This is a genomic window from Qipengyuania vesicularis, from assembly GCF_019711415.1.
Lineage (GTDB): Bacteria > Pseudomonadota > Alphaproteobacteria > Sphingomonadales > Sphingomonadaceae > Qipengyuania > Qipengyuania vesicularis.
Genome location: NZ_JAIGNJ010000002.1, coordinates 567,590 through 682,932, shown reverse-complemented (window position 1 = coordinate 682,932; position 115,343 = coordinate 567,590). Strand labels below are relative to the sequence as shown.

The 115,343-nt window shown below is 61.4% G+C and carries 92 protein-coding genes, 1 tRNA gene, 1 pseudogene and 2 riboswitches (2 of these 96 running past the window's edge); of the genes and pseudogenes, 46 read left to right on the top strand and 48 right to left on the bottom strand.

The window, feature by feature from the left end; translation table 11 throughout:
- On the bottom strand, positions 1 to 988 hold the 5' portion of the coding sequence (locus K3146_RS08755; protein ID WP_221545876.1) for a LytR/AlgR family response regulator transcription factor. 476 nt of this gene lie to the left of the window's left edge; only the first 988 of its 1,464 coding nucleotides appear in the window; the start codon lies at positions 986 to 988; the stop codon falls past the left edge of the window.
- A 217-nt stretch (positions 989 to 1,205) separates the two neighbouring features.
- On the opposite strand from K3146_RS08755, the gene K3146_RS08750 reads away from it, so the two are divergent.
- Positions 1,206 to 2,609 carry an alpha/beta hydrolase gene (locus K3146_RS08750; RefSeq protein ID WP_221545875.1) on the top strand — a complete coding sequence of 468 codons (1,404 nt, stop codon included), beginning with the start codon at positions 1,206 to 1,208 and terminating at the stop codon, positions 2,607 to 2,609.
- 1,396 nt (positions 2,610 to 4,005) lie between these two features.
- Here K3146_RS08750 and K3146_RS08745 read toward each other — a convergent pair.
- The 9 genes from K3146_RS08745 to K3146_RS08705 all read right to left on the bottom strand — a co-directional run bounded on the left by K3146_RS08745 (position 4,006) and on the right by K3146_RS08705 (position 13,924).
- Positions 4,006 to 4,890: a sugar kinase gene (locus K3146_RS08745; protein ID WP_345724070.1), complete on the bottom strand. Its 885-nt coding sequence runs from the start codon at positions 4,888 to 4,890 to the stop codon at positions 4,006 to 4,008.
- An 18-nt stretch (positions 4,891 to 4,908) separates the two neighbouring features.
- Entirely contained in the window at positions 4,909 to 5,682 is a 774-nt protein-coding gene (gene kduD / locus K3146_RS08740; RefSeq protein WP_221545874.1) for a 2-dehydro-3-deoxy-D-gluconate 5-dehydrogenase KduD, read from the bottom strand.
- 24 nt (positions 5,683 to 5,706) lie between these two features.
- On the bottom strand, positions 5,707 to 6,339 hold the full coding sequence (locus K3146_RS08735; RefSeq protein WP_221545873.1) for an RpiB/LacA/LacB family sugar-phosphate isomerase: 633 nt from the start codon (positions 6,337 to 6,339) through the stop codon (positions 5,707 to 5,709).
- Positions 6,340 to 6,450: 111 nt separating this feature from the next.
- Positions 6,451 to 7,470: a LacI family DNA-binding transcriptional regulator gene (locus K3146_RS08730; RefSeq protein WP_221545872.1), complete on the bottom strand. Its 1,020-nt coding sequence runs from the start codon at positions 7,468 to 7,470 to the stop codon at positions 6,451 to 6,453.
- Between the two features lie 45 nt (positions 7,471 to 7,515).
- Positions 7,516 to 8,793: a TRAP transporter large permease gene (locus K3146_RS08725; protein WP_221545871.1), complete on the bottom strand. Its 1,278-nt coding sequence runs from the start codon at positions 8,791 to 8,793 to the stop codon at positions 7,516 to 7,518.
- Positions 8,793 to 9,248 (bottom strand): TRAP transporter small permease, encoded by a 456-nt coding sequence (locus tag K3146_RS08720; protein ID WP_221545870.1) that lies wholly within the window; start codon positions 9,246 to 9,248, stop codon positions 8,793 to 8,795. The genes K3146_RS08725 and K3146_RS08720 overlap by 1 nt, the downstream gene beginning before the upstream one ends.
- The gene (locus tag K3146_RS08715) at positions 9,248 to 10,258 is read right to left on the bottom strand and encodes a TRAP transporter substrate-binding protein (RefSeq protein WP_247711133.1); all 1,011 of its coding nucleotides are present in this window, start codon (positions 10,256 to 10,258) and stop codon (positions 9,248 to 9,250) included. Before K3146_RS08715 ends, K3146_RS08720 begins: the two co-directional genes overlap by 1 nt.
- Positions 10,255 to 11,034, bottom strand: coding sequence for a 2-keto-4-pentenoate hydratase (locus K3146_RS08710; protein ID WP_221545869.1), 780 nt, complete (start codon positions 11,032 to 11,034; stop codon positions 10,255 to 10,257). Before K3146_RS08710 ends, K3146_RS08715 begins: the two co-directional genes overlap by 4 nt.
- Before the next feature lie 22 nt (positions 11,035 to 11,056).
- Positions 11,057 to 13,924, bottom strand: a complete 2,868-nt coding sequence (locus K3146_RS08705) for a TonB-dependent receptor (protein WP_221545868.1) — start codon at positions 13,922 to 13,924, stop codon at positions 11,057 to 11,059.
- Between the two features lie 139 nt (positions 13,925 to 14,063).
- On the opposite strand from K3146_RS08705, the gene K3146_RS08700 reads away from it, so the two are divergent.
- The 11 genes from K3146_RS08700 (at position 14,064) to K3146_RS08650 (ending at position 33,079) form a co-directional block, all read left to right on the top strand.
- Positions 14,064 to 15,758: a glycoside hydrolase family 55 protein gene (locus tag K3146_RS08700; RefSeq protein ID WP_221545867.1), complete on the top strand. Its 1,695-nt coding sequence runs from the start codon at positions 14,064 to 14,066 to the stop codon at positions 15,756 to 15,758.
- Between the two features lie 307 nt (positions 15,759 to 16,065).
- Positions 16,066 to 19,140, top strand: a complete 3,075-nt coding sequence (locus tag K3146_RS08695) for a TonB-dependent receptor (protein ID WP_221545866.1) — start codon at positions 16,066 to 16,068, stop codon at positions 19,138 to 19,140.
- Between the two features lie 188 nt (positions 19,141 to 19,328).
- Positions 19,329 to 22,418, top strand: a complete 3,090-nt coding sequence (locus tag K3146_RS08690; RefSeq protein WP_221545865.1) for a TonB-dependent receptor — start codon at positions 19,329 to 19,331, stop codon at positions 22,416 to 22,418.
- Between the two features lie 12 nt (positions 22,419 to 22,430).
- On the top strand, positions 22,431 to 23,294 hold the full coding sequence (locus K3146_RS08685) for a FadR/GntR family transcriptional regulator (protein WP_247711132.1): 864 nt from the start codon (positions 22,431 to 22,433) through the stop codon (positions 23,292 to 23,294).
- A 135-nt stretch (positions 23,295 to 23,429) separates the two neighbouring features.
- Positions 23,430 to 25,667, top strand: a complete 2,238-nt coding sequence (locus K3146_RS08680; protein ID WP_221545864.1) for a polysaccharide lyase 6 family protein — start codon at positions 23,430 to 23,432, stop codon at positions 25,665 to 25,667.
- A complete protein-coding gene (locus tag K3146_RS08675; protein WP_221545863.1) occupies positions 25,664 to 27,829 on the top strand; it encodes an alginate lyase family protein in 2,166 nt (721 codons plus the stop codon). Before K3146_RS08680 ends, K3146_RS08675 begins: the two co-directional genes overlap by 4 nt.
- Positions 27,830 to 27,840: 11 nt before the next feature.
- Positions 27,841 to 28,209, top strand: coding sequence for a cupin domain-containing protein (locus K3146_RS08670; protein WP_221545862.1), 369 nt, complete (start codon positions 27,841 to 27,843; stop codon positions 28,207 to 28,209).
- Complete coding sequence (locus K3146_RS08665; protein ID WP_221545861.1) at positions 28,206 to 29,507, top strand: MFS transporter; 1,302 nt, start codon at positions 28,206 to 28,208, stop codon at positions 29,505 to 29,507. Before K3146_RS08670 ends, K3146_RS08665 begins: the two co-directional genes overlap by 4 nt.
- Positions 29,508 to 29,542: 35 nt before the next feature.
- On the top strand, positions 29,543 to 30,298 hold the full coding sequence (locus tag K3146_RS08660) for an SDR family NAD(P)-dependent oxidoreductase (protein ID WP_221545860.1): 756 nt from the start codon (positions 29,543 to 29,545) through the stop codon (positions 30,296 to 30,298).
- The gene (locus K3146_RS08655) at positions 30,285 to 31,214 is read left to right on the top strand and encodes a sugar kinase (RefSeq protein WP_221545859.1); all 930 of its coding nucleotides are present in this window, start codon (positions 30,285 to 30,287) and stop codon (positions 31,212 to 31,214) included. Before K3146_RS08660 ends, K3146_RS08655 begins: the two co-directional genes overlap by 14 nt.
- 161 nt (positions 31,215 to 31,375) lie before the next feature.
- Complete coding sequence (locus K3146_RS08650) at positions 31,376 to 33,079, top strand: solute:sodium symporter family transporter (protein WP_221545858.1); 1,704 nt, start codon at positions 31,376 to 31,378, stop codon at positions 33,077 to 33,079.
- Here the strand turns inward: K3146_RS08650 and K3146_RS08645 are convergent.
- Genes K3146_RS08645 through K3146_RS08635 form a run of 3 tightly spaced genes read right to left on the bottom strand, consistent with a single transcriptional unit; the run spans position 33,072 to position 36,025 of the window.
- Complete coding sequence (locus tag K3146_RS08645) at positions 33,072 to 33,980, bottom strand: TauD/TfdA family dioxygenase (protein ID WP_221545857.1); 909 nt, start codon at positions 33,978 to 33,980, stop codon at positions 33,072 to 33,074. The genes K3146_RS08650 and K3146_RS08645 overlap by 8 nt on opposite strands.
- A 10-nt stretch (positions 33,981 to 33,990) precedes the next feature.
- Positions 33,991 to 34,947 carry an aldo/keto reductase gene (locus K3146_RS08640; RefSeq protein ID WP_221545856.1) on the bottom strand — a complete coding sequence of 319 codons (957 nt, stop codon included), beginning with the start codon at positions 34,945 to 34,947 and terminating at the stop codon, positions 33,991 to 33,993.
- Positions 34,940 to 36,025, bottom strand: a complete 1,086-nt coding sequence (locus tag K3146_RS08635; protein WP_221545855.1) for a Gfo/Idh/MocA family protein — start codon at positions 36,023 to 36,025, stop codon at positions 34,940 to 34,942. Before K3146_RS08635 ends, K3146_RS08640 begins: the two co-directional genes overlap by 8 nt.
- Positions 36,026 to 36,144: 119 nt before the next feature.
- On the opposite strand from K3146_RS08635, the gene K3146_RS08630 reads away from it, so the two are divergent.
- Positions 36,145 to 37,005, top strand: coding sequence for an aldose 1-epimerase (locus tag K3146_RS08630; RefSeq protein ID WP_221545854.1), 861 nt, complete (start codon positions 36,145 to 36,147; stop codon positions 37,003 to 37,005).
- Here the strand turns inward: K3146_RS08630 and galK are convergent.
- Genes galK through K3146_RS08610 form a run of 4 tightly spaced genes read right to left on the bottom strand, consistent with a single transcriptional unit; the run spans position 37,002 to position 42,677 of the window.
- Complete coding sequence (galK, locus tag K3146_RS08625; RefSeq protein WP_221545853.1) at positions 37,002 to 38,081, bottom strand: galactokinase; 1,080 nt, start codon at positions 38,079 to 38,081, stop codon at positions 37,002 to 37,004. The genes K3146_RS08630 and galK overlap by 4 nt on opposite strands.
- On the bottom strand, positions 38,078 to 39,085 hold the full coding sequence (locus K3146_RS08620) for a UDP-glucose--hexose-1-phosphate uridylyltransferase (protein WP_221545852.1): 1,008 nt from the start codon (positions 39,083 to 39,085) through the stop codon (positions 38,078 to 38,080). The genes galK and K3146_RS08620 overlap by 4 nt, the downstream gene beginning before the upstream one ends.
- Positions 39,082 to 41,190 (bottom strand): alpha-galactosidase, encoded by a 2,109-nt coding sequence (locus tag K3146_RS08615; protein WP_345724061.1) that lies wholly within the window; start codon positions 41,188 to 41,190, stop codon positions 39,082 to 39,084. The genes K3146_RS08620 and K3146_RS08615 overlap by 4 nt, the downstream gene beginning before the upstream one ends.
- Positions 41,187 to 42,677: a sodium:solute symporter family transporter gene (locus K3146_RS08610; RefSeq protein WP_247711131.1), complete on the bottom strand. Its 1,491-nt coding sequence runs from the start codon at positions 42,675 to 42,677 to the stop codon at positions 41,187 to 41,189. The genes K3146_RS08615 and K3146_RS08610 overlap by 4 nt, the downstream gene beginning before the upstream one ends.
- A gap of 59 nt (positions 42,678 to 42,736) precedes the next feature.
- Between K3146_RS08610 and K3146_RS08605 the strand changes: the two genes are divergently transcribed.
- The 6 genes from K3146_RS08605 to K3146_RS08580 all read left to right on the top strand — a co-directional run bounded on the left by K3146_RS08605 (position 42,737) and on the right by K3146_RS08580 (position 51,194).
- Positions 42,737 to 44,605: a beta-galactosidase gene (locus K3146_RS08605; protein ID WP_221545850.1), complete on the top strand. Its 1,869-nt coding sequence runs from the start codon at positions 42,737 to 42,739 to the stop codon at positions 44,603 to 44,605.
- A 159-nt stretch (positions 44,606 to 44,764) separates the two neighbouring features.
- Positions 44,765 to 45,769: a glycosyltransferase family 2 protein gene (locus tag K3146_RS08600; protein ID WP_221545849.1), complete on the top strand. Its 1,005-nt coding sequence runs from the start codon at positions 44,765 to 44,767 to the stop codon at positions 45,767 to 45,769.
- Entirely contained in the window at positions 45,766 to 46,785 is a 1,020-nt protein-coding gene (locus K3146_RS08595; RefSeq protein ID WP_221545848.1) for a lysylphosphatidylglycerol synthase transmembrane domain-containing protein, read from the top strand. Before K3146_RS08600 ends, K3146_RS08595 begins: the two co-directional genes overlap by 4 nt.
- Positions 46,782 to 48,101 carry an NAD(P)/FAD-dependent oxidoreductase gene (locus K3146_RS08590; protein WP_221545847.1) on the top strand — a complete coding sequence of 440 codons (1,320 nt, stop codon included), beginning with the start codon at positions 46,782 to 46,784 and terminating at the stop codon, positions 48,099 to 48,101. The genes K3146_RS08595 and K3146_RS08590 overlap by 4 nt, the downstream gene beginning before the upstream one ends.
- A gap of 23 nt (positions 48,102 to 48,124) precedes the next feature.
- The gene (locus K3146_RS08585) at positions 48,125 to 49,675 is read left to right on the top strand and encodes a hypothetical protein (protein ID WP_221545846.1); all 1,551 of its coding nucleotides are present in this window, start codon (positions 48,125 to 48,127) and stop codon (positions 49,673 to 49,675) included.
- 94 nt (positions 49,676 to 49,769) lie between these two features.
- Entirely contained in the window at positions 49,770 to 51,194 is a 1,425-nt protein-coding gene (locus K3146_RS08580; RefSeq protein WP_221545845.1) for an aldehyde dehydrogenase family protein, read from the top strand.
- A 19-nt stretch (positions 51,195 to 51,213) separates the two neighbouring features.
- On the opposite strand, the gene K3146_RS08575 is transcribed toward K3146_RS08580, so the two are convergent.
- Positions 51,214 to 53,217, bottom strand: a complete 2,004-nt coding sequence (locus K3146_RS08575; RefSeq protein ID WP_221545844.1) for a glycoside hydrolase family 3 C-terminal domain-containing protein — start codon at positions 53,215 to 53,217, stop codon at positions 51,214 to 51,216.
- Between the two features lie 274 nt (positions 53,218 to 53,491).
- On the opposite strand from K3146_RS08575, the gene K3146_RS08570 reads away from it, so the two are divergent.
- From K3146_RS08570 to K3146_RS08525, 10 genes are all read left to right on the top strand, one after another.
- Positions 53,492 to 54,463, top strand: a complete 972-nt coding sequence (locus K3146_RS08570; protein WP_221545843.1) for an ArsR/SmtB family transcription factor — start codon at positions 53,492 to 53,494, stop codon at positions 54,461 to 54,463.
- Positions 54,460 to 55,380 carry a methylenetetrahydrofolate reductase gene (gene metF / locus K3146_RS08565; protein ID WP_221545842.1) on the top strand — a complete coding sequence of 307 codons (921 nt, stop codon included), beginning with the start codon at positions 54,460 to 54,462 and terminating at the stop codon, positions 55,378 to 55,380. Before K3146_RS08570 ends, metF begins: the two co-directional genes overlap by 4 nt.
- A gap of 3 nt (positions 55,381 to 55,383) precedes the next feature.
- A complete protein-coding gene (locus tag K3146_RS08560; protein WP_221545841.1) occupies positions 55,384 to 56,430 on the top strand; it encodes a homocysteine S-methyltransferase family protein in 1,047 nt (348 codons plus the stop codon).
- 3 nt (positions 56,431 to 56,433) lie between these two features.
- Entirely contained in the window at positions 56,434 to 59,049 is a 2,616-nt protein-coding gene (metH, locus tag K3146_RS08555; RefSeq protein ID WP_221545840.1) for a methionine synthase, read from the top strand.
- The gene (locus tag K3146_RS08550) at positions 59,025 to 59,981 is read left to right on the top strand and encodes a sulfite exporter TauE/SafE family protein (RefSeq protein ID WP_221545839.1); all 957 of its coding nucleotides are present in this window, start codon (positions 59,025 to 59,027) and stop codon (positions 59,979 to 59,981) included. The genes metH and K3146_RS08550 overlap by 25 nt, the downstream gene beginning before the upstream one ends.
- 73 nt (positions 59,982 to 60,054) lie before the next feature.
- Positions 60,055 to 60,150, top strand: a riboswitch (glycine riboswitch).
- A riboswitch (glycine riboswitch) is annotated at positions 60,151 to 60,250 on the top strand.
- 49 nt (positions 60,251 to 60,299) lie between these two features.
- Positions 60,300 to 61,472, top strand: coding sequence for a glycine cleavage system aminomethyltransferase GcvT (gcvT, locus tag K3146_RS08545; protein WP_221545838.1), 1,173 nt, complete (start codon positions 60,300 to 60,302; stop codon positions 61,470 to 61,472).
- Between the two features lie 4 nt (positions 61,473 to 61,476).
- Entirely contained in the window at positions 61,477 to 61,848 is a 372-nt protein-coding gene (gcvH, locus tag K3146_RS08540; protein WP_221545837.1) for a glycine cleavage system protein GcvH, read from the top strand.
- 397 nt (positions 61,849 to 62,245) lie between these two features.
- Positions 62,246 to 63,613, top strand: a complete 1,368-nt coding sequence (gcvPA, locus tag K3146_RS08535) for an aminomethyl-transferring glycine dehydrogenase subunit GcvPA (protein WP_221545836.1) — start codon at positions 62,246 to 62,248, stop codon at positions 63,611 to 63,613.
- Positions 63,610 to 65,217, top strand: coding sequence for an aminomethyl-transferring glycine dehydrogenase subunit GcvPB (gcvPB, locus tag K3146_RS08530; protein WP_221545835.1), 1,608 nt, complete (start codon positions 63,610 to 63,612; stop codon positions 65,215 to 65,217). Before gcvPA ends, gcvPB begins: the two co-directional genes overlap by 4 nt.
- Positions 65,218 to 65,234: 17 nt before the next feature.
- Positions 65,235 to 65,966 (top strand): Nmad3 family putative nucleotide modification protein, encoded by a 732-nt coding sequence (locus K3146_RS08525; protein ID WP_221545834.1) that lies wholly within the window; start codon positions 65,235 to 65,237, stop codon positions 65,964 to 65,966.
- 136 nt (positions 65,967 to 66,102) lie between these two features.
- On the opposite strand, the pseudogene mmsB reads toward K3146_RS08525, so the two are convergent.
- The 9 genes and pseudogenes from mmsB to K3146_RS08480 all read right to left on the bottom strand — a co-directional run.
- A pseudogene (gene mmsB / locus K3146_RS08520) lies at positions 66,103 to 66,972 on the bottom strand (3-hydroxyisobutyrate dehydrogenase); the annotation flags it as partial.
- A 237-nt stretch (positions 66,973 to 67,209) separates the two neighbouring features.
- Positions 67,210 to 67,992 (bottom strand): enoyl-CoA hydratase-related protein, encoded by a 783-nt coding sequence (locus K3146_RS08515; RefSeq protein WP_221545832.1) that lies wholly within the window; start codon positions 67,990 to 67,992, stop codon positions 67,210 to 67,212.
- Positions 67,989 to 69,044, bottom strand: a complete 1,056-nt coding sequence (locus K3146_RS08510) for an enoyl-CoA hydratase/isomerase family protein (protein WP_221545831.1) — start codon at positions 69,042 to 69,044, stop codon at positions 67,989 to 67,991. Before K3146_RS08510 ends, K3146_RS08515 begins: the two co-directional genes overlap by 4 nt.
- A gap of 8 nt (positions 69,045 to 69,052) precedes the next feature.
- A complete protein-coding gene (locus K3146_RS08505; RefSeq protein ID WP_221545830.1) occupies positions 69,053 to 70,198 on the bottom strand; it encodes an acyl-CoA dehydrogenase family protein in 1,146 nt (381 codons plus the stop codon).
- A gap of 49 nt (positions 70,199 to 70,247) precedes the next feature.
- Entirely contained in the window at positions 70,248 to 70,637 is a 390-nt protein-coding gene (locus K3146_RS08500) for a RidA family protein (protein ID WP_221545829.1), read from the bottom strand.
- A complete protein-coding gene (locus K3146_RS08495) occupies positions 70,634 to 70,933 on the bottom strand; it encodes an I78 family peptidase inhibitor (protein WP_247711130.1) in 300 nt (99 codons plus the stop codon). Before K3146_RS08495 ends, K3146_RS08500 begins: the two co-directional genes overlap by 4 nt.
- Before the next feature lie 5 nt (positions 70,934 to 70,938).
- The gene (locus K3146_RS08490; RefSeq protein ID WP_221545828.1) at positions 70,939 to 72,432 is read right to left on the bottom strand and encodes a CoA-acylating methylmalonate-semialdehyde dehydrogenase; all 1,494 of its coding nucleotides are present in this window, start codon (positions 72,430 to 72,432) and stop codon (positions 70,939 to 70,941) included.
- A gap of 88 nt (positions 72,433 to 72,520) precedes the next feature.
- On the bottom strand, positions 72,521 to 73,735 hold the full coding sequence (locus tag K3146_RS08485; protein WP_221545827.1) for a DUF819 family protein: 1,215 nt from the start codon (positions 73,733 to 73,735) through the stop codon (positions 72,521 to 72,523).
- Positions 73,736 to 73,761: 26 nt separating this feature from the next.
- The gene (locus tag K3146_RS08480) at positions 73,762 to 74,835 is read right to left on the bottom strand and encodes a PLP-dependent cysteine synthase family protein (RefSeq protein WP_221545826.1); all 1,074 of its coding nucleotides are present in this window, start codon (positions 74,833 to 74,835) and stop codon (positions 73,762 to 73,764) included.
- 118 nt (positions 74,836 to 74,953) lie between these two features.
- Here K3146_RS08480 and K3146_RS08475 point away from each other — a divergent pair.
- Positions 74,954 to 75,027, top strand: a tRNA-Gly gene (locus tag K3146_RS08475).
- A gap of 152 nt (positions 75,028 to 75,179) precedes the next feature.
- A complete protein-coding gene (locus K3146_RS08470; RefSeq protein ID WP_221545825.1) occupies positions 75,180 to 75,581 on the top strand; it encodes a GtrA family protein in 402 nt (133 codons plus the stop codon).
- Here K3146_RS08470 and K3146_RS08465 read toward each other — a convergent pair.
- Together K3146_RS08465 and K3146_RS08460 are read right to left on the bottom strand one after the other, a co-directional pair.
- Entirely contained in the window at positions 75,556 to 76,812 is a 1,257-nt protein-coding gene (locus K3146_RS08465; RefSeq protein ID WP_221545824.1) for a glycosyltransferase family 87 protein, read from the bottom strand. The genes K3146_RS08470 and K3146_RS08465 overlap by 26 nt on opposite strands.
- 73 nt (positions 76,813 to 76,885) lie before the next feature.
- Positions 76,886 to 77,680 carry an SDR family oxidoreductase gene (locus K3146_RS08460; protein ID WP_221545823.1) on the bottom strand — a complete coding sequence of 265 codons (795 nt, stop codon included), beginning with the start codon at positions 77,678 to 77,680 and terminating at the stop codon, positions 76,886 to 76,888.
- A gap of 75 nt (positions 77,681 to 77,755) precedes the next feature.
- Between K3146_RS08460 and K3146_RS08455 the strand changes: the two genes are divergently transcribed.
- The 4 genes from K3146_RS08455 to K3146_RS08440 all read left to right on the top strand — a co-directional run bounded on the left by K3146_RS08455 (position 77,756) and on the right by K3146_RS08440 (position 80,833).
- Positions 77,756 to 79,078, top strand: a complete 1,323-nt coding sequence (locus K3146_RS08455; RefSeq protein WP_345724047.1) for an alkaline phosphatase PhoX — start codon at positions 77,756 to 77,758, stop codon at positions 79,076 to 79,078.
- A gap of 143 nt (positions 79,079 to 79,221) precedes the next feature.
- Positions 79,222 to 79,683: a Dps family protein gene (locus K3146_RS08450; RefSeq protein WP_221545822.1), complete on the top strand. Its 462-nt coding sequence runs from the start codon at positions 79,222 to 79,224 to the stop codon at positions 79,681 to 79,683.
- A gap of 71 nt (positions 79,684 to 79,754) precedes the next feature.
- Entirely contained in the window at positions 79,755 to 80,375 is a 621-nt protein-coding gene (locus K3146_RS08445; RefSeq protein ID WP_221545821.1) for a 6-phosphogluconolactonase, read from the top strand.
- Complete coding sequence (locus tag K3146_RS08440; RefSeq protein ID WP_221545820.1) at positions 80,363 to 80,833, top strand: NUDIX domain-containing protein; 471 nt, start codon at positions 80,363 to 80,365, stop codon at positions 80,831 to 80,833. Before K3146_RS08445 ends, K3146_RS08440 begins: the two co-directional genes overlap by 13 nt.
- On the opposite strand, the gene dinB is transcribed toward K3146_RS08440, so the two are convergent.
- A complete protein-coding gene (gene dinB / locus K3146_RS08435; protein WP_221545819.1) occupies positions 80,830 to 81,945 on the bottom strand; it encodes a DNA polymerase IV in 1,116 nt (371 codons plus the stop codon). The genes K3146_RS08440 and dinB overlap by 4 nt on opposite strands.
- A 114-nt stretch (positions 81,946 to 82,059) precedes the next feature.
- On the opposite strand from dinB, the gene K3146_RS08430 reads away from it, so the two are divergent.
- Positions 82,060 to 83,328, top strand: coding sequence for a multidrug effflux MFS transporter (locus K3146_RS08430; RefSeq protein WP_221545818.1), 1,269 nt, complete (start codon positions 82,060 to 82,062; stop codon positions 83,326 to 83,328).
- On the opposite strand, the gene K3146_RS08425 is transcribed toward K3146_RS08430, so the two are convergent.
- The 7 genes from K3146_RS08425 to K3146_RS08395 all read right to left on the bottom strand — a co-directional run bounded on the left by K3146_RS08425 (position 83,325) and on the right by K3146_RS08395 (position 92,031).
- A complete protein-coding gene (locus tag K3146_RS08425) occupies positions 83,325 to 84,875 on the bottom strand; it encodes an acyl-CoA carboxylase subunit beta (protein WP_221545817.1) in 1,551 nt (516 codons plus the stop codon). The two genes, K3146_RS08430 and K3146_RS08425, sit on opposite strands and share 4 nt — an antisense overlap.
- A 127-nt stretch (positions 84,876 to 85,002) precedes the next feature.
- Complete coding sequence (locus K3146_RS08420; RefSeq protein WP_221545816.1) at positions 85,003 to 86,904, bottom strand: acetyl/propionyl/methylcrotonyl-CoA carboxylase subunit alpha; 1,902 nt, start codon at positions 86,902 to 86,904, stop codon at positions 85,003 to 85,005.
- A gap of 38 nt (positions 86,905 to 86,942) precedes the next feature.
- Positions 86,943 to 87,878 carry a phytoene/squalene synthase family protein gene (locus K3146_RS08415; protein WP_345724042.1) on the bottom strand — a complete coding sequence of 312 codons (936 nt, stop codon included), beginning with the start codon at positions 87,876 to 87,878 and terminating at the stop codon, positions 86,943 to 86,945.
- Positions 87,879 to 87,958: 80 nt separating this feature from the next.
- Positions 87,959 to 88,540, bottom strand: a complete 582-nt coding sequence (locus K3146_RS08410; protein ID WP_221545922.1) for an LOG family protein — start codon at positions 88,538 to 88,540, stop codon at positions 87,959 to 87,961.
- Positions 88,540 to 90,090, bottom strand: a complete 1,551-nt coding sequence (locus K3146_RS08405) for a phytoene desaturase (protein ID WP_247711129.1) — start codon at positions 90,088 to 90,090, stop codon at positions 88,540 to 88,542. Before K3146_RS08405 ends, K3146_RS08410 begins: the two co-directional genes overlap by 1 nt.
- A complete protein-coding gene (gene crtY / locus K3146_RS08400) occupies positions 90,087 to 91,274 on the bottom strand; it encodes a lycopene beta-cyclase CrtY (RefSeq protein WP_221545815.1) in 1,188 nt (395 codons plus the stop codon). Before crtY ends, K3146_RS08405 begins: the two co-directional genes overlap by 4 nt.
- A 16-nt stretch (positions 91,275 to 91,290) precedes the next feature.
- Positions 91,291 to 92,031, bottom strand: coding sequence for a DUF2059 domain-containing protein (locus K3146_RS08395; RefSeq protein ID WP_221545814.1), 741 nt, complete (start codon positions 92,029 to 92,031; stop codon positions 91,291 to 91,293).
- Between the two features lie 106 nt (positions 92,032 to 92,137).
- Between K3146_RS08395 and K3146_RS08390 the strand changes: the two genes are divergently transcribed.
- Positions 92,138 to 93,019, top strand: coding sequence for a MipA/OmpV family protein (locus tag K3146_RS08390; RefSeq protein WP_221545813.1), 882 nt, complete (start codon positions 92,138 to 92,140; stop codon positions 93,017 to 93,019).
- Positions 93,020 to 93,029: 10 nt separating this feature from the next.
- On the opposite strand, the gene K3146_RS08385 is transcribed toward K3146_RS08390, so the two are convergent.
- A complete protein-coding gene (locus K3146_RS08385; RefSeq protein ID WP_221545812.1) occupies positions 93,030 to 93,542 on the bottom strand; it encodes a hypothetical protein in 513 nt (170 codons plus the stop codon).
- Between the two features lie 137 nt (positions 93,543 to 93,679).
- Between K3146_RS08385 and K3146_RS08380 the strand changes: the two genes are divergently transcribed.
- From K3146_RS08380 to K3146_RS08370, 4 genes are all read left to right on the top strand, one after another.
- Positions 93,680 to 94,954, top strand: coding sequence for a metal-dependent hydrolase family protein (locus K3146_RS08380; RefSeq protein ID WP_221545811.1), 1,275 nt, complete (start codon positions 93,680 to 93,682; stop codon positions 94,952 to 94,954).
- A 69-nt stretch (positions 94,955 to 95,023) separates the two neighbouring features.
- Positions 95,024 to 95,152 (top strand): hypothetical protein, encoded by a 129-nt coding sequence (locus tag K3146_RS13560; RefSeq protein WP_282098476.1) that lies wholly within the window; start codon positions 95,024 to 95,026, stop codon positions 95,150 to 95,152.
- 7 nt (positions 95,153 to 95,159) lie between these two features.
- A complete protein-coding gene (locus K3146_RS08375) occupies positions 95,160 to 96,089 on the top strand; it encodes an MBL fold metallo-hydrolase (protein ID WP_221545810.1) in 930 nt (309 codons plus the stop codon).
- A gap of 99 nt (positions 96,090 to 96,188) precedes the next feature.
- Positions 96,189 to 98,024: a DUF885 domain-containing protein gene (locus K3146_RS08370; RefSeq protein ID WP_221545809.1), complete on the top strand. Its 1,836-nt coding sequence runs from the start codon at positions 96,189 to 96,191 to the stop codon at positions 98,022 to 98,024.
- Positions 98,025 to 98,386: 362 nt separating this feature from the next.
- Here K3146_RS08370 and K3146_RS08365 read toward each other — a convergent pair whose 3' ends face one another.
- A complete protein-coding gene (locus K3146_RS08365; protein ID WP_221545808.1) occupies positions 98,387 to 99,910 on the bottom strand; it encodes an alanine/glycine:cation symporter family protein in 1,524 nt (507 codons plus the stop codon).
- 247 nt (positions 99,911 to 100,157) lie between these two features.
- Here K3146_RS08365 and secE point away from each other — a divergent pair, with 247 nt between their 5' ends.
- A complete protein-coding gene (gene secE, locus K3146_RS08360) occupies positions 100,158 to 100,391 on the top strand; it encodes a preprotein translocase subunit SecE (protein ID WP_221545920.1) in 234 nt (77 codons plus the stop codon).
- 26 nt (positions 100,392 to 100,417) lie between these two features.
- Positions 100,418 to 100,954 (top strand): transcription termination/antitermination protein NusG, encoded by a 537-nt coding sequence (gene nusG, locus K3146_RS08355; protein WP_040965140.1) that lies wholly within the window; start codon positions 100,418 to 100,420, stop codon positions 100,952 to 100,954.
- A 60-nt stretch (positions 100,955 to 101,014) separates the two neighbouring features.
- Here nusG and K3146_RS08350 read toward each other — a convergent pair whose 3' ends face one another.
- The 3 genes from K3146_RS08350 to K3146_RS08340 form a co-directional block, all read right to left on the bottom strand.
- Entirely contained in the window at positions 101,015 to 101,773 is a 759-nt protein-coding gene (locus K3146_RS08350; RefSeq protein WP_221545807.1) for a CPBP family intramembrane glutamic endopeptidase, read from the bottom strand.
- Positions 101,774 to 101,854: 81 nt separating this feature from the next.
- On the bottom strand, positions 101,855 to 102,556 hold the full coding sequence (locus K3146_RS08345; RefSeq protein ID WP_221545806.1) for a PspA/IM30 family protein: 702 nt from the start codon (positions 102,554 to 102,556) through the stop codon (positions 101,855 to 101,857).
- A gap of 82 nt (positions 102,557 to 102,638) precedes the next feature.
- A complete protein-coding gene (locus tag K3146_RS08340) occupies positions 102,639 to 104,138 on the bottom strand; it encodes a hypothetical protein (RefSeq protein ID WP_221545805.1) in 1,500 nt (499 codons plus the stop codon).
- 429 nt (positions 104,139 to 104,567) lie between these two features.
- On the opposite strand from K3146_RS08340, the gene rplK reads away from it, so the two are divergent.
- Positions 104,568 to 104,999, top strand: coding sequence for a 50S ribosomal protein L11 (gene rplK / locus K3146_RS08335; protein ID WP_221545804.1), 432 nt, complete (start codon positions 104,568 to 104,570; stop codon positions 104,997 to 104,999).
- Positions 105,000 to 105,003: 4 nt separating this feature from the next.
- The gene (gene rplA, locus K3146_RS08330; protein WP_221545803.1) at positions 105,004 to 105,696 is read left to right on the top strand and encodes a 50S ribosomal protein L1; all 693 of its coding nucleotides are present in this window, start codon (positions 105,004 to 105,006) and stop codon (positions 105,694 to 105,696) included.
- A 66-nt stretch (positions 105,697 to 105,762) separates the two neighbouring features.
- Here the strand turns inward: rplA and K3146_RS08325 are convergent, their stop codons facing one another.
- The 6 genes from K3146_RS08325 to K3146_RS08300 are packed head-to-tail and all read right to left on the bottom strand — an operon-like array spanning position 105,763 to position 114,959.
- Positions 105,763 to 108,690, bottom strand: coding sequence for a DUF2339 domain-containing protein (locus tag K3146_RS08325; RefSeq protein ID WP_221545802.1), 2,928 nt, complete (start codon positions 108,688 to 108,690; stop codon positions 105,763 to 105,765).
- A 44-nt stretch (positions 108,691 to 108,734) separates the two neighbouring features.
- A complete protein-coding gene (locus K3146_RS08320) occupies positions 108,735 to 109,490 on the bottom strand; it encodes a competence/damage-inducible protein A (protein WP_221545801.1) in 756 nt (251 codons plus the stop codon).
- 33 nt (positions 109,491 to 109,523) lie between these two features.
- A complete protein-coding gene (locus tag K3146_RS08315; RefSeq protein WP_221545800.1) occupies positions 109,524 to 111,041 on the bottom strand; it encodes a flavin-containing monooxygenase in 1,518 nt (505 codons plus the stop codon).
- A 57-nt stretch (positions 111,042 to 111,098) separates the two neighbouring features.
- Complete coding sequence (locus K3146_RS08310) at positions 111,099 to 112,496, bottom strand: O-antigen polymerase (protein ID WP_221545799.1); 1,398 nt, start codon at positions 112,494 to 112,496, stop codon at positions 111,099 to 111,101.
- A gap of 43 nt (positions 112,497 to 112,539) precedes the next feature.
- A complete protein-coding gene (locus K3146_RS08305; RefSeq protein WP_221545798.1) occupies positions 112,540 to 113,913 on the bottom strand; it encodes a hypothetical protein in 1,374 nt (457 codons plus the stop codon).
- A complete protein-coding gene (locus K3146_RS08300; RefSeq protein ID WP_221545797.1) occupies positions 113,910 to 114,959 on the bottom strand; it encodes a glycosyltransferase in 1,050 nt (349 codons plus the stop codon). Before K3146_RS08300 ends, K3146_RS08305 begins: the two co-directional genes overlap by 4 nt.
- Before the next feature lie 162 nt (positions 114,960 to 115,121).
- On the opposite strand from K3146_RS08300, the gene K3146_RS08295 reads away from it, so the two are divergent.
- Positions 115,122 to 115,343, top strand: partial view of a LacI family DNA-binding transcriptional regulator gene (locus K3146_RS08295; RefSeq protein ID WP_221545796.1) — the 5' portion only. The gene runs 807 nt beyond the window's last position; the window shows 222 of its 1,029 coding nt (coding positions 1-222); its start codon is at positions 115,122 to 115,124; its stop codon lies off the right edge, out of view.

The following is a 115,343-nucleotide window of genomic DNA, read 5'->3' as shown; positions in this document are numbered from 1 at the left end:
CCGCGCTGGCCACCGCGAGCCACAAGGCACCGCGATTGCTTTGTCTAAAATACGCGAGTGCCCCGGCAATTCCTGTCCCAAGTAAAGCGGCGATAAGGACAAAGATGGTCTTAAGGTCAAAACCGGGTTGAAACACGCCGATCGTCAGCATGACAGCGAACAGAGCCGCCAAGGCCAGCAGGCGTCGCCGCGGATATGCTCTAAACAGCCTCAGCAGCACATAAGCGGCAAAGCTAAGCCCCAGGCCAATCGCAAAGGTCAGGATCAGCGACAGACGCAAATCATGCAAAGGATAAGGATAAGGCATGACATCGCGCGCCACCTCAGCCGCGAGCTGCAAAGCAGCGGCGAGCGAGAACGCGGCGATCAGCGCGGAGTCCTCTCGATCATATCCGCGCAGCGACCGCACGCCAAAAAACACAAAGCCCGCAACAAACAGACCCAAAGTGATTAGCGCAAACCATGTCGCAGGCCCCGGTTGGCGCGGATCGCGATAGGGCGCGAGGGCGATATTGTGGATCGGCGAATTGAGCGTGATGCCGCCATTCATCGAGGACAGCCGCAAGACCAGCCGATTCTCACCCGGTCTCAGCGTGCCTTCTGGCACAAAGAACACCGCGTCCATATCACCGGGTTCTTCGCTGCTGTGATTGGGGCCGGGTCTGCCATTTGTTCCAATCGGCACCCCGTTGAGGAACGCCTCGCTAGAGCCCTTTGCGCTCACAAACAGGCCGAGCGGGCGGCCGTCTTCAAGCAAGGTAGGCTCTGCCTGAAACCTGATCTCCGCCCACAGCATCCGGTCCTGTGGGTCAACCTGATAAAACAAAAGAGACCGGCAATTCGTGCCCGCGAAATCCGGAGCCGTATCAGAGGCCGTATCGGCATCACAAACCCGCGCGGGGGAATCGAAAAAGCTCTGATAATCCCGCGCAAGAGCGGCAGCCGAAAAGGTCAGAAATGACAGGAAGAAGATCGCAAAACGCAGCACTGCAATTTCTATAGCTTCCGAAAAGCGGGAAGTCCCCCCGCTCACCGATTAGAAACCCCCGTTAACAGATCAGTCCCTGTTCAAAGCCCCGGTTTCCGCCAGTCTCAGGCTCAATCCATGATCAACCAATCGGAAGAAACTCGTCATGAAAAAGCCACATCTGATCAGCGCGCTTGCCCTAGTCTTGGCTGCCCCTGCCCTCACTTTCGCGTCCAGCATGGTGCATGCTACGCCCAATGAAGAAGCCATCACCTTTGAGGCGCGCAGCGGCGAGAGTGTGGAGGCTTTTCAAGGCACGTTGACCGTGCCGATGAACCGCAACGATCCGGCCAGCGGGACGACAGAGCTCGCCTATGTCCGCTTCCCGGCCACGACAGACACGCCCGGTAATCCGATCGTCTATCTGTCAGGCGGCCCCGGCGGTTCTGGAATTGGCACTGCGAAAGGGCCGCGCTTCCCGCTGTTCATGGCGATGCGCCAGCACGGCGATGTGATCGCATTTGACCAGCGCGGCACCGGCCAATCTCAGCAGCCAGAGCGCTGCACGTCCAGCGTCACGATCGGCAAAATGGAGCGGATCAGCGATGCCGAGCATGCGATGCGTTACCGGCTGGCGGTGCGCGAATGCGCGGCTAAGTGGCAGGCGGACGGAGTGGACCTGCGCGGTTTCACAACCGCCGAAAGCGCGCAGGACCTCTCCGACCTTCGCCAGCATCTTGGGGCGGATCAAATTTCACTGTGGTCGATTTCCTATGGCAGCCACTTGGCGCTGGCCGCACTCGCCGCAATTCCGGACGAGCTCGACCGCGTGATCATGGCGGCGACCGAGGGCCTTGATCAGACGGTGAAACTGCCATCTCGCACGCTCAGCTATTTTGAACGCTTGCAGGCCGCCGTCGATCAGCAGCCTGAAGCAGCGCAGCTCTATCCCGACATATTGGGCGTGATCAGCCGAGTTCACGCGAAACTCGATGCCGAACCGATGACGGTCACCGTGCCGATGCGTGATGGCACGACCCATAACCTGCTGCTGCAGAAGCGGCATTTGCAGCAATTCATGGGCGGACTGATTTCCGATCCGCAGTACGCGGCTGTGATGCTGATGATGTACAGGCAAATCGACATGGGCGACCCGACATTGATCACCTTTATCCTGCAGCGGTTCTGGACCCCGGATGAGCCGATTACTCTGTCGGCCATGTCAATGGCGATGGACCGCGCATCGGGCATCACGCCCGCCCGGCTCAAGGCATTTGAACAGCAGGCCGCGGCCTCTCCCGTCGGTGCCTTTCTGAACTTTCCCATGCCGCAGATCCTCGCCGAACTGCCAGAAATCGACGCGGGTCCCGATTTTCGCGATGGCCCATTTGGCGACACGCCGGTGCTGATGCTGACCGGAACTTTGGACGGCAGAACCTATCCCGAGGGGCATGCCGAAGCGACCGCAGGCTTGAGTAATGTCGAGCAGATCATAGTCGAGAATGCGGGCCACAATCTGTTCATGACCTCCCCGGAAGTTGGCGAGGCAATGCACAATTTCATGCGCGGCGAACCGGCCAAGTCGAACCGGATTGTCGTCGAAGCCCCGGACTTTGCAAAACTGCCAGACCTGGGGGGCTGAGCGTCCTTTGGTGGGCAGCAGTTCGATGAGAAAAGTGAAAAACGTCCGCAATTGGGTGGGAAACCAGACGGTCGGTTTTCGGCCCAATTTGCGTCACGCCATTGCCAATCTATACACTTCTGGCGAGCATCTCGAACTGACAACCCAAGCAATTGAACGGGACCGATTCAGCGCTAGCGCGGTATCGGCTAGACAGATCGTCCTTGGCTACTCCCTGCCACAGGGCAACGAATGATCGGGGAGATGGCTTTATGTCTTCTGGCCGCCAAGCAGTAACCCCCGACCAGTTTCGACTGGCGGGGGTTTTCCTTAGATTGTTTTTGGCCTTCGCGCTTTTGAGGTGCCTTGAGCGTCAGTCTCGCGACTTGCCCCTCCACCTTGCGCGCATTTCATCTCTACGTCGCCGCCACCTTCGATAGTCCCGAAATGCAATAACAGCGATGGCGACAAGGACCAAGAGCAGCATTGCTCCAAATAGGATGGTGCCTAAATCCACTACGACCCCTTCAGAGGCTCGTAGTGCACTCAGGGCCCGGCAGTGGCGGGTGCCACTGAAACCGACCTTGGCACGGCTGGCCTCCGTGTATCGGCGATGGAATGCAGATAGGCTGAGTAGAACGGGTCGGTTTCCCGATCGGCGCGATCCCTCAGCCTCTTTTCTGAGAACTTTGTGCTAATCATTTTGCGAACCCTTCAGCGGACCAATTGTAGTCGCTCGATATGGTTCCGCATCACGTGCATCGCAAAGCGCTGAGGCGAACCTCAAAGTCCATCATATGATAATTGACTCCGGACACTCCCCGCTTAGCCTTCTGGGTGAGGGGACGTGCCATGGGTCAAAACGAGATGCTTTGGGAGCTACGCAACTCGCATCGAAAGCTGGAGGAAGCTCGCCAGAGCAATGACGCTACTAAAATCGGCCACGCGCTGGGCAATTTCCTAGCCTGTGCCGAGGTCGTAGCACGAAGGGCGCTAGTTCAAGAAGAATAAGGGCGGAGGCTCTCAGCGGCGAGGACGCAAGCCCAAGAGCTTCGCCACCTTCTGCGCTATGCGTTGGGAGGGCGGGGTGATATTGAAGGCTTCCGATCTTGCGAGTTCTCTGGCCTTGCGATCATGCTTGACCGCCATCTCGCGAAGGTGCCGCCGCACCGCAGGATCGGAGTGACCTGCGGCAAGCTGGCGTGCCTTGCAAGCGATTTGGGCATGATGGATTGAGTCGCGTTCCTCGTGCATCTTGGGAAGACGCGCTAAGGCTTCGTTGGTTCGCGGTAAATAGCGGTAAGGAGACTGTCCGGTTCCGTTGGTCAAACGCCGAGAAGCTGACTGTCAGCTTGCGGCCCGATAACAGCCATTTGCTCAGTACGAGCCGGGTTGGTCCGTTACGGTGCCACCAAATTTAAGACGGAATGGCACCCATCTGCCCGATTACCCTTCGCGCCAGATTTTGGCCGGATTCCGCGCATTTCAGCGGGCACTCTCCAAGTAGGTATGCTGAAAGGAACCCGGCATTGAACGCATCGCCGGCTCCGCTGGTGTCGATCACCTCGATCTTTGTCGCGGGTAGCAAATCCGGTTCGGCTCGCTGGCCTTGCATGAGCAGGCACCCCTTATCTGCCGCTTTAAGGGCTATCAGTCGCCCATTGTCTGCCCATTTCCGTACGATATCGGCGTCGGACTCAGAGGTGTCCCAAAGCTCCCGCTCGTCCGTATTGGTCGGCAACCCGATCGAACATGTTTCTACTGCATGTCTCGATGCGTCTTGTGCGTCTGCGAGGCTGTTCCAGAGGGCAGGGCGAAAATTGCTGTCATAGGCGACCGGGCTCCCGGCCTCGCGCCTTCTGGCAGCCAAGCCGAGCAAGCGATCGCGCCCCTCATCACCTACTACGGCTAGGGTAATGAGGCTGAAGTAGAGCAAGCTCGCGTCCATGGCCGCAGACAAAGCCTCTGCCATTCCTTCCAAGGCAAACATTTCCCGCGCGGCGCTTCGGTCGCGCCAGTAGAGAAAGCTTCGCTCGCCATGCTCGTCGAGATGGATGGCGTAGATGCCGGGGTTGCGGGTCGGATGGCGCAGGACGAAGCGTGTGTCGATGCCTTCGGCGGCCCATGATGCGACCAGCGCATCGCTTATTGGATCGGTCCCGACAGCTGTCACATAAGCGACTTCGTGGCCCGCGCGGGCGAGGTGAATAGCGGTGTTCAGCGTATCGCCGCCATAGCGCAGGCCAGTACTGCCCTTGCTGTGGTATTCCAGCATGGCCTCGCCGAAGATGAAGACGGTCACCGCAAGTGGTCCGTCGGGCTACCGTGCCAGCCACCCGCCATCAACGGCGAGGATATGGCCCTGCACATAATCGGAGGCGCTGCTAGAAAGGAATACGGCGGCACCGCCAATGTCGGCCGGATCACCCCAGCGCCCTTCAGGGATACGCTCCAGTATCTGGCGATTGCGCGTTTCGTCCGCCTGGAGCGCGGCAGTGTTGTTGGTCGCGATGTAGCCGGGGGCAATAGCGTTCACATTGATGCCCTTGGCTGCCCACTCATTGGCCATCAGCTTTGTTAGGCCACCTACGCCGCTTTTGGAGGCGGTATAGCTCGGCACGCGAATCCCGCCCTGAAAGGTCAGCATGCTCGCAATGTTGACGATCTTGCCGCGACGCCGGTCTTGCGAGGTCCACCCGATCATATGCCTAGCCGCGGCCTGGCTCAGGAAAAAGAGAACCTTCAGGTTCACATCCATCACTGCGTCCCAATCCTCTTCCGAGAATTCCAGCGCATCCTCGCGGCGGATGATGCCGGCATTGTTGACGAGGATGTCGAGACGCCCGAGTTCGGCGACGCATTCGCCGACTATTCGCTCGCACGGCTCGATCGACGAAAAGTCAGCCATTATGACAAGGGCCTTGCGACCTTCCGCTTCGACCAATTTGCGGGTCTCGGCCGGATCACGCCGCGCGACAAGGGCGACGTCGGCACCTGCCCTGGCGAGCGCAACGGCAATCCCTTGGCCGATGCCCGTGTTCGCGCCAGTCACGAGCGCAACTCTGCCCGAAAGGTCGAATGGATTCCCGCTCATCGCCTTACCTCCCTGCGGCTTGTGTTACAGACCGCGAAGATATTCGCTGATCGCCTCGTCCTTCGAATTGGCATAGAATAGTTCGGAGAACTTTTCCCCGGCAATCGCGCTTTTGAGCAGGTCCTGATCTACGGTCTTCAGGACGGTCAGCATGTCGTGGCAGGTCTTGGCCTTCAAATCGGCCAGGACGCCGCGGTTCTTCTTCATGATCGCGGCGCGCTCCTTGGGATATCCGACGCCGCTTTCACCCTCGAACAACTTGCGATAGCAGTCCTGCAGATTGAGTTCCGCAGCCCATCCGAAGCCCTTGGCATAGGGCATGGCAACTGCGTTTCCGTCGTTGATCTGGGCAAACAGGAACGCGTCGGTCGGATCGATTACCAGACCGCAGAACACGCCCGGCATGGCGTTCGAGGCAAGCATCGAACCCGTCCCCGTACCGCAACCTGTAACGACGAAATCGGCAGCCCCCGAATTGAGAAGGATGCCGGTGAGCAGGCCCACCATCGGATATGTCAGCTGCGCCTCGTCGTCGGCGGCATACATGCCGTAATTATGCACTTCATGCCCCAGCGGTTCGACGACGGCCGTCAGGGCATCGTGGACGATGCAATTCTTCGCGGCCTGGCTGTTCTCATTGATAAGGGCAATTTTCATTGGTGCTCGCTTTCTTGTCCCGCGTGGCCGGAAGGCTCGCTCTTCGTACATTTAGGTAACCGGTGTCATAAAGAGGTGCAAGCGATATTCGATGCTCAGGTCCAGTCGGTTTCAGACGGTTGGTGGGACGACCGACGACCGCTCGATCAAGGCCGAGGGAAGCAGCCAGGTCGCATTGGCTTCCGCATCCTCCGGTGAGATCAGCTTCTTGGCCGCAGTGCGTGCCATGTCGACAATCGGCCAACGTACCGTGGTCAGCGAAGGCCAGACATGGCTCGACAAGGGCGTGTCGTCGAAGCCCACGATAGAAACGTCCTCGGGGATGAGGAGGCCGCTTCGGCGTGCGGCGATCATCGCTCCGATAGCCATTTCGTCATTGCAGGCAAAGATGGCGGTTGGACGATTTTCGAGCTCCACCAGGGCCTGTCCCGCAGACACACCCGATTCGAAGGTATAGCTGCCAGGACGTACCAGGGCTTCGTCCACTTCCAGTCCGGCTGCTGCCATCGCCTCCTCGAAGCCGGCCCGGCGTTCTTGGGGTGAGGTAAATCCGCTCGGTCCTTCGATCAGGGCAATCCGCCGATGGCCCTTTTTGATTAGGTAGCTGACCGCCTCTCGGACTGCTTCGCGATCGTTGGAACTGACGGTATGTTCGGCTTCATCAAGCTTTACCGAACCCATCCTTACGTACCGACAGCCCAGATCGTCGCACAGGCGGGCGATCTCGTCGTTCTCGGATATCGGGGGAAGCAGGACTACGCCATAGGGCCGCTGTCGCTCGAGGAAGTCCCGAATGTCCTCCGTTATGTTTGGGGATTTGCGATCCACCGGCTTGACCATCAGGTTGAAATCGCTGCCCGCCAGACCGTCGAGTACACCCTGCTGCACGTTTACGAGGAACTGGGCATTCGGATTATCGTGAATGGCAGCGATCACGAAGTTGCGCCGCAATGCCAGTGCGCGTGCCTGCGGATTGGGCACATATCCGATGTCGGCGATGACATTTTCGACGCGTTTGCGTGTTTTCTCGCTCAGCAGTGGCGACTTGTTGATGACGCGGCTTACGGTCTTCTTGGAAACCTCGGCGATGCGCGCCACGTCATTGATCGTCGGTTTGCTGTCGCTGGCCATAGCTTCCCATATTTAAATGAACGGCGCTGGCCAAGTACCCCGGGACTAAAAGGCTCCCGGAAGCCACAGGGAAAGGGTGGGGACGAAGCTTATAACGGCCAGCGCAGCGATGAGCGTGAGATAGAACGGCCAGATGCTGCGGACCATTTCGGCGATCGATATCTTGCCCACCGCGGAGCCGACGAACAGCACGGAGCCGACCGGCGGCGTGACCAGCCCGATGCCCAGGTTCAGCATGAGGATAATGCCGAAATGGACCGGATCCACGCCGCTCGCCATTGCTACGGGCAGGAAGATTGGCGTGGTGATGACAATGAGGGGAGCCATGTCCATGAACGTGCCGAGCAAAAGCAGCATTACGTTGATAATGAGCAGGGTCAGCAGCGGATTGTCTGTCATGACGCCGATCAGGCTGGCGAGCGCAGCAGGTACTTCGAGCAGGGCAAGCGCAAAGCCGAATGCCGTGGCCGCGGCGATCACGAAGAGTACCATGGCCGCCGTTCGGACCGATTTCTGCGCTGCTTCCCACGTTCCTTCCAGCCCGAGGTTTCGATAGACCAGCGTTCCGATGACGATGGTGTACAGCACGGCAATCGCCGAGCTTTCGGTTGGCGTGAAAATACCCGACAGGATGCCGCCCATGATGATTACGCCGGTCATCAGCCCGGGCACGGCATAAAGCGCCGCTCGCAAGAAGCTGCGCCAGCCGGGGAAAGTGCCCTTGGGCAGGTTGCGTTTGCGCGCCACCACCCATGCGGTCAGCATCAGCAGGCCACCGGTGAGGATGCCCGGGATCACTCCGGCCAGGAACAGGTCACCGATGGAAACGCCGATACCCGATGCGGCGGCATAGATGATCATGTTGTGTGACGGCGGGATCAGGAGACCGACTATGGCAGCGGTCACCGTGACATTGACCGAATAGTCTCGGTCGTATCCCTTTTCGTCCATCAAGGGCACCATGGCCGATCCGATGGCGGAGGCGCTGGCAATCGCTGAGCCGGAGACCGCACCGAACATCATGCTTGCGCCGACATTGACAAGGCCCAGGCCGCCCCGCACCCGGCCAAGGGCAGCGTCGGCCACCCGGACAAGCCGCTCCGCAATTCCGGCACGATACATAAGGTCGCCGGCGAAGATGAAGAACGGGATCGCCATCAGGGTGAAAACGCTGATGCCCGCGGCCATGCGCTGGACCGCTACGATGAGGGGGATATCGATAACCGCGAAAGTGGCTAGCGCCGCGCCGAACAAGGCGAATGCTACCGGCACTCCAAGCGCGAGAAGCACGAACAATGTGCCGAAGAGAACGAATATCTCCATCAGTCTGTCTCCGCCAGACGCACGCGGATACGGCCCAGCGAGAATAGCGTGATGAGAGCGCCGGTGGCGGGGATGGGCAGGTAGGCGAAGGCCCGGCTGATCCCCAGCGAGGGGATAACATGCTCGCTCACGAGCCATACCAATTGCACCCCGAACACGAGAAGGATCAGTCCCATTGCTGCGATGAGTGCGTGGATGGCGATCCTCAGGCGCTTGCGGCTGCCGGCTTCGAGGCGCTGTTCGAGAATTTCTATCCGGATGTGGAAGCGCTCCCACACGCCTGTGCCCGCAGCGAGGAAGACATACCAGATCATCAGGATGAGCGCAGCCTGTTCCGACCACGAAGGACTGCTCTGTAGGATGAAGCGTCCGAACACCTGCCAACCCACGATAAGGGTCATGAGCATCAGCCCCAGCGCGCCAATTTTGACGCACGCGCTTGCAAGCCTGTCCATCAGGATGGTTCTCCCACTTCCACGATGCGCCTCGCTAGGTCGCGTTGCTCGGGCGTGGTCAGGAATTCGTCCCACACCCCGCGCATCCGCTCGGCAAAGGGTGCCGGGTCGATCTCGTTTACCTCGACGCCGGAATTCATGATGATGGCCTTGCTCTTCTCGACCTGGTCATCCCACAGCTCGCGCATATACGGCACGCTCTGCTTGGCCGAGCGACGGATCAACGACTGATCGTCGGCGGACAGGGTGTCCCAGCGGCGCTTCGACATGACGAAGACTTCCGGCGCGAGCAAATGACGTGTCAGGCTGTAAAAACGCGCGACCTCGAAGTGTCGCCCGCTCTCGAAGCTGGGCCAGTTGTTTTCCGCCCCGTCGATCACGCCTTGGGCGAGGCTCTGGTAGACCTCGTCGAGCGGCATGGGAACGGCATCGGCACCAAGTGACTGGACCATGGCAATGTAGAGATCCGATCCCGGAACACGCAATTTGAGCCCGCGCATATCGTCGGGGGTCCTGATGGGACCGCGTGTGTTATAGAAGCTGCGCGCACCGGAGTCGTAGAAGCACAGGCCGATGAGCCCATGCGGTTCGAGCGAGGCGAGGATCTCGTCGCCGATCGGACCATCGAGGGTGCTGCGCATGTGCTCGATCGAGGTGAACAGGAATGGCAGCGCCGCTACGGTCGTCAGCGGCTCGATTGAATTGAGCGGGGCAAGGTTTACACGGTTGAAATCCAGCCCCCCGAAGGTGGTGATTTCCAGCGTGTCGCGTTCGTTGCCCAGTTGTCCGCCAGGATACATGCGCAGAGAGAGCCTGCCGCTAGTCGCCCGTTCCAGCATTTTGCCGAACCGGATGACCGCCTGCACGGTCGGATAGTCGTTTACGTGCGTGTCGGTTGCGGTCAGTACTCCGGGGCCCAGCCCGCGTGAACACCCTGCTGCCAGTGCAGCCGCACCCCCCGCCAAGATGGTGCGACGGGATACCTGCAGCGAGGCGAGGAGGTCGTTCATACCAAGGGTTTCGCTTCCGTCAGTTCGAGATGCAATACCCCGAACCTGCCGAAGTCGAGTTTCGAACGGGCGCCAATTTGGGCTTCGTGGACACCAGTGATTGCACCCGATGAGACGAGGCTGCCCTCGGGAAGGTCGAAACTCAGGTTGTCGGAAAGCGCAGAAAGAAATTCCCTCGCTGCTTCGACATTCTCACCCAGAACCGGAATGTCGCGTGACGCAATTTGCTCGCCATCGATTTCGCAAACGACCGTGACGGGTTGGCGCTCCTTTCGCCACCCCTCGATCTCCGGTCCGACCAGCAAGCCGTTGTTGTTGCCGAAGTCGGAAATGACAGCGATCGGACCGTAATCGTTGATGGATGGGATCGGGCTGCTGGCGATTTCCGCCCCGATATACAGACGGTCTTCGTCTCTTGTCCGGCCAAGCCGCAAGACGAACTCAGGTTCGATCGCTGCGAACCCGCCCGCAAATACCGGCATGCTGGCCGTGCACGATTCCGTTGCGTGAACGACCGTCTGACTGAAGATCGGACCAGCCAGCCTCGTCTCATTGAAGCGCTCGACATAGTCGGACGGAACGCCCCCAACCTTCCAGCCCGCCACGGCGTCGGGCCAGCGGTCGATCGAATGGTGCTGGATGCCGTAAGCGGTACCGAGATCATCAGGCAATCCAGGGGGAGGTCCGGGCAGGGCTGAAGCTGCCAGCCTTGCCCGGACCAGGATGGCCGAGACGTCTCGTGCCTCAGCCGGGAGGATCGATCCTTCGCGTCTCATCGCCCCGCTCCCACGAGGGGTTTCAGAACCTGCCCCGGACACCGATGAAGTATCGCGCGCCGGAATAGTCTGCCTGGGCCAGACTGTCGGGTGTCGGCCGATAGAATACGTTTGGTTCATCGAGGATATTCAGTGCCTGGAAACGCAGCTGGATACCGTCCATCAGGTCCATGCTGGCAGAGAAGTCCAGGAAACCCTGATCTTCGGTATAGCGGTTCGCATCGCTGCGGAACGGCTTGAAGTACTCCGAACGCCACTTGTACGCGAGGCGGGCCGAGAAGGGGCCAGTCTCAAAGAACACCGTGCCATTGAGGCTGTGCTTCGAATAGCCAGGGATATTCGCCGGCTGGACATAGTTTGCCAGCGGCACCTCACCGGCAGAACCATCGATGCGGATTGGGACCGTGGTCGGATCGGGGAACTCGAAGTTCGAATCAGCCCAATTGTAGCTGGCGAGGAATCCTAATCCGAAGTCGAACTTGTGCTGCACAGTTACTTCGAAACCATAGAGGTCGCTCTTGTCATCGGAGTTGACAGTGCGGGCTATCGTCACCGGTGTCGCAACACCGTCTACCAGCAGGCTCAGCCCTGTTACGTCGGTCTCGAACCCGGTTTGCAAGCTCTTGTAGTAGCCCGCGACTGCGAGCGACGTCGTAGGCGAGGCGTACCATTCGAACGATATATCGCCATTCCACGACTCCAATGGCTCGAGGAATGGGTTGCCAGTCGCCGTAATCGCCCGCCCTACGTCCTCGAAATCGTCATCGCTGAACGTGAGCGCGGCCGACATTGCCTCCTGGTCGGGCCTTGCAATGGCACGATATGCGGCAAGGCGCAGCAGCATGTCCGGATTGACTTCGAGAATGAGGTTGCCGCTTGGCAGGAAGTTCCAGAAATCGTTGGTTTCCGTGTTAACGATGGGATCGCCAATCGGGGTCACGACCACCGTGCCCGGTTCGGAACCGGGAGACGTCTGAACCGCGCTGCTGATCCCGACCGAAGTGATCTCGGTCCGAATTGCACGCAATCCGAGATTTCCGCGGGCCGGAACTCCAAACATTTCGGAGTCGAAGTTGGCTTGGACGTAGCCGGCCCAAGTCTCTTCGGTCACGTCGGTGTCTTGTGGCGATAGGGTAGACCCTGTGGGCAAGCCCGCATCGTCGCTGCCGGTTAAGGCCGCAAATAGTTCCTCGGCATTCCATGCTGCGAAAGTGAGACCTCGCATCGGGCCGTTCGAGCCGGCGTAAAGATCGCGTACCAGGAAATTTCCACGGCGCGCAGCGATTGCTTCCGGACTGTCGTAACCATTCACAAGGCCGACGGTCTCATCGATCCCGTCATCGTGGAAGCGTTTGCGCTCAGCCCAACGCACACCGGCCTGAAAGGAGTTGAAGAACCCATCCATCTCGTAAAGGCCGTCGAGGCGGAATGCGAGGATGCTGTCGTCGACGTTTTCGAGGCGTCGGCGAGCCCGCGCTCCATTGTCGTAGAGATCATGATTGTCGAGATCGAACGCCAGACCTGTATCGTCTTCGACGTCAGAGACATCGGTCAGGATAAGGTTGGGGATGTCGTATCCGCGCTTGTCGAGTTCGTAGAGCACCCGATCGCTGGTGCGAATACGCATGTCCTTTTCGTCTTGGCGGCGTTTCGTTTCGGAATACCCCGCGTCGGCCGTCAAGACAAAGCGGCCGTTGGTCCATGCGACATTGCCGCCCAGGCCTAGGTATTCTTCTGTCCGTTGGCGCCACACAGTTTGGTTTTCGAGGCGGGTCTCACCGCTCCAATAGAGCAACGCGCCGGTGTCTGAGACTTCAAGCGGCACGATATCTCGGCGACCGTCCGCAATCACCAGGTTGGCGCGCTCTTCAATGTCGTCGCGGTAAGAATACTGGGCGTCGACATTGATATCGAGGCTGGGTGAGGGCTGCCACTGGATTGCCCCCATGATTGCGTCGCGATCGGCATCGGTAGCCTGAGCGCGGTAAATGTACTGGTTGGATACAAAGTAGAAATCCGCGCCGGCTGCACCTGTGGGATTGCCAGAATCGTCGAATTCGAAGTCGCAGTTATTGCTCTGACCCAGCCCCTCAATCGTGTTGCACGGGCGGTAGGTGGAACTCGACGTGTAGATATCCTCAGGCGCATTGTCGTTGCGGATTTGTCCGCCAATAGCGATCCCGAACTCGCCGTCGCCGAGTTCGAACTGGTCGATATAGGAGGCCGTCAGGCGGGTGTTCAGCCCGCCGCTGCCGACCACCCGGTCCTGGTAGGGGCTGTAGCCGACCAGCCCTTGCACCTGTAGTCGCTGTTTGCCGTAATCGATGGGGCGCAAGGTTTGCAATTCGATAATACCCGAGACACCGCCTTCGATGAAGCTGGCCTGCTGAGACTTGTAGATGATCGCACCATTGATCAGTTCGCTGGGGAACTGGCCATAATTTACGTCTCTTCCGTCACTGCCCGACGAAACCTCGCGCCCATTGAGTACGGACGAGCCAAGGAAGGCCCCAAGCCCGCGAACCGAGAGCTCGGAAGCACCGCCCTTGAAGCGGTCGGACGTGACGCCAACAATGCGCTCGAGTGTTTCCGCTACCGAAAGGTCGGGCAGGTCGCCGACATCCTCACCAACGATTGCGTCGCCGATGACGTCGAGCTGGCGCTTTGTTTCCAGCGAGTTCTCGATTGTGCGCGCAATTTCGCCGCGGACCACGATTGTCGTGTCGTCCTGCCGTGTTTCCTCGACGACATCGGAATCGTCGTCCGGAGGTGCAGCCTGCGCAGATGCGATCGATGGGGTCGCAAGCATGGCAGAGGCAAGCAGGGCATATTTCAGTAGCAGCTTGCGGTTGCCGAATGCACACGGCTGGCCCTTGGCGGAAATGAACATCGGGTGTCTCCCTCCCCAATTGGTCGTTGCGTCGTTGCGCGACATTGGTGCCTAATTGACACCGGTTACCTTATTTATTGACACCGGTGCCATTGCGCGTCAATAACCAATTTGCGAGAGACGCTTGGGAGAGGCTAATATGTCGCGCGGCTTTGCCAACACGTTGAAAACAGGGGGGCTCGGTGTCGTTGCAATCGCGGCAATGGCGGCCCCTGCCAGTGCAGCTGCCCAATGGTTGCCTCCAATCCTCGAAAACCCGTCGGAAGATGGTGCGGACTGGTTGCCAGACTTCTCTTACGCCGGCTTCAGGGTGGGAACAGGTGAGATTCCGCAGGTCGCGGAGGAAATCCTCGTCCGCGATTTTGGCGCAAATCCGGATGATGCAATCGACGATACCAAGGCGATCAAGGCTGCTATCGAAGCGGCGTCGGAACGAACTGGGTCGGTCCGGGTGCAGTTCGATGCCGGACGTTACCTCGTGAGCGAAATTCTCTGGATCAGTAGGAGCGGCATCGTGCTGTCGGGTATGGGTGCCGGAGAGAAGGGGACGGAACTTTATATGCCGCGCCCACTTGACCAGGTGGATGATGGCGGCGCCCTTGATGAGTTGCGCACCTATCTGGTCGAGAACGACAAACGCGAGAGGCAGAAGGATGCCAATCTCGATGTGCTCTTTTCACCATGGAGCTGGAGTGGGGGCTTCATCTGGGTGCGCTATCCGGAGGGGCGGCACGCAACTTACCTCGAGAGCCATGATCGACCGATCCGGAAGGTGGTCGAGATTACCAGCGGCCTCCGGGGCGAAAGGCAATTACGCGTGGCAAATCCCTCCGCGCTTGCGGTGGGAGATGTCTTCCAGATCCACTGGCACAACCGCGCCGGTTCGGAAGGTCCGCTGATCAGGGAAATGTACGGCGATACGGACGAGAAGATCGGGTCGCGTCATTGGGAATTGCCCGATCGGCCGCTGGTCCGGCAAGCGACGCGGATCGAGCGTATCGACGGAAACCTCGTGACGATTTCCGATCCTTTGCTTCATCCGGTCAGGGAAGACGTCCCCGCGTATTTCGCTCACTGGGACCATCTGACCAACGTCGGGATTCAGGATCTTGCACTCACCTTTCCTGAGAACCCCTTCTTCGGTCATCATAATGAGGCCGGTTACAACGGTATCTATTTCACCGGCGTGTTTGACGGCTGGATCCGCAATGTCACAATCGCCAATTCAGACAGTGGCATACTGACCGACGACCTCGGCAACGTAACCATTGCGAACGTCGTTACGAAAGGCGATCATATGGCGCACTACAGCGTCCATATCGGCAATGTGCATAATGTCCTGGTCGAAGACCTGCATGTCTATAATCCAACCATCCACGCACTGAGTTTCAACACGATGGCGACGAAGTCGGTGTACAAGGATGCCGTGGTCTGGTCGCGGCCCAGTCTCGATCAGCATGCGGGCGCAAACCACCAAAATCTTTATGACAACGTTACGGTCCATCTCACCCCGGACCAGGTTGCCGATGACGGAACGCCGCAGTTCGACCTCTACAAGGCAGGCGGGGCGGGATACTGGCTGCCGGGCCATGCCCGCTACAACACTACTTGGAATCTCAATGTCCTCGTTGATGGCGGAGTGACACCTGGCCGACCCATAACAATCCTTGCCGCTTCCGAGGGTCCGGAAGCGCGGATTATTGGCATGCACGGCAACCGGCCCCTTCGCCTAGATCACAGGCCGGAGCCACTTGTCGAATGGCTCAACAGGCCGGTCGAGGGCGCGCCATCGCTCTACGATTACCAGTTGCAGCAACGAACCAGAGCAAGGTGAGAGGGTGCCGATGGAGGCGAGCAGCGCAAGATATGGTTTGGACCCCAGGGCGGGGCATTGGACCCACCGGTTCGCCGCATGTAGAAAGGATCGTCGCGGAATGGCACCAATTGGGCCCCTTCGTCGCCTCAAAATGACACCGGTTACCTTTCGATCGGCGGTGCGCGGACGCGCGGAGATGTGCGGAAGCTCTACATGATCCTCAAAATTGGTAGGACAGAATATACTAATGGGTAAACCAAAGTGGTTGACATAAATGGTTTAGAGTAGGACAACACTTTCAAAGTTCCTTGGGAGGGAAGACAAGATGGCAAAAGATTCTGATCGTAACCGCGTACACTCCAATCGGCTCCTGACCCTGCTGATGTCGGGGGCTGCCATGGGTGTGTTGGCCCTTCCGACATTTGCAAGCGCGCAGGAAGTGGAAGAAAACGAAGGCGCAGTCGACGCGGTCGAGGACGGCGACTTCGTGAACCGCACTGACGATGGTGAGGTGATCGTGGTCACCGGCATCAGGAGCGCACTTCAGAGCGCTCTCAACGAGGAGCGTCTTTCCGACAGTCTCGTCGAGGTTATCCAGGCAGAGGACATCGGCAAGCTCCCCGACCAGAATCTCGCGGAAGTTCTCGAGAATATTCCCGGTATCCAGATTACGAGGGATGCCGGGGTGGGAACCGGGGTGCAGATTCGCGGAACCAACGACAACCGTACCGAGATCAACGGTGTCGGGACAGTTAGTTCGGGCAGGGGTCGCGGTGGTATCAGCTTCGAAGATGTGAACGCCGCCATCATCTCGTCGGTCGAGGTAATCAAGTCGCCTCAGGCGAACACGATCGAAGGTTCGGTCGGTGGCACCATCAACCTGCGAACAATCCGTCCACTTGACATAGTCGATCGCGTGGCGACGCTGAGGGTGCAAGGTGAATACAGTGAGCTTTCCGACAGTGTCACGCCTCGCATCGCTGCCAGCTTCGGCGACAATTGGAGTGTCGGCATCGGAGATATCGGCATTGTTATTGCTGGCAGCTACACGGAGCAGGAAGCCACCTCATTCCGTCCGCGCGTGGACCGTGATGGCGGCCTTGTAGAGAACATCAATGCTGATGTTATCCGGAATGGCAACCTTGAGGATCAGGCTACCCGTCGTCCAGCCGCGCAGGATTTTGATTTCCTCGGGATTCAATTCCTCAATCAGGAGCTCGAGAACTTCGAGTACACCACCATCAATGTCGCGGGCTCGCTGGAATGGGCGCCGAACGATAATCTGAGGATCTATTTCGACGCGTTCTATAACGACCAAGAGCGTCGGCAAGACAGCTCGCGCGTCCAGGGATCCGGTGTAAGCTCGGTTCTTAACTACAACGTTCCCGATAGTTTCGAGACGGTCGACTTCGGCTCCCTAGACGGGGTCAATTTGGGGTCAATCCAAGCGGCCGTGACGGGTACGATCCAGCCATTCCTCTCAGTCGATGACGACGACCCGAACCTTCGCTTTTCGAGTGACACCGGCGCCCGCCTGACCGAAAGCCAGCTCTACCGTATCGGGGCGGAGTGGCAATTGGGCGGCATGGATATCCGCTTCGAGGCTTCGACTACAAGTGCCGACACGGTCAACCCGGAATTGAGTACGACGTTGAACTTCATCAATCCGAATACGCCTCTTGACGGCGGTGGAGGGAACGACAACGCAGTTCCCTTCCGATACGACTTGCGGGACGGGTTGGCATTCGGAATTGATGCCGATTCTCCGTTTGCTCCCACCGTCGCGCAGTTGCTGGATCCGGCAAATGTGGTGCTCGATGCTATACGGACTGGTGCCGATGAAACCAACAACTCGGAACACGCGATCCGGTTGGATCTATCCTATGCTGGCGGCGCGCTCCCATCATTCCTTTCGTCACTCGATGCGGGGGCGCGATTCAATGTTCGGAAGAGCACCTTCCAGGAAATTGGGTCAAATCTCGGCTTAAGTGCGCTAGCTGACAGCCCGCGTGGGACCGAGTTTGCTTCACTCCTGGTGCCGGGACCGGACAATTATGGCGATGCCGATGGCCGCACATTGTTCTTCGGCGATTTCCTCCTGGTCGATCCAGATCTGGCTTTCAGCGATCCGGAAGGAACTCTCGCAATCCTGAGAGCGGCGCTGGCTTCTGTCCCTGGCATGCGCACTATCGACGATCCCACTCCAAGCTTAACAGGCTTCTACGACATCGAAGAGAAAACCCTGGCGGCCTATGCCCAAGCGAATTTCGAATTCGGCCCGGTGCGCGGTAATGTCGGGGTACGCTATGTCGACACAATCATCGAATCCATCGGCAATAACGTGACTGGCTCCGACGTGGAAAAGGTGCTGACCAAGGGGGGGTATACTGAGTGGTTGCCTCGCGTGAACGTAATCGCCGACATCACTGACGATCTTGTTTTCCGGGCGAGCTATACGGAGGACATCAATCGTCCGGACTTCAATACACTCTCAACGTCGATCGTCTTCGGTACAAGTTCGCAGGCGTCGGTCGCGATTGGTAACCCGAATCTCGCTCCAGAGACCGTCCAATCCTACGATGCGTCGCTCGATTGGTATTTTGCGCCTTCTGCCCTTCTGAGCGTGGCCTTCTTCCATAAGGATCGAACAAATCTCTTCGTGCGGCAGCTTGAGGAGGCATTCCGAGATGGTAATGGATTTGGTGATATCACCCCGCCATGCGAAGGCGGCGGCATCTTCAACCCTGTCGCAGACCGAAACATCTCATCGCCGATACCTGGCGACGGAATCTGCGTCGACATTGTGACGACCATAAACGACAGCGCCAGCACGACCCAAACAGGTGTCGAAGTTGCTTTCCAGTACGACCTATCGCAGTTCGAGGACACTCTCGGATTCGCCTCTGGTTTCGGTGTCTTGGCGAACTACACTTATCAGGAGTTTGGAGGCGGCGAAGCATCCAATACCTCGGCCTCGCGCGGCACCGACATATTTAACGCAATCAATGGCATCTACGACGATGCGGATTTCGTGCCGGTCACGTCGGTACAGGGTCTGCTCGATTTCTCGCCTCACTCTTACAACGTCACCCTGTTTTATGAGAAGTACGGCATCTCGGCTCGTGCCCGCTACACCTGGCGCGATGCTTTCCGTACGCTGGACACAGCCGGGGGAGCTTCTTTGAACAGTACCTTCGGTTTCCCGGTGGTTACTGAAGCGCGTGGGCAGCTGAATGCTAGCGTCACCTATGATGTCACGGACTTTCTGTCTGTAGGTGTTGAGGGCGTAAACCTCACTAAGTCTGACATCACTCAATCGTGCGTGAACGAGGGCGGCCTGTTTTGCTTCCAAGGCCTGCCCGACCGACGGATTACATTCGGAGTTACGCTCCAACTCTGATCGGGCTCGAACTACAACTAGCCTTAAGAGGCGCTCCGCTTGCGGGGCGCCTCATCTTTTTCGCAGCCAGCCAATCCATTCACTAAATTGGTATTACAAACAATTACATTTTGGTATTTGACTTAGGTTGACAAAAGTGGCGGATGATTGTTAGGCCCCTCTCCCAAGGAATATGGGAGGGGAAAATCATGGCAAGAACCAAGACCACGTGTCTGCGAAATTCGCTGAATCGATTTGTCGGTAGCCTGCTCGCAACCACTTCGCTCGTTGCGGCGCCTGCGATCGCCCAGGATGCAGATCCGAAAGTCGATGCTAGCGAGTCCGAGGCGGTAGCGATCCAATCGGAGGATGCCGACACCACGATCGTGGTGGAAGGCATCCGCGGAGTTATCCAAGGCTCGATCGAAGAAAAGCGCGCTTCTGTCGAAGTCTTCGATGCCTTGTCAGCTGACGAAATCGGAGATTTGCCCGCCTTGTCTATCGGTGAAGCGCTGGAGACGCTGACCGGGGCTGGCTCTCACCGTGAGCAGGGTGGTGCGACCGAGATCTCGATTCGCGGTCTTGGCCCATTCCTTGGTTCTACTGTGATCAACGGGCGTGTCGCTACTAATGGTAGCGGGGATCGCTCGGTCAATTTCAGCCAGTTTCCCTCCGAACTCTTCAACAAGGTCGGGATCTACAAGACCCAGGCTGCTAGCTACATCGAAGGCGGGGTTGCGGGTCAGATCGTCCTCGAGACCGTGCGGCCTATCGATTATGGCAAAAGCCGGATCCAGGGTGACTTCAAGGTCAATTACAACCCGGACAACTATGACATTGCCGAAGACCAGCGCCTGCGCGATCTCGGCTATCGCGGTACAATCAGCTACATCGACCAGTTCCAGCTCGGCGGCGGTGAATTGGGAATTTCACTCGGATATGCTCGAAGCAGGACCACCAATCCGGAACAGGAGGCCGGGGTCAGCAACACGATCCGCGCCTGTGTGATTGATCCCACAACTACGAGCGACGGCGTCTTCGATGATGGCAATTGCGATACCAGCTCGAGTACGATTAGCGGACTGCGCGATGGCAGCGTAACCGATGATTTCATCATTGCGCGCAACAGCTATTTTTACCGTCAGAACCGCACGGACGATAAGCGCGATTCCTTCTTCGCGGCCCTTCAGCTTCAGCCCAGCTCGAACCTCGATATCAACTTCGATTTTCAGTATTCGAAGCGTGAGTTCCGCGAGCTGAGAAGCGATCTCATTTTCTCGGAAGGCCGTCGTATCGACGGGCCGGGCGACCCCAACCGGCTTGATTTTGACCTGATCTATACGGACAGCGGTGCCCTGCGGCAGTTCACGAACGAAGGCCGTATTGAAAGCGTCAGCGAAGATCTCACGCGGAGTGAAGAGTACTATGGCGCAGGGGCCTCGATCGAGTGGGCTGCAACCGATCGCCTTACGCTTTCGGCGGACTTCTCGCATTCGGAAACCTCGCGCTTCGAAGACCAGATCCAGATCCGCATGCGAACGCGCGATACTCTGGACATCTTTGGGAACGATGATCAGTGGCCCGATGGCGTGGAAAGCGATGGCAGCACGCAAAATGACCGTGTCGAAACCGCGATTCTCATCCGCCAGAACGGCTCGGAAATCTTCAACGTGGTCGTTCAGGACTTTGACGTCACAAATCCGGATCTCTTCGCTGGCGATGCCCGGGCACGCTACGATGTGGATCAGAACCGCTTCAATTCTGTTTTCGGTGCGCGGGGCGATGTCGCCTACGAAACCGACGGTTTCTTCACGCTTCTGCAGACCGGTGTACGGTACCAGGAACTTGACTACCGCGCTGCGCCGGGAACCCGAAACGAGGCAACATATGACAGCGACGCGCTTTCGGCTGCAAACCAGACTTGCCGCGTTGACTTTCCCGAAAGCGGATTCCTTTCATCGGTATCTGGCGGCAACCCGCTGGTCACCAATGTTGATGCGAGCGGCAACATCATCGGAACAGCGAATAGCTTCGCTAGCTTCAACGCGATCTGTCTTGCTCAGGTCATGGAGGCTAACGATCCCAGCGGCCTGACGCTCAACGCCAACGGAGTTCCGGAGTTTCCGGAAAGCAACTTCCAGCTCCTGAGCGCGGCCGACGTCATTGAGCGCAGCTGGGCTGGCTATGTGCAGGCGGACTTTGACAGCGATTTCGGATCGCTTCCGGTCCGCGGCAATATCGGCGTGCGAGTGGTCAACACCGAGGTCGATTCTCGCGGTTTCCGCAACCAGCTCACCTCGGTCGTGGACCCGGTATCGGGTGATGTGACATTGGTGGAAGATTCCAGCGAGCCGACCGAAGTGCGCGGTGGAGGCAGCTACACCGAATGGTTGCCAAGCATGAATCTTGTCGCCGAGTTTCAGCCCGATCTCCTAGGTCGTTTCGCGGCGTATCGCGCGCTTTCGAGACCCGACCCATCGGACCTGACGTTCGGACGCAACTTCTCTTCGGCCAATGACGATGGTGATGCGCAGACCATTCAGGATGCGCTGGGTATCGTGACGTCGACCGGTAATCCGTTCACAGACCCACTGCTGTCATGGAATGTGGATGCCGGTCTCGAATGGTATCCGAATCAAGATACGATCCTGGCCTTCAACGCCTATTACAAGAACTTTAGCGGCGGCTTCGAGCAAGCTGGCCAGATCGAGTCCTTTGTAGTTGACGGGGCCCCCGTCGATGCTCTCGTGGCCGTGACACAGACGACCGAGGACAACTCGAACATTGTCGGTATCGAGGTCACCGCGGCGCACCGTCTTAGCTATCTTCCTGCCCCACTTGACGGGCTGGGCTTCAAAATCAGCTACAACTATGCCGATACAAGCTTCGAGTTTGAGGACGACACTTTGGGGGCCATCTCGGTTCTTCAGGACGATGGAAGTTTTGTGACCCAGCCCGGCTTGATCCCGCCCGCAAATCTGTTCGGTTTCTCCAAGCACGTTGCGTCCGTCCAAGCCTATTACTCGCTTGGCGGGTTCGACCTGCAGGGCGTGTGGAAGTACCGCAGCCAGTACTTCCAGCAGTTCATCTCCACTCCGGGCCGCATCCGCTATACTGACGATGTGTCGGTCTTTGAGGCACGTGTGTCGTACAAGATCAACGACAATATCCGCTTCACGCTGGAGGGCTTGAACCTCTTCGGCGAGCCGCGGACCGATTGGCGCGGCACGGACGACAATCTTGGACAGGTTCTCGCATACGGACCGCGCTATTTCGCGGGCGTCCGCTTCAAGTTCTAGGCCAGCTGGCCTATGGCCGGTGCCACCAATTCTCCCGTGGCACCGGCCAACTTGCTGTCTGGAATTATCGTCGCAAACCTGCTTAGAGAAATTGGTATAGGATTTATCACGACGAGTGCGGAGCTGCTCAACGCCATGTCTTCAAAGCGACTATTTCAATCTGTAGCTGAACAGATTGCCACACTGATCGACGAGGGGGCTTATCCTCCCGGTACGCGGCTGCCCGGCGAACGAGAACTGGCCGAGAAGCTGGGTGTGAGCCGCGTGACGATCCGTGAAGCGGAGATTGCGCTTCAGGCCATAGGCAGGCTCGAGATCAAGACGGGTTCGGGTGTCTACGTAAGCGAGAATCCTCCTGCGATGGGGCAGGCCATGCCTCCGGCCAGCGCATTCGAGGTCACGGAAGCGCGACTTCTCATTGAATCAGAGACGGCTGCATTGGCCGCGCATAACATTGACGAGGCTGGGATCGAGAAGCTCGAAGGACTGGTTGAAGCGATGCGATCCGGATCTGAGGAGGAGGCCAACGAAGCAGACGAGATGTTCCATCTCACCATTGCCGAAGCTTCGAACAACGCAGCAATGGTCCATACGGTCAAATCCTTGTGGCAGATGCGCGAGCAAATACCGGAAGTGAAGCGAACCTATGCGGCTGTATGTATTCACGACACGCAGTCCAGAACCGAAGAACACAAGGCAGTGTTTGATGCAATCAAGGCGCGGGACCCAGCCGGTGCGCGTGCCGCCATGCGTGAACATTTTCACCGCCTTATCGATGCCATGCTCGACGCGACTGAACGTCAAGCGATGGAAGAGGTCCAGCAAAAAGCAAGCGCGAGCCGCGAACGCTTTGCCGCTGCTACTCGCATCTCTTGAATTGGTATGACATTTGGGATGTCATTTTGCATACCAAAGTGATTGACACCTAACCCGCTCCTCGGCTAGCTCCTTGCCCATTCACACGCCAATGGGCGGGAGGGGATTGTGCTGAGATATTGCCTGTTGTTGGCAATGACATTTTTGTTCGCTGCGCCCGCGAGCGCCGAGCATTTCTTCGTCCGCAACCAGAGCGAATACGCCCACGCCTTGAAAGACATCGAGGCTGGCGACATCATCATCCTCGCCAATGGCGAGTGGCGCGACTTTGAAATGGTCATCACTGGCAAGGGACGCAAAGACGCGCCCATCACGGTGATCTCCGAAGAAGCGGGTAAGGTATTCCTGACCGGACAGTCCAGCCTGCGGATTGGTGGTCAGTACATCCTCGTTACGGGTCTCGTCTTCAGGGATGGTTACTCCCCGCGCGGCGAAGTCGTGTCTTTTCGCCGCAACAAGCAGGACCAGGCTCGTCATTCGCGTGTGACCGAAGTTGTGATCGACGGTTTCAGCAAGCCTGACCGCTACGACAGCGACTACTGGGTCGGCATGTATGGCTCGAACAACCGTTTCGACCACAACTACCTCGTCGGGAAAACAAACAAGGGCGTCACCATGGCGGTCCGGCTCGACAGTGAGGAAAGCCGCGAGAACGGACACCGCATCGATCACAACTATTTCGGCCCGCGCCCCGTTCTGGGATCGAACGGCGGGGAAACGCTCAGGATCGGCACCAGCCACTATTCGATGTTCAACTCGAATACGCTGGTGGAGAACAACATCTTCGACCGCACCGATGGCGAGGTGGAAATCATCTCCTCAAAATCGGGAGGCAATATCTTTCGCGGCAACGTATTCCTGAATTCGCGCGGCACCCTGACCCTCCGCCACGGCGACAACAACCTTGTCGAGCGCAATGTCTTCCTCGGAAACGGTAAGGATTACACGGGAGGTATCCGCGTCATCAATCGCGGGCAGACGGTGCGCGGGAATTATATGGAAGGTCTTCGCGGCACCGGCTTCTCCAGCGCGCTGACGGTGATGAACGGCGTACCGAACTCGCCGGTCAATCGCTACGTTCAGGTGCAGGACGCGACCATCGCTAACAATACGGTAATCGACAGCCGCCGCGTCACGCTGGGTGCCGGCGCGGACGAAGAGCGGTCTGCCGCACCCATCGACACGACCTTCACGAACAACTTGCTAGGCGGAACACAGGTTGGGACCTTCCTCGAAGTGGATGCCGATATCTCGGGCATCGAGCGTTCAGGTAACCTGCTCGTCGCAGGCAAAGCGCATAGTGCAGTCGATGATATCGCTCGGGCCACGGTCGAGATGGTACGCGCAGACAATGGCCTACTCTATCCTGCCGACCCCGCGCTTGCGAATATAGGTGCGCCGCGCGACCTTTCGCCGGTCGCGCTCGAACAGGTCGGTCCCAAGTGGTACGCCAAGCCGGGCAACGATGCGCTGTTTGGCTCTTCCGGCACGGTGATCGAAGTGGCTGCCGAAGAAGATGAGCTGGTTGACGCCGCGGCCGCCGCTGGTCCCGGCGATATCCTGATGCTTGCCCCTGGCGAGCATATCGCGAACCGGGTCATCGCCCTCGACAAGACGCTGACTATTCGCGGTGCCGTGGCCGAGGAAGGCGAGGAAACCGTCATCCTCTTCACTCGCCCCGCGCTGGTCGAACTGGGCGAGGGAGGAAACCTCCAGCTCGAAGACATCGCGATCGACGGGAAGCTCGCTCCGGATTCGGTGGGGAATTCTGCCATTCGAACGACGATCTTCCCAATCCAGTCGAACATGAGGATCGAGATGGATCGCGTCACCGTACGCGATCTCAATGTGAACCGCTCGTTCAACGTCCTTACCCTGGGCAAGAGTGCGCTCGCCGACCGGGTAAGCATTCGCAACAGCGCCTTCACGAACATAAGCGGCACGGTCGTTTCCGCCGCATCGGAGACGGATGACTACGGCCAGTACAATGTCGAGTATCTGGAAATCGTGGGCAGCAGCTTCGCCCAGGTGCGAGGGGCCATCGCCGATGTCTATCGCGGCGGTCGCGATGAAAGCACCTTCGGCCCCTTCGTGACGATAACCGGCAATGCGCTTGCCGAGGTGGGCAAGGGCGGCGGGGCGGATACCGCCTCGATCCTGCTCCATGGTGTCCAGACGGCCCGCATCGAGCGCAACGCCTTTGCCGACACGGCCCCTTTGCGGATCGTCCACACGGTCGGTACGCCAGTGAGCGCCGTGATCGAGAACAGCTTCTCCGCCACTCCGCCGCCTGTCTACACCGAGCTTCATTATGAAGGCGAACCGCGGGTGGAAGAGCGTGGCAACACAATGGACGGGGTGGAGGCCGAATGATGCGCGCTGTCCTCATCGCCTCGGTCGCGTTGGCTGGATGTACGCCCGCGTTGGCGGACCATCACGTTGAGGCTGTAAGTGCTGCCGTGCCAGCCGCGCAGCTGCCGCCGCTCTACGCTGCGGAAGTCGAACGGGCGCGCAGCTTTGTCGACGGGATGATGGCGCAGGGCGTAGTCGTCCCAGTACCGAGCGACCCGGGCGGCGGCTTTACTCACGAACAGCACAAGCGCAATTACCGCGCGATTTACCTCGCCGGGCAGCTTTACAGCGTGACCGGCGAAGCGAAATACCGCGACTATGTGCGTGATATGCTGCTCGCCTATGCGGAGCTCTATCCGACGCTTGGAGATCATCCGGCTAAGGCGAACCAGAATGTCGGTCGTCTATTCTGGCAGGTGCTCAATGACGCGGTCTGGCTGGTCCATTCTATACAGGGTTACGGCGATATCCGCGACACGCTGACCGCCTCTGAGCGTCAGCATATCGACCACCAGGTCTTCCGCCGCGCCGCTCACTTTCTTTCCGTCGAATCGGAAGCGACTTTCGACCGGATCCACAACCACGCGACCTGGGCGACCGCGGGCGTCGGCATGACCGGCTACCTGCTCGACGATACCGATATGGTCGATCGCGCGCTGCTTGGTTCGGACAAGAGCGGAGAGACCGGATTCCTTCGCCAGACCGAGCTGCTCTTCTCGCCCGATGGCTACTACACCGAGGGGCCGTACTATCAGCGCTATGCGCTGATGCCATTCATGGTCTTTGCGGATTCCATCGCGAAGAACGATCCCGCGCGTCGCATCTTCGAACACCGCGACGGCATTCTCCTTAAGGCGCTGCAGACGACGATCCAGCTGACCTACGGCGGCTATTTCTTTCCCTTCAATGACGCCATCCGCGACAAGAGCCTCAACACCGACGAGCTCTATCACGGCGTGGCCATCGCCTATGCCGAAACGCGCGATCCGGGCCTTCTGGCCATCGCCGACTGGCAAGACCGCACGATCCTCACCGAGGACGGTCTCGCACTTTCGCGTGACCTTGCAGGGGGCAAGGCTCGCGCATTCCCCTTCCGCTCGCTTCTTCTCTCTGACGGGCCGGACGGGGACCGGGGGGCTGTCGCTATCCTGCGACATGGCGATGGCCCCAATCATACGGCGCTCGTCGCCAAGAACGCCTCGCAAGGCATGGGGCATGGGCACTTCGACAAGCTCAGTTGGCAGCTCTACGACAATGGCAACGAGATCGTGCGCGACTATGGCGCGGCGCGCTTCCTGAATATCGTGGCCAAGGCAGGCGGGCGCTACCTGCCCGAGAACGAGAGCTGGGCGAAACAGACGATCGCCCACAACGCGCTCGTGGTCGACGAAACCAGCCACTTTGGCGGCGATCGACGATTGGCTGACACATCCGTTCCAACCCAGCTCTACTTCTCCGACGCGCAAGACCTGCAGGTCACGAGCGCACGGATCGACAGTGCCTATCCCGAGAAAAGCATTACCATGCTGCGCACGCTGGCCTTGCTCGACGTCGACGGGCTGGACGCCCCCATTATTGTCGATGTGCTGAAAGCGAGTGGGGAGGGCGACCACCGTTTCGACCTGCCACTTCATTATTCGGGTCACATCATGGAAACCGGCTTCGAGGTCGCCCGTAATCTTGCCGGGCGCCCGGTGCTGGGCACTGACGATGGCTACCAGCACATCTGGGTTGACGGGGCGGCATCGCCTTCGGGCGATACGGGCTTCCTGACCTGGATCCTTGATGGGCGCTTCTACACTTACCGTTTCGTCCCGCAGCTGGGCGGCGAGGTCATTCTCGGCGAGAGCGGCGCGAACGATCCCGACTTCAACTTGCGCCGCGAGCCACTGGTGATCCAGCGGGTCGACGGCCACAGCAGTGCACACTTCGTGAGCCTGCTGGAAAGCCACGGGCTTTACGACGGGGCAGCAGAGCAGACTGTCGGCAGCCGCAGCCAGATTGCCTCGCTGCGGCACGAAGTTGCGAACGGCTACGATCTGGTAATTGTCGAGACCAAGAGCGGCAGGAGGACCGCGCTCGCCATGTCCTATTCGGACGATCCCGCTCAGACCCACACAGCGATGATCGATGGCCGCGAAGTGCGCTGGACAGGTTTTGCAGCCCGGATCGCGCTGGATTGAGAGGACGAGAGATGGACAGCCTTGTAAGAGATCATAGCCCCGCCTTCCTGGAAGCCCGAGCAGTCACCAAGGAAGATCTCTGCGGGGGGATCTCGCGCCAGATCCTCGGCTACAGCCCCGACCTGATGGTAGTGCGCGTTTGGTTTGAGGAAGGCGCAGTTGGCGAGGTCCACGCACATCCGCACAGCCAGTCGACCTATGTCGAAAGCGGCAAGTTCGAGGTGTTCATTGATGGCGAGAAGAGGGTGCTGGGCGCGGGCGACGGGTTCTACGTCGCTCCGCATCTGGACCACGGGGCCGTCTGTCTCGAGCCGGGCGTGCTGATCGATACATTCAGCCCCGCGCGCGAGGATTTCTTGGGTGAGGGAGCCTGCTCATGAAGATGCAAGGATTGCGCTGGTGGGTTGTTGGGCTCGTCGCTCTCGCCACGATTATCAACTACATCGATCGCCAGACGATCAACGTACTGTGGCCGGAGAACATCGCGCCCGAGCTGTTCCCGGACATGGACGCGGACGGGCACAAATACATTCTCGGCGTCATCAGCACGGTCTTCATCTTTGCCTATGCGGCAGGGCAAGCGATCTTCGGCAAGATATTCGACTGGGTCGGCACCCGTATGGGTTTCGTGCTGTCCATTGGCATATGGTCGCTCGCCACCGCCGCGCATGCGCTGGCGCAAGGCGTGCTGAGCTTCAGCGTCTTCCGAGCTGTCTTGGGTGTGGCAGAAGCCGGGAACTGGCCTGGCGCGACAAAGGCCAACGCGGAGTGGTTCCCGACAAAGGAGCGCGCGCTCGCTCAGGGTATTTTCAACTCCGGCGCCGCCATTGGCGGCATCATTTCGATTCCGCTGATCGGCTACATGGCCGTGTTCCTCGACTGGAAAATCATCTTCGTGATCGTCGGTCTGGTCGGCCTGCTTTGGCTCGTACCCTGGTGGTTTATCGTCAAGGCTCCGCCGCAGTCGCACGACTGGCTCACCGATGAGGAGCGCGAGTACATCCTAACCGGTCAGAAGGCCCCTGATGCCGCGAGTGACGATGACGACGGCTACAACCCGCCGACCGGAGAACTTCTGAAGCGCAAGGAAAGCTGGGGCGTCATCATCGCTTCGGCGGCGATCGACCCGATCTGGTGGCTCTTCATCATCTGGATCCCAACCTATCTGGTCGAGGTGCACAACTTCAACGTGAAGGACATTGCGGCTTCGGGATGGTTGCCATTCGTCGGTGCCATGCTGGGCGCCTGGTTCGGTGGACTGCTTGCACAGAACCGATTGAAGTCGGGTTGGAGCGTCAATGCTACTCGCAAGCTCACCATTACTCTGGGCTGCCTGATCATGCTGCCAGCGCTGTTGGCACTGTCGGCCGCCACAACACCGTGGGCTGCACTGTGGCTAATGTTTACCATCCTTTTTGGCTTCCAGACTGCGATCGGCAACGTGCAGACTCTCCCCAGCGATCTATACGGCAAAGGCACCGTCGGCACTCTCTCGGGCATCTCAGGGATGGCCGCCAAACTGAGCGCAGCCGCGCTTACATACCTCGTGCCGATCATGACAGCAGGGGCAAACTACTTTTCGGTTTTCGTACTGGGTGCCGGCCTAGCCATTACCGCGATCGCGGCCGTCTGGTTGCTGTGCGGCGAGATCAAACCATTGAAACCCAAAGCCGCCTGAGGCGGCTCACTCTCTTTACAGACGGGGACCTACACATGAAACTCAAGGGCAAAACCGCCATCGTCACCGGGGGCAGCAGGGACATCGGTCGCGCGATTTCGGTCAAACTGGCAAGCGAGGGCGCGAATGTCGTCGTCAATTGGTTTGATAGCGAATCCGATGCGGACGCAACGGTTGCCGAAATCGAAGCTGCGGGAGGCGGCAGGGCCATCAAGGTCCATGGCGACATGACCAAGGGCGCTTCAGCACAGGCGCTTGTGGCCGCGGCCCGCGAAGCCTTCGGCAGTGAGATTCACATCCTTGCGAACGTCGTCGGTGGGCTAGTGGCGCGCAAGACGCTGGATGAGATGGACGAAGAGTTCTTCAACTTTCTCATGCAGCTCAACATGACATCGACCTTCCTGATGACGAAAGCCGCCGTCCCGCACATGCCCGAAGGATCGGCCATCGTGAATTTCGCTTCGCTTGCCGGGCGCGATGGTGGGGGCCCCGGTGCAAGCGCCTACGCATCCTCCAAGGGCGCAGTCATGACCTGGACGCGCGCCATGGCCAAGGAACTGGGCCCCAAGGGTATCCGCGTGAACTCGCTCTGTCCCGGAATGATCGCCACGAAATTCCACGATGACTTCACCAAGGACGAGGCGCGCAAGAATGTCGCAAATTCGACACCGTTGCGTCGTGAAGGCCGTGCCGCGGAATGCGCCGCTACTGTCGCCTATCTTGCATCTGACGAGGCATCCTTCCTCACCGGAGTGAATCTGGACATCAACGGCGGTCTTGCCTTCTCTTGATGAGATCAACTTCGAGCGGGCATTAGCTATGACTACCTTCATCTTCGGCGAAGCGATGCTGGAGTATCACACGCATGGAGGGGAGGGTCTTCGATATGGCGGCGATACTCTCAATACAGCGATCCATCTTGCAAGAGCCGGTCACGAAGTCTCCTACGTGACTGCTGTCGGGACCGATCCGATTAGCGATGCACTGGTGGAAGCGTGGAAGGGCGAAGGCGTGGATACGCGTCATGTATTGCGTCACCCCCACCTCAACCCAGGTATCTATGCAATCCATCTCGACGAGCATGGCGAACGAAGCTTCCTCTATTGGCGCGATCGCAGCGCTGCGAGGGAGATGTTCGAACTGCCCGGAATGGAAATGGCACTGACTGACGCCGCTGATGCCCGGCTCGTATATTTCAGCCATATCTCGCTCGCCATCGTCGACGAGTCGGGGCGTAGCAGCCTCTTCGATCTTGCGAGGAAGCGGAAGGCAGCCGGACGAGCCGTCGCCTACGATAGTAACTTCCGTCCAGCTCTCTGGTCTGATCTCGAGGAAGCCCGGACAGTATCCCGACAAGCAATGGAAGCAGCGACGATCGGACTTCCGACAAACTCCGATGAGCGCGAGCTTTGGGGGTTCGAGGATGGTGAGATCGAGATCGCAAAGCGCTGGCTTTCTGCAGGGCAGGAGGCTGTTGCGGTCAAGGCGGCCGAAAAAGGCTGTGTGGTAGGCACCTCTCAAACAAAGGTACCGTATCTGCTCGATGCAATGCCCACCAATGTCGTGGACTCAAGTGGGGCAGGCGATGGCTTTAACGCCGGATTTCTTGGCGGTTGGCTCGAAGACAGGTCCCTGGATGCGTGCGTTGAGGATGGTCAGGCATTGGCCCGCGCTACGCTCGGTCATCAGGGCGCGATCAAACTTTAGACGGTGCTCGCCCTCGACTGAGACTAGTTGCGATCCGACTGACAGCACCGCCACCGGCTTTCCCCACAGTGCACCAGTCCTGGCGGCTGTCGCGATGGGCACAATCGTCTCTCGGAAAATAAGCGCTGGTCAATTGTCCGCGAGCGGTTAGCACTGGATCGATGGACGGATCGCTCGGTCTCACTATTGTCAGCTGTATCGCGGTCATGGCGCTCGTGGCCTGGGTCAGCTGGCGCAAGACGCGTGGCTCGGTCGAAACGCGGGAAGGCTATTTCCTTGCCGGACGCGGGCTGACCGCGGGGTTCATCGCCGGATCCCTCCTGCTGACCAACCTGTCCGCTGAACAGCTGATCGGCCTCAACGGCTCGGCCTACGGTTACAACATGTCGAGCATGGCGTGGGAAGTGACTGCAGCGGTCGCGACCGTGGCGATGGCCTTCCTGTTCCTGCCGCGATACCTCGCCGGAGCCTTCACGACCTTGCCCGAATTCCTTGCCGAGCGGTTCGACCAGACGGTGAGGCGGATGTCGGTCCTGCTGTTCATGCTCGGCTACGGCCTCGTGACGATCCCTTCCGTGCTCTACTCCGGATCGCTTGCGGTGATGCAGTTCTTCGACGTGCCGCAAATGAGCGGCCTCGACACTTTTCCGGCGCTGGTCGTCACGGTGGTCACTATCGGAGTGATCGGAGCCGCCTATGCGGTCTTCGGCGGTCTCAGGGCGGTTGCTGTGTCGGACACGTTGAACGGCATCGGCCTGCTCTTCATCGGCCTGCTCGTGCCGATACTAGGCGTCTTACTCTTGGGCGATGGCAGCTTTACCGGCGGCATGGAGCGCCTGCTGGGCGAGCATCCGGATAAGCTCGATGCCATAGGGGCGGCAGGCGACCCGACGCCTTTCGGCACGATTTTCACCGGCATGATCTTCGCCAATCTCTTCTACTGGTGCACGAACCAGTATGTGATCCAGCGGACGCTGGGCGCACGTTCGCTCGCCGAGGGACAGAAGGGCGTACTGGCATCGGGCTTCTTCAAGCTGATGGTGCCCTTCATGATGATGATCCCCGGCATTATCGCCTTCCACCTCTACGGGCCCGGTTTCGGGACGATTGACGAGGCCTATCCGCGGCTGGTCGAGGATGTGCTTCCGCCCTATCTCGCCGGCCTGTTCCTTGCAGTCCTGCTGGGCGCGGTGTTCAGCTCATTCAACTCCCTGCTCAACAGCGCGGCAACGCTTTTCACGCTCGATATCTATGCCCCGTTGCGGCGCGCCGAGCCGAGTGACGCGCATCTGGTGAGGGTGGCCAAGATTGCCAGCGTGGTAATCGCCCTGTTCTCCTTCGCGGTTGCCCCGCTGCTGTACTTCGCGGAGGAAGGCCTGTGGCAGGTCGTGCGTGTCTTCACCGGCTTCTACAACATCCCGACCGTGGTGATCGTGATCATGGGGCTGTTCACCCGCCGGGTCCCGGCGCTCGGCGCGAAGCTGGTGATCGTCTTTCACGTGACGGCATATGGGCTGCTGCGCTTCGTATTCGATGATGTCGTGACGCTGCACTTCATCCACCAGTACGCCGTGCTATTCGTGATCGAAGTGGGGATCATGCTGGCCGCCGGTGCGTGGCGCCCCAGGGCAGTCCCCTATGTCCCGCCGAGCAAGGAGAAGGTCGACATGACGCCTTGGCGCCTCGGCCGCCCTGTCGCCTTTACACTGCTGTCCTGCGTGGTGGGTCTCTACGTCTTGTTCTCGAAGATCGGCCTTGCGAACTCTGGCTCGTCCGGCATGGCCTTCACTGTTGCGATGCTATCGCTTCTCGCGGCCAATCTCGTCGTCTGGATATTCGCGCTTCGGCGCCCCCGCACTAGCTGACGAGCGAAGCGAGTACGCGGCGTTTCCCCGAAAAGGGGCGCCGTCCGTGCATCACCGCGAAATTGTCGACCAGCACCACGTCACCAGCCTGCCATTGGTGATCGTGGGCCAATTCATCGGAGAGCTGGATCACACTACGCATGTGTTCGGCGAGGATAGGCTCGCCATCGCCGAAGGTTATCGCCCTTGCGGGATCGTTGCGCGCATCGGACCAGCCGCGAAAGGCCGCGATGAGCTGATTGAAGAAGGTCTCCCTCCCATCAAGCAAGGTGCGAACCGCAGGAAGCACGGGTGTGGTGGCGCGCAGGCTATCGTCGTCGCGCCATTCCCAGTCATAGCCAAGCGACGCAAGCCGCGCCTCGGCCGCTTCGCGTGTGTCGACACCCAGAGTGCTACGCCAGCTGCGGCCTTGCCCCGAACCGGCGTCATTCTCGTCTGGCATAACATTGGAATACCGCACGCCGCGCGCCGCGAAGGCTTCTGCCTGGGCTGCATCGGCATCCTTCATCCGGGAATAAAGCAGGTCGGATCGGCAAAGCGGTGTGGCCCCGCCTTCATGGGGCGCAATCTCGCAGTAAAAGAACAGCTTCGATGGGTAGAGCGGGGTCTGCGCCATCTCATGATGGAGGTATATCTCGGTGCTCGGCGGGGCCTCGTTGGCCGTGAAGACACGCTCGGTCACATTGACGCGGACCGCGTTGCTGAGCGATTCCGAATAGGTGAAACCAGCCTCGCCATAGGCCTCGACCGCCGCGTCGAAGGCTTGAGGATCGGGAACGTCGAACCCGCGCATGAGCACGGCACCCTTGTCCTGAAGCAGCGCGTCAACGTCCTGCTTGTGGTCTGCGAGCCAGTGGTCGAGCCGGCCCGAACCCCCGATCACTCCCGGAATGCTGTCCATAGCGCTGCGCCTAATCGTAGATGGGGTGGAAGGTGCCGAATGCGGCTTCGGTGAACACGCCGGGGTCGTTGAAGCGTCGGCCCTGGTCGAGCGCCGAGATCGCGTCCATTTCATCCGCGCTGAGCTCGAAATCGAACAGGTCCAGATTCTCGCGCATGCGCTCCGGCTTCGATGTCTTCGGAATAATCGATGTCCCGCGCTGGACACCCCAGCGAAGGACGATCTGCGCAGGCGACTTGCCGTGCGCACTGGCTGCCTGCTGGACCACGGGTTCGGTCAAGACGCTGTCGCTCTTGCCGGCCATGTCCAGCTCCACGTAGGAAAGGGCGCCGAGCGGGGAGAACGCGGTTACCTCGAGGCCATAGTCTCGCGCGAGGCGGATCAGCTTGGGCTGCACGAGATAGGGATGCGCCTCGATCTGGAGGGCATAGGGTCCGATCTGCGCGTAGCTCATCAAATCGTGGAGCAATCCGCTGTTGTAATTACACACACCGATCCGCCGGACGAGACCTTTTCCGACCAGCTCTTCCATAGCTCCCCAGGTCCTGTGCAGGGGAACGCGCGCCCGCTTCATTGACGGATTGCTGGCCGAAGGATCGTGGATCCATTCGGGCGGGTAGCGCGCGTCGATCGGTAAATATTCGAGCGCGATGGGAAAGTGCACGAGGTATAGGTCGAGATAGTCGAGACCGAGATCGGCGAGCGACTTGCGACATCCTTCCTCGACATGCTCGGGAGCGTGGAAGGTGTTCCACAGCTTCGAGGTGATCCATAAATCCTCGCGGGTCACCAGCCCATCGGCGATGGCACGCGCAATCCCTTCGCCAACTTCTGCCTCGTTGCCGTAATCCGCTGCGCAATCGAGGTGGCGGTATCCCGCAGCGATTGCTTCATAGGCGATGTCGGCAGCCTTTTCGCGGGCGACTTTCCAGAATCCGAAACCGATGGCGGGGATGGAATCAGGCAAAGGGTTGCTCCTTGGTGAAGTCGATTGTGACCGGCAGTCCGGTGGAGATGGATTGCTGGGCCGCCGCGCCCATGACGACCGATCGATAACCGTCTTGCGCGCTCACTTCGGGCGGGCTGCCCTCGTTCAAGGCGTCACAGAACCGGCGGAGCTGGAAATAGGTCGCGCCGTGGTGGTCGCCCGCGGCCAGCGCTTCGGCAGGGGTGTCGACGGTTTCAACAATGGGGCCGCTACGGTCGCGCGGCGACCAGGTGACTTTTGCAGCGGGGATGGCAACATCGAGCCTGCCCTTGCCGCCGAGCGCGTAGATTTCTTCCTGCTGTTCTGCACCCTCGGCGAACATGCTTAGATCCAGAACTGCGCGTGCGCCACCGGCGAAGTCGATCGTCACGAATGCGTTGTCGAGAATGTCGGGCACCTTGCCATCGTATCGCTCGTCAAGATGGTTTTCATCCTGCCCGCCACTGGCGAAAATGCGCACCGGCTCGTCGCGCAAAGTGTGTCGCATGAGGTCGAAGAAATGGCAGCATTTCTCGACCAGAGTGCCGCCCGTATTGGCATTGAAACGGTTCCAGTCGCCGACCTTGGGCAGGAAAGGGAAGCGGTGTTCGCGGACGTACATCATCCGCACTGCTCCAGTTTCGCCTCCGTGGACCCGTTCGATGAACCGGCTGACAGGCGGCATGTAGCGATATTCGAGGCCGACCCAGAACAGCGCCGGATAGCCTTCGGCGAGCCGCGCGATCTCGCGCGCATGCTCCACCGTGGTGCAGAGCGGTTTCTCGACTAGGATGGCAGGTCGGTACGGCATGATCTCGTGCAGGACCGCGAAGTGGGTGTAGTTGGGCGAGGCGAAAATCACCGCATCGGGCTTGATCGCCGCCATCAGATCAGAGATGTCCTCGAAAAATTCGGGGTCTTGTCCCAATGAGCCGGAAAGCTGCCGAGCCGCATCGCGCGATCCGGCGTCGGGATCGGCAATCGCGACGAGTTCGAGTTGCTCTACCAGCGCGATATTGCGCATGTGTTCGCGGCCCATCATCCCGCAGCCGATTATCGCGATAGAAACGCCGGACATCCTGAGACTTTCTTTGGTGGATTAGCTCCGTGCAGCCAAGGCGGAAAATGCATTTGCGAATAGCGATCGTCCGCGACAGACAGGCACAACCCTCTTTCACTATGGAGTTCGCACCCCCGATGACCGGCATTCTGGCCAGCGACGATTTCGAACTTGCCCTCGATGCCCGATGCGGCGGTTCGATCAGTAGCGCGCGCTGGCGCGGTCTGGATATCCTCCACTTCCGTGAGGCCGGATCGGTTCTTGGTGCGGGATGCTTTCCTCTGGTCCCGTTCTCGAACCGGATTGCCGGTTCGCGCTTCCACTTCGCCGGGCGGGAGATCGAGCTCGAGCCCAATCATCCCGGCGATCCATCGAGCCCTGTCCTCCACGGCTTCGGCTGGCTGGGCGAGTGGTCGGTCGAACGAATGGACGAGCGAGAGGCGCGGCTCGTATATCGGCATGAGGCGGGAAAGTGGCCTTGGACGTTCGAGGCCACGCAAACGATCCGGGTCTTCGGCGGAGGATTCGCTATCGATCTCGGCATTACGAACCTGGCCGCTGATCCGATGCCCGTCGGCCTGGGATTCCACCCCTATTTCCCGCGCAGCGACACAACGCTCTACGAAGGCCTTCATCGCGGCGAGTGGCAGAACGATGCGGGATGCATTCCGATGCGGCTCGAGGAACGTCCGGAGGCCGTCGATTGGTGGCAGGGCCAGCCGGTGGCAACGCGCAACGTCGACACGGCCTATACGCAAAGGCAGGGGCCGTTGACCGTGCGCTGGCCAGATCGCGGGATGGGCGTGCGCATCGAACCCTCTGCCGACCTCCCGTTCACGGTGGTCTATGTGCCTGAAGGAGAGGATTTCTTCTGCGTCGAGCCGGTCAGCAACATGACCAATGCCTTCAATTGCGAGCGTCAGGACAGCGGATTGAGGGTGCTAGGGCCGGGCGAAGACTGGAGCGTTTCGATGCGCGTCACCGCCTTCTCGCTCTAGGCCACACGCGAGCTTGCCTCGCTGAACTCGCTTTCAATTTCCCGGGCGCGGTCGGGCGAGGTGACAACCACGACCGAACCGCCGAACCCGGCCCCGGTCATGCGCGCGCCGCCCTGTGTTCCGATCATCTTTTGCAGGCGCTCGACCAGCGCGTCGACCGTGGGATGCGAGACTTCGAACTGGTCGCGCAATGAGGCATGACCTTCTGACAGGATCCGGCCGAACGCTTGCAAATCGCCCTGTTCAATTGCGGCAGTCGCCTCACCGACGCGAGCGATCTCGCCCACGACATGGCGGGCGCGGCGTGCTTCCGGGTCCGGCAGGTCTTGCGCGGTGAGATCGTCCATGCTCGCATCGCGTAGGCTGGTGATGCCAAGGGCCGCCGCAGCCGCTTCGCATTGGCGTCGCCGGGCATTGTATTCGCCGTCCACAAGACCGCGCGTCACACCGGAATCCACCACCAGGACGGCCCAGTCCTTCGGGATGGCAACCTGCCGATAGCCAAGATCGCGGCAATCGAGCAGCATTGCGTGTCCCGGTTCGCCTGCCGCCGCTGCCATCTGGTCCATGATGCCGCAGGCCACCCCGGCAAAATCATGCTCGGTCTGCTGGGCGCGGCGCGCAAGAGTGGTGGCGTCCACCGGATCACCAGTCGCATCGACAAACGCGCGACCGAGGGCAATGCACAGCGAGGCCGAGGAAGAAAGGCCGCTGCCGCGCGGCAGATCTCCGGTAATCAGCAGTTGCATGGGTGGAAGATCGCCTCCCCACTGCGCCGCTATGCCGCGCACATAGGATCGCCAGCTCTCGTTCGATGGCTTGGCTGGTTTTGCCGGATCGAAGCGGTCTTCTTCGCCGAAATCGGCTGCGGTCACTTGCGTGTCGGCGTCATCGTGGACTGCCCAGGCTACGGCGGTTCCAGCGGCAACGGGCATGGGAAGGACCAGCCCGTCGTTGTAGTCCACATGTTCGCCGATCAGGTTCACCCGCCCCGGGGCGAAAGACACGCCATCGCAGTCGCGCCCGAAATGCTCGCGAAAAAGCTCGCGCGCCTTGGCGACCCGTGCATCGCTCATTTCACCAGCTCCCTCAGACGCTCAGCTGCAGCTTCGGGCGTCAGATCGCGCTGGGTTTCCGCCAGCAGTTCGAAACCGACCATGTGCTTGCGGATTTCGGCAGACCGCAGCAGGGGCGGATAGAAATGTGCGTGGAGCCGCCAGTGCCCGGTGTCGTCACCGGCGCCATGCGGCGCGCCGTGCCAGCCCATCGAATAGGGGAAGTCGGTGTCGAACAGCGCGTCATAGGCGCAAAGAAGCTTGCCGAGGACACTCGCAAGCCCCTCGCGTGCTTCCACATCGAGATTCTCGAGCCGTGCCACGGGTGTACGCGCCAGAACGAGCGTTTCGAACGGCCAGGCCGCCCAATGGGGGACGATGACGAGCCAGTGTTCGTTCTTAACGACCACACGCTCGCCCGAAGCGATTTCGGCAGCGATGACATCGCCAAGCAGAGGGCTTCCGCCAGCAGCGAATTGGGCACGCTGCTGCACATCCTCACGTTCGACGATGGTCGGCACGAAATCGCCCGCCCAGACCTGCCCGTGGGGATGCGGCGAGGAAGCGCCCATCATCGCGCCCTTGTTTTCGAACAGCTCGACATGCGCCCAGCGCGCGCCGAGTTCAGCAGAGAGTTCGCACCAGCTTTGAACGACCATGCGCCGCGCCGCGTCGTCCATCCGCGCCATAGTCATCGAATGATCGGGCGAGTAACAGATCACCCGCGCCTCTCCCCGAGCTGGCTGCTCTTCGAAGAGTTTACCGGTCGAGGCGCTTTCGCTCTCCGAGAGAAGTGCCGGGAAGTCGTTGGGAAAGACGAAGGTACCGTCGTAATGCGGGTTCGTCACGCCCCCGCTGCGCTCGTTGCCCGGGCAGAGATAGCAGGATGGATCGTGTGCAGGGCGGCTGGCCGGTTGGGCCATCTTGACCTCGCCCTGCCACGGCCGCTTCATGCGCTGCGGCGAGACGAGTACCCAATCACCCGTCAGCAGGTTCTTGCGTCGGTGGGGAAGGTCGCTGGTCATCGGGCCTCGAGATGGAAGATTGCCGCCGTCTCGGCGGCAAGTGCGGGTAAAGGCAGGCCGGCATGCGCAAGCCAGTCACCTGTAAATGTCATGCCATCCTTGCTCTGCGCTTGATAGGCCGAACCATCCTGAGCCGCGAGGACATGGGGATGGCCCGCCTTCTCGAGCAGGCGCACGCGCCAGTCGCGCCCCACCGCGAAGGGCAAGGCCAGCGGTGCGTCGCGCCGATCATGTGTGGGGGTGTTGCGAATGACCCAAAGCAAGAAGCTGTCGCCGTCACCCTGTGCTTGCCATGCGAGGCCATTCGGCGCCTCGCCAAGATGCACGGCGCCGCCATGGATGAGCTGTCGCCACTGCTTGTAGAAGCCGATCCAGTGAGCCAGCCGCGCGCGTTCTCTTTCGTCCAAAGCTTCAGGATCGAGTTCAACGCCGAAATGCCCCTGGCAGGCGATCGCAGCACGGAAATCGAGTGATTGCGTGCGTCCTGTCGCATGGCTGGGGCTCGCCCCGACATGTGCGCCCATCAATTCCGGCGGCATGAAGGCAAGGAAGCCTCGCTGCATTTCCACGCGCGAGAGCGCATCGATGTTGTCGCTGGTCCAGAAACGGTGCGTGAATTGCGCGATACCTGCATCGATCCGCCCACCGCCCGCTGCGCAGCTTTCGATCTCCACATCGGGGTGGGCTTCGCGCAGCCTTGCGAGGAGATTGTAAGTGCCTTTCACCTGAGCCGCACCCCCCGATGGCGCATGCGCGCGGTTGTGGTCCCATTTGAGATAGGAAATCGGAACATCCGTCAGCAGAGCATCGAGTTGCTCGAAGAGATAGTCTCGTACTTCCTCGCGACGCATGTCGAGCACCAGCTGGTTGCGCGACAGGGGGAGAGTGTCGTCTGGCCCGCCAAGCACCCAGTCCGGGTGCGCGCGGTAGAGATCGCTGTCGGGATTGACCATCTCCGGCTCGACCCAGAGACCGAACTCCATGCCGAGTTCGCGAACCTTGTTGGCGATTGGGGCGAGGCCCTGAGGATATTTGAGCGGGTCGGGTGTCCAGTCGCCAAGCCCAGCCCGGTCGTTGCCACGCCCCTTGAACCAGCCATCGTCGAGTACGAAGCGTTCAGCACCGATTGCAGCAGCCGATGCCGCCAGCGCTTCGATTTTCACCTCGTCATGACCGAAGTAGACCGCTTCCCAGCTGTTGAGATGCACGGGGCACGGTTTCATCGTGCCGCCGGGCCATTTGACGACCTCGCGCACCATCGAGTGTTGCTGCGCCATCGCGCCATTCCGTCCTGCCGTGCTGATCGCAAGATAGGCGCGTGGGGCAGTGAAGGTCTCGCCCGGTTCAAGCCGCATCTCGCCCGCTGCAATCAGCGCCTCGGCCTGGAGGACCGCAAAGCCCTCGTCGGTCTGTTCGACCGAAATTCGGCTATCGCCCGACCAGGCCAGCTGTGCCGAGAGTGTGAGACCCGAGTGCCGGTCGGCATTGCCGCACAGCACTTCGAGCGCAGGCGGTCCGCCGTGGCCGGTCATGCCTTGCCGGGTAACACGCTCCCAACCCTGTGCAGGCATCGCTTCGCGGCATTCGAAGAATTCGCCTGCATGGCGTCCGCGGCGCGAGATGATCTCGCTCGCCGAAGGAGGCAAAGGGAGCTGCACGCTGGCGAGCCGGTCCACCGTGATCGGATCTGATCCGACATTCGCGAGATGCGTCTGGGCCAACAAGCCGTCGGACCCGAATGGCAGGAAATCCACGGTCAGCACCACGCCATTCGCGCGATCTTCAAGCCGCACCGTCAGGTCGGTGGACGAAGCGAACACCTTCGACCTGTCGAACCGTGGATCGATACCGTCACCCGCAGAATTTCGCAGTTCCGCCGCCGACGGGCCAAACCAACCAGCTCCGCCCACGGACATGATGCCCATCGGCGGTTCGCCCTCAATCGAGAAGGTCGTCCAGCCGCGCAAGTCCGCGAGTGGAGGCAAGTCACCGGGTTCGACGCGCGCTCCGAGGTGGCGCCAGACTATCGCGCCATTGGCCTGCCGTTCGAGCACACAGCTCCATTGCGCGCCGTGAAGCGCGTAGAGCTCCGCGGGCTCGCTCACGCAGCCGTGCCTTCCTCGCCCTTGCCGCGGAACAGCTCGAAGCCGATCCATTCTGCGCGCCGCCCGAGCGCGAGGCGGTTGAATGCCAAGGCCGCCGCCACCGAGGTGAACAGCGTGACCACCATGAAGTCGATATAGTGGATACCCACCGAGGCCGCGAAGCCCTCGTTGAAGGTGAATAGCGCGTAGAGGCCGATGCCCCAGACCACGCCCGCAATCGCCGAGCGCGCCGCGACATTGCGGAACAAGAGGCCGACGATGAAGGCAGAGAGGATCGGCATCGAAGACAACCCGTTCAACTGCTGCAGCAGGTTGATGATGCTCTCCGCGTTCATGAACACCGGCACCATAACAATGGCGAGCACGGTGGCGAATACGCTCATTACCGCACCCAGCTTCCAGTGGTTCTTCACCTCTCCCACGAATTGCTCGTGGAAGTCGACCGAATAGAGCGCGACCGTGGAATTCAGCACAGCGCTGAAGGTAGTGATCACGGCGGCGGCGACCATCGCGGCAAAGGCTCCCGACAACCAGCTCGGCAGCACTTCGGCGACGAGCCTGCCATAGGCGGCATCCCCCACATCGCCGAACAGTTTGTAGGCCACCACGCCCGGGATCACGACGATCGGCGGGACGACCAGGATACGCACGGCGGCAGCGGCGAACACCCCCTTCTGCGCTTCCTTCACCGTCGGCGCGGCCATCGCCTTCTGGGTGATGTTCTGGTTGGTCGACCAGTAGAAGATCTGGATGAAGGCCATGCCGGTAAACAGCGTGTGGAAGGGGATCGGACTGTCCGCCGCGCCGACCATGCTCAGCCGTTCGGCGGGCACTCCTGTGACGATGTCGAAATCGACAGCTGCCAGCGCGAGGAACACGATCAGCAGGGCCAGCGCCAGAATGCCGATGCCGGAGAAGGTATCCATCACCGCGACCGCGCGCAGGCCGCCGAAGACAGTGTAGGCCGCGCCAATCAGGGCGAGGCCGACCGAGAAGTAGATCAGTGGCACCTGCGCCCCAAACAGCGACTGCAGGAACAGCCCGCCCGAATAGAGCGCGGCGGGCAAATAGATCAGCAGGTTCCCGGCGATGAAGATGGCCGAAATCAGCGTTCGGATCGAACGACCGTCATACCGCCGTTCGAGCAGTTCGGTGACCGTCGTGCAATTGTAGCGATAGTAGAGCGGCACGAAGATGAAGGCCAAGGTCATCAGGCCGACGAAGCCTGCAATCTCCCACCAGGCGAGCAGCAGCATCTGGTTGCCGTTCATGCCCACCAACTGGTCGGTCGAAAGGTTGGTCAGGGTGATCGCACCGGCAACGAAGATCCAGCTCAGTCCCTTGCCCGCAAGGAAGACGTCCTGCTCCGACCCATCATGCTTGGCGCTGCGGACTTTCCACCAGGTCAGCAGGCCGACCAGGGCCGTCAGGCCGATGAACACCGCCAACTGGCCCGCATTTGCGAAATCTGCCGTATCCCCGAACAAGCATGCTCTCCCAAAATCCCGCTGGCATCCATCGCAGAAACGGGGATAGACGCAAGACCATGCACCTCGGCGTTTGCTACTATCCCGAACACTGGCCCGAAGAGCGTTGGGCCGAAGACGCGCGCCTGATGCGCGAGACGGGCCTCACCCGTGTGCGTATCGGCGAATTTGCCTGGAGCAGGATCGAGCCCGAACCGGGCCGGTTCGACTGGGGCTGGCTCGACCGGGCTGTGGAGGTGCTGCACGAGGCAGGCCTCGGTATCATCATGGGCACGCCCACTGCCACGCCGCCCAAGTGGCTGGTCGATCGCATGCCCGACATGGTTGCGATCGATCGCGAAGGCAGGCCGCGCGGCTTCGGATCGCGGCGGCACTATTGTTTCAGCCACATGGGCTATCGGGAGGAAGCCCAGCGTATCACTCGCGTGGTGGCGGAGCGTTACGGCGAACACCCCGGCGTCGTCAGCTGGCAGACCGACAATGAGTATGGCTGCCACGATACGGTGCAGAGCTTCTCGCCCGCCGCTCGCGATGCATTCCGGCGTTGGCTTGCGAACCGTTACGGGAGCATCGAGGCGCTGAACGAGGCGTGGGGCAATGTCTTCTGGTCGATGGAGTACCGCTCGTTCGACGAGATCGACCTGCCCAACCTTACCGTGACCGAGGCGAACCCGGCGCACTGGCTGGCTTTCCGGCGCTTTTCCTCGGACCAGGTCATCGCCTTCAACCGAGGACAGGTCGAAATCCTGCGCGAGCATTCGCCGGGGCGCGATATCACCCATAACGCGATGGGCTTCTACACCGGCTACGATCACCATGATTTGGGGGCAGAGGTCGACGTTCTTGGGTGGGATAGCTACCCGCTCGGCTTCCTCGAGATGTTCTGCTTTTCCGAAGAGGAGAAGCGCGCCTACGCGCGGCAGGGCCATCCCGATATCGCTGCATTCCACCACGACCTTTATCGCGGCTGCGCGAAGGACGGGCGCTGGTCGGTTCTCGAACAGCAGCCGGGACCGGTGAACTGGGCGCGTTACAATCCTGCGCCGCTGCCGGGCATGGTAAAGCTCTGGACGCTGGAGGCCTTCGCACATGGCGCGGAGATGGTGAGCTATTTCCGCTGGCGGCAGTTCCCCAAGGCGCAGGAGCAGATGCACGCGGGGCTCCTGCGGCCCGATGGCAACCCGGCACCCGCCTTGGCCGAGGCGCGCGCGGTGGCCGACTGCATTGGGGAGATCGAGAGCGATGCGCCTACACCGAAGCAGGCTGCACTGGTTTTCTCATATGAGTCCGAATGGATCACGCAGATCCAGCCGCAGGGGGAGGGACGGTCGGGGCTCTGGGCGGCGTTTTCGGCCTATTCGGCTATGCGCGAACTGGGTCTCGATATCGATATCTTGCCGCCCGGCGCCGATCTTGCCGGGTACCGGCTGGTGGTCGTGCCCTGCCTTCCCATCGTACCGGACGCGCTCGCGCGTTCGCTTGAGAACATCGACGGGCAGATCATCATCGGTCCGCGGACCGGCAGCAGGACCACCGATTTCGCCATCCCGGAAAACTTGCCGCCCGGACCGCTCGAAGGGATGGCAGGCGGCACCATCACCCTCTCGGAAAGCCTGCGTTCCGGCGTGACAATCGAAGGCGACGGCTGGAGTGGGGGAGGCTGGTTCGACCATTTCGAAGGGTCTGCCGATGCAGAGATGACCGCGAAGGATGGGCGTGTCGTCCTGTGGCGGAAGGACAAGGCGCGACTCTTGGCGGTCTGGCCCGAGGGTTCGGTCCTGTGCGAAGCCGTTCGACGCGCCGCAAGAGATGCGGGTCTACCCCATGAACCCTTGCCCGAAGGACGCAGGCGGCGTCGCCGTGGGAACAACCGGTTCGAATTCGATTACCTGACCGGACAAGCCTCCTGGTCGACGGTGGAAAGCTGACGTCGCATCTGCCTCAATCCAAAACAGCCGCACAATTCGCCGGCTCCATGCCATTGCGGCACGGCGGGGAATTCCGCATAACCCTTTCCGGCCGAAGGGGCTGGGGTGCGCTGCGGACGGGGTAGTGCACCGGGAACGGAGAGGCAGGGGTCTTCAGCAATGACGAGCCAGAATGACAGACAGCTGATCTCGGTCGTCGTGCCTTGCTACAACGAGGAAGAGGTGATCGGCGAAACGCTGAGCCAGCTCTCGCGCCTCTGCGACACCGCGCCTGCCTATGATTTCGAGCTGGTCTTCGTCGATGACGGATCGCAGGACCGGACGCTCCACCTGCTGCGCGAAGCCGCAGCGCAAGACGCAAGGGTAAAGGTCCTCAGCTTTGCACGCAATTTCGGGCACCAGATCGCCGTTACCGCGGGCATCGATGCCGCGAAAGGCGATGCGGTGGTGCTGATCGACGCCGATCTTCAGGACCCGCCCGAAACCGTGGTCGAGATGATCGCGAAATGGCGCGAGGGTTATGACGTGGTCTACGGCACGCGCACCTCACGCCCGGGGGAAAGCCGCTTCAAACTGATGACAGCGCGGGGGTTCTACAGGGTCCTCAACGGCCTGTCCGAAGTGCCGATCCCCCTCGACACGGGCGACTTTCGCCTGATGGGGCGCAATGTCGTCGAAGTGCTCAAGGCCATGCCCGAACGCGACCGTTTCGTGCGCGGGATGGTATCATGGGTGGGCTTCAATCAGACGGCGCTTCCCTATGAACGGGCCAAGCGTTTCGCCGGCACATCGAAGTACCCGCTGCGCAAGATGATGCGTTTCGCGACCGACGGCATCCTGTCCTTTTCGGCCAAGCCGCTGCGTTTTGCGACGACCATGGGCATGGTCGCAGCCGCTTTCGCTATGCTTGGTATCGTCTACGTCCTGGTGCTGCGCCTGTTTACGTCGATCTGGGTCGAAGGCTGGACGGCCATCATGATCGCCTTGCTGTTCCTCGGCGGGGTCCAACTACTCTGCCTCGGAATTTTGGGCGAATATGTCGGCCGGACCTATAGCGAGGTGAAGAAGCGCCCGCTCTATGTCGTGCGCGAGAAGATCGGTTTCGAAGGATCGGACAAGGATCCATCGTCTGCTACGGAACACGGCTTGAGCGCTGCTGAATGAACCGTCTGCAGCCTAAACGGGTGGCACAATTCCTGTTCGGCATCGCGGTTTCCGTGGTGTTCCTGCGGCTGGTTGCGCGCAATGTCGACGGGGAACAGCTCATCGCCTCGCTCGCGCAGGCCCGGCCGGGCTGGATCGCGCTTGCGATCGGGATTTTCCTGCTGGGCTATGCCTGCCGTATCGCGCGCTGGCGCAGCATGCTGTTGAGCGACAACCCCGGCCTAAGCTGGAACGCCTGTGTGACGCCCTTCATGGGCTCGATTGCTGCCAATAACCTTTTGCCATTCCGCGCCGGCGATGTGCTTCGTGTTTACGGCCTGTCCGGTCATCTCGGCGTTCCGAGTTCGGGGCTGCTCGCCAGCGTACTTGTGGAGCGCTTGCTCGACATTCTCAGCCTGCTGGTCATCCTCGGCATTTGTCTTCTAGCATTCGATTTCTCGGGCCTGATGGGAGGAGCAGTCTTCCAAACCGGCCGTATTGCCGTGTTGCTCGCGGCCCTGACTGTACTTCTCCTGCTCCTGTTTCCGGCGCTCGTCGAACTCCCGGTCCGCATGCTGGTTCGACTTGTAGGAAAGCTGTGGCGTGGCTCGTCCATCAAGCTCGAGGGCTTCTTCGACCATCTGTTCACGACCTTGCGGCATCACGCCAAGGGTCCGAAAATGGCGGTGCTCATCGGCTGGTCTGCGGTCGCCTGGGGGCTGGAGTGGGCGGTGTTCTATGTGTCGGCCCAGGCAATTCCGGGACTTGTCGAGCCCGTTGGCGGCATTCTGGCCATGCCTGTCGCAACGCTAGCGACCCTCCTGCCGTCCTCGCCGGGTTACGTCGGCACGTTCGACTTTTTTGCAGCGCAGGCAGCGCAGAGCGTGGGCAATCCGGCAGCTGCGGCCACGGCATTCGCGCTGCTGGTCCATCTCATCATCTGGTTGCCTGCAACGCTGATCGGCGGCTACGGGATCGCCTTGTGGTTCCTTCGCGGAAGACCCGCAATAACGAGTGAACGCGACAGGATCGGATGACGGCCAGCAAGAAAACAATCACCGTCATCGGCGGAGGTTTCAGCGGACTTTCAGCCGCCTACGACCTTTCGCGCGCGGGCCACAAGGTGACCTTGCTTGAGGCAGACGATTTCGTCGGCGGCCTGGCCGGGGCGTTCGAAGGCGAGGGCGAACGGATCGACCGCTTCTACCACCACTGGTTCACCAATGATCTGGAGGTCATGGGCCTGATCGACGATCTGGGGCTATCGGACCAGGTGGTCACCAATCCGACCAACACCGGCGTCTATTACAACCGCTCGGTTTTCAAGCTGTCGACACCGCTCGACCTGCTTCGCTTCTCGCCGCTACCGTTCCTCGACCGAATCCGCCTCGGCGTGCTGACCTTGCGTGCGCGCGGGGTAAAGGACTGGAAGAGCCTCGAAGGAAAGACGGCGGCCCAATGGCTTCGCGAACTGGGCGGGGAGCGGGTTTTCAAGGTGATGTGGGAGCCGCTTCTTGCCGGCAAGTTCGGCCCCTATGCCGACAAGGTCTCCGCAGTCTGGTTCTGGAACAAGCTCAAGCTTCGCGGCGGATCGCGCGGGGCCAAGGGCGAAGAAAGGCTCGCTTACTTCAAGGGCTCCTTTGCGCGGCTCGCCGAAGCGGCGGCGGACGCGATCCGAGAGAATCGAGGCGAAGTTCACACCGGCACGCCGGCCTCAGCGATCACGCCGATAGAGGGGGACCGCTGGGTCGTCGAAGCGGGAGGACGTCGGTTCGAAAGCGACATCGTCATCGCCACACCCGCACTGCCGCTGATTGCGGATCTCGTAAGCGGATGGGCAGACGAGGACTATCTGAGTTCGCTTCGGCGGATCGATTATCTCGCTAACGTGTGCCTGGTGCTGGAACTCGACCGCCCCCTGAGTTCAACCTACTGGCTCAACGTCAACGACCCAGATTTTCCCTATGTCGGCGTGATCGAGCATACCAATTTCGAGAATGCCGAGAGCTATGGTGGCAGGCATATCGTCTACCTCTCGAAATACCTCCCGCACACCGACGCGCTCTATGGGATGAGCGAAGAAGAGGTGCTCGATTTCTCGGTGCCTCACCTCCAGAAGATGTTTCCGGAATTCGAACCGGGCTGGATCCAGCGCTCACACGTCTGGAAGGCGCGCTGGTCGCAGCCCGTGGTAGAACAGCACTATTCGCAGCTTATCCCGGATGAGGACGGCCCGCGCAAAGGGCTCTACATCTGCTCCATGGCGCAGGTATATCCCGAGGATCGAGGGACCAATTATGCTATCCGCGAGGGTCGGCGACTGGCCGCCAGGATCGTCGGGGAGACGGGTTAAGCTGTTCGTGAGGGGGTAGGGCGATGACAAGCGAAGCCGAGCAGCAGCGGGCATCTGGCGCAAGCCCAATACGCGATTGGGCGCTCCATATTCTCTGTGTCCTCGCCCTTATGTGGACGCCGCTGGCAAACGGCTTTGCCTTCTTCTTCGACGATACGACGAACTACATCCGTGCCGCAGACATGGCGGCCCACATGGCTTCGGGCAAGACATTCACGACCGACTGGAGCGAACGCTATACCGAGAAGCTTCCAGCCGGTTCTGGCGACAGCGAACCCGACGCGGAGAAACCGGCAGAGGATCCGGCGTTTCGGACGCATAACGACATTTCTTCAGGCCTCGTGATGACCGGGCGATCGCCCTACATGGGCGCGCTGATGTGGGTGGGGTATGTCACCAGCAATTTCTGGCTGTTCATTCTATTCCAGGCCTGGCTCGCCTATTTTCTTATTCGCCTGGCCCTGCGGCGGTTCGGCATTTCCGATCCGATTGCGACCACCGGCATCGTGCTGTTGCTGGCCGCGCTGACGACACTGCCCTTCTACAACGGCATGCTCCTGGCCGATGGGTTCGGGGCCTTCGGCATAGTTGCCTTCCTCCTGCTAGCGACGCCCGGGAAGCTGACGAAATTCGAGGTCTTCGTCCTGTTCATGACGATCGTTACCGCAGTCGTCTCGCATATGACCCACATCGTGATGATCGCAGGGATGCTGGCTGCGTTGCTGGCATTGCGTCTCGTCAAATGGGCGCCCGACGTTCCACGCCGGGGTTGGATCGCCGGTATCGCGGGGCTAGCCATCGGCTTCGCCTCGCTCCAGGTCACAGCGCTCGCGACCGAGGCGGCGATCGGGAAGAAGCCGCAGATGCTGCCACTGATGACGGCCCGCTTCATTGCCGATGGTCCGGGAAAATCCTTCATCGACAGTGGCTGCGATGGAAACCGCTTCCAGATCTGCCGGGTCGAACTGAACGATACCAGCCATGCTTCGGCGATCCTTTCCAACCCTACGCCGGGCGTGGGGACCTACCTGCTTGCCACTCCTGAAGAGCGCCGGACAATGGGAGAGGAAGACACAGCTTTCGCCATCGCCGTCATGCTGCACGACCCGATCGGGCAGGGCATGGCCATCGTACGAAACACGTTCCGGCAATTGACCTGGGTCCAGTACACAGGATTGAACCGGGCATGCTCGGCAAGGGCCTATTGCTGGGATGCGATCCCGCAATCGGTGGGAGAGGACATGAAGGCGACGCTGGCCGACAGGGAGGCCTGGCCCGAAGCGCTGATGGACACGGTGCTGAAACTCACCGTAGTCGCGTCCTTGCTGATGCTCCTGGTTTGTCTTTTCCAGCGTCGATCCGATCCGGACCACCGCTGGCGCACGCTGCGGAACTGGGCGCTCCTGACTCTATCCGCAATGATCCTGATTTCGGGTTTCGGGGGCGCGGTGGTTGAGCCGCAGTGGCGCTACATCAGCCGCCTGATCTGGCTGGTCCCGCTCTTCGCCATGATCGCCGTTGTGATACGCTGGCGACCTGCGCTCGCCCCGCCGACAGACCAGCACGCCGTCTGAGCCTGACAAGCCTGCCTCCCAATCTCATTGTCGCGCGGGCCCGCGGCATATAAGGTCTCTCTAAGCAACCGATTCTGCGCTTGAGGAGAGAGCCATGACCAAGACCTATGCGAACCTGATCGACGGCGAGATGGTGACGACGAGCAACACGCTCGAAGTCGTCAATCCGGCCAATGAAGAGGTGGTCGGCCTTGTCCCCTCCTGCGGCAAGGAAGAGCTGGACCGCGCGGTGGCTGCTGCCCGCGCGGCGTTCAAGACATGGCGCAAGACCAGCGCAGAGGAGCGCCAGCAGGTCGTGCGCGGCATCGCCGCGGCGATCAAGGAAAACGCCGACGAGCTTTTCCGCCTGCTCACGACCGAACAGGGCAAGCCGCACGCACAAGCCCAGATGGAGATCTTCGGTGCGGCGGGTCTGGCTGCAGCGCAGTCGGGCCTGACGCTGGACGACGTCATCAACCAGGATGACGACACGCGCCTCTCGCGCACCCGCCGTGTTCCGGTGGGCGTGGTCGGCGGCATCGTGCCGTGGAACTTCCCCGTCATGATGGCGATCCAGAAGATCGTGCCCGCGCTCATCTCGGGCTGCACCATCGTCCTCAAGCCTTCGCCCTTCACCCCGCTCACGACGCTGCGCATCGCCGAACTGGTCAAGGACGTCGTTCCCAAGGGCACGGTCAATATCATCACCGGTCCCGACGAGCTCGGCCCGCTGATCACCGAGCATCCCGATATCGACAAGATCACCTTCACCGGCTCGACCGCGACGGGGAAGAAGATCATGGAAGGTGCGGCAGGTGATCTGAAACGCATCACGCTGGAGCTGGGCGGTAACGACGCTTCGATCGTCCTGCCCGATGCCGATGTCGAGAAGGTCGCCGAACAGCTGTTCTGGTCGAGCTTTTCGAATGCAGGCCAGATCTGCGTCGCGGCGAAGCGCATCTACATCCATGAAGACATCTACGACGACCTGTCCAAGGCCATCGCTGAATACGCCAAGGGTGTGGTCGTGGGTGACGGCTCACAGCAGGGCACCGGCGTCGGTCCGATCCAGAACAAGAAGCAGTTCGAGCGCGTGTGTGAGCTGATCCAGGACGCCAAGGACAATGGCTATCAGTTCCTGACCGGCGGCGATGTCGATCCCTCAGGCACGGGCTATTACGTGCCGATCACTATCCTCGACAATCCGCCCGAAGACGCGCGCATCGTGGCTGAGGAGCAGTTCGGACCCGTCATGCCGCTGATGAAATTCGGCAGCGTCGAAGAAGCCATCGAGCGCGCGAACAATTCAGAATACGGCCTTGCCGGGGCTGTCTGGACCAAGGACACCGACAAGGGCGTGGAGATTGCCGAACAGCTTGAGACCGGCACCGTCTGGATCAACGAGTTCCTGCACATTTCGCCGCTCGCGCCCTTCGGCGGTCACAAGCAGTCGGGCTTCGGTGCCGAGTACGGGATCGATGGCCTCAAGGAATTCACCTATCCGCAGGTGATCACCGTCAAGCGCAACGCAGAGGTCTGATTATGGGGCCGGCGGCTTTCTAGCCGCCGGTGCCGAAGAGTCCTGTCAGCGTTCCGGGGTGGACGCCGACGCCGGCCATGGCGCGCGCGACCTCGGCGGGAAGCTCGAACTCGCAGGCAAGCCCGCGCTGGCTGCTGAGGCCCAGGAATAGCTCGAAATCGCCCGCTTCGACATGGAAGCGGCCGTCTCCGGAGTATTCGCCGATCTCGTCGCGACCGATTTCGAAGGTCAGCATCTCGCGCTCGCCTGGTCGCAGCCGGACACGCTGGAAATCTGCCAAGGGCATGCGGCCTGCTGCGGGCCTCTCTCCCGGTTGGGCCAAGCGGCGCAGGTAGAGTTGAACCGTTTCGACGCCTTCCCTCTCGCTCAGGTTGCGAAGGTCGGCATAGGCATAGATGCGGTCGCGACCGACCTCGTACGTCAGGTTGGTGAGTGCGAAATCGGAATAGGTGAGGCCGTGACCGAACGGTATTCCTGGCCCTCCATCGGGCCCGGGTAGGGCGATCGGCAGCTTGCCCGAAGGCGCGGCCTCGCCGGTGATGAGTTCGGCAAGAGCATGCCCGCTCATCGTGCCCAACTGACCGGCGTGCAAAATGCTCGGGAGATGTTTCCCATTGACCAGCGGATCGATCGGCTTCGGACCAAGTGTAAGTAGGACCAGCTTGGGATTGGCCGAAAAGAGCGCCGAAAGCAGTTTTTCATTCGCCTCGCCGATGTCGCCGCGCTCATTGCCCGCGAGGACCATGACGATCGTCCCGGCGCGCTTCGCCGCCTCGCTCGCCATGCCGATCGCCATGCTGTCGGCCGTGATCATGCGGTCGGAGCTGTCGCCATTGTCGCGAAGGGCGAGGCCGGGCACGTAGCGATGCGGGATGCCGAGCTGTTCGAGACCATCGATGACGCTTGCCGCAATACCATCGCGACCGGCCAAGGGTATGCGCCGATCGCCGGCGGCCGATCCGACCAGCAGCAGGTCCCCGGAATCGATTCCCAGAGGAAGTAGGTCCGGCTCGTTTCGCAACAGGACCGCGCAGCGTTTCGCCACGTCGAGTGCAACTTCGCGATTATGTACCGGTGTTGGAAGGGCACTCGCCTGGCGGCCGAACGGCGAAGCATGAGCGGCGCTCAGCAGTCCCAGGCGGAACTTGGCGCGCAAGACGCGGGCAACTGCATTGTCGACGCGTTCTCTATCGATACGCTGCGATCTCAATGCATCGACCAGCAGGTCGACAGGCACACCGCGACGGTCCGCCTTGAGACCTTCTCCCACGAGGTCGTGGACGATGGCCTGCCACTCCGACAGCAAGATGCCGTCGTACCCTCCGGGCCCCTTTAGGAAGCTGAAGGCTTTCTCGATCCGCGAGCGGGCTTCTGCAGCGATTCCATCGAAGGCTATGGATCCGACCTTGGCGCTGCTGATCGCCGCCATGGCAATGGCAAGTTGTGCCCGGGCTTCGGCTGTGCCGTCGGTCAGTTCGAGGCAAGCCAGGGTCGGCTGGGCTTCGTTAGACTGCAATCCACGTACGCGCGCGGCCGCGATCCGCGCTGCCAGAAATACTTCCTCCCCGCAGCTCTGCGCGAGCGTTTCGTCCAGGGAGGAAGTCAGGGCGATCTCGGGGGACAGTGCCCAGTTGAAGCCCTTGGTCTCCCCTTCATGGGCGACCACTGCCTCGGCGGCGGCCAACGCATCCATGTCCCAGCTCGCGCTCGACGCAAAGGGTGTGGGAAAGATGGTGTCAAAGCCGGTTCCGGTTTCTGCGGGGAAGAGCAGGGGGATCCCGAGGCGGCTTTCGTTTTGCGCCACGAGCTGGAGAAACTCGGCCTGTTCACGGCTGGCAATGCCGCTGACCGTGCCGATACGACCATCTCGCAGATCGCGGGCAAGGAGATCCATGCCGTCGCGATCGTCGGGTCGCGGCGCCTGCTGGATCGCAAGCTGCCCTGCCTTTTCCAGCGGACTCATTATCGCGAGCAGGTCCGATACGACGCGCTCGCGTTCGGTATCGGTGACGATTTGGCTCATGCAGGATCTCGCCCGCCGTAAGTGGCGCTGGAGCGGTCGTGCGTTGCTCTGCTGCCGTGCATGATTGCGCCCATTCCCAAATCCCGCAGGTGGGTGGCCGCGCGTCCGGACAGCCCGGAAACAGCGGCAGGGCACCTGCTGGCCCGGGTCTCGTGGTGGCGAAAAATGGTGAATATCCGGTAAGCAGCCGCGCAAATTCGGCGCTTGGCGGGCCAAGACAAAGTTTTTCCCGCGACGATTTACGGATATAAAAATATCTTTATATGTAGCCCTGATGCGTACCGAGGCACTCTTTCGCGCGCTGGCCGACCCCACGCGCCTCAGGATCATGCGGCTGCTAGGCTCGATGGAGCTGGCGGTGGGCGAGATCGCGCAGGTGCTCGGCCAAAGCCAGCCGCGTGTCTCGCGCCACATCGGCATCCTGTGCGACGCTGAACTGGCCGAGCGGCGCCGTGAGGGCAGCTGGATCTTCCTTCGAGCTGCCTCCGATCCGCAGGGCATGGCGCCGGTACGCTCCGACATCGCGCGGCTCCTGGCACGAACGGAGACGATCGACCCCGGTTTCGCCGAACAATGCGAGGCCGATCGCCAGAAGCTTGCTGAAATCCGGGCCGCGCGTGAACTCCAGGCACAGGAGTATTTTGCCGAGCATGCGCATGACTGGGACGAACTGCGCCGCCTCCATTCCTCGGATGAAAACGTCGAATCGGCGCTCGCCGAAGCGCTGGGCGAGGGGCGCCTCGGGCGTCTGCTCGATATCGGCACCGGCACCGGCCGCATGGCGGAACTGTTCGCGGAAAAGGCCGATCACATCGTCGCGCTCGACAAGAGCCTTGCCATGCTGCGCGTCGCGCGGGCCAAGTTGCAACACATATCTGCCGACCGCGTAGAGGTCGTCCAGGGCGACTTCACGAGCTTGCCCTTTTCGCCCGACAGTTTCGACACCGTCCTGTTCCACCAGGTCCTGCATTTCGCCAACAGCCCCGCGGCCGCGCTCTACGAAGCGGCACGGGTGACAAGCCCCGGCGGGCGGATAGCGATCGTCGATTTTGCCGCACACCAGCGCGAGGAACTGCGCGAGAAGCACGCCCATGCGCGGCTCGGATTTGCTGACGGGCACATGCGTGACCTCCTCGAAGATGCGGGCTTCGAACCGACGGCACCGATTTCGCTCGACGATGGCGAGATCGGCATCAAGATTTGGGTGGCGCAGAGGCGCCGCGCAGCAGAAAGGACTTTTGCATGAGCCCCACGCTCGACCAGATGCGCGAAGCGCAGCGCGCGCTGGAATCGCCGCTCTTCTCGGGCCTCCCGGGTGATATCGAAGTGAGCTTCGAATTCTTCCCGCCCAAGACCGAGAAGATGGGCGAGACCCTGTGGCAGAGCGTCAAAACTCTCGAGCCGCTCGACCCGCGCTTTCTCTCGGTGACTTATGGTGCCGGGGGATCGACCCGCGAGCGTACGCATGAGGCCGTGCGGCGGATCGTCAGCGAGACCGGAATTCCCGCAGCGGCCCACCTCACCTGCGTGCAGGCAACGCGCGAGGAAGTCGACCAAGTCGCGCGCGAATATTGGGAAGAAGGAGTGCGCCATATTGTCGCGCTGCGTGGCGACGCGCCCGATGGAAGCGGCAGCTATACGCCGCATCCGGGGGGCTATGAGAACGCCGCCGATCTCATCGCAGGCCTCAAGAAGATCGCCGACTTCGAGATTTCGGTCGCCGCATATCCTGAAGTCCATCCGGATTCGCCTGATCGCCAGGCCGATCTCGACAACCTGAAACGCAAGTTCGACGCAGGCGCAACGCGGGCGATCACGCAGTTCTTTTTCGAACCGGAATGTTTCTTCGATTTCCGTGACAAGGCCGCCGCGGCGGGGATCGAAGGCGAGATCGTGCCGGGCATCATGCCGGTAATGAGCTTTGCCGCCGTCCAGCGCATGTCGGGCCTGTGCGGCACGGCCATTCCCGACTGGATGGAAGGCCTGTTCGACGGGCTCGATGAACGCCCCGAAGCGCGCCAACTGGTCAGCGCGACCATCGCTGCCGAAATGTGCCGCCGCCTCTATGCTGGTGGTGTCCGCCAGTTCCACTTCTACACCCTCAACCGCGCCGAGCTGAGCTATGCGATCTGCCATATGCTCGGCCTGCGCCCGAAGGCCTGACCCATGTCGAAACGCCAAGAATTCGAAGCCGCTGCCGCGAAGCGCATCCTCATCAAGGACGGGCCCTATGGCACCGAGATCCAGCGTGCCAAGCTGGCGCCAGAGGACTATGCGGGCGATACCGGGCTGGAGGCTGATCAGAAGGGCAATAACGATCTCGTCAACCTGACCCAGCCGCAGGTCATTCGCGCAATTTGCGACAGTTATATCGCGGCAGGCGCGCACATCCTGGCCACCAACACCTTCAACGCCAACCGGATCAGTCAGGCCGACTATTCGGCTGAACACCTCGTGCACCAAATCAATGTCTCGGCGGCGAAGATCATTCGCGAAGCGGTGGACGATGCGACTGCCAAGGATGGCGTGCCGCGTTTTATTGCAGGCGCGATGGGGCCGACCAACAAGACGCTTTCGCTGTCGCCCGATGTCGAGGACCCTGGATTCCGCGAGGTGACGTTCGACGAGATCGTGGACGTCTATGTCGAGCAGGCCCGCGGCCTGATCGAAGGCGGCGCAGACTTCGTCCTGATCGAGACGGTCTTCGATACGCTCAATTGCAAGGCCGCGATCATGGCGGTGAAGCAGCTGGAGCGTGAGCTTGGTCGTGACATTCCGTTGATGATCTCGCTCACGTTGACGGACCTGTCGGGCCGCAACCTGTCGGGGCATACGGTTGAGGCGTTCTGGCATACTGTGCGTCATGCCAAGCCGCTGACGATGGGCCTTAATTGCAGTTTCGGTGCCGAGCAGCTGCGCCCGCATGTCCAGATCCTCTCGGATATCGCAGACACATACCTGATGGCCTATCCCAATGCAGGCTTACCGAACGATCTCGGCGAATATGACGAGTTGCCAGACACGACCGCCGCGCTAACGAAAGTCTGGGCCGACAATGGCCGGATCAACGCTCTCGGCGGCTGCTGCGGCTCCACTCCCGATCACATCGCGGCGATGGCCAGAGCAGTTGACGGCATTACGCCGCGCAAGCTGCCCACTATCGAACCCGACATGCGCCTTGCCGGCCTAGAACCATTTACGATTGCTGCCTGATCCATGCCTGACCTGACCACCGCCCGCTTCGTCAATATCGGCGAACGCACGAATGTGACCGGCTCGGCCCGGTTCAAGAAACTGATCCTTTCCGACGATTACGAGACGGCGGTCGAGGTCGCGCGCGACCAGGTCGAAAACGGCGCGCAGGTGATCGACGTCAACATGGACGAAGGCCTGCTCGACGCCGAGAAGGCGATGACCACCTTCCTCAAGCTGATCGCCGCCGAACCCGATATCGCGCGCGTTCCGGTGATGATCGACAGCTCCAAATGGGATGTGATCGAGGCGGGCCTGAAGTGCGTTTCGGGCAAGCCCATCGTCAATTCGATCAGCATGAAGGAAGGCGAAGAGCAATTCCTTGAACATGCGCGGCTGTGCATGGACTATGGCGCGGCAGTCGTCGTCATGGCCTTCGACGAGACGGGCCAGGCGGATAGCAAGGACCGCAAAGTCGAGATTTGCAGCCGCGCCTATAACCTGCTGACCGGCATTGGTTTCCCGCCCGAGGACATCATCTTCGACCCCAACATCTTCGCCGTTGCGACCGGGATCGAAGAACACGACCGCTACGGGCTCGATTTCATCGAGGCGGTTGCCGAGATCAAGCAGCGTTGCCCGCATGCGAAGACTTCCGGAGGCCTTTCGAACCTCTCCTTCAGCTTCCGCGGCAACGAGACCGTGCGCCGCGCGATGCACTCTGTTTTTCTCTATCATGCGATCCCTGCTGGCCTCGACATGGCAATCGTCAATGCCGGACAGCTCGACGTCTACGACCAGATTGACCCCACGCTCCGCGAGGCGTGCGAGGACGTGATCCTCATGCGCCGCGAGGATGCGACCGAGCGGCTGATCGACCTTGCCGAAAGCTACAAAGGCAAGTCCGCCGCCGACGAGAAGGCTGCGGAGGAATGGCGCGGGTGGGACGTGAAGAAGCGGCTCGAACACGCGCTTGTGAAAGGTATCGACGCGCATGTCGTCGCCGACACCGAGGAAGCGCGCGAGCTCGTCGCGGCCTCGGGCGGTCGACCGATCGAAGTGATCGAAGGCCCGCTTATGGACGGGATGAACGTCGTCGGTGACCTGTTCGGCAGCGGCAAGATGTTCCTGCCACAAGTCGTGAAATCGGCGCGCGTGATGAAGAAGGCGGTCGCCCATCTCATCCCCTTCATCGAAGCGGAGAAGGAAGAGGGCGCCAAGGCCAAGGGCGTGATCATCATGGCCACCGTGAAGGGCGATGTTCACGACATCGGCAAGAACATCGTTGGCGTGGTCTTGCAGTGCAACGGCTACGAGGTCGTCGATCTTGGCGTCATGGTGCCTTGGGCGAAGATCCTCGAAGCGGCGAACGAGAACAAGGCCGACATGATAGGCCTCTCGGGCCTCATCACCCCCTCGCTCGACGAGATGGTGACCGTGGCCGAAGAAATGAAGACCGCGGGCATGTCCATGCCGCTGCTTATCGGCGGGGCGACCACCAGCAAGGTCCATACCGCCCTGCGTATCGACCCGGCCTATGATGGCCCGGTGATCCACGTGCTCGACGCAAGCCGTGCTGTGGGCGTCGCCAGCCGCCTGCTGTCCGACACGCAACGCAACGACTTCGTGCGCGAAACCGCCAGCGAATACGTCAAGGTTCGCGAGGCCCGGGAGGGCAGGTCGCAAAGCGTGCTGTTGAGCATCGAGGAAGCGCGGGCAAACTTCTTCGACGCTTATCTCAGTGACAAGGCCGCGCCGCCGCTGAAGCCGGGTCTTCATGTCTTCGACGACTGGTCGCTCGCCGACCTTCGCGACTATATCGACTGGACGCCCTTCTTCCGCGCCTGGGAGCTGCACGGCACCTATCCGCGCATCCTCGACGACGAAGTGGTGGGCGAGACCGCCCGCCAGCTGAAGGCCGATGCCGATGCGATGCTCGACCGGATTATCGAAGGCAAATGGCTGACCGCCAGGGGCGTCACAGGATTCTGGCCCTGCGCCCGCGATGGCGACGATGTGACAATCCACGGCAACAGCGGCGAAACCCACACGGTCCTGCCCTTCCTCCGCCAGCAGGTGAAGAAATCTCGTGACAGGGCCAACATGTGCCTTGCCGATTTCATCGACCCGGCGGGTGACTGGATCGGCGGCTTTGCGGTCGGCATCCACGGGATCGAGGAGCACTCCAAGCGCTTCATCGAGGACAAGGATGATTACTCCGACATCTTGCTGAAAGCGCTCGCCGATCGCTTTGCCGAGGCCTTTGCCGAGCGCCTCCACCAGCATGTGCGCACCGATTTGTGGGGCTACGCGCCGCAGGAACAGCTGACCAATGAGGCGCTGATCAAGGAGGAATACCGCGGTATCCGACCTGCGCCCGGCTATCCCGCCTGTCCCGATCACAGTCTGAAGCCGATCCTGTTCGACTTGCTCGACGCGCCCGCGAATGCAGGGCTCACGCTGACCGAGAACTTCGCCATGTATCCCACGGCGGCGGTCAGCGGGTTCTATTTCGGCCATCCAGAGGCCGAGTATTTCGGCGTGGCACGTATCGGGCGCGACCAGCTGGAAGACTATGCGAAGCGGCGCGGGGTGGATATGGCGACCGCCGAGAGATGGCTGAGACCCAACCTAGACTGAATTCGGTCCAGCCGACGCTGGCCCACACCTCCCGGCTCGCGATCGCGGGCGGGGCAGTCCTGCTCCTCGCCTACCTTGCCTGCTGGCTTGTCGTGCCGAGCGATCCGGAACTCATGACCAAGTTGTTGTTCCTGCCCGGTGTCGGGGTGATCGGGGCGATCATTGCGAACGCTTCCGGGACGGGGGGCGGTGTCGTCTTCGTGCCGGTCTTCAATGCCTTGCGTGATCTCGAGATCATGCAGCTCGATCCGCTCCAGGTGGTCGCCGTGTCGATGGGCATCCAGGCCTTCGGGATGAGCCTGGGTGCGCTGCGCTGGACCGACCGGCTCTACCACCAGCACCAACCGGCAAGTCTGGAGGCGCGGGTGCGCGCGCGAGATTACTGGATAGTCAGCGGCGCCGTTCTGGCCCTTTCCCTGCCCGCAATGCTTGCGACCCAGCGCCTGATCGCGTTCGACGGACAGGCCGTGCTGATGGGCTACAAGATGTTCTCGATCGCACTCGGCCTCGCCCTGATTGTGGCGACATGGACCTTCAACCGGTCATTGCCCGAGAAACAGTGCCTCGCACGCGGGGACCTCGCTGCACTGCTGCTCATCGCCATTCCGGGCGGGGCCATCACGGCGCTCTTTTCCGTCGGCATAGGCGAGCTCGTCGCGTTCTACCTGTTCTTGCGGCACTACCCGATGGTGCTGTGCGTCGGCACGGCCTGCGTGATCTCGGCTGTAAGCTGCATCGCGGGACTTCTCTGGCATATCGACGCACAGACAGTGCAATGGGAAGTGGTCCTGCTCGCTGCACCCGGTGCGATGCTCGGTGCCTTCCTCGCCCGCCCGATTGCCTTGTGGCTCGGCGCGCGACGCCTGAAGACGGCCGGTGGGGTGTGGATCATCGCCTCGGCGCTCTATTTGCTGTGGTTGAACGCCAATTGAGCCATCTGCCCGATTGACCCGCGCCGCTTGATCGCGCAGGGCAGGCAAGTCGGCTGCAGGAGCGATTCTGCAGCAGGCGCGCACGGGAGAGATCGGGCGGTGACAGTCGCCCGACGCCGAAGGAGCAACCGCCCCGGAAACTCTCAGGCACATGGACCGTGCGCTGCCATCGACACTCTGGAAAGCGTTACCCGTCCGGGTGACCACCGAAGGGGTAAGCCTGCTCATCTGCAGGCCAGTCTCTCAGGTTTCCCGACAGAGGGGGCATGGGTTGGTTTGGCGCCTTGCGGGCGCTCCCATGCTTTTGAAGGACGGGACTTGAGCGAAGACAACGAAACCATCGACGAGATCCAGACGCTACCGCTCGATGCCTGGCATCGCCGCAAGGGCGCGCGCATGGTGCCCTTTGCGGGGTATGAAATGCCGATCCAGTACGAAGGCATCGTCGCCGAACACAACTGGACGCGCGAGCAGGCGGGCCTGTTCGATGTCAGCCATATGGGCCAGCTCATGGTCACCGGCGACAAGGCGGCCGAGGAACTCGAGAAGCTCCTTCCTGGTGCCATCGCTTCGCTGAAACCCGGCCGCACGCGCTATTCGCTGCTGATGGCCGAGGACGGCGGCATTCTCGACGACCTGATGGTCACCAATGCCACGCCATGGATCGAGGCAGATGAAGAGGCCGGCACCGAAGGGCATTGGGGCGATCCGGCTTACTACCTCGTCGTCAACGGGGCGATGAAATGGGACGATATCGGCCATCTGCGCGAGCATCTGGATGACGATGTCACGCTCACGCATATGGACGAACACGCGCTGATCGCCTTGCAGGGTCCGAACGCGGCCACGGCGCTCAACCGCGTGATGCGCAATGTGATCGACGACATGGTGTTCATGGACTCGGTCACCCACGACTTCGGCGAATGGCCACTGCGCATCACCCGCTCTGGCTATACCGGCGAAGACGGGTTCGAGATTTCGGTGCCCGCGGAACACGCAGAGAGCCTCGCCGACAGGCTGTGCGCCGAAATCGAAGTGCGCCCCATCGGCCTCGGCGCACGCGACAGCCTGCGCCTCGAAGCTGGGCTACCTCTCTACGGCCACGACATCACCGAGGCGACCGACCCGGTCTCCGCAGACCTGCTGTTCGCGCTGACGAAGAAGCGCCGCGAGGAAGGCGGCTGGATGGGTCATGAGGCGGTCGCCAAGGTTCTCGCCGAGGGCCCGAAGCAGAAGCGCGTCGGTCTTGAGATCGAAGGCCGCATGCCGGCTCGCGAAGGCGCGCTCGTCTACTCGGGCGACAGCCAAGTCGGACGCGTCACCAGCGGCGGCTTCTCGCCCACGCTCGAGCGCCCGATCGCCATGGCTTATATCGATACCGAGCTCACCCAGGAGGGAACCGAACTCGAAGTCGAGGTTCGTAACAAGAGACTGTCTGCGAAGGTCGCAACGATGCCCTTCGTCCCCAACCGCTACTACAGAGGGAAGTGACCTGATGGCCCGTTATTTCACCGATGAACACGAATGGATCGACCTCGAAGGCGATACTGCCACGGTTGGCATTACCGATTACGCGCAAGGCCAGCTGGGCGACATCGTCTTCGTCGAATTGCCCGACGTCGGCACCATGGTCGAAAAGGGCAAGGACGCCGCCGTGGTCGAAAGCGTCAAGGCCGCGAGCGACGTCTACGCCCCGCTTTCGGGCGAAGTGGTCGAAGTGAACGACGGCCTTGAGGACGACCCGGCACTGGTCAATTCCTCGCCCGAGGAAGACGGCTGGTTCTTCAAGATGACCGTCTCCGACAAGTCCGAACTCGAAGGACTGATGGACGACAAGGCCTACAAGAGCTTCTGCGACGGGCTTTGATGCGGTTTCTGGTCTTAGCCCTTGCACTCCTTAGTTGCGGATGCGTGGCTCGACCAGTCGCAACCGTCCCCCTGACAGTTTCCCAAGTCCGTGAGAATGCTCGTGAGCTGATAGGACGCGAGGTCACTGTCACCGGAGAGCTAACACGATGTCTTCCGCGCGGCTGCGCGATAACAGAAGGCGACGATGGATTAGCTATTGGAGCCTCGCCAGAATTCGACAAGTCAGTCGCCACGCTCGATGGTCAAAAAGTGATAATTCGAGCCGTTTTCACCGGGCGATGCTTCGACTTAGAATACGATGTCATCATCTCCCTTTGTTCGGACAGAGGGGATGCGCTTGCAAACCCTATCCTCCTCGGCAGAGCCGACTAACCAGTAGTGAGCTGAACATTCCAATGCGCTACCTACCCCTGACTGACGCCGACCGTTCGGCAATGCTTGAGAAAATCGGTGCGCCCGATGTGGACGCGCTGTTTGTCGATGTGCCCGAGGAAGCACGGCTCGACGGGCCGATCCAAGGCCTGCCGATGCATGCCAGCGAAATGGCAGTCGAGAAGCATATGCGTACTCTGTCGAAGAAGAACCTCGCGGCTTCGGATGCGGCCTTTTTCCTCGGCGCGGGGGCGTACAAGCACCATGTCCCGGCGAGCGTCGACCACATCATCCAGCGCGGCGAGTTCCTGACCGCCTACACGCCCTACCAGCCGGAAATCGCGCAGGGCACGCTGCAGATGCTGTTCGAGTTCCAGAGCCAGGTTGCACATCTCTATGGCTGCGCGGTGGCCAATGCCTCGATGTACGACGGCTCGACCGCTTGCTGGGAAGCGGTTGCAATGGCGAGCCGCATCGCCCGCGGCAAGAAGCGCAAGGTCGTGCTCTCGGGCGCGCTGCACCCGCATTATGCCGAGGTCGTGAAGACCATGGCGAAGTTCACTGATGACGAGATTGCCCACGCCAAGCCGGCGATGACAGCAGCTCCCGACACTGCCGGACTAATCTCCCGCATCGACGGCGACACGAGCTGCGTGGTGGTGCAATATCCCGACATCCTCGGGCGCGTGACCGACCTCCAGCCGATCGCCGATGCCGCGCATGAAAAAGGCGCCCTGCTGATCGTCGTCAACACCGAGCCGGTGGCCCTGGGAGCGATCAAGTCGCCGGGTGAGCAGGGCGCGGATATCGTCGTGGGCGAGGGCCAGTCGATTGGCGTCGGCCTGCAGTTCGGCGGACCCTATCTCGGTCTTTTCGCGGTGCGCGACCCCAAGCATGTCCGCATGATGCCGGGCCGCCTGTGCGGCGAAACGCAGGATGCGGAAGGCAAGCGCGGCTACGTGCTGACGCTCTCGACCCGCGAGCAGCATATCCGCCGCGAGAAGGCGACTTCAAACATCTGCACCAACTCGGGCCTCTGCGCGCTGGCGTTCAGCGTCCACATGACGCTGCTGGGCGAGAAGGGCCTGCGCCAGCTAGCGGCGGAGAACCATCGCCTCGCCTGCCTTGCCGCCGACAGATTGGCCGAAGTGCGGGGTGTCTCGGTGCTCAACGACAGCTTCTTCAACGAGTTCACCATCCGCCTCGGCACCGATGCCCGCGCCGTGGTCCGCAAGCTGGCCAAGGACAATGTGCTCGCCGGCGTGTCGCTCGGTCGCCTCTTCCCGGAGCATGATGAACTGGCCGATGGCCTCATTGTCGCGGTCACCGAGACCACCACCGAGGAGGACATCGAAACCCTCGTCTCCGCGCTGAAGGAGGTGCTGGCATGAGCACTCCGAACCAGTCCGGCTGGAAGCCCGGCAGCCCTGTTCAGGACCACAATGCGATGAGCGGCCCCGACACCGTCACCGGCAATCGCGCACTGATGCTCGAGGAGCCGCTGATCTTCGAAATCGGCACGATCGAGACGACCGGCGTGGACCTGCCCGAGCCATCGGGCGGCGCGGACCGCCTCGGCGGCCTCGACCGTTCCGAGACCATCGGCCTGCCCGGCCTCTCCGAACCGGAAACCGTGCGTCACTACACGCGCCTTTCCCGCCAGAACTATGCCATCGACCTCGGCCTCTTCCCGCTCGGTTCGTGCACGATGAAGCACAACCCGCGCCTCAACGAGAAGGTCGCGCGGATGCCCGGCTTTGCCGACGTGCACCCGTTGCAGCCTGTCGACACGGTCAAGGGCGCGCTCGAAGTCGTGAACGAACTTGCCAACTGGCTAATCGACCTCACCGGCATGCACGGCGTCGCGATGAGCCCCAAGGCGGGCGCGCATGGCGAGTTATGCGGCATCCTCTGCATCCGCGCCGCTCTCGAAGCACGCGGCGATGCGCGCGAAGTCATCCTCGTGCCCGAAAGCGCGCATGGCACCAACCCCGCCACTGCCGCCTTCGCCGGATACAAGATCGAGGACATCCCCGCCAACAGCGATGGCCGCGTCGACCTCGATGCACTCAAGTCGCGTCTTGGCCCCGATGTCGCAGGCGTGATGATCACCAACCCCTCGACGCTCGGCCTGTTCGAGCGCGACCTCAAGGAAATCTCCGACGCGGTCCACGCAGCGGGCGGCTTCGTCTATTGCGACGGTGCGAACTTCAACGCCATTGTCGGCAAGGTCCGGCCCGGCGACCTCGGCGTCGATGCGATGCACATCAACCTCCACAAGACCTTCTCAACCCCGCATGGCGGTGGCGGTCCGGGTTCTGGTCCGGTGGTGCTGTCCGAAGCGCTCGCACCCTATGGTCCGCTTCCTTACGTGGTGCGCGGCAAGGACGGCGAGGTGCATCTCGTCGAGGAAGAGAACGCGGGCGAGTTCGAGCACACAAAGGCCTTCGGCCGCATGACGGCGTTCCACGGGCAGATGGGCATGTTCACCCGCGCGCTGACCTATATCCTCAGCCATGGCGCGGATGGTCTGCGGCAGGTGGCAGAAGACGCGGTGCTCAACGCCAACTACATCCTGCGCAGCCTCGAAGATGTGCTCGATGCGCCTTTCGGCCACAGCGGGCCCTGCATGCATGAGGCGCTGTTCAGCGATAAGGGCTTTGCCGAGGACATCTCGACGCTCGACCTCGCCAAGGCGCTTATCGACGAGGGCTACCATCCCATGACCATGTACTTCCCGCTGGTGGTGCATGGCGCGATGCTGGTTGAACCGACCGAGACCGAGAGCAAGGCGGCGCTGGACCAGTTCATCGGCGCCCTGCGCAGCGTGGCAGAGCGGGCGCGGGCGGGGGACGAGAGACTCAAGACCGCGCCGCACTACGCGCCGCGCCGCAGGCTCGACGAGACGCTGGCAGCCCGCAAACCGATCCTCGCCTGGGAAGAGCCGAACCCTCCCGGTGGCACGCCGACGATGAGCGAGCAGGGCGGGCGGTAAGCCTGCCTCATGCGGACATGAAGATCGTCTTCAGCCGCAAGGGCTTCGACAGCGCGGCAGGCGGCGGCGCGTCTCCGATCGTGGACGGCAAGCCGATCAGCCTGCCGATTCCGGCTGGCGTTGCTTCGCGGACCACTTACGGCGACCTGGGCCTCGGCGATCACGCGGCTGTCGCCAGTCGCGGGAGGCTCGGAGAGAATGACCCTTGCCATCACGACCCGATGTTCCTGGACGACGGCACCTGCGTGTTTGGACAGGTAGGCGCGGCGCAAACACATCTGGCCAATCAGGGTGTCGGGGTTGGGGACGTCTTCCTCTTCTTCGGTCTGTTCCGTGAGGAAGAAAGCGGCGAACCGCATCACCGGATCTTTGGCTGTCTCGAGATCGAGCGAGTGGTGCATCTCGATAGCTGCGCCGGGCCTGAACGAGATGGCTTTCGCGATCTTGGCCACCCGCATGCCCTGCAAATGCACGGGACCAACGATTGCCTCTATATCGGCTCAGGACTTGCGGCGTCACGCGCCCCGAAAAGCCTCCGGCTCACCGTTCCGGGCGGCCCACCGAGTCTCTGGCGCCGTCCAGGCTGGCTGAGGAGAGGCGGCCTTAGCTATCACGACCGCCCAGATCGCTGGCTTTCCGGCAGCAGATTGCGAAGCGTTGCGCGAGGGCAAGAGTTCGTGGCGGATATCGGATCGCGCCGCCACCCGAGGGAATGGCTGGCGCAAACTCTCGCGGCATTGCGGAAATAATTCAGGAAAATCCAAGATTTGTGGCTGGATTTTTTAATCTTCGCGAGTCAGAACAGTCCACGGTATCGCGTTGTTGCCTTCGAGCCTTTCGGCCAGTCGCCCTACCGGGCAGCTGCGCGGTACCACCTCATATCCATCACAGCGTCTTGATCACCGCCGAGAAGTCGAGCCCGCCATTCTCTTCGGCAAAGGCTTCGTAGATTTCGGTCGCGTGACGGCCAAGCGCGGTCTTCGCGTCGACGCTGTCCGCAGCCTCCATAGCGAGGCGCAGGTCCTTGAGCATCAGCGCCGTGGCAAAGCCGCCCTGGTAGTCCTTGTCTGCAGGGCTTTCGACGCCAACCCCGGGCATCGGCGTGTAGGCATTGAGCGGCCAGCAATAGCCCGACGACTGCGAGCTGATCTCGTAGAACTTCTGCGGGTCGAGGCCGAGCTTCTCGGCCATCTTCATCGCCTCGGTCGTGCCAATCATGGTGATGGCGAGCAGCATGTTGTTGCAGATCTTGGCGGTCTGGCCCGCGCCTGCATCGCCCGAATGGATCACGGCCTTGCCCATGGCTTCCAGCACTCCCTCGGCGCGCTTGAAGGCCTTGTCGGTGCCGCCGACCATGAAGGTCAGCGTCCCGCCGTTGGCCGCCGCGATCCCGCCCGAGACCGGAGCATCGACCATGTCGTAACCGGAGGCTTCGGCCTTGGCGATAACGTCCTTGGCGGTGGCGACATCGATGGTCGAGCAGTCGAGCAGCACAGCACCTTCGGGTGCCTTGCCGATCACGCTGGCTTGGTAGACCGATTTCACGATTCCACCATTGGGGAGCATGGTCACCACGCCATCGACGCCCTGCACGGCCTCCGCCGCATCGGTGAAGGTCGCGCAGCCGTTAGTCTTGGCAGTCGCAAGCGCCTCTTCGCTTAGGTCGAAAGCGTTCACTTCGTGCCCCACCTTCACGAGGTTGGCGGCCATCCCGCCGCCCATGTTGCCAAGGCCGATGAAGGCGATTTTCATATTGGTTTCCTCTCCACGGCTAAAGGCCGTCGTTCTTTCTAGTCACGAACCATCGAATAAGGTGGAATAGAAAGATGGCCCCTCCGACAATCAGGAAAATGTGGCTGATGTATACCCAAAGGATGAGAGCGCTGAAATCGCCTCCATCGTATTCTGGTTTGGCGATCCAAGCGAAGGCCATCGCGCTGAAGTGAAGCGCGATGAGGAACAGCGCGATCTTCACAGAGGCTGTCAATCGACTCACCGCCCCTTCCACTTGCCCTCACGTTTTTCAACGAAGGCGGCCATGCCTTCTTTCTTGTCGTCGCTCGCGGTCAGGATCTGGAAGATGCGGCGCTCGATGATCAGCCCCTGGTCGAGGCTGGTTTCGAAGGCGGCGTTGACCATTTCCTTGTTCGCGATGGAGGCCATCGGCGGCATCGCGGCGATCTGCGCGGCAGTCTTCATCGTTTCTTCGAGCAGATCGTCATGCGGCACGACACGCGCGACGAGATTGCTGCGTTCGGCTTCCTCGGCACCCATCATGCGGCCGGTGAGACACATCTCCATGGCCTTCGACTTACCGATCGCCTTGGTCAGGCGCTGCGACCCGCCCATGCCGGGTGCCACTCCGAGCTTGATTTCGGGCTGGCCGAACTTGGCGTTTTCCGAAGCGATGATAAAGTCGGCCATCATGGCCAGCTCGCACCCGCCGCCGAGCGCGAAGCCGTTGACAGCTGCGATCCACGGCTTGCGGGTCTTCTTGACGATCTCGCTGGTCCAGGGCGCGAAGAAATCCTCGAGGTAGAAGTCGGCCGCTTCCTTCTCGCTCATCTCCTTGATGTCGGCGCCCGCTGCAAAGGCCTTGTCGCCCGAACCGGTCAGGACTGCGCATAGCTGGCTGCTATCGGCTTGGTAGGCAGCGAAAGCCTCGATCAGTTCTTCGAGCACCTTCGAGTTGAGGGCGTTCAGAGCCTGCGGACGGTTGAGCGTAATCAGCGTAACCGCGTCTCGCTGTTCGACGGTGATGGTTTCGTAAGTCATAGCGGTTTCCATTCCTCATCGGTGGGAAGCGGGGCGAAGATGCTGTCGAGCAGTTCCTCGCTCACGCCCTCGGGCGTTGCCGGTTCCCATTTGGGGTCGTTGGTTTTGTCGACGATTACCGCGCGCACGCCCTCGGCGAAGTCGGGGCGGGTCAGCACACGGCTGGCGATGCGGTATTCCATCACCATGTTGTCGGCGAAGCTACCGAGTTCCTTGCTCGTCGCCAGCTGGCGAAGCGCCACTTTGCAGGTCTGCGGGCTCTTGGTGTTTAGCGTGTCGCGTTCCTTCTGCGCCCACTCATCGCCGTCCTCGGCCGCCTTTTCGAGGCTGGCGAGAATGTCTTCGTAGCGATCGGAGGTGAAGTGACGGGCGATCCTGTCGGCATTACCTTCGATCCGCGCTTTGGGCGGCGTGCCGACGGGTTCGGACAAAATGCCGCGGATGCGGTCGGGCTTTTCGATGATACGAGCCTTGACGTCGGCGAGCATCTCGCTCGGCACGTAATGCGTCGCGATGCCCGCCCACAGACATTCTGCCCCATCGAGCCGCGCACCAGTCAACGCGAGGAACTGGCCGAGCCGCCCGCCGAGGCGTGAGAGGTGCCAGCCGCCGCCCACATCCGGGAACAGGCCAATGCCCGTTTCGGGCATGGCGAAGCGCGTGTTCTCGGTCGCGACGCGAAATTTGCAGGGCAAGGCAATGCCGACACCGCCGCCCATTGTGATGCCGTCCATGAAGGCCACGATGGGCTTGTCATAGGTCATCATCTGGTGGTTGAGCTGGTACTCGTCGTGGAAGAACTTGCGACCGCTTTCGCCGCCGTCGTTCAGCGCCGAGTGGCGTAGCAGGTTGATGTCGCCGCCCGCGCAAAAACCGCGACCCTCCGAATGGTCGAGGATTACCGCCTCGATGGCGTCTTCATTGGCCCACTCGGTAAGTGCCTTGCTCATCGCATGGCACATGTCGAGCGTCAGCGCATGCAGCGCCTTGGGACGGTTGAGCGAGATATGGCCGACCCGGCCATGGGTATGGATGAGGATGTCGTCGGTCATGTCCGTGCTCACTGGCGCAAGAGGTCGCGGCCCACGATCATGCGCATGACCTGGTTCGTGCCTTCGAGGATCGAGTGCACTCGCAGGTCTCGCCAGAACCGCTCGATGGGATATTCACGCAAGTAGCCGTAGCCGCCGAAGAGCTGCAGCGCGTCGTTGACGATCTTGCTGCCGCTGTCGGTCGCGAGGCGCTTGGCCATGGCGGAGAACTTGCTCTTATCGGGCGCGCCATCGGTGACTTTCGCCGCGGCGAGATAGAGCAGCGCACGCGCCGCCTCGAGGTCGGTCGCCATGTCGGCGAGCATGAACTGCGTGTTCTGAAAGTCGGCGATGGGCGTATCGAACTGCTTGCGATCCTTGGTGTAGGCCACCGCCTCGTCGAGGCAACGCTGCGCCCCGCCGAGTGAGCAGGCGCCGATGTTGAGGCGGCCGCCGTCGAGGCCCATCATCGCGAAGCGGAAGCCTTCGCCTTCATCGCCCACGCGATTGGCAACCGGCACGCGGGCATCTTCGAAGATCACCTGCGCGGTGGGCGAAGCGTTCCAGCCCAATTTCTTCTCCGGCTTGCCGAAGGAGATGCCCGGCGTGTCCTTGTCGATAACGAGGCAGGTGATGCCTTTCGTCTTGTGGTCGGAGGTGCGGACCATGGTGACGTAGACATCGTTGAAGCCGCCACCCGAAATGAACTGCTTGGTGCCGTTGAGCACGTAATGGTCGCCGTCGAGCTTCGCGCTGGTCTTCAGCCCCGCAGCGTCCGAGCCACTGCCCGGCTCGGTCAGCGCATAGCTGGCGATTTTCTCCATGGTGACGAGGTCAGGGAGGTATTTCTCCTTCACCTCGACGCCGCCGAACTGGTCGATCATCCATGCAGCCATATTGTGGATCGAGATATAGGCGCTGGTCGCCGGGCAACCATAGGCCATCGCTTCCATGATCAGCGCGGCTTCGAGCCGGCCGAGGCCAATACCGCCGCTCTCTTCCGAGACGTAAATCGCCCCGAAGCCGAGTTCGGCGCTCTGCTTGATGACGTCGCGCGGGAAATGCGACTTTTCATCCCATTCCGCAGCGTGCGGCGTGATGTTGTCGGCGGTGAAGCGCTGCGCCATTTCCTGGATCTGCAGCTGCTCTTCGGTAAGCTGGAATTGTCCTGTCATGGGCTCGCCTCTAGCCCTCTCGCGTGGGCAAGGGAAGGGGCCGGAGACCCTAGCCCTGAACGATTGCCTCGGCTTCGATTTCTACTTTCCATTCCTTGCGGCAAAGCCACGAGACGCCGACCATTGTTGCGGCGGGTTTCGCATCGCCGAAGAAACGCGCGTGGACCTCGCCGACGGCTGACTGGTCGTCGAAGTCGGTAAGAAACATGCGGGTGCGAACTATGTCCGAAGCCTTGCCTCCAAGCTGTTCGATGGCACGGAGGATCAGCGTGAAACAGCGCGCGGCCTGTGCGGCAGCATCGCCCTTGGTGCTCGAGCCGTCGTCCTCGATAGGCCCGGTGCCGGCTACGATGATGCGGTTGCCGTCACGCACGGCGCGGCAGAAACCGAACTGCTCCTCGAAGGGCGAGCCGCTGGTGGTGTGCTGGCGGGAAGTCACCCGCAGTAGATCCGCGTGACGACGCCATCCGCATCGTAGATCACGTTCACCCGGCCCTCTCGGTAATCCATGGTGAAGGCCGTGTCGGGTCCGCCCCAACGCAGTTCGCGAGCGTTGGTGGCCTCGAGGATATCGCGTCCGAGCGATTGAGATGCCTTTAGGCCGACAAACCGGTCGACATCACGCGCAGAACAGGCGGCTGGCGGTGCATCGGGTGCGTCCATTCCACCGACGGGTGGTGAATTTGCCATGCAGGAAGCTGTCAAGAGCGCGGGGATCAGAAGAAGCGTGCGCATGGGCATCACCCCATCGTTGGGATGACGAAGGCGTTCGACCCGTCACCGCCGCCATCGGGCCAGCGCTGGGTGACCTTCTTGGCCTTGGTCCAGAACTTGAGGCCTTCCATGCCGTACTGGTCGATGTCGCCGAAGCCCGAACGTTTCCAGCCGCCGAAGCTGTGGTAGCTGACGGGCACGGGAATCGGCACATTGATGCCGACCATGCCGACATTGACGCGGCTCGCGAATTCGCGCGCGGCGTGGCCGTTGCGTGTGAAGATGGCGACGCCGTTGCCGTACTGGTGTTCGCTCGGCAGGCGCACAGCGTCTTCGAAATCCTTGGCGCGCACGATCTGGAGCACGGGGCCGAAGATCTCTTCCTTGTAGCTTTCCATGTCCGTGGTGACACGGTCGAGCAGCGTCGGGCCGACGAAGAAGCCCTTTTCGTGGCCCTGAAGCGAGAAGCCGCGGCCGTCGATGACGACTTCGGCGCCTTCCTTCTCGGCTGTGTCGATCCAGCCTTCGACGCGCGCCTTGTGCTCGGGAGTGACTACCGGGCCGTAATGCGCATCGGGATCGTTGGAGACGCCAACGCGCAGCGCGTTGATCGCGGGGATCAGTTTTGCGCGCAGCTTGTCTGCCGTGTCCTCGCCCACCGGGACGACGACGGGCAGCGCCATGCAGCGCTCGCCGGCCGAGCCGAAAGCGGCACCGGCAAGATCGTTGACGACCTGGTCGAGATCGGCGTCGGGCATGACGATGCCATGGTTCTTTGCGCCACCAAAGGCCTGCACGCGCTTCGCATTCGCCGCGCCGCGCGAATAGATATACTGCGCAATGTCGCTGGAGCCGACGAAGCTGATCGCCGGGATATCGGGGTGGTCGAGGATGGCATCGACCATTTCCTTGTCACCATGGACGACCTGCAGCAGCCCCTCGGGCGCACCCGCTTCCAGCATCAGTTCGGCAAGACGGACCGGCACGCTGGGATCGCGCTCGGAAGGCTTCAGGATGAAAGCGTTGCCGCAAGCGATAGCCATGCCGAACATCCACATCGGGATCATGGCGGGGAAGTTGAACGGCGTGATGCCAGCACCGATGCCGAGCGGCTGGCGCATCGAATAGACATCGATGCCCGGACCTGCGCCTTGCGTGTACTCGCCCTTCAGCGCTTGCGGGATGCCGCAGGCGAATTCGATGACTTCAAGGCCACGCTGTACGTCGCCATGCGCATCTTCGACGACCTTGCCGTGCTCGCTCGACAGCAGTTCGGCCAGTTCCTGCTTGTTCGCTTCGACGAGACGTTTGTATTCAAACATCACGCGGGCGCGCTTCTGGGGATTGGTCGCCGCCCAACCGGGCTGGACCTTCTTCGCTGCATCGACCGCCCGCTGGAGTAGGGCTGCGTCACCCAAGGCGACCTCCGCCTGCACTTCGCCCGTCGACGGGTTCCAAATCTTGTGCTTGCGGGTCGCGGCGGGGCTGTCGCCGACTATGAAATGGTCAACCTGGCGCATGGGAGAATCCTCTCTTTTCTTGCCAACGGCTGTGGCAAGCGGAGGCTCCGAAATCAACCGGTTTCAGATGAAACCTTTGGCTGGGAGGCTAGCCAACACTTGCCATCATTTGCGCGCACAATATCGCGCCATAGGTGCCGAGCGCATAGCCTAGCACCGCCAAAAGCACGCCGACAGGCGCCAGCGCGGGGTGGAATGCCCCCGCCACGACGGGTGCTGAGGCCGCCCCGCCGACATTGGCCTTGCTGCCCACCGCAACGAAGAAAAACGGTGCCTTGATGAGCTTGGCGACCACCAGCAAGAGGACGATGTGGAACAGCATCCAGATCGCGCCGATCGCCATTAAGGCGGGGGCGTCCATGATCTTGGTCACGTCCATTCGCGTGCCGATGATAGCGACCAGCAGGAAGATGAAGAGCACGCCGAACTTGCTCGCGCCGACGCCTTCCAGTTCGCGGGCGCGGGTGAAGCTGGCGAGCAGGCCTGCAGTGGTGGAGATCACCACGACCCAGAAAAACTCGCTCGCCAGCGTCGCTTCCTCGCCTTGAAGCTCGGCAAAGAAATTGCCCAGCCAGCCACCGACAAGGTGCGATATTCCCACGACCGCGAAGGCCGCGCCGAACAGCAGGATATAGTCATTGGCCGAGGCAACCCGCTCCGTACGCGCGGTATAGTCCGCCATGCTGTCGCGCAGTTTCTCGATGGAAGAACTGTCCGCGCCGAGCCATTTGTCGACGCGCTCGTGCGCGCCTGCGCCATACAGAAGAAAGATCATCCAAATCTCGGCGACGATGATATCGACCGCGAGCAGGGCGGCAAAACCTTCGAGTGGATAGCCGTAGACTTCGAGCATGGCGGTCTGGTTTGCCCCGCCGCCAATCCAGCTTCCTGCGAGCGTCGCCAGCCCGCGCCACGCGGCGGTATCGCCCGAGCCGATGATGGATGGCTCGAACTGCGCGACGATCCAGAGGGCGAGCGGCCCGCCGAGGATGATCCCGACCGTCGCTGTCAGGAACATGATAATCGCCTTGTTGCCCAGGCCGAGGATTCCCTTGATGTCGATACTGAGCGTCATCAGGAACAGCGCGGCGGGCAGGAAATAGTCCTTGGCGATGGGCCAGAGCTGGCTCTCGCTCGCATCGACCAGTCCGGTTGTCACGAAGAGCGAGGGCACGAGATAGCAGACGAGGATGATGGGCACGAAGACGTAGAACTTCTTCCAGCCCGGCCGGTCGCGCGTGGCGAACACGAAGGCGAGCAGTGCAGCGAGAAGTCCGAGGATGATGCGATCGTCAGTGATCATGGTGCTTGTACTCCCCCGTTTCGGGATCAGCCGGCCGCGAATGTGCCGGTGTCGAAGAAATGCGCGATCTTCTTGCGTTCGGCCGTGATATCGAAGCCCTTGGTTTCGAGCCAGCCATCATCGAAGATCGTATCGCTATAGCGCGCCCCGTCGTCGCACAGGATCGAGACGATGGAGCCTTTCAAGCCGCGCTCGGCCATTTCCGCTGCGATCTTGGCGCAGGCCCAGACATTAGTCCCGGTCGATCCGCCGCAGCGCCGACCGAGCCTTGCACTGACCTCATGCGCGGCAGCGATGGAGCAGGCGTCGGGCACAGCCTCCATCCGGTCGACGACATCAGGCAGGAAACTGGGCTCGACGCGCTGGCGACCGATCCCCTCGATACAACCTGCGGAATGATCGACCCGCTCCACCGAGCGATCGGCCCAATGGCGATGGAAGACCGAACCTTCCGGATCGGCAACGCATATGCGTGTGTCATGCCGGTTGTAGCGGGCAAAGCGCCCGATCGTCGCCGAGGTCCCGCCCGTGCCGGCGCCGCAAACGATCCATCGCGGAACCGGGTGTGGCTCGCGCGCCAACTGGGTGAAGATGGATTCGGCGATATTGTTGTTGCTGCGCCAATCGGTCGCCCGTTCGGCGAAGGTGAACTGGTCGATGTAATGGCCCCCCAGCTCATCGGCGAGCGATTGGGCGACGCCGTACATCTCGCCCGGATCGTCGATGAAATGGCATTCGCCGCCTTGGAAGGCGATCGCATCGATCTTGGCCTGCGCGGTCGCTCGCGGGACTACCGCTATGAAGCGCAGGCCCAGCATGCGCGCGAAATAGGCTTCGGAAACAGCGGTCGATCCGCTGGAGGCTTCGACGATCGTTGTATCCTCGCAAATCCAGCCATTGCAAAGGCCGTATAGGAACAGCGATCTCGCCAGCCTGTGCTTGAGGCTGCCGGTCGGGTGGCTGGATTCGTCCTTGAGGTAGATCGCGATATCGGGGAGCGCGGGCACGGGCAGCGGGATCAGATGCGTATCCGCGGATCGGTTGAAATCCGCCTCGATCCGTCCGACCGCCCAGTTAACCCACTTGCGCCTCTCCGTCATTGGCACCTTGTAGCGCCCCTTGCAGCTTGCGAAAGTCCACCAGAGCGTGTTTTCCGCGGGCACCGCGGGATTGTGTTGACCGGCCAGCGCCATCCATGGCAAGCGCCGCGCCGATTTCGCGGGTGTAGCTCAATGGTAGAGCAGCAGCTTCCCAAGCTGACGACGAGGGTTCGATTCCCTTCACCCGCTCCAATTCCCACCCGTTGAGGCGCTGCTTTCCGGGAGCAAGGGAATATCTTAAAGCATTCCTTGCTATGGCGCTGTTGCCGACGGAAAACGCATTGATGTCCAATGCGTGTTTTTGCCGGCGGCAGGAGTGATGCCGCGGTTCTTGGTGGAATGGGATGAAACTACCCCTATCATCGCTGACGCTTGTGCAGTTTGTCCGCTTCGGGTTCGGCGGACTGTTCGTGACCGCCGTCTATTCGGCGATCTATCTCGGGCTGGTGTCTACCGGCCTTGAGGTCATGCCTTCGCATTTCTCGGCCTACGCAATCTCGATGGTGGTCGGTTTCATAACCCATCGTTTCTGGACTTTCCGCGAAACCGGACCGCGATCGAATTATGCATCGAGCGGGGCGAAATTCGTGGTGGTGACGCTGGTAGGCTTCCTGCTCAACACGACCTTCGTCTGGGTCATCGCAGGGCCTTGGCTGGGGCTTGCCCCCTGGGTTCCGCTCATTCCCGTGTTCTGCGTGACGCCGGTCGTCACCTTTATCCTCAACCGCTACTGGACGTTCTCGTAAACCGTTCGCGGCCGTTCCATGCGCACCAGCTGAAAATTGCAGCGAGCGCCAGGAAGAGCAACGTCCTGAAATGCGCGTCGAAAGCGGTTGGCAGGAATGCCATGCCCAGCTTCTGTGGCATGCAGAAAAGGACCAACACGCCGAAGAACAATATGGCTTGGCCGATAGACGAGCGATTGGTCGGCCAGAGCAATGCGACCGCCGGGGCCAGCAGGGCAATATCGTAAGAGCGCGAGAAGACGAGCATCTGAAGGCTCAATATCGTCGCGAGCGCCATGGGACCGAAGGGATCGATATTGCCGCGCAGGCGCAGGATGATGAGCAGGACAGCTCCCAAGCCGGTAGCCGCAATGACGGGGAACTCAATTCCCCCCACTGCCAACATGCTAGGCAGGCCCATGATCTGCCCGCTACCGAGTACATTCATCGAATAGTTCTGGTAGCTGGTCAGGCTTTCGATCCAGGCGAGCAGGGATTCGACCGGTCCCAGTCTGGCGAATGAGGCAACGCTCAGAAGGAGTGCCCAAGCCGATGCGCTCGCCAGTTCTTTCCAGCGACCATGGATCAGGAGCCAGAAGAACAGGAGAACGGCGACCTGTGGTTTGATCGAGATTACCGCGAGGGCGAGCCCCGCCAATACGAACCGCTCGTTCTTGACCAAGCCGAATACCAGCCAGAACAGCGGAACAAGGAGCAGGGTCAGCTGCCCGATCCAGATCGACGCCAATACCCCTGAAGCCCCGAGAACCAGCAGGACAGCCCAGTAGTGGTTCAAGGTTTGGTCGGAGTTCGATCCGCGCGTGCGACGTTCGGTCTTGATGACCAGCCACAAGGTCGCGCAAGCGGCAAGAATGCCAGCCAAATAGAATATCCATTTACCGACTTCGAGCGGCGCCGCAGACATGATCATCGCGAAGGGTGCGAACTGCGGTGGATAGGACAAGCCGGTCGATACCTCGCCCCAACCGGTAGCCTCAACGATAGGTGCGACACATCTCTGCGCGTACATATGGCTGCCGCTCTCGAAACATTCGCCCCCTGCGAAGAACCAGACGAAGTCGCTCATCCAGGTTCCGGGCGGCTTCCCGAAACCGAAAAATACTACTGCCGAGAAAGCCGCGAGGCCCACAAGCGCGGCGACAGGGGCTGTTGCGTTGGCGGCCCTGAACCACCACGGTACGGCAGCGCTGGTATCGTTCATGATCGCCTGTCCCCCGGTTTCGACCGGCATTGCAATATCTCAAGGGGCGATCGCAAGCGAGGACCCGCGAAAGTCCTGAATCCGGACAGGACGCCCGGAGAAGCTACTTCGGCGGCATCCTGATTGCCCCGTCCAGCCGGAACTTGTGGCCGTTGATGTAGCTGTTGCGCGCGATTTCGCAGATAAGCGAGGCGAATTCTTCGGGCTCGCCGAGGCGCTTTGGGAAGGGGACGCTGGCGTTGAGCTGGTCCCACATTTGCGGATTGCGATCCTTCATGCCGAGCATCAGGGGCGTCGCAAATATTCCCGGCATCACCGAGTTCACGCGGATGCCGAGGTCCATCAGATCACGCGCCATTGGCAGGACGAGGCCATTCACGCCTGCCTTGCAGCTGCCGTAGATGACCTGTCCGATCTGGCCATCCTGCGCCGCGACGCTGGCCGTCAGCGTGATACAGCCCCGTTCCCCGTCGTCGTTTAGCGGATCGCTGTTCGCCATGCCGAGTGCGGAGTGGCTGGCAATGCGATAGGAGGAGACCAGGATGCCTTCCGCGCCGAAAGCGTAGTCTTCGGTGGCCAGCCGCTTGTAGCCGCCCGCTTCCTTGTCCCAGCCCAGCGTCTTCCCCCTTCGGCTGGTCATGGCACAATGGACCGTGACGCGCTCCTGCCCATGGGCACTGCGAGCCTGCTCGAAGCCTTCGATGACCGATTGCTCGTCGGTGATATCGACCCTTGCGAATGTGCCGCCAATGTCGCTTGCATGCGCCTCGCCCGCTTCCTCGTTCACGTCGAAGATCGTCACCTTGAGGCCCAGGTCCGCCAACGCCTTCGCGCTTGCCTTGCCGAGCCCGCTCGCGCCGCCGGTAACCACGGCCGCCATGCCTTCGGTCAGCTGCATTACGTCTCTCCCCGCTGTCATAACTCCTTCACCCTGCTATCGCATGGCGATGGCCGACGCGCCAAGGAGAGATTCGTGACCGCAGACCTACATCGCCGACAGTTCCTATCTGCCACCGCAAGCGCATTGGCTGCGCTGTCGCTGAGTGGCTGCATGTCGCCGCCATCAAGATCCGCAACATTCACTGGATACGGACCGTTGGTTCCCGATCCCTTTGGCCTGCTCGACCTACCCGAGGGCTTTTCCTACCGGCTTCTCTCCAGCTTCGATGACGTGATGAGCGATGGCAGAACCGTGCCGGATGCCGCAGATGGCATGGGATGCCTGCCGCTGCCGAGCGGAGATATCGCACTCGTTCGCAACCACGAGCTGCGTCCCGGTCAGGGCACAGGCGGCAATCTTGTCGACGGCTATGATCGTCTAGCCGGCCAGGCCGTATTGCCCGGCGGGACAACCCACATCGTGCTCGATGCTCGAACGCTGGAGAAGAAGCGCGAATTTCGCTCGCTGGCTGGAACAATTCGCAATTGTTCGGGCGGGGTGACGCCCTGGGGCAGCTGGCTCACTTGCGAGGAATTCGTCTCCGAACCGCAGCATATCGGTCCTGATAGACTGGCCAAGGATCACGGCTGGATCTTCGAAATTCCCGCCGACGCAACAGGGCTGATCAACCCGGAGCCACTCAAGGCGATGGGACGCTTCAATCACGAGGCGGCCTGCGTCGATCCGCAAACGGGGCTGGTCTACCTGACCGAGGACCGGGACGATTCGGTCGTCTACCGCTTCATCCCCGATGTCGCCGGCGATCTGGCGAAGGGTGGTCGGTTGGAGGCGATGCGTATTGTGGGGCTGCCCGATACCCGCAACTGGGAAAGCGCAACGATGGAGGTCGGCAAGCGCTACAAGGTCGAGTGGATTCCTCTCGATGATGTCGATTCCCCACAAGACGATTTGCGCATGCGTGCGGCCGCCCAGGGCGGATCGCTCGTCGCCCGCGGCGAAGGGATTCACATGGGGACGGATGAACTGTTCATCTGCTCGACAAGCGGCGGTGCGAAGAAGCTCGGACAGATTTTCAAGCTGGTCCCCGGACGGGAGAAAAAGGCCGATGAGGTCGAGCTCTTCTTCGAGAGCGAGAGCGAAGACCAGTTCAACTATGGCGACAATCTGACTGTCGGGCCCAACGGTCACCTGATTGTGTGCGAAGATCAGTACACGCAGGTGGTCGACAATCGCCTGATCGGTATCACCCCGCAAGGCGAGCCCTATGTCTTTGGCCGCCTCAACATGCAGACTGAACTCGCTGGTGGGTGCTTCTCGCCCGATGGGAAGTGGTTCTTCGTCAACGCCTATTCCCCGACGCGGACCGTCGCGATTACCGGGCCGTGGGCTGCTTGATCCAACTGCGAATTGATCGCAATAACCGAGAATAAAACCATCCTTTGATCGAGTGATCCGATTAGAGCGGGCGAAACGCTTCGCGAAACTCCCGCGCCTCTGATCCGTTGATTGGGCAAGAACCCAGATCAAAGGAAAAACGGATGACCACTCTCGGAAACAACGCGAAATCGGGCCTCGTGACGGCGCTGAACGGCGCCCTTGCAGACACGATGGCGCTCTATTTCAAGACCAAGAACTTTCACTGGCACGTCGCGGGGCCGCGCTTTCGCGACCTCCATGTCCTATTCGACGAGCAGGCCGCCCAGCTGATCGGGACCGTCGACGATATCGGTGAACGCGTTCGCAAGAACGACGAGTATACGCTGACCTCGATCGGCACAGTGGCGTCCGAAACCCAGATTGCCGATCAGGACGATGTGACCCTGACCGCGGATGCGATGGTGATCGAACTGCGCGACGACAACAAGAAGCTGCACCAGCGCCTCGAAACCGTGAAGGAAGAAGCCGAAAGCGTCGGCGACAATGCCACCAGCGGTATCGTGGACGACTGGATCGACCAGGCCGAAGAGCGCATCTGGTTCCTAAACCAGACCAGCAAGTAAGGTCTCTGGCGCATAGCAATTCACCCGCTCCCGGCTTGGCCGTGGGCGGGTTTGCTGTATCGCTGTGACGCATGGCTGACATCACGATCATCGAGAACGCAGCAGACGGCGCGATTGCCGAATGGCTGGAAGGCAGGATTGCAGGCGCGCTGGCTTCGCGAGACGGGCCGGTCACGATTACCGTACCCGGAGGATCGACCCCGTTCCCGATCATCGCAAAGCTGCTGGAAGCCGATCTCGACTGGTCGCGGCTCGTCGTGTGGCCGGGGGACGACCGGATCGTCCCCGAAGATCACGAAGCCTCGAATACCGGCAAATTGCGCGCCCTGTTCGAACCTGCCGGGGCCGAGGTCGTCACGCTCACGATCATGGAGCAGGTTCCGCATTTCGACCTCGCCTGGCTCGGCATGGGCGCCGACGGGCATATCGCGTCGCTCTTTCCCAACACCGATCCGCAACTGGAGGAGCCGCGGCGCATCATCCGCCTGACCCCCGATCCCCTGCCCCCCGAGGCACCATTCGATCGCATCAGCCTTACGCTCCCTTCGCTGCTCGACAGCGGGGAAATCGCTTTCGTTATCAGGGGGCAAGACAAGCGGGACGTGTTCGATCAGGCGGCTGCGGGTAACAGCGATTTGCCGGTTGCGAGGCTGCTGGCAGGCGCTAAACAGCCTGTCACATGCTTCACCTGATGCCCGCACCGCTGCACCGCCTCGCCCTGAAAATCGGATACAAGGTGCGCCGTCGCGCCCGGGCTGTCACCGGCACCACGCGCGATGGCGTCAGCATCATCGGGCGCGATTTCGATGGGCAGGTCTTGCTCGTTCGTCATAGCTACGGTCCGCAGGAATGGTACTTTCCCGGCGGCGGTATCGCCGATGGCGAGGCTCCGGAAAACGCTGCCAGACGCGAACTGCTCGAAGAAACCGGCTGCGAAATCGAAGGCATGAAGCTGGTCGGCGTGATCGAGGAAGAATTGTCCGGCGCAGCGCACACGGCGCATGTGTTCGACGGGATCATAAATGATATGCCTGAAGCCGATGGCCGCGAGGTGATCGAGGCACGTTTCTTCCCCACCCATTCATTGCCCGAACCGTTGAGCCCGCGCACGCGCGAGCGGCTCAAGTTGTGGCAGGCCCGCAAGGACTAGAGCAAGCTCAACTGCGCATCGGGCCGCTGCGGCTCGTCCTCGCCGTCACGGTCCAGCTTCGACAATGTCAGTCCCATCAGCCGGATGGGCATCGGGAGGGGCAAGACCTCCTCCAGCAGCTTGCGTGATATCCGAGCGAACTCTTCCTTTCCTTCAATGGGCTGGTCGACTGTCTTTGCACGGCTGAAGATCTGGAAGTCGGTGTATTTCATCTTGAGCGTGACCGTACGCCCCTTGGCCTCGGCCCGCTCGATATAGCCCCAGACGATGTCGATGATGTCTTCCAGTGTCTCGCGCAGCTCGCTGCCCGATGACAGATCGCGGTTGAAGGTCCGCTCGCCGCCGACCGACTTGCGTATGCGGCTGGAGCGGACGGGTCTCAAATCGATGCCGCGGGCCGCGCGGTAGAGGTAATCGGCGAAGCTGCCGAAATGGGCGCGCAGCCACTCGATGTCCTTCGCCGCCAAGTCCGCGCCCGTCTCGATCCCGAGCCGCGCCATCTTTTCCGCCCCCTTCGGACCGACACCGTGGAACCGTCTCACCGGCAAAGACTGCACGAATTCTGCGCCCTCTCCCGGGCGAATAACGCATAGTCCGTCCGGCTTGTTCTGGTCGCTGGCGAGCTTGGCCAGGAACTTGTTGTAGCTCACTCCCGCGCTCGCCGTCAGCCTGGTCTTGGCGCGGATTTCCTGCCGGATGAGTTCGGCGATACGCGTGGCGCTCCCGATGCCGAGCTTGTCCTCGGTCACGTCCAGATAGGCCTCGTCGAGGCTCAGCGGCTCGACCAGGTCGGTGTGGTGACGGAAGATCGCCCGGATCTGCTGGCTGACCGCGCGATAGACATCAAAGCGCGATTTGCAGAAGATCAGCTCTGGGCATTTGCGCTTGGCCGTGACGCTGGGCATGGCGCTACGCACACCAAACTTTCGCGCTTCGTAACTAGCGGCTGCCACGACGCCGCGCCCGCTCGATCCACCGACAGCCACTGGCTTGCCGCGCAGTTCCGGGTTGTCGCGTTGTTCTACGCTGGCGAAGAATGCGTCCATGTCGACGTGGATGATCTTGCGCAGGCCATCTGCCTCATCTGCGTCGTCTTGCTCCTCTTCGGCCATGCGCCGGGGATAGGCGCGCGGGCGCGACAAATGAAGCACAGGGCATGAAAAATTGCACTCAGGAACCCGATGCGCCTTCCCATCGTATCCTTCGTCTCGCAAAGACACCCCCGCATGATCACCACCATCTCCTCAAGCGACGGCACCAGCCGTAGCATCGGCAGGGCCGAGTTCGTCGCATTGATGGCGGCGACGATGAGCCTTGGCGCGCTGGCGATCGACGCCATGCTCCCCGCGCTCGACGAGATCGCGGGATCCTTCGGCGTGTCCGAGCCGAACAGGCGACAGCTCGTTGTGGGTGTCTACCTGCTTGCGGCAGGCGTCGGCTGCCTGATCCCGGGTTCCTTTGCCGATACTTTCGGTCGGCGCCGCGTGTTGTTCGTGGCCTTCGCCGCTTATGTCGTTACCTCGATCCTGTGTGCCTTCGCGCCCACTTACGAGAGCCTGCTCTGGCTGCGCGGCATCCAGGGCTTCTGCACTGCGGGGCTGGGCGTGCTGCCCGCCGCGATCATTCGCGATCGCTTCGAAGGCGATGCAATGGCGCGGATCATGTCGACCATCTTCATCGTCTTCATGGTGGTGCCGGTGCTCGCACCCAGCCTCGGGCAGGTGGTGCTGGCTTTCGGCCATTGGCCCTGGGTCTTCGTGGTCATGGCCGCGATCGCGTCGCTCGTCTGGCTGTGGGCATGGTCGCGCCTGCCTGAAACGCTTTCACCAGAGGATCGGCAGCCGCTCGATTTCCGCACGGTAGCGCACAACCTGCCCCTCACGCTCACCACACGCGAGGCTTCGGGTTACGTCATCGGCAGCGCGCTGACCTTTGGCGCTCTGTTCGGCTACATCAACAGCGCGCAGCAGCTGATCGGCGAACATTTCGATGCGGACGAATACTTCCCGCTCATCTTCGGCCTGACCGCTTCGACGCTAGCGATGTCGAGCTTCGCCAATTCGCGCATCGTCGAACGATACGGTGCCCGGCGGGTGAGCCACACGGCGCTCGTGACCTTCATCTGCCTGGCGGCGATGCAGGTCTACGCCGCCTTCTTCCAGCCGGGCGATCTGTACTGGTTCGTGCCGCTGATGGCAGGCAACCTATGCCTGCTTGGCTTCATGGGCGCGAACTTCGGATCGATCGCAATGCAGCCGTTCGAGCATACTGCGGGCGCGGCTTCCTCCGCCCAGGGCTTCATCCGCATGGGTGGGGCCGCGCTGATCGGGATTGCGATCGGGCAGAATTACGATGGTACGGCAAAGCCCATCGCGCTGGCGCTGTTCGGGTTCAGCCTGTGCTCCCTGATGCTCGTGCTGTTCAGCGAGCGGGGCAAGCTTTTCCGGCGCCCGGGCGAGGCACGCAAGTACCTCGCCATGCATGAGGCGATCTAGGCCTCGCTCTCCAGCCTGCGCCAGGCAAGCTGAGCGAACTCGCACAGCAGCGGACGCGTGTCGCGCGGGTCGATGATGTCCTCGACATTGAAGCGTTCGGCGCTGCGGAAGGGCGAGGTGACCTTGTCCAGCCGCTCGCGGATCGCGGCGAGTTCGGCTTCGGGATCGTCGGCCGCCTCGAGCTCGGACTTGTAGGCCACCTCCAGCCCGCCCGCGATCGGCAGGCTGCCCCAGTCACCCGAGGGCCAGCAGAAGCGGTATTGGTAGGTCTCGGCGTTGCTCATCGCGCTGCCTGCGATTCCATAGGCGCGGCGCAGCACAACCGAGGCGAGCGGGACGCTGGCCTTGTAGATCGCGTTCATCGCCTGCACGCCATAGCGGATCGTGCCTGCCATTTCCGCCTCGCGCCCGATCATGAAGCCCGGATTGTCGACAAGGTGGACGATGGGAAGTCGGAACTGGTCGGCGAGCTTCACGAAGCGCTCGACCTTCTCGCTGGTCTTCGCCTCCCACGATCCGCCGAGATAGGACGGATCGCTCGCGAGAACCATGACCGGCCAGCCGTCTAGCCGGGCGAGGGCGGTGATGCAGGCGCGGCCCCACATGCGACCGATCTCGAACACGGTGCCCTGGTCGAACACCATCTCCATGCAGCGGCGCATGGAATAGACCTGCTTCTCTTCGCGCGGGACGAGGCTGAGCAGCGCCTCCTCGCGGCGATGGACCGGATCGGTACAGTGCGATCGGCGCGCAAGCTGGCCGACATGTTCGGGCATGAAGGAGAGGAAATGGCGCGCGCGGGCGAAGGCCTCGGCCTCGCTGGCAACCTCGTCGTCGACTACGCCGTTGCGCGTGTGGATTTCCGAACCGCCGAGGTCTTCCTTGGCTTGGCTGTGGTCGGTGGACCCCTTGTAGCTTTCGCCTAGCCCGTCGACGACGGCGGGACCTGCGGCGAAGATTTGGCTTAGGCCTTTGACCATGATCGAATAGTGGCTGGCGACCGTCCGCGCCGCGCCGAGCCCGGCAGTGGGGCCGAGCGCCAGCGCCACGACGGGCACGGTGTCGAGGTTCTTCACCACGTCCGACCAGCCGGGCACGGCGGGAATATATGTCGCACCAATCTGTTCGAGCGTCTTGACGCTGCCGCCGCCACCCGTGCCGTCGATCATGCGGATCAGCGGCAGTTTGAGCTCATGCGCCATCTTTTCGGCCTGGACCATCTTGCGGGAAATCCCCGCATCCGCCGCCCCGCCGCGAATGGTGAAATCGTCTGCCGTGGCGACCACCGGGCGGCCGTTGATGAGCGCCTTGCCGAAGAGGAACGGGGCTGGGGCGACGCTTTGAAGGTTGCCCTCCTCGTCGTAATGACCCTTGCCTGCGATCTTGCCGATTTCGCGGAAGGAGCCTTCATCGACCAATGCGGCAAGCCTTGCGCGAGCATCCATCTTGCCGCGCCCATGCTGGCGAGCGAGTTTGTCCGGCCCGCCCATCTGCTCGGCGAGGGCCTCGCGGCGGCGCAGTTCTTCGAGTTCCTTGGCCCAGCTCAAAAACCTCTCCCGTCATTGCGAAGCGACGCAGTCGCTGCGGCAATCCATCTCCCTAACCCGCTTCTGGCTGCAAGGTCAGGAGCTGGATTGCTTCGCTATCGCTCGCAATGACGAAAGGAAAGGGCGCCTACTCTTCGTTCGGCTCCACCACGCACAAAACCGCTTCCACCTGAACCTGCCCGCCCTCGCTGGCGGAAAGCTCGGTCACGGTCCCGTCGAAAGGCGCGGTGAGCGCGTGTTCCATCTTCATCGCCTCGAGCACCATCAGCCGCTGGCCCGCAGTGACCGCATCACCCTCGGCCACATCGACCGCGATGACCTTGCCCGGCATGGGGGCGAGGATCGCGCCATCAGCGGCGGAGGCGTGGCCGGTGCCGCGCTCTCGGAACTTTGCGACCTCGAATGATGCTCCATCTTCGAAGAGGACGAACTCATCGGACGAGGGCCAATGATCCTCGTGTTTGCTGTGGATGAAACCGATCTTGCTGACGGTCTCTTCGACTCCGCTAACGAGTACCCTGGTTGCCGTCCGACGCTCCGAGTTGAGTCTAAATCCTGACATGCCCTGACGATAGGCTTGTTGCTCGTAGTATGGATCATCCATTTCTAGGTAGAAGGTGTCCACTCTTCGCTTCGCTCGTGACAGCAGCATTTCCGATGGCACAGGCGGATCAATAAGAGTGTCGAGGTTCGATCCGATGTAGGACGTGTCGAACTCGCCCTCAGCGAATGCATCGCTCGACAGAAGGCGCTTTAAGAACCAAGCATTGGTTTTGACAGGGTAGCATTCCACCTCTGCGCTTGCTTCAATCATGGCTTCGATTGCCGCGTTGCGATTGATTTTCCATGTAATCAGCTTTGCGACCATCGGATCATAGAAAGGTGAAATCTCATCACCCTCTTCGACGCCCGTATCGACGCGTCTGCAATGGCGGAGGTTGAGGACTTCTAGTCTTCCCGTGCTCGGTAAAAACCCCTTCGCCGGATCTTCCGCATAGAGCCGAGCCTCAATGGCCCAGCCGTTGATGCTCAGTTCCTCCTGCTTGAGCGGTATCGGCTCGCCGCTCGCGACACGCAACTGCCACTCTACCAGATCGACCCCGGTGATTTCTTCGGTCACCGGGTGTTCGACCTGGAGCCGTGTGTTCATTTCCATGAAGAAGATGCGGTCGGCGCGCAGGCCTTCGCTGGCGTCGGCGATGAATTCGATGGTGCCCGCACCCTCGTAATCGACAGCCTTGGCGGCGCGGACGGCGGCGGCGCAGATTTCCTCGCGCGTCGCTTCGTCCATGCCGGGGGCGGGGGCTTCCTCGATCACCTTCTGGTGGCGGCGCTGGAGCGAGCAATCGCGTTCGAACAGGTGGACGACATTACCGTGGCTGTCGCCGAAGACCTGCACCTCGATATGGCGGGGCGAGGTGATCCACTTTTCCAGCAGCACTTCATCGTTGGAAAAGCTGGCCTTGGCCTCGCGTCGGCAACTTTCGAGGCTCGCTTCGAAGTCTTCGGCCTTGTCGACCTTGCGCATGCCCTTACCGCCGCCACCCGCGACCGCCTTGATGAGGACGGGGTAGCCGATCGCGTCGGCTTCCAGCTTGAGGCGCTCGACAGACTGGTCTTCCCCTTCATAGCCGGGTGTCACGGGCACGCCCGCCTCGCGCATCAGCTTCTTGGCCGCGTCCTTGAGACCCATCGCATCGATGCTGGAAGGCTTGGGGCCGACCCAAATCAGCCCCGCTTCGATCACGGCCTGCGCGAAGCCCGCATTCTCGGACAGGAAGCCGTAGCCCGGATGGATCGCCTCTGCCCCGGTTTCCTTCGCCGCGGCGATGATCTTCTCGCCCACCAGATAGCTTTCGGCAGCGGGTGAGGGGCCGATGTGGACCGCCTCGTCGGCTTGCCGCACATGCAGCGCCTTGGCATCGGCATCGGAATAGACCGCCACAGTGGCGATCCCCATCTCGCGCGCAGTGCGGATGATACGGCAGGCGATTTCGCCGCGGTTGGCGATGAGAAGCTTAGAAATCATACGAATGCGCGCTAGCCGTAGCTGCGCGCCGCATCAAGCTACCACCCGGCAACGGGCCGGAAATCGTGGCGCGACCAGATGATCGGCTCTTGAGGCCCGCTCGGCCGGTTCCACACCGACTGGAAGAAAGCGGTGAGCATGTGCCAGGCCTTTTCAGGACCGCTTACCCTGGTGCGGCTATCCCAGGCCAGCTGGCCGCGGGTCAGCACCTTGCGTCCGATTGCGCCGTAGATGTTCGCCGCCGAGAGCACTGCCCAGCGATGGCGAAAGCGCAGGCGTTTTGCACCCAGCCGTGCGGCGGCTTCGTGCTTCTCCATCAGCGCGATCATGCGCGGCATGAGGCTGGCGAGGATGAAGCGGTTCTCCGGCTTGGCGTGTTCGCCCGGTGCGAGGCCCACCTCGGCGAGCCATTCGGCAGGCAGGTAGACCCGGCCCGCCCCAGCATCCTCCACCACGTCGCGGCTGATGTTCGCGATTTGGAATGCGAGGCCGAGGTCATTCGCCCGGTCGAGCGTTTCGCCATCATCGGGATGCACCCCCATGATGTGTGCCATCATGATCCCGACCGCGCCTGCCACGTGATAGCAATAGCGCAGCATGTCGCGCTCGTTCTTGGGCGCGAAGCCGGTAGCGTCCAGCGCGAAGCCGCCGATGACGTCGCGCGCCATATCGTAGGTGAGCCCGCATTCGTCGGCTACCAGCCCGAAAGCGTCGAAAGCGAAATCGGCCGTAGGCTGTTCCTCGAATGCGCGCCTCGTCAGCACCTTGATCGCCTGGATGCGGTCTTCGGCTTCCTTGGGAGTACCCTGGTCGCCGAGCGGGCCGCCCTTGTCCTGGTTGTCGGCAATGTCGTCGCACCGGCGGCACCAGGCGTAAAGCAACCATGCCCGCTCGCGCGTCGTCTTGTCGAAGAGTTTCGATGCAGCGGCGAAGCTGTGGGAGCCGACCTCGATCGAATCATGTGCCTTCTGCACGAGCGCGGCCCGTTCGCGCCCACCGCCGGCGCGCGCCGGAGTGGGGCGCAGGTTCTGGGTCGTCAGTGGGCGGGGCTTGTTCAGAGGTCGCTCGCCTTCATCTTGAAGATCGGAGTATGCGGCTGGTAGCTTGCCATTTTCTCCAGCAACGCGCTTAACGTGTCTTCGGCGATGATGATGTTCTGGTGCGCCGGGCGCACGAAGCCGACGCTGGCCATATGCGCGTTGAAGGCGATCAGGTGGTCGTAGAAGCCGAATGCATTGAGCAGGCCGACCGGATTGTCGTGATAGCCGAGCTGCGCCCAGCTGACGGCCTCCCACAGCTCGTCCATCGTGCCGACGCCGCCCGGGATCGTTACGAAACCGTCCGAAAGGTCGGTGAACTTCTGCTTGCGCTCATGCATGCCCGAGACGGTGTGGAGCTCGGTGCAGTCGTGATTGGCCACTTCGCTGCTGGCGAGGGCTTCGGGAATGATACCGATCACCTCGCCGCCCGCATCAAGCGCGCCCGATGCCACCGCACCCATCAGGCCGAGCCGGCCGCCGCCATAAACGACGCCGATCCCGCGCTCTGCAAGGCCAGCCCCCACTTCGCGGGCAAGTTCGAGATAACGCGGATCTGCGGGCGATGCCGAACCGCAATAGACTGCAAGACGTTTCATCATTTCACCAAATCTTCGACCATCAATCCGGCAGTCGCCTTGGCGCTGCCGACCACGCCGGGGATACCGGCTCCGGGGTGGGTCCCTGCACCGACGAGGTAGAAATTGTCGATCACATCGTCCCGGTTATGCCCGCGGAAGAACGCGCTCTGCGTCAGCAGCGGCTCGAGGCTGAAGGCGCTGCCCTTGTGGGCATTGAGGTCCATCGCGAAATCGCGCGGAGCGTAATGGAACTTCGTCTTGATCCGGCCGTGGAGGTCTGGGATCAGGCGGCGCTCGACCTCGTCGAGGATGCGCTTCTCCAGGATCGGGCCCATTTCCTGCCAGTCGACCGACAGCTTGCCCATGTGCGCCACGGGAACGAGCGCGTAAAAGGTGCTCATGCCCTCGGGTGCGACGCTGGGGTCGGTAACGCTTGGATGGTGGAGGTAGATCGAGAAATCCTGCGGCAGAACGCCGTGATCGTAAATGTCTTCGAGCAGGCCTTTGTAGCGTGGTCCGAACAGGATCATGTGATGCGGGATACCCGGCCAGGTGCCCTCGATCCCGAAATGCACCACGAAGAGGCTGGGCGAGAACTTCTTGCGGGCGAGCGATCTGGCGTAGCTTTCGCCCCGCTTGGTCCCGCCGAGCAGGTCCTTGTAGCTGTGCATGATGTCCGCATTGCTGGCGACCGCGTCGAAGCGCTGTCGGAAACCAGAGTGGGTCTCGACCTCGCTCGCGGTGGTTCCAAGCGTGTGGATGCGCGTTACCGGATCGTGCAGCCGCACGGTCCCGCCGATACGTTCGAAATGCTTGACCATCGCGGCGATCAGCCGGTTGGTGCCGCCCTTCGCCCACCACACGCCGCCATCCTTCTCCAGCTTGTGGATCAGCGCGTAAATGCTCGAGGTCTTCATCGGATTGCCGCCGACGAGCAGCGTATGGAAGGAGAGCGCCTCGCGCAGCTTCTCGTTCTCGACATAGCTCGAGACCATCGAATAGACGCTGCGCCAGGCCTGCTTCTTAGCCAGCGCCGGGGCCGCCTTCATCATCGATTTGAAGTCGAGGAAAGGCACGTGCCCAAGTTTTACGTAGCCTTCCTCGTACACGCCCTCGGCATAGTCGAGGAAGCGCTGGTAGCCGGCGACATCGGCAGGATTGAGTTCAGCAATCTCGCGGAAGAGCTGTTCCTCGTCGTTCGAGTAGTCGAAATTCGTCCCGTCGGGCCAGTTGAGCCGGTAGAAAGGCATCACCGGCATGATCTCGATGTCTTCGGCCATGTCGTGGCCGGTCAATGCCCAGAGTTCGCGCAGGCAATCGGGATCGGTGATGACGGTGGGGCCGGCATCGAAGGTGAAGCCGTCCTTTTCCCAGTAGTAAGCGCGGCCGCCTGGCTTGTCGCGCGCTTCGATCACCGTGGTTGCGATCCCGGCGGATTGCAGGCGAATGGCAAGCGCAAGCCCGCCGAAGCCCGACCCAATGACGCAGGCGGTCTTGCCCGTGGGTTCGGGCAGGGAGGGAGGCGCATCGTTGTCGGCGACAGGGTGCGACGTCAGTTCGGCATTCATGGTTCGGTTCCTTGGACCAGCGGCGTGCCCTTGCCAAGCAAGGCTTTGACCGCTCGGCCAATAGCTACGGGCGGCCTGCCGGTCAGGATGCGCAATTTGTCCATTGGGGATGATCTGGCGGCGTAGAAACGGGTGATGAGTGGTTCGGGCAGGCGATAGAAGCGCTCGAACACCCTGTATCGTTCCCTCGGAAGGGCCGCGTCGAACAGCATCTTGCCAAGGAGGCGGTAATAGGCGGTTTGACTCCAGTGTTGCTGAGCCCGCTCTTCCACCGCACCGGCAAGCTGCGAAAGGTCGCCGCTTGCCGCTTCGGCGATGGCCAGCGCGTTGTCGACGGCAATGGGCAGCGTGTAGCTCGTCAGCGGGTGGACAAAGCCGCCCCGCGCGCCGGACAACGCCACGCCGGGCGTCGACAGTTCCGCGCGATAGGCCGCGAAATCACCGCCGGTGATGACCGGCAGGACGCCCGTTTCCTCATGAACCACCTCGCAAGCCCAACCCTTGTCACGGGCATAGGTTGAGATCCGCTCGCGAAGGCATTCCCGGTCGAGCGCGGGACTGTCGGAATAATAGGTATCCTCTACGAAGATCTCGTCATGACCGAGCGGCAGGAGGTAGACGAAACGGTAGGCATCGGGCTGCTCCACCGAAGCGTCCATGATGACCGGCCGCGCGAGGCCATGGGGCGCGTCGGTGCGCAGGTGCTGGCCAAGAAAGACCTGCCAGCCGCCTGTAAGATGTTCGCTGGGGACCGCGTCGCGGCAATCGATCACGGCGCGCGCAGCGATGCGTTCACCCGTGTCCAGTGTGATCCCGGCAGCATCGAGGCCTGCAACCCGGCTTCCGGGCCGGATCGACTCCTGCGGCAGGGCTCGGCGCATGCCCTCGTCGAAATCCCGGCTATCGAGCGAACGGTAATTGCTGGCCAGCTGCCGAGTATAAGAGGGGAAGCGCACCTCGTTCCCGCCGGACCACTCGGCCTTTTTGAAAGCCCCTAGTAGCTCGGTACCTCTCTCGTCGAGATCGCCTTCGAACCAGCTCCATCGGTGGTTGCCGCCGAAGCTATCGCCAGCCTCGAACAGGGCGACCGAAAGCCTGGGATTGACGCGATGGATCGCAAGCGCAGTCAGCCCCCCGGCAAGCCCGCCGCCAACGATGGCGATGTCGGTCTGGCCACCAGTCATATCGGTCGCTGGAGGGTCAGTAACCGCAATCATCGAGATGGGCGGTCAGCGCAGTGTCCACGGCTGTCTCGATCTCCCGATCCAGGTGAGGGGCAAAGTCCGAGTTTGCGATTTCCATTCCCCTAGCGAACATTTTAGGCCGCGCTTTGAGCAACGCTGCGAACCATTCCCGACCTCTCAACTGGGATTCGATGCTTGCCTTTTCTTCTGGGCTCAAGGTGAGGGCGGCGGCGGCGGCCGAGCGCAGGTTGTCCGAAGCAACGTCCTTCGGGTCGACCTCGAATTCATCCTCTTCGCTCTGCATGGCGGCATTGAGAGTGGTCTCGATCGAATAGTTGTCCATCACCGCCATGGTGAGCTTTTGGCCGATCTCGCTGGAATAAAACTCGCTCGCCGCTCTCGCGTGCTCTTCGGACATCTCTACCCTCAGGATTTCTACCATCGCCTCGCGGCGCAATTCTGCCTCGATCCGGTCATATTCGTAGAAGAATGGCGTGGTGGTCGCCATCAGCAGGTCTATCGTGCCGGGGCATTCGGCTTCCATCTCGATCAGATCGGCGTCCGCTTCGTAGACTTTCCTGATCTCGGCGATGGAATTGGTCGATGCTACCGCCAATCCTTCGGGGCTCATCATCGCATCGACCAGCGCGACGTGCGGATCCGCGTTCACGCCATCCTGCGTTTCCAACGACTGTGCCCCCAAGGAAGTAGAAAGCATGAAAGCGAGTGCGCCGGCGAACTTTGTCGAATACTTCATGGGTTTGGGTCTATTGCGTCGCTCATCGACTTGCAATGCGCAGCTGAAATCGTGGAACAGGCTGCGCGGGCGGTAGTTTCCCAGCAAAAGACAGAGGGAAATCCGCATGATCCGAACGGCAAGCATTGCTGCAACTATCTTCGCATCCGCATTCGCAATGCCCACCTTCGCTCAACAAACAGAGATCGAAGAACCCTTGCCCGCGGGACCGCCTGAAACAATCTTCGACGGCGATTTCCTGAGTGTCGGTATCGGCGTTGGCTACAATGCCAGCTATTCGGGCAGCGACGATTACAACATCAATATCCTGCCGATCGTGCAGGGCTCGCTCGGCGGGATAGACATCAATCCACGACCAGCAGGTGTCGCGGTCGATCTGGTACCCGATCCCGAGCGCGGTGTTTCCTTCTCCGCAGGGCCGATGTTCCGCTTGCGCAGCGATCGTGCCGATGTGGAAGATATCAATGACGACATCGTGGCCGCCTATGGCGAACTCGACCGTGCGGTGGAGATCGGCGGCACCGTGGGTGTCCAGTTTCCCCAATTGCTCAATCCTTTTGACAGCCTGAGCGTGAATGTCGATGCCGCTTGGGACGTTGCGGGCGCGCATGGGGGCATGTTCTGGAGCCCGAGCGTCACCTATTTCACCCCGCTCAGCCGTGCCACGGCGGCCTCGCTTTCGCTCAGCGCGACCTTCATCGACGACGATCTGGCCGATTATTACTTCACCGTGCCCGATGCCAATCCGGCGCTTCCGGCCGAAGACCTGCTCCCGGGCTTCCAGGCGGAAGGCGGGCTTCAGAGCCTCGGCGTAAACCTGCTGTTGGCGCAGGACCTGTCTGGCGATGTGACCGACGGCGGCTTGTCGATCGTCGCCATCGGTGGTTGGTCGGTGTTGCAAGGCGATGCTGCAGAAACCCCTTTCACCAGCATTCGCGGCAACAATGATCAGTACTTCATCGCGCTCGGGCTGGGCTACACCTTCTGAAGTTTCGCATTCACGATTTGGTCGAGCGCGCGCCGAGTTCTTTCCGCCGTTCCTCGATGCGCTCCACTCGTTCGCGCAACTTGCCCTCGAAGGGTATCCCAGCGGAAATCGGAAGGGTCCTGACCTTTCCGATATCGAGCCCGTAGATCCGGTCGTCCGCGCCCATGTAGGCGCGGGCGGGGAGCCCTTCCGCAAGACCATCGCCAACCTTGCGGATGCTGCTGCTGTCGACCGTCAACAGCCACTCGCCATAGCTGGTCGCAAAGATCAGGTAGCTGGTATCGTCATCCATCCCGACAGGCCGGAAGAATCGGACCGTGCCGCGTCGTTCGCGCCCACCCGCATAGGCGCGCCGCCGCTGGATGCGCAGCCAGCCATGGTTGATGCCAGCCAGGACCACAACCGCGCCGAACAGGCAAAGTATGATCGATATGGCGGTAGGCATGTCATCGGTGTCCGGGAACAGCCGCAGGCCGCCAGCGATCATGCCGCAACCGACGGCGATGGCGAGGATTGCCCGCATCTTCGCTTCCCCCAGAACTGACAACAGCCTGCGCCGTAACACGCCAATGGTTAGCGTTTCGAAAAGCGCCGCATTGTTCCACCTCTTGCCGCACGGCGAGGGAGCGGGCATCACGGCGCGATCAGGGGAGAGACTCGATGCGCAAACTGACTGCAATGATTGCCGGTTGCCTGCTGGCGGGCGCCGCGCCGGTTTTGGCCGAAACCACCGTTATCCATGCCGATGGCGTCATCCTGGATGCCGGTAGCCAGCCGATGGGCAGGGCGACCGTCACCGTGACGGACGGCCGTATCGTCAGCATCGAGGAAGGCTGGTCTGCCGTTCCCGAGGGGGCCGAGATGATCCATCTCGAAGGCAAGACTTTGGTCCCCGGCCTGATCGACCTGCACACGCACCTCTCCGGCGATCCTTCGGGCGAATTCTGGCGAGCGGCGACGACCCCGATCGAATGGAGCACTCTGGTCGCTGCCAAGAATGCGCGGATCACCGCACTGGCAGGCTTCACCACGGTTCGTGACGTAGGCTCGCGGTCCGACCAGGTCACGCAGATGCTGCGCCGCGCGACAGCAGAGGGCATGGTTCCCGGGCCGCGCGTCATCACCAGCGGGCGCACGATCGCAATCGTCGGCGGGCATGGCGATATCAACGGTTTCCGGCGCGAGGTGAATGACGCGCTCGGCACTTCCTTCGCCTGCACTGGCGAGGTCGAATGCGCCGAAATGGTCCGCCAGGCTTCGAAATATGGCGCGGACCTGATCAAGATCACCGCCACGGGCGGCGTGCTGAGCCAGCAGGGACGTGGGCTCGAGGCGCACTTCACCGATGCGGAAATGCGCAGCATCGTCACGACGGCGGAATCGCTGGGCTTGAAGGTCGCCGCCCATGCGCATGGAGCAAGGGGCATAGAGGCCGCGGCGCGTGCCGGTGTGCACACGATCGAACATGGCACCTATCTCGATGAAGCGGCAGCCAAGGCGATGCGCGAGAACGGTACCACGCTGGTCCCGACACTGATGGCTTTCGAAGGCATCAAGGGCAATCTGGGCAAAGGGTTCTACACGCCAGTGGTCGAGGAGAAGATCAGGGCAGTCGCGGCCTATGCCGGGACAATCGTCGAACGGGCGCGCAAGTGGAATGTGAATATCGCGTTCGGCACCGATGCGGGCGTGTTCCCGCACGGGCAGAACGGGGGCGAATTCCGCTTGCTCCTGAACAACGGCATGACCAGCCGCGAAGCACTGGCCACGGCGACGACGGGCGCGGCGAAAATCCTCGGCATGGAGAGCGAGATCGGCCGCATTGCCGTCGGCTATTCGGCGGACATCATTGCAGTCGAGGGCAATCCGCTGGACGATGCCACCGTGCTCGAGGATGTCGACTGGGTCATGGTCCGCGGACGCGTGATCGAGTGAGTCGATTTCGCTTTAGATATTCAGCAATCTTTTCAAGCCTATACCCCCGACAAAGCGAAGGGGGACAATATGTATCGGCTATTCGAAATCGCCTTCGAGCTGCACGACTGGAAGTCGCAGCCGGGCTGGGTGAAAGTGCTGAGTGCCATGATCGTGGCCGGCATCGTTGCAGGCTTCCTGCGTGAGGTGCTCCTCTAGCATACTGGTGGTATTGGCCTCGGCATTCCTAGCGCCGACTGCCGCGGCGCGGGAAGCTGCTGACCAGTGTCAGATCGAGCTGGTTGTTCTGGGAGCGGGTCAGGACGCAGGCGCGCCGCAGATCGGCAATTCGCATGACGCAGGGTCAAGCCTGCTTCCGAGCTCGCTTGCCCTGATCGATCGGTCGAATAGAGCGCGGTACCTGTTCGACGCGTCACCGGCGCTCACCGAACAGCTCGCCGCGCTCGACCGCATTGAGCCGCCGAGCAATGGGCTGGGCATCGATGGCATCTTCCTCACCCATGCGCATATCGGGCACTATCTCGGCCTCGCCTATCTCGGTCGGGAAGCTGCCAGCGCCAACGGCATTCCGGTCTATGCCATGCCACGCATGGCGGACTTCCTCGCGAGCAACGGCCCGTGGAACCAGCTGGTCGAGCTAGGACAGATCGAGCTGGTAAAGCTCGAGGGTGGTGATGCGATCCAGGCGGTTGCGCTGACACCCGATCTCGTCGTTGTCGCCTTGCCGGTCCATCACCGTGACGAATATTCGGAGACGGTGGGTTTCTACATCATGCCCTCAAATGGTGGCGGCGTGCTTTACCTGCCCGACATCGACAGCTGGGAGGACTGGGCGGGCACCGACGGATCGAAGCTGATGTCGCTCCTCGAACGCGCCGATCATGTCTTCGTGGACGCGACCTTCTGGGACGACGACGAACTGCCGGGCCGCGACATGTCGGAGATTCCGCATCCCCGTGTGACCGAAACGATGGATATGTTGCAGCACCTTCCCGCCAGCGAGCGGGCGAAGGTCCATTTCATCCATTACAATCACACCAATCCGATCCGCGATCCTGACAGCGCCGAGAGCCGCCAGGTTTCCGAGCGCGGCTATTCCGTTGCCCGGCGGGGCGACCGGTTCTGCATCGATTAGGTCGTTCGTCGAGCGGGGATCACCGCCGATGCAGGAAAGCTTGTGCTATCCGCCAAGTGCAGTAACCGGCCATCGGATTAGATTACTGGGGACATTCACATGATCATTGCACGCAGCTCGCTGATCGGCAGCCTGGCGCTTGCGCTCGCCGCCTGCACGACGACCGGAAGCCTGGAGCCCGGAAATGCGGCAAACGACGCTGCGGCCCAGGCAGCCGCGGAGCAGGCGGCGCATGACAAGCTCTTCGCCTTGTTTGCAGAGGCCGACGAGCGCGGTCTCAAGCTCAATCCCCTGGGCGCGCTGTTCAGGGGCGACATGCGCTATGCGGACCGGCTTGGCGATTTCTATTCCGCGAGCTTCAGCGACGCCCTGCGCAAGGATGCCGAGCGCAACCTCGAGGCGCTGCGCAACATCGATCGAAGCGAACTCTCCCCCACGGATCGGCTTGCCTATGACGTATTCGAATATGATCAGCTCGATGCCCTGAAGGGGCTTGCACCCGAAATTCTGGCGGCGACCTCGGTTCGCCCGATCAACCACTTCACGGGCCTCCACTCATTCTATCCGAACCTTGCGAGTGGCCAGAGCGCGGCGCCGTTCGAGACGGTCGAAGATTACGAGAACAACCTCAAGCGGCATGCGAATTACGCCGAGCTGATCGACCAGGCGATCCTCCGGTTCCGCGAGGGAATGGCCAGCGGTGTCGTCGAAACCCAGCTCTCGATCGGGAATGTGATCACCCAGCTCGACACGCAGCTCGCCGACGATATCGAGGAATCGCCCTTCTGGATGCCGATCGACAATTTCCCCGAAGGTTTCTCCGACAGCGACAAGGTGCGGCTGACGCGCGAATACCGAGCCTCCATCGGCGAGGTTTTCGCTGCCAATGAGAGGCTGCGCGATTTCCTGCGCGACGAATACTATCAGGCCGCCCGCGAAAGCGTGGGCCTTGCGCAGATGCAAGGCGGCGAGGCGCTCTATCGCCAGCTCATCGAGAGCACGACGACGCTGCCGCTCGAGCCCGATTACCTGCATGATCTCGGCCTCGCCGAAGTCACGCGGATCAAGGACGGGATGGAGGCGATCAAGGCCGAGGTCGGCTTCGAGGGCACTCTTGGCGAATTCTTCGACTACGTGCGCACCGATCCGCAGTTCAAGTCGGCGAGCCGGGAGGCGCTGACCCAAAGCTACTACGACATCGGTCACGCGGTCGATGCGAAGATCGACGACTATTTCTCACTCACTCCGGTCACGCCGCTCGAGATCCGTCCCTACGAACCCTATCGCGAGCAATTCTCCGCCGGCGGGTCCTACGAGAGCGGGTCGCCCGACGGGTCGCGGCCCGGCGTTTTCTACTTCAACGCCTATGACCTGCCGAGCCGGCTCACTACGGGCATCGTGACGCTATATCTCCACGAGGGCGCGCCCGGGCATCATTTCCAGATCAGCCTTGCGCGCGAAAACGAGGATTTGCCCTCCTTCATGCGCTTTGGCGGGACGACCGCTTTCGTCGAGGGATGGGCGCTCTACGCCGAAACGCTTGGCTACGAGATGGGGTTCTTCGAGGATCCTTGGAACCGTTACGGCACGCTCCAGGACGAGCAGCTTCGCGCGATGCGGCTGGTTGTCGATACGGGGCTTCACGCCAAGGGCTGGTCGCGCCAGCAGGCGATCGATTTCATGTTGGCAAACAGCGGCCTGACCGAAACCGAGGTTGTGGCAGAGGTGGAACGCTACATTGCCATTCCCGGACAGGCGCTCGCCTACAAGGTTGGCGCGCTCAAGATCCAGGAACTGCGTGCCCGTGCGGAAGCCGCGCTGGGCGATGATTTCGACATCAAGGCCTTCCACACGCAGGTGCTCGACACGGGCGGCCTGCCCCTGCCGGTCCTCGAAGCAAAGATTGATCGCTGGATTGCGCGCGGAGGCGACTAAAGATCACTCCCGCCGTCCCGTATCGGGACCGCTGGGCGGGATCGCGCAAGTCTCTGGGAACCGGGCACAACCCTACGCAGTTTTACGGGGCAGGACGCGAGGGAAAGGTTTCATGGAGGATATCCCATGTCTAGCTTGTCCTTTCGCAGCAGCCGCCCAGATCGGTGGGTGAAGCCGCGGCCTTATAGCGATGCAAGCCTTCGCCATAAGCACCACGGCAAGATCCTTCCGATGGAAGAGCCGGGCTTCTTCGCCCGCCTGTTCGGGGCGCGCTGACTGGAGGTTCAGTCGGTAAAAGGGCAGGGGCCGGGAGTAGCGAAACTCCCGGCCCCTTTTTCGTGCCGCCGATGCGGGAACCTAGCCTAGTATTCCTCGGGCTCTTCCGGCGTATCGGCGGTGTGCGTATTGCCAGCGGTCTTGTCGCCTTTAGCGAGCTTGAAGACCACGCCGGATAGTAGCAGAAGTGCAATCAAGTTCGGAACGACCATTGACCCGTTTGCAATGTCGCCCAGTCGCCACACAAAGTCTGATTTCTGGCTAGCGCCGGCCACAATGACCAAGCACCAGAACACGCGCCAGGCGATGTGCAACTTCTTCTCCCCCTCACGGGTCGAGCCAGGGATCCGATCGTAAAGGAATGTGATGGCTCGTTCGCCGTAGTAACTCCACGTCAGCAGTGTGGTGAAGACGAACAGGATCAGCACAAGGCTAACAATGATTGTACCAATGGGTGTCCCAAGTATCTCGAAGGGCATTGCTGTACCAAATGAGCTGGAGGTCATTGCAAATGGCTCCATTGCTGTCTGCCATGTGTACGCAACAATCTCTTTGCTCTGGGTTTCACCACCCACCTCGAAGCTGCCCTGAACGGTAAGGATCACAAGGGCAGTCATCGTGCAAACCACGATTGTATCGATGAACGTACCCAGCATTGCCATTTGGCCCTGCTGTTCAGGATCGTTCGTCTGTGCCACTGCGTGCGCGATCGGCGTCGAGCCTTGACCAGCCTCATTCGAAAAGAGGCCGCGAGCAACACCGGCACGGATGGCAAGGATCATCAACGCTCCAGCGAATCCACCAGTTGCTGCCGTAGGATTAAACGCGCTCTCAAATATCAGTCCGAATGTCGCGGGAATTAGCGGAGCATTCATTGCCAGCACGATCATGGCCAAGACGATATAGAGCCCCGCCATGAAGGGAATGATCTTCTCCGCGACATTCCCGATCGACTTGATCCCGCCGATGATGACTACAAACACGGCGACAGCGACAATCATTCCACCGACCACTTCGGTCAGTCCAAAGAGTTCTTTCAGGCTGTCGGCGACTGCATTGGCCTGGATGGCATTGCCGGTGACCATCGCGGAGAAAAGCAAAAGAATACAGAAAACTATGGCAAGCCACGCGTATTTCGGCCCCAACCCCATCATTATGTAACTCATGGGACCGCCCCGATACACACCATCGCTGGTTCTTTCGCGGAAACGGATGGCTAGTGAACCTTCTGCGAATGCTAGCGCCATGCCAAATAGCGCTGTGATCCACATCCAAAAAATGGCGCCAGGACCCCCTAGTGCTATAGCGGACGCAACCCCTGCGAGATTACCTGTCCCGACCTGGCCGGAAAGCGCCGTCGAAAGCGCAGCGAACGGGGAAATCTCCCCAGCCCCTTCACCCTTACGGCCCCTAAATAGTCCTCCAAACGCCGAGAACAGCTTGATGAGCGGATAAAACCGCAGGCCGATCATCATGTAAAGTCCGCCGCCGAGCAGCAAAATCGCGAGCGGAGGGAAAGGGAGAACTTGAGCACTGTCCCAAGTCCCCACCCAAAGGAAATCCGCGATATTGGTTACCAGCTCGAGAGCTGGATCAGATTGTGCCGCCATCTTTGGCTTCCCCTCGTTCGACCCAAAAGGCCATATGTTCCGAAGCGCGCAAGCTAGCCACCTCATGCTGGGTTGGAAAGCGGCAAAATCCGGCCCTTCCACCGCTTGCCTTTTGCTGGCGCGCGGACTACATGCCTGCGCGTCTTCCGACATCGATGAAGGAAAAGCCCCTCCCGACCTTGTATCGGGGCGGCGAAGACCCCATCCCGGAAGAGACGTAAGAGTTCAACGCGAGAGCATGACGATCATGGCCGACAACGCCGACAAGACACCGAAAGTCGCGAAGGGCAGCAAGACTTCGCCTGCCGAGTTCGTGAACCAGGTCCGCACCGAAGGCCGCAAGGTCGTGTGGCCGACCTGGCCGGAAACGGTCCGCATTTCGATCTTCGTCTTCATCATGATGACGATCCTCTCGCTCTTCTTCCTCGGCGTCGATTCGACCTTCGGCGCCCTCGTGCGCTGGCTGATGACGCTGGCCTGATCGCCTACAGGGATACTGAGAAACACATGGCACGCTGGTACATCATCCACGCCTATTCCGGCTTCGAGAACAAGGTTCGCGATTCGATCATCGCCGAGGCCGAGCGTCTGGGCCTGTCCGAAGGCGTCGAAGAAGTCGAAGTCCCGACCGAAACCGTGACCGAGGTGAAGCGCGGCAAGAAGGTCCAGGTCGAGCGCAAGTTCATGCCCGGCTACGTCCTCGCCAAGCTAAACATGACCGACGACGTGTACCACCTCGTGAAGAACACGCCCAAGGTCACCGGCTTCCTCGGCAACAACAACAAGCCGCAGCCGATCTCTGAAAAGGAAGCGGCGCGTTACTTCGGCGGCGTGGAAGAAGCCAAGTCGGCCCCGAAAAAGCAGGTTTCGGTCGACTACGAGATCGGCGACCAGGTCAAGGTGCTCGACGGCCCCTTCGCCAGCTTCAACGGCCTTGTCGAAGAACTCGATTTCGACAAGCAGAAGGTCAAGGTTTCGGTCTCGATCTTCGGCCGCGCGACGCCGGTCGAACTGGAATTCGAACAGGTCGAACTGGTCAAGTAAGACCGGTATCGATGCGAAAAGGGGAGCCGCTCTATCAGGAGCGGCTCCCCTTTTCGCATTTCAGCTTGCGATCTCCGGCAGCATCCCCAACGTCTGGGCATAGGCGAGGCTCATCATGATCACATCGACGGCGATGTGCGCGATGATGCAGGCCCACAGGTTGCCGTCGCAGCGGTAACGCAGCCAGCCGAAACCGATTGCGGCGACACCGGTGATGATCGCCCCGCTGACGCCCTGGTAAATGTGCAGCGATCCGAATATGGCCGCCTGCAGGAGGATGATCGGCCACATCCTGCCGCGCAGCCCGTCGAGCCGGTCCAGTCGGTCGATGAGGAAGCCGCGCAACATGAGTTCCTCGCCAATGCCGGCCGCGAAGACGGCGACGAGCACGATCCAGAGAATGAAATGGAACCGGCTCTCGGTGATCCAGCCGAAGACCTCGGCGGTGTCGGGCGCACCGAACCCAAGTGCCTGGAGAAGCATCGCTCCAAGAGTGAACCAGCCAATGATCGCGACCGTCGCGAGCACTGCATATATGAACGTCGTGGTCCATCCTGATGCTGGCGTACCCAGGTTCCACGCCCTTTTCAGCGCTCCGTCGCCGCGCAGCCAAAGCCACGCGACCAGAACTGCAGAGGCCATGCTGAGGGCGACGGAAACCGCGACACCGGTCGAACTGAGCGCGAAGGTCCCGTCAGCCGTCTCGTACCCCCAGAATAGCGCAGCGGGGACGCCGCCGGCGAAATAGGCGAATGCAACGGTTGCGAGTTGCAGGATGAAGCGACCCCATCCCAGTTCTCGGGCTGGCGTGTCCGACATGCTTATCCCCTCACATTTTGGCGACCCGCAAGGAACAGGGCGACCCCCGGGAGGCCGCCCTAGCATCCGAACCGGGTTCGATCACCCGGCCTTGGCGCGTTTTCCGCCCTTCTTTGCCGGGGCCTTCTTCGGAGGCGACTTGTCCACGTTTCGCATCGCCGCCAGCTCTTCCTCGATCTTGCGAGCGCGTCGCATCTCTTCGATCTCGCGTTCCACGGATGCGTTGCCTCGGCATTCGGCGCTATCTTCGGTCGCGAAGGCGGTGCGCTTTTCCAGCGTTTCGATGTGGTCCATCCGGCGTTCGGTGCGCTTGGCATAGCCGCTGCTGCCCGACCTTGCGCTCCCATCGCCATCGGCGGCGCGCTGGTCGTGATAGCGCTGGCGCACGTCCTCGCGCTTGGCTTCGAGTTCGCGCTCGGCGGCTTCCATTTCGGCGATGTCGGCACTGAGGCGCTCGATATCCTGCTTCACCCGCTCGATCCCGCCGCGGCAGTCCTCGCGCGCAAGCAATGCCTGTCGGGCAAGGTCTTCGCGGTTGTTGTCCATGGCGATCGCGGCCTTGTCGCTCCAGTCGGCCTCGCGCAGCTCGGCCTGGGTAAGCTCGTTCTCCAGTCGATCCTTCTGGCGCCGCGCCTTTGACTGTTCGCCATGAAGCCCGACCAGCGCTTCCTCGATCTCGCGTTGCAGCCGGACCAGCATTTTTGCCGGGTCTGATGCACCGTCGAGTGCACTCGAAACATTGCTCGAGATCAGTTCTTTTACCTGGATAGCGATACGAAACATGAAATGCGTCCCCCTTTGGTGCGCCCAACTTAGGAGCACCCCATGAATGCTTGGTAAACCGGATCGAGTTTATTGGCGACCTTTAGTTTGAATAACGGGCTCGCGACGCCATGGAGTAGAACTCTTCGGGAATAGTGCGGCCATATTCTTCGAAAGCGGACTTCAAATCGGCATGCTCTGCGAGCAGATCATTAGCCCGGCGAAGCTTCGTGGGCGTGTAGAATAGATCGACTTCCTCCGCCTGCATCTCCGTAATAATGCCCGATCGCTCCTTTTCGTTCTTGAAGCCTTCCAGCAACAAGGCGACCGCTTCTTCTTCTCGGTCCTGGCACAGGAGCGCCATCGTCGCGATGGTCGGGAACTCCGGACCGTTCTCGCGCACGAATGCAAGTTGCTCGGCTGCCTCCTCCGCGCGGCCCAAGGCTGTAAGTGAACAAAGCTGATCGCGCGCCACGAGGAGCTTTGCGAAGGTCGAGCCGTACACGTCGGACACGAGCTTTGCCTCGTTTGCGGCAACTAAGCCCTCTTCCCAGCGCTGTTGTCCGACAAGGCGGGAGGCGCGATTGATCACGAAATTCACGCCCCAGCCACCATTCTCGCGACCTACGCGGGCAAGGGAATCGAATACCTCGTCAGCTTCATCGCCCCTACCCAAGGCATCGAGCGTGTATGCCTTCAGGTTGAGAAGCCAGCCCTCGTCTTCAACCATGGTCTGTTCCAGATCGTCCCGGCCTAACTGCGCATCGGCAAATGCGAGCAGCTCATGGAATTCTCCTGCGTAATAGAGAGCGTGTCCAAGGTCGTTGAGATTCTCCGGATTCTCCGGATCGGCGGCAAACGCGCGCCGGGCGGTTGCGAGGTATTCGCGTATGATGGTTTCCATCGCAGGGCCCACGCGCCGCTCTATGATGGGCCAATAGGCTTCGTACTTCCGATCGGCGAGATAGGTATCGAAATATCCCGGTTGCCTATGCTGGCTGATCGCGGTCTCGGCGAGCCTGCTATCGTTTGAAGCTACTCCATGATTGAATGCTCCATCGACTATGGAATACCGGATTGCAGGGTCGAACTGATCGTGGTGGCCTCGCAAGAATATCTCGGCGTCCAAGGCGTCGATTTCCGCGGTGAGATCGAGGTCACGAGCCTTGCGTTGGGCAAAGAACCATAGGTCGCTGGTCAACGACGAATAGGATTCTGCATCGCCGTCGAGGGCCATGATCCGCATTCGGGCAAGCAATGCATCCCCTTGACCCGAATTTGCGGCAATCGCCAGTGCGGCCGGTTGCGAGAAGCTGCCATCCACCTCCTCCAGAGCTTTCAAGGCAATCAGCGCATTCGCATAGTCGTCACGTTCGTAGTGGCACCAGATTTCCATTCGCATGACATCATGACGGAGTTCGATGACACCCGGCCTCAGGACTTCAAGTGCTCGCAATAGGGGCAGCCTCGTTGCGCAAGTCGACGCGTCTCTATCAAGATTCTGCCAGGCATCGACGAGATCAGCGTCTGACATCGCTGCGTAATCTTCTGCCGGCTCAGGCATCGGTGCGACATCCTGCGCGGCCAGGGGTGTGGCCGCCATTGCAATCGCTAGCGCGTAGATTCTCAAGCTGTCCTCCCGTTAATGCCCTCATTCATCGGCAAAAATTCTCAAACTTGCAACCGTCTGTATCGACCAGTGTGATTTCCTACAGCGGGGCGATTTCCTATGCCTTACCGGATGGAGCGATGCGGGTTTTCCTCCTGCGGCAACCGATGCCGATGGTGTGCTTTCAATCCCAGGACCGTGTTCCATGTGTTCCATGCTGTCGGGTTGGTCTCCGGCCAGTCCAACCTGCGTCCAACAGGCACCTTCAGCGCTTGCAAAACCGCGCAGAATCGCTATGTGCGCGCCTTCCCAAGCGACAGTTCGGGATTCCACGCGGGAGGACTGCTTCATTGCAGGCCGCTCGACCGCTCAACATGAGGCTGGATCGAAGGATGCAGCCGACAGTGTGAAAGGAGGCCAGTAATGGCCAAGAAGATTGACGGCTATATCAAGCTGCAGGTGCCCGCGGGCACTGCAAATCCCTCACCCCCGATCGGCCCCGCACTGGGTCAGCGCGGCGTCAACATCATGGAATTCTGCAAGGCGTTCAACGCCGCCACGCAGGACCTTGAAAAGAACGCTCCGATCCCGACCGTGATCACGGTCTATGCCGACCGTTCGTTCAGCTTCGTCACCAAGACGCCGCCGGCTTCGTTCTACCTCAAGAAGGCAGCCAAGCTGAAGTCGGGCTCGAAGGAGCCGGGCAAGGTTTCGGCCGGAACCATCAAGCAGAGCGCGATCAAGGAAATCGCCGAAGCGAAGATGGTCGACCTCAACGCGAACGATATCGACCAGGCCATGAAGATCATCGAAGGCAGCGCGCGTTCGATGGGCCTCGAAGTGGTGGAGGGCTAAGGACATGGCCAAGCAGACCAAGAAGCAGCAGGTTGCAGCCAAGCTCGACCGTGAGAAGCTCTACACCGTGGACGAAGCCATCGCCACGCTGCGCGAGCACAAGGCAAAGTTCGACGAGACCGTCGAAGTCGCCATGAACCTCGGCGTCGATCCGCGCCACGCCGACCAGATGGTCCGCGGCATGGTCTCGCTCCCGAGCGGTACCGGCAAGGACGTCAAGGTCGCCGTGTTCGCCAAGGGTGACAATGCCGAGAAGGCACTTGCCGCCGGTGCAGACAAGGTCGGTGCCGAAGATCTCATGGAAGACATGCAGAACGGCAACCTCGACTACGACCGCGTTATCGCGACCCCCGACATGATGGGTGTCGTCGGCCGTCTCGGTAAGGTGCTCGGCCCCAAGGGCCTGATGCCGAACCCGAAGCTCGGCACCGTCACGCCGAACGTGGAACAGGCCGTGAAGGACGCCAAGGGCGGCCAGGTCGAATTCCGCGTCGAGAAGCAGGGCATCATCCACAGCGGCATCGGCAAGCTGTCGTTCAAGGACGAAGACCTGAAGACCAACTTCAAGGCTCTGACCGACGCGATCGTCAAAGCGAAGCCGTCGGGTGCCAAGGGCAAGTATGTCCGCAAGGTCACGCTGACCTCGTCGATGGGCCCGGGCCTCAAGGTCGACCTTGGCGAGGTGGAAGGCGCGTAAGAGCTCTTTCCTACTCGAAAGCGATTTGAAAAGGGCCGGGGGGAAACCTCCGGCCCTTTCTCATTGTCACACGTCTCTCGTTTTCGGCCCGGCCTTGAGCTGGCGCGAATAGAACCAGCCGATCCCCATCAGGCTGCCGCCAAGCGCCACAAAGCTGGCGACCCGCAAGAGCCCCTCGAGCCCTGCGGTATCGAAGATAAAGACCTTCAAGACAGTACCGATCATCAGCACTAGCGATCCCATCCGCCAGATCCGTTCCTCGCGCGCGCTGCCGATCAGAAGGAAGGCAATGGCAAGCAGGATGCCGACCAGCGACCGCAGCAGGTCCTCGCTCTGGCTCATCGGGAGCGTATCGAGGAATGTGCCTGCGAACATCTGTCTCAACAGGCTTATCGCACCGATGAGCGAAAGCAGCATGATCGCGATATCGAACGCACGCCGCCAGGCGGGCCACCACTTGCGGAGCGACAGCAGTGCGGCAATCGCGACGCCGTAAGCTGCCAGCACAAGGTTCGCGATCGGAACCTGGCCGACAGCCTGGTGCGCCCACAAGGGATTGTGCAACAGCAGTGTGTACCATCCGAAATGGACGAGCGCGGCGAGCGCCGGGACCGATGCGAGCGGCGCACTGCGCAGTTTCGTCCAGATGCACCAGCCCGCCGCGAGTAGAAGACCTTGCCACACGGTGCGCTCTGCCAGTCCCAGGACGGCGAAGTCGGGCTGTCCCTCGAGCGAAAAGAGCTGCTTGAAGACACTGTGCGCCACGATCCCGGCTAGCGGAATGGCGAGCCAGAACAGCGGTACTGGCCGATCCGAGAGGTTGCGAATGTGGACGCGCGCCGCGCCGAGCGCGATGGCGAGGGGCAGGACAAAGCCGAACATGTCGCGCAGCGGTGGTAGATAGCTTGCCAGCATGGGTTCGCCTGCCAGCGAAAGCAGCGCCTCTTCCAGCCACTGGCCTGCGGGCATTATCGCCCACAGGGAGATGCAACCGGTTAGGGCGAGGGCAGCTAGCCCACGCTCGGATAGCCGAAGGAAGATTGCAACGGCCAGCGCCGCCGCCACCCAGACCAGCGCTATCGGCGGCAAGAGCTGGGCCATGGCTCCGAAGAGGAGGAAGCCGGCCAGCAGTTCGCCCATGCTGCGGTCGTTACCCTCCTTCCCGAGCAAGGCGATCGCTGCAAAGGGCAACACCGCTGCAAGCCAGCGTAGGGCGGAAAGGATCGAGAGCGCCTCGACGCCGCTGGAAATCGTGTTGAATTCGGTGAAGGCGGTGTCGGCGATCGTCAGCGTGATCGCGGGGATGACGGCAAAGAGCCACACCACCGCCTTCAGCGAGCGACCGATTACGAGCTTCTCGCGCAGGAGCCATGTCAGGCCGATGGCGATCGCGCTGGCTGCAATTGGCACGAAGGTGTCGGGCAGCAGGCAGGCGGAAGCAAGGATGAGGATCAGCCCGGCGCTGGTGAGATTGGCAGCCAGTTCGCCTGTCGCAGGACGCGTGAACAATTCGCGCGCAGCAAGCGAGGGTGGAAGGGCAAGAGCCAGAAGTCCCACCGCCTCCCACATGTGCAGCCCGTCGACATCGAACGCGCCAAACGTGGTCATGACGACGATGCCGATGGCAAGCGATGCGGCCGCGATCGAAATGGTCTGAAGCGCGCCGCCGTCCTTCCACCTGATCAGGGCAAGTGGCACGAGTGTGAACAGTCCGGCAACTGCCGCGGCGACCAGGGCAAAGAGTAATGGCTCGGGCGAGGGCCACAACGCCAGCAGCGCGATGCCGATGGCTGCGGCCATGGCGCTCCCGGCGCGCATTTCGGGCCGACGCCAGCCGAACCACGCCAGGGCTGCGCCGAGCAGCAGGTAGAGACCCCAGGCCAGGGGCTGGTAGCCACCCTTGTCCACCAGAACCGCCAGCTGCAGGCCCGCAGCACCCGCAGCGGCGAGCCGTACTGGCTGCTGCAAGCGATCGATATCAAGGAAAGCGGGAACAAGCGCGCCGAGCAGGACGAAGTAGAGCCCCAGCGCCACAATCTCGCTCATGTCGTAGTCGCCGCCGAGCAGGAGCAGGGCGCCCCAGCCCAGCCCGCCGGCCAGCGCGCCAAGCCCGAGCCAGGAGCGCTTCTGGCGGTTAGCCGTTTGCGTCAGCCCGCCCGTCACCAGCGCAAGATAGAGCGCGAGCATCGGTAGATTGGCGTCCTCGCCGCCGACCAGGGCCGGGGCAGCGAACCCTCCGACCAGCCCCAGCACCGCGCTTGGCAGACCGAAGCGATAGGACAGGAAGATCGCGAGCGCGGTTACCGAGGCGAGCCCGAGGAAAGCGACCGTCTGGCCGATGAGTTCATACTGCGTGCCCGCGAGATAAAAGGCTGCATAAAGCGTCGCGAGACCGGCACCTGCCAGCGCCTGCCGCACGCGTTCATCGCGCACGCGGTCTTCGAACCGATAGGCCGCCTCTGCTCCGGCCAGCAAGGCGAGGCCGAAGAAGAAGGACATCGCCACGCGCACAAGCGGTGTCAGGAGGCCAGCCTCGATCGAGTAGCGCACCAGGAAGACACCTGCGACGGCCAGCGTGATACCGCCCGCCCAGATCGGGAGTCGGCGTCCGAATATCTCCTCGAAGTCGAAGCTGAAACAAGGAGAGGTGCTCTCGTCATCGAGAGCTTCGACAGGAGCTGGATCATGCTCCTCCTCTTGTCGTCGCTCCTCGACTTCCGCCGTGGCTACCGGCTCCGCCCAGCTGCGCAAGGTGACGGCAGGGGCGGGTGCGGCCGGCTCGCCTTCGGGTTCGGGCTGGGGATCAGGTTCGGGCGGTGCGGATGGGCTTTCCGCCTCTCCTTGCTCGCGCTCGGCCGCAGCCAGCGCCAGGATGCGCCATGTTTGCTCGGATTGCCGCTCTTCGAGATGGCCGATACGTTCCTCGGCCCGTTGCAATCGCTGGAACAGCAGTACGCAGGCCACGATCAGGCCGAAGACGAGGAGCCAGAGCATCGAACCGCGAAGCTAGCTCGGAAGTCGCAGCGTGCAAGTCCCGGTCAGATTCCGCCGTGGGTAAATTCGAACCCGGCCTCGGCGAGCCCGTCGCACAGCGCCTTCATGCAGGTGTCGAGATCGCCGCGATCGGTCGAGCGGATGACAAAGTTCGACCCCACGCGGCCTTCGCGGAAGAAGGGATAGCTGCCGATCTGGCAGTTCTCATGCGCCTTCTCGACATCGCGCAGCAGGATGGAGACTTCGCTTTCGGGGATGAAGCCCCCGACCGTCTCCGAGATTAGCGGCGCGCCGCCTTCCAGCGTGCCGGTCAGGGCATCGAGCATGCCTGCGGTGATGTGCGGGACGCCGGCCATCATGTGGACATTGCCGATCCTGATCCCCGGAGCACCCGACATGCGATTGGGAATGAGCTCGGCCCCTTCCGGCGTGCGGGCCATACGCAAGCGGCCCTCATTCACGCCGCCCTTGTCGGTGTAGTAGCGCTCGAGAATGGCGCGGGCCTCTGGATGGATGATTACGGGCACGCCAAGGGCCTTCGATACTGCATCGACGGATATGTCGTCATGCGTCGGACCGATGCCGCCTGTGGTGAAGAGGTAATCGTAGCTTTCGCGCAGTGCATTCACCGCTTCCACGATGCGATCGATCACGTCGGGTACGACCCGCACTTCGGCAAGACGGATGCCTTGCACCTGCAACCAGCTGGCGACTTGCGCGATGTTCTTGTCGTGCGTGCGGCCCGAAAGGATCTCGTCGCCGATCACGACGAGCCCTGCAGTATAGATGCGGTCACTCATGCGGGTGGTGGTAGAGCGGCTGGCTGCGGAAAGCTACTCCGCAGCTTCCAATTCCTCGGCCGCCCCGCGGGCATTGGCACCCTTGCGCCGCAGGGCGAGAATCCCGTCTTCGACAGGGTCCGTCCGCATGCGCTTGCGATCAAGGACATATTCCTGGTTTAGCCGCCAGGGATATTCGACTGCGTTCTTCGACATGATGTGCTTGCCGCGCTGGATATAGCCAGAGGAGAAATCGAAAATATCGTCCTCTTCGAGCTGGTGATCGTCTGGCAGCACAGGGACAGCGATATCGGTGCCGGTCGCACGCATTTCATTCAGGACGCGGCAGACGTAATCTGAATTGATATCCGCGCGCAGCGTCCAGCTGGCGTTGAGATATCCGAATACTACCGCAAGGTTTGGCACGTTCGAATACATGCAGCCCTTGTAATAGAAGCTCTGCGCCAGATCGACCGGCTGGCCTTCTATCGAAAGCTTTATCTTGCCGGCGACGGCGAGTTTCAGGCCGGTTGCCGTGACCACGATATCGGCTGGCAGGAAGCTGTCGTCTTCGAGCCTCACGCCGCCCTTTTCGAAGGCCTTGATCCGGCCCGTGACGACATCCGCCTTGCCGCTCTTGAGGGCTTCGAACAGATCGTCGTCCGGCACCAGGCACAGGCGCTGGTCCCACGGGTTGTAAGGCGGGGTGAAGGGCGCGAGGTCGAAATCCTTGCCCATGATCTTGGTGATCTTCTTGTGCAGGAACTCGCCGACCTTCTCCGGCTTGGTCCGCGCTTTCTTGAAGCTGATATCCTGCAGTCTGATATTCTTGAACCGGGTGATCCGGTAGGCGAGCTTCTCCGGCAGGATCTTGCGCAAGAAGTTCGCGAGCCCGTCTTTCGCCGGACGCGAGAACATCCAGGTTGGTGTGCGCTGGAGCATGGTGACCTTGGCCGCCTTGTCCGACATGGAGGGGACGATGGTCACTGCCGTCGCACCCGAGCCGATCACCACGACGTTCTTGCCCGCATAGTCGAGGTCTTTTGGCCAGAACTGCGGATGAATCACTTGGCCATCGAATTCGCCGAAATCGAAGCCGGGATCGTAGGGTTCGTCGTAGTCGTAATAGCCCGAACCGAGATAGAGCCAGTTGGCGGTAAGCATCTTGCGCTCGCCATCGTCGGTTTCGAGCGTGACGTGCCAGCGCGCGTCGCTTTCGCGCCAGTCGGCGGCGATGACCTTGTGGCCGAAGCGGATGTGGCGGCGGATGTCGCGTTCAGCGACAATCCGGTCGAGATATTCGAGGATTGCCGGACCATCGGCGATCGATTTCTCATGCTTCCAGGGTTCGAAATCGAAGCCCAGCGTGTGCATGTCGCTGTCCGAGCGGATGCCCGGATAGCGAAACAGGTCCCAGGTCCCTCCGAGGTTCTCGCGCCGCTCGACGATCGCGAATGTATGGTCGGGCGCCTTTTCTTTCATATGCGCTGCCATGCCGATGCCGGAAATCCCGGCACCCACGATCAGCACGTCGAAATCGGTGGCGCGGTTGCTCGTTGGTCTCTCACCCATGTGAATCAGACTATCGCATGAGTCCGCGGAGGGAAAGCTTAAGTTGCGCGGTGAAACCTATCGGCGCCCGGTGATGGCCTTTTCAGCCATCGCCTTGCGCCGCATTGCCGGGGTGGGCGTGTCGGCGTGGCCTGTATTGATTGCAGGGCGGCCTGGTGCGCGCATCGCCATTACAAGCCCCAATCCTGCTGCCAGCAAGAGCGGTCCGAAATAGAAGGGTACTCCGCGAAGCAGCGTCAGCAAGGTCCCATCACGAAAGCCGACCGCGCTGGTTGCGATGACGAGCGCATAGGTGAGTTGCGCGAAGGGGCCACCCCTGTTCTGCAACAGCAACCTGTAAGCGCCGCCGAAGATCAGCGCGAAGATGAGGGCCTGGATGACGATGCCCGGGTATCCGAGGCTCATCCAGCCGATCCCGGGCAGTGAAGCGGTCATCCCGATCGGCTGGCCGTAATCCCAAAGGGAGAAATGCTGCACGGGCGAGCCAACCGGTTTGTCTTTCCAGATCGCACGGGGGACGGGTTCGGTGAAAACCTGAAGAGTGTGCGCGAAATAGTCATAGGTGCCGGTGCGCTGCGGGACGGCGTAGACGATGTACTCGAAGTACTCGAGATTGGCGAAATCCATGTGCTCGAGCGGGTCGAGCTCGTCCTCGTTGACGTAGCGCGGGCCGAGGTCGTCGTCGAACAGCTCGCGCACCGCGCCGCCGCGGTCGATAACGATCTGGTTGAATGCGATAGCGGTCGCCAGAATGAGCACTACCGCACGCCAGTCGAACCACTTGCGCCCTCGTTCGAGCAGCCAGGCGATCCCGATCGCGGCGATGGCGAAGACTAGCGCATTACGGGTTCCTGTGCCGGCCTGGAGCAGGGCAAAGCCGCCGAAATAGGCCCAGCCCCACCAGCGGTAGCGGGCCAGCCACACCATCATGACGGCGATGGGCGCCATCATCAGCGCGGCGTCGGTAAACCAGCCATTGCCCTGGATGTTGACCGCGGCGCCCGTTGCGGCGTCGCGGACCATGGATTCGAAGTGATTGGCCCGGCGCGACCAATTGCCGATCTGCGAACCGACCGCGAGCGGGGTGAGGAAGGCTGCGGTTAGGAGTATTGGCCACATCAGGCGTCGACGGACTTCGTCGAACATGCTCGGTTCTACCGTTCGAAACGGCCGCGAGCCGATCGCCAGGCTTGCCAGTACGAAGCTGATCATGGCGAGGTTGGCACCGAGGATGACCGTGATCTTGTCCTCGACCGAAGGCTGGAAACCGTAGAGCCGGTAGACGAAGTCGAACTCGTACCAGCGGGCCACCAACGGTCGCAGGACGAAGATGAAGCCGTGGAAGGCCAAGTAGAAACTTGCCGGGTGTGACAGCGAGGCAGCATCGTGCCGCAGGTAGAGCAGCACCGCGCCGAGGAATGCGATCAGCGAAGCAAGAAGGAGGAAATCGTACACGGTCCCGCTTCCTATTCCGTCATCTCACGCTTCGGCAAGCCGGTCATGATCGCCTCGCCAGCTTGCGCGCCAAAAGGCTGATATCCGCAAAACGTTCGCGCGACGCGAGCGCAGCGATGAAGTCTCCGCTCGACCAGTCAAGCACCGCCAGCGCGCGCCGCATCGAGGGGATGAATTGCGAAGCTTCGGCAAGGATCAGCGGTGCAAGGACAAGCGGGAGAGGCGCGCCCGATATTCCCAGCGCGATCGCCAGCAACAGGGCCAGCGCGGACATGGCGAGATACCCTGCGACCATGCGTGCGTGTGCATTGTCCGCTGCCAAGACTGCGACAGGCGCCGCCGACAGATTGCGAAGGGTCGCAGCTGCCATCAGGATCAGCGCGACCCCCACATCGAACTGCGTCTTCCCGAGCGTATAGAGGTCTTGCAGCCATGGGCCGACAGCGAGCAGACCGAGCGTGAAGAAGGCGGCAATGACCAGCGAGACGAGGGTGGTGGTGGCCAGCATTCGACGCTGGATAGCGCGGCGGTCGCCCTTGATGTATCCGCTTTCGTAGAACTGCAGACCGAAGGTGACATTGGTCACAAGGTCGAGCAGCCGGGTGAGCGTCCGCGTGGCGGCAAAGGCGGCAAGGATTGCGGCGCCGAACGCCGCACCGACCAGTAGCAGGTATCCCTGCAGGTTGAGGCCGAAGACGATCGGCATCAGCATGAAGGCGAGCGATGGACGCCACAATTGCGCCAGGCTGGGGCGGATCGGTCCGTGGCCTGCTTCGAACATCTGCGGCGCTGCGCGGCGCGAACCGCGATAGATGACGAGGGCGGACAGGCAACGGAACAGCGCCAGCGCCATGGCGAGATCCGCAAAGCTGTCGCTCAGGCTGACTGCCAGCGCGATGACAGCGATTTCGCAAAGGCTGGCTGCGTTATAGAGGAAAATATGGTCGGGATAGCGACCGGCAACACGATAGGGGATGTCGAACAGCGCCATCTGGCTGGTGGCGAAGATATAGAGCGCCAGCCAAGCCGCGGCCTGTCCCATGTCGGATAGGTCGAGAGCGTCGCCCTGTCCCGCGAGCGCAGGCAGGATGAAGACCGAAGCACCGGCGAAGGCCACGGCAAGCAGGGCTGTCGAAACGGTCGAGATCGTCCAGGCTGCCCGGAAATCCCGCCTCGCCCGGGGCATGTCACCATCGCTCGCAGCGCCCAGTGCCGCCGTTCCTCCTGCTCCGGCAAAACCATTGCCGACGAGCGCGAGATAGGCGGGGACGGCAAACAGGATCAGCCAGCTGCCGACCGCCTCGACCGTCCAGCTGGCAAAGAAGATCGGGAGCGTGGCGAATTGCACTGCAATCCGCGTCCCGACCGCGACGAGATTGGCCGAGATACCGCGCAGCAATCGCCTTGAATCGTTCACGCCTCGGTGGCTCTGCCCAGGACCATCCGCCCGGCGCTCTTGGCAATGTCGATGGCTCCCTGCGCACCGCCGAGCATCATTACGCGGCGCTTCTCGCGCGGCTTGTGCGCCTCCCATTCGCGGTAGCGCGCGGCAATTGGCCCTTCGATCATGGCGACCCATTGCGCTGCCAGACGCTCGATCGAGAACAAGCGGGCCTTCTGGCGGCCCGCTTCCACCATAGCATCGTAGAGCGCGGGGTCGCTACGCAGCCGGTCGATCTGGCTCAACGCTTCCTCGCTCGAATGGGCTACAAGATGATCGAAGCCGGCCATGCCCACCTGGTTGAAGGCGGAATCGTTCCCTCCGACAAACGGGACACCCGCGATCCAGGCGTTGACCAGCTTGTTGGCGGGCTTTCGCGAATGGCGCGACGTGCCGAAGCTGCGCAGGCCGATGGCGATGTCGATGTCCGAGAAGTCGTGCCAGCGGTCTGGATCGCGGGCAACGAATTCGAGCCCTCGCGCGGCCAGCAATCGCGACCAGTCATCCGCGCTGGCGGCAAGGTTGCCGTCGAGCTTGCCGAGAAAGCCCACGCGCTTCACGCCATCGCGGGATTCGTCGCGCGGCACGATACCTGCTTGCGGCCAGAGATACTGAAGGGCCGAGTCTTCGCACAGCTGGTCGGCATTCTGCTGGACATGGAACTGCGCCCACAGCACGCGCGGGTAGTCGGCCTGGATCGAGACCTGGAACAGTCCTGCGTCCGGTCCGCGCCGCGACAGCGTCTTGGCCTTGGCCAGGTTGATCCGGCCCTCTGCGGGTTCGGTCGCTATCTCGATCCCGCTCACGCCGAGGTCGCGCAAGCGACACCAGGTCTGGACCGTCCAGCACAGGTCGCCGTTCTTGGCGAATGAGCCGAGAATATCGGGGCGTTCGGCCAGCAGCTTCGAAAAATCGTTGCTGGCGATCGCCTCCGCGGCGCCAAATCGATCATTGTGCACGAAGCGCACCGGAACGGGCGTCGCCAGCTCGCGCTCGCCAGTAGTGACGGAAAATTCGCTCATTCCATTCCTGCGCACATTTCCTGTGCCCGGCTCGGCATATGCCACATCCCCCGTGACCCTTGGCCGCAGCATTCCCACTTCTTGCGCGATGCTGCAAGCTTGCTGCACTCTCGCTTTCCCAATTTCTGTCGGCTAGGGCATGGACGGGTTTGAGGAGAAGCCATGACGAAAGAGGGTAATGGGAGGCCCCATCGGGTTACTTCCATCGATGTCGCCGAACGTGCTGGAGTCAGCCAATCGACCGTAAGCCGGGCGCTTTCGGGCTCTGAAACGATAACCGAGGCTACACGCCGCCGGGTGGAGCAGGCTGCTGCTGAGCTAGGCTACCACGTCAACATGCGTGCCGCAGGATTGCGCAAGGGCGAAACCGGCACCATCGCCATC

Coding starts and splice junctions, on each gene's coding strand:
- K3146_RS08480 (WP_221545826.1), bottom strand. CDS start 74,835: ATGACGGAGAGGCGCAAGTGGGTTAACTGGGCGGTCGGACGGATCGAG.
- K3146_RS08430 (WP_221545818.1), top strand. CDS start 82,060: ATGATCACCACCATCTCCTCAAGCGACGGCACCAGCCGTAGCATCGGC.
- K3146_RS08460 (WP_221545823.1), bottom strand. CDS start 77,680: ATGCAGCTGACCGAAGGCATGGCGGCCGTGGTTACCGGCGGCGCGAGC.
- K3146_RS08340 (WP_221545805.1), bottom strand. CDS start 104,138: ATGGCGGCCACACCCCTGGCCGCGCAGGATGTCGCACCGATGCCTGAG.
- K3146_RS08325 (WP_221545802.1), bottom strand. CDS start 108,690: ATGCTCTGGCTCCTCGTCTTCGGCCTGATCGTGGCCTGCGTACTGCTG.
- secE (WP_221545920.1), top strand. CDS start 100,158: ATGGCCGACAACGCCGACAAGACACCGAAAGTCGCGAAGGGCAGCAAG.
- gcvPA (WP_221545836.1), top strand. CDS start 62,246: ATGCGCTACCTACCCCTGACTGACGCCGACCGTTCGGCAATGCTTGAG.
- K3146_RS08345 (WP_221545806.1), bottom strand. CDS start 102,556: ATGTTTCGTATCGCTATCCAGGTAAAAGAACTGATCTCGAGCAATGTT.
- K3146_RS08720 (WP_221545870.1), bottom strand. CDS start 9,248: ATGGACAGGCTTGCAAGCGCGTGCGTCAAAATTGGCGCGCTGGGGCTG.
- K3146_RS08550 (WP_221545839.1), top strand. CDS start 59,025: ATGGCTGAGACCCAACCTAGACTGAATTCGGTCCAGCCGACGCTGGCC.
- K3146_RS08620 (WP_221545852.1), bottom strand. CDS start 39,085: ATGACCAGCGACCTTCCCCACCGACGCAAGAACCTGCTGACGGGTGAT.
- K3146_RS08705 (WP_221545868.1), bottom strand. CDS start 13,924: ATGTTCATTTCCGCCAAGGGCCAGCCGTGTGCATTCGGCAACCGCAAG.
- K3146_RS08695 (WP_221545866.1), top strand. CDS start 16,066: ATGGCAAAAGATTCTGATCGTAACCGCGTACACTCCAATCGGCTCCTG.
- K3146_RS08505 (WP_221545830.1), bottom strand. CDS start 70,198: ATGACAGGACAATTCCAGCTTACCGAAGAGCAGCTGCAGATCCAGGAA.
- K3146_RS08575 (WP_221545844.1), bottom strand. CDS start 53,217: ATGAGCCAAATCGTCACCGATACCGAACGCGAGCGCGTCGTATCGGAC.
- K3146_RS08300 (WP_221545797.1), bottom strand. CDS start 114,959: ATGAGCGAATTTTCCGTCACTACTGGCGAGCGCGAGCTGGCGACGCCC.
- metH (WP_221545840.1), top strand. CDS start 56,434: ATGCCTGACCTGACCACCGCCCGCTTCGTCAATATCGGCGAACGCACG.
- K3146_RS08725 (WP_221545871.1), bottom strand. CDS start 8,793: ATGGAGATATTCGTTCTCTTCGGCACATTGTTCGTGCTTCTCGCGCTT.
- K3146_RS08685 (WP_247711132.1), top strand. CDS start 22,431: ATGGCCGGTGCCACCAATTCTCCCGTGGCACCGGCCAACTTGCTGTCT.
- K3146_RS08495 (WP_247711130.1), bottom strand. CDS start 70,933: ATGCGCACGCTTCTTCTGATCCCCGCGCTCTTGACAGCTTCCTGCATG.
- K3146_RS08650 (WP_221545858.1), top strand. CDS start 31,376: ATGGACGGATCGCTCGGTCTCACTATTGTCAGCTGTATCGCGGTCATG.
- K3146_RS08710 (WP_221545869.1), bottom strand. CDS start 11,034: ATGAGACGCGAAGGATCGATCCTCCCGGCTGAGGCACGAGACGTCTCG.
- K3146_RS08450 (WP_221545822.1), top strand. CDS start 79,222: ATGACCACTCTCGGAAACAACGCGAAATCGGGCCTCGTGACGGCGCTG.
- K3146_RS08680 (WP_221545864.1), top strand. CDS start 23,430: ATGACATTTTTGTTCGCTGCGCCCGCGAGCGCCGAGCATTTCTTCGTC.
- K3146_RS08470 (WP_221545825.1), top strand. CDS start 75,180: ATGAAACTACCCCTATCATCGCTGACGCTTGTGCAGTTTGTCCGCTTC.
- K3146_RS08485 (WP_221545827.1), bottom strand. CDS start 73,735: ATGATCACTGACGATCGCATCATCCTCGGACTTCTCGCTGCACTGCTC.
- K3146_RS08420 (WP_221545816.1), bottom strand. CDS start 86,904: ATGATTTCTAAGCTTCTCATCGCCAACCGCGGCGAAATCGCCTGCCGT.
- K3146_RS08320 (WP_221545801.1), bottom strand. CDS start 109,490: ATGAGTGACCGCATCTATACTGCAGGGCTCGTCGTGATCGGCGACGAG.
- K3146_RS08405 (WP_247711129.1), bottom strand. CDS start 90,090: ATGAATGCCGAACTGACGTCGCACCCTGTCGCCGACAACGATGCGCCT.
- rplA (WP_221545803.1), top strand. CDS start 105,004: ATGGCCAAGCAGACCAAGAAGCAGCAGGTTGCAGCCAAGCTCGACCGT.
- K3146_RS08390 (WP_221545813.1), top strand. CDS start 92,138: ATGATCCGAACGGCAAGCATTGCTGCAACTATCTTCGCATCCGCATTC.
- K3146_RS08585 (WP_221545846.1), top strand. CDS start 48,125: ATGACAAGCGAAGCCGAGCAGCAGCGGGCATCTGGCGCAAGCCCAATA.
- K3146_RS08630 (WP_221545854.1), top strand. CDS start 36,145: ATGACCGGCATTCTGGCCAGCGACGATTTCGAACTTGCCCTCGATGCC.
- K3146_RS08525 (WP_221545834.1), top strand. CDS start 65,235: ATGAAGATCGTCTTCAGCCGCAAGGGCTTCGACAGCGCGGCAGGCGGC.
- K3146_RS08410 (WP_221545922.1), bottom strand. CDS start 88,540: ATGAAACGTCTTGCAGTCTATTGCGGTTCGGCATCGCCCGCAGATCCG.
- nusG (WP_040965140.1), top strand. CDS start 100,418: ATGGCACGCTGGTACATCATCCACGCCTATTCCGGCTTCGAGAACAAG.
- K3146_RS08395 (WP_221545814.1), bottom strand. CDS start 92,031: ATGAAGTATTCGACAAAGTTCGCCGGCGCACTCGCTTTCATGCTTTCT.
- dinB (WP_221545819.1), bottom strand. CDS start 81,945: ATGGCCGAAGAGGAGCAAGACGACGCAGATGAGGCAGATGGCCTGCGC.
- K3146_RS08715 (WP_247711133.1), bottom strand. CDS start 10,258: ATGAACGACCTCCTCGCCTCGCTGCAGGTATCCCGTCGCACCATCTTG.
- K3146_RS08490 (WP_221545828.1), bottom strand. CDS start 72,432: ATGCGCCAGGTTGACCATTTCATAGTCGGCGACAGCCCCGCCGCGACC.
- K3146_RS08750 (WP_221545875.1), top strand. CDS start 1,206: ATGGTGCATGCTACGCCCAATGAAGAAGCCATCACCTTTGAGGCGCGC.
- K3146_RS08670 (WP_221545862.1), top strand. CDS start 27,841: ATGGACAGCCTTGTAAGAGATCATAGCCCCGCCTTCCTGGAAGCCCGA.
- K3146_RS08465 (WP_221545824.1), bottom strand. CDS start 76,812: ATGCCGGTCGAAACCGGGGGACAGGCGATCATGAACGATACCAGCGCT.
- K3146_RS08440 (WP_221545820.1), top strand. CDS start 80,363: ATGCTTCACCTGATGCCCGCACCGCTGCACCGCCTCGCCCTGAAAATC.
- kduD (WP_221545874.1), bottom strand. CDS start 5,682: ATGAGCGGGAATCCATTCGACCTTTCGGGCAGAGTTGCGCTCGTGACT.
- crtY (WP_221545815.1), bottom strand. CDS start 91,274: ATGACTGGTGGCCAGACCGACATCGCCATCGTTGGCGGCGGGCTTGCC.
- gcvH (WP_221545837.1), top strand. CDS start 61,477: ATGGCCCGTTATTTCACCGATGAACACGAATGGATCGACCTCGAAGGC.
- K3146_RS13560 (WP_282098476.1), top strand. CDS start 95,024: ATGTATCGGCTATTCGAAATCGCCTTCGAGCTGCACGACTGGAAGTCG.
- K3146_RS08595 (WP_221545848.1), top strand. CDS start 45,766: ATGAACCGTCTGCAGCCTAAACGGGTGGCACAATTCCTGTTCGGCATC.
- K3146_RS08580 (WP_221545845.1), top strand. CDS start 49,770: ATGACCAAGACCTATGCGAACCTGATCGACGGCGAGATGGTGACGACG.
- K3146_RS08570 (WP_221545843.1), top strand. CDS start 53,492: ATGCGTACCGAGGCACTCTTTCGCGCGCTGGCCGACCCCACGCGCCTC.
- K3146_RS08675 (WP_221545863.1), top strand. CDS start 25,664: ATGATGCGCGCTGTCCTCATCGCCTCGGTCGCGTTGGCTGGATGTACG.
- K3146_RS08515 (WP_221545832.1), bottom strand. CDS start 67,992: ATGACTTACGAAACCATCACCGTCGAACAGCGAGACGCGGTTACGCTG.
- K3146_RS08660 (WP_221545860.1), top strand. CDS start 29,543: ATGAAACTCAAGGGCAAAACCGCCATCGTCACCGGGGGCAGCAGGGAC.
- K3146_RS08315 (WP_221545800.1), bottom strand. CDS start 111,041: ATGGGTGAGAGACCAACGAGCAACCGCGCCACCGATTTCGACGTGCTG.
- K3146_RS08600 (WP_221545849.1), top strand. CDS start 44,765: ATGACGAGCCAGAATGACAGACAGCTGATCTCGGTCGTCGTGCCTTGC.
- K3146_RS08700 (WP_221545867.1), top strand. CDS start 14,064: ATGTCGCGCGGCTTTGCCAACACGTTGAAAACAGGGGGGCTCGGTGTC.
- K3146_RS08645 (WP_221545857.1), bottom strand. CDS start 33,980: ATGGACAGCATTCCGGGAGTGATCGGGGGTTCGGGCCGGCTCGACCAC.
- K3146_RS08380 (WP_221545811.1), top strand. CDS start 93,680: ATGCGCAAACTGACTGCAATGATTGCCGGTTGCCTGCTGGCGGGCGCC.
- K3146_RS08735 (WP_221545873.1), bottom strand. CDS start 6,339: ATGAAAATTGCCCTTATCAATGAGAACAGCCAGGCCGCGAAGAATTGC.
- K3146_RS08635 (WP_221545855.1), bottom strand. CDS start 36,025: ATGTCCGGCGTTTCTATCGCGATAATCGGCTGCGGGATGATGGGCCGC.
- K3146_RS08590 (WP_221545847.1), top strand. CDS start 46,782: ATGACGGCCAGCAAGAAAACAATCACCGTCATCGGCGGAGGTTTCAGC.
- K3146_RS08730 (WP_221545872.1), bottom strand. CDS start 7,470: ATGGCCAGCGACAGCAAACCGACGATCAATGACGTGGCGCGCATCGCC.
- K3146_RS08560 (WP_221545841.1), top strand. CDS start 55,384: ATGTCGAAACGCCAAGAATTCGAAGCCGCTGCCGCGAAGCGCATCCTC.
- K3146_RS08690 (WP_221545865.1), top strand. CDS start 19,329: ATGGCAAGAACCAAGACCACGTGTCTGCGAAATTCGCTGAATCGATTT.
- K3146_RS08445 (WP_221545821.1), top strand. CDS start 79,755: ATGGCTGACATCACGATCATCGAGAACGCAGCAGACGGCGCGATTGCC.
- K3146_RS08365 (WP_221545808.1), bottom strand. CDS start 99,910: ATGGCGGCACAATCTGATCCAGCTCTCGAGCTGGTAACCAATATCGCG.
- K3146_RS08665 (WP_221545861.1), top strand. CDS start 28,206: ATGAAGATGCAAGGATTGCGCTGGTGGGTTGTTGGGCTCGTCGCTCTC.
- K3146_RS08350 (WP_221545807.1), bottom strand. CDS start 101,773: ATGTCGGACACGCCAGCCCGAGAACTGGGATGGGGTCGCTTCATCCTG.
- K3146_RS08605 (WP_221545850.1), top strand. CDS start 42,737: ATGCACCTCGGCGTTTGCTACTATCCCGAACACTGGCCCGAAGAGCGT.
- K3146_RS08510 (WP_221545831.1), bottom strand. CDS start 69,044: ATGACCGACGACATCCTCATCCATACCCATGGCCGGGTCGGCCATATC.
- gcvPB (WP_221545835.1), top strand. CDS start 63,610: ATGAGCACTCCGAACCAGTCCGGCTGGAAGCCCGGCAGCCCTGTTCAG.
- K3146_RS08370 (WP_221545809.1), top strand. CDS start 96,189: ATGATCATTGCACGCAGCTCGCTGATCGGCAGCCTGGCGCTTGCGCTC.
- K3146_RS08385 (WP_221545812.1), bottom strand. CDS start 93,542: ATGCGGGCAATCCTCGCCATCGCCGTCGGTTGCGGCATGATCGCTGGC.
- galK (WP_221545853.1), bottom strand. CDS start 38,081: ATGAGCGATGCACGGGTCGCCAAGGCGCGCGAGCTTTTTCGCGAGCAT.
- metF (WP_221545842.1), top strand. CDS start 54,460: ATGAGCCCCACGCTCGACCAGATGCGCGAAGCGCAGCGCGCGCTGGAA.
- rplK (WP_221545804.1), top strand. CDS start 104,568: ATGGCCAAGAAGATTGACGGCTATATCAAGCTGCAGGTGCCCGCGGGC.